Annotated in this window: 107 protein-coding genes (1 of these 107 running past the window's edge); 45 read left to right on the forward strand and 62 right to left on the reverse strand. The window is 64.3% G+C overall.

Going from position 1 to position 110171, the window contains the following annotated elements:
• Positions 1–70: 70 nt before the first annotated feature.
• From LXM55_RS23335 to LXM55_RS23345, 3 genes are all read right to left on the reverse strand, one after another.
• On the reverse strand, positions 71–1012 hold the full coding sequence (locus LXM55_RS23335) for a class I SAM-dependent methyltransferase (protein ID WP_233322525.1): 942 nt from the start codon (positions 1010–1012) through the stop codon (positions 71–73).
• Between the two features lie 82 nt (positions 1013–1094).
• Positions 1095–1541 (reverse strand): DUF7832 domain-containing protein, encoded by a 447-nt coding sequence (locus LXM55_RS23340; RefSeq protein ID WP_233322526.1) that lies wholly within the window; start codon positions 1539–1541, stop codon positions 1095–1097.
• A gap of 43 nt (positions 1542–1584) precedes the next feature.
• Entirely contained in the window at positions 1585–2520 is a 936-nt protein-coding gene (locus LXM55_RS23345) for an ankyrin repeat domain-containing protein (protein ID WP_233322527.1), read from the reverse strand.
• Between the two features lie 169 nt (positions 2521–2689).
• Here LXM55_RS23345 and LXM55_RS23350 point away from each other — a divergent pair, with 169 nt between their 5' ends.
• The 4 genes from LXM55_RS23350 to LXM55_RS23365 all read left to right on the forward strand — a co-directional run bounded on the left by LXM55_RS23350 (position 2690) and on the right by LXM55_RS23365 (position 7981).
• On the forward strand, positions 2690–4303 hold the full coding sequence (locus tag LXM55_RS23350) for a mechanosensitive ion channel family protein (RefSeq protein ID WP_233322528.1): 1614 nt from the start codon (positions 2690–2692) through the stop codon (positions 4301–4303).
• A 104-nt stretch (positions 4304–4407) separates the two neighbouring features.
• Complete coding sequence (locus tag LXM55_RS23355) at positions 4408–5454, forward strand: hypothetical protein (protein ID WP_233322529.1); 1047 nt, start codon at positions 4408–4410, stop codon at positions 5452–5454.
• Positions 5455–5506: 52 nt separating this feature from the next.
• Positions 5507–6490 (forward strand): acrylyl-CoA reductase (NADPH), encoded by a 984-nt coding sequence (gene acuI / locus LXM55_RS23360; RefSeq protein ID WP_233322530.1) that lies wholly within the window; start codon positions 5507–5509, stop codon positions 6488–6490.
• A gap of 135 nt (positions 6491–6625) precedes the next feature.
• A complete protein-coding gene (locus LXM55_RS23365) occupies positions 6626–7981 on the forward strand; it encodes an MATE family efflux transporter (protein ID WP_233322531.1) in 1356 nt (451 codons plus the stop codon).
• Positions 7982–8122: 141 nt separating this feature from the next.
• On the opposite strand, the gene LXM55_RS23370 is transcribed toward LXM55_RS23365, so the two are convergent.
• The 3 genes from LXM55_RS23370 to LXM55_RS23380 form a co-directional block, all read right to left on the reverse strand.
• Positions 8123–9172, reverse strand: a complete 1050-nt coding sequence (locus LXM55_RS23370) for a 3-oxoacyl-[acyl-carrier-protein] synthase III C-terminal domain-containing protein (RefSeq protein WP_233322532.1) — start codon at positions 9170–9172, stop codon at positions 8123–8125.
• A gap of 530 nt (positions 9173–9702) precedes the next feature.
• Complete coding sequence (locus LXM55_RS23375; protein ID WP_233322533.1) at positions 9703–10050, reverse strand: DUF2834 domain-containing protein; 348 nt, start codon at positions 10048–10050, stop codon at positions 9703–9705.
• Between the two features lie 14 nt (positions 10051–10064).
• Positions 10065–10457 carry a DUF6713 family protein gene (locus tag LXM55_RS23380; RefSeq protein ID WP_233322534.1) on the reverse strand — a complete coding sequence of 131 codons (393 nt, stop codon included), beginning with the start codon at positions 10455–10457 and terminating at the stop codon, positions 10065–10067.
• A gap of 145 nt (positions 10458–10602) precedes the next feature.
• Between LXM55_RS23380 and LXM55_RS23385 the strand changes: the two genes are divergently transcribed.
• Both LXM55_RS23385 and LXM55_RS23390 read left to right on the forward strand, forming a co-directional pair.
• Positions 10603–11055 (forward strand): GNAT family N-acetyltransferase, encoded by a 453-nt coding sequence (locus LXM55_RS23385; RefSeq protein WP_233322535.1) that lies wholly within the window; start codon positions 10603–10605, stop codon positions 11053–11055.
• 45 nt (positions 11056–11100) lie between these two features.
• The gene (locus LXM55_RS23390; RefSeq protein ID WP_233322536.1) at positions 11101–11922 is read left to right on the forward strand and encodes a helix-turn-helix domain-containing protein; all 822 of its coding nucleotides are present in this window, start codon (positions 11101–11103) and stop codon (positions 11920–11922) included.
• Here LXM55_RS23390 and LXM55_RS23395 read toward each other — a convergent pair.
• On the reverse strand, positions 11919–12650 hold the full coding sequence (locus LXM55_RS23395; protein ID WP_233322537.1) for a TetR/AcrR family transcriptional regulator: 732 nt from the start codon (positions 12648–12650) through the stop codon (positions 11919–11921). The genes LXM55_RS23390 and LXM55_RS23395 overlap by 4 nt on opposite strands.
• Before the next feature lie 149 nt (positions 12651–12799).
• Positions 12800–13174, reverse strand: coding sequence for a DUF2784 domain-containing protein (locus LXM55_RS23400; RefSeq protein WP_233322538.1), 375 nt, complete (start codon positions 13172–13174; stop codon positions 12800–12802).
• A gap of 548 nt (positions 13175–13722) precedes the next feature.
• Between LXM55_RS23400 and LXM55_RS23405 the strand changes: the two genes are divergently transcribed.
• Positions 13723–14739 (forward strand): hypothetical protein, encoded by a 1017-nt coding sequence (locus LXM55_RS23405; protein WP_233322539.1) that lies wholly within the window; start codon positions 13723–13725, stop codon positions 14737–14739.
• Between the two features lie 6 nt (positions 14740–14745).
• Here LXM55_RS23405 and LXM55_RS23410 read toward each other — a convergent pair whose 3' ends face one another.
• Positions 14746–16509: an FAD-dependent oxidoreductase gene (locus LXM55_RS23410; RefSeq protein WP_233322540.1), complete on the reverse strand. Its 1764-nt coding sequence runs from the start codon at positions 16507–16509 to the stop codon at positions 14746–14748.
• Between the two features lie 301 nt (positions 16510–16810).
• On the opposite strand from LXM55_RS23410, the gene LXM55_RS23415 reads away from it, so the two are divergent.
• Positions 16811–18034: a dienelactone hydrolase family protein gene (locus LXM55_RS23415; RefSeq protein ID WP_233322541.1), complete on the forward strand. Its 1224-nt coding sequence runs from the start codon at positions 16811–16813 to the stop codon at positions 18032–18034.
• Positions 18035–18122: 88 nt separating this feature from the next.
• Here the strand turns inward: LXM55_RS23415 and ppnN are convergent, their stop codons facing one another.
• The 3 genes from ppnN to LXM55_RS23430 form a co-directional block, all read right to left on the reverse strand.
• A complete protein-coding gene (gene ppnN / locus LXM55_RS23420) occupies positions 18123–19496 on the reverse strand; it encodes a nucleotide 5'-monophosphate nucleosidase PpnN (protein ID WP_233322542.1) in 1374 nt (457 codons plus the stop codon).
• A 223-nt stretch (positions 19497–19719) separates the two neighbouring features.
• Entirely contained in the window at positions 19720–20385 is a 666-nt protein-coding gene (locus tag LXM55_RS23425; protein WP_233322543.1) for a suppressor of fused domain protein, read from the reverse strand.
• A gap of 51 nt (positions 20386–20436) precedes the next feature.
• A complete protein-coding gene (locus LXM55_RS23430) occupies positions 20437–21186 on the reverse strand; it encodes an SIR2 family NAD-dependent protein deacylase (protein ID WP_233322544.1) in 750 nt (249 codons plus the stop codon).
• A gap of 182 nt (positions 21187–21368) precedes the next feature.
• Here LXM55_RS23430 and LXM55_RS23435 point away from each other — a divergent pair, with 182 nt between their 5' ends.
• Entirely contained in the window at positions 21369–21773 is a 405-nt protein-coding gene (locus tag LXM55_RS23435) for a response regulator (protein ID WP_233322545.1), read from the forward strand.
• Between the two features lie 33 nt (positions 21774–21806).
• Here the strand turns inward: LXM55_RS23435 and LXM55_RS23440 are convergent, their stop codons facing one another.
• Entirely contained in the window at positions 21807–22676 is an 870-nt protein-coding gene (locus tag LXM55_RS23440) for an isocitrate lyase/PEP mutase family protein (protein ID WP_233322546.1), read from the reverse strand.
• A 437-nt stretch (positions 22677–23113) separates the two neighbouring features.
• Between LXM55_RS23440 and LXM55_RS23445 the strand changes: the two genes are divergently transcribed.
• Positions 23114–24241, forward strand: coding sequence for a saccharopine dehydrogenase family protein (locus LXM55_RS23445; protein ID WP_233322547.1), 1128 nt, complete (start codon positions 23114–23116; stop codon positions 24239–24241).
• Between the two features lie 7 nt (positions 24242–24248).
• Here the strand turns inward: LXM55_RS23445 and LXM55_RS23450 are convergent, their stop codons facing one another.
• The 4 genes from LXM55_RS23450 to LXM55_RS23465 all read right to left on the reverse strand — a co-directional run bounded on the left by LXM55_RS23450 (position 24249) and on the right by LXM55_RS23465 (position 28893).
• Positions 24249–25574 carry a hypothetical protein gene (locus tag LXM55_RS23450; RefSeq protein ID WP_233322548.1) on the reverse strand — a complete coding sequence of 442 codons (1326 nt, stop codon included), beginning with the start codon at positions 25572–25574 and terminating at the stop codon, positions 24249–24251.
• Between the two features lie 115 nt (positions 25575–25689).
• Positions 25690–26637 (reverse strand): sensor domain-containing diguanylate cyclase, encoded by a 948-nt coding sequence (locus LXM55_RS23455; protein ID WP_233322549.1) that lies wholly within the window; start codon positions 26635–26637, stop codon positions 25690–25692.
• Positions 26638–26640: 3 nt separating this feature from the next.
• Entirely contained in the window at positions 26641–27630 is a 990-nt protein-coding gene (locus tag LXM55_RS23460; protein WP_233322550.1) for a response regulator, read from the reverse strand.
• Between the two features lie 624 nt (positions 27631–28254).
• Positions 28255–28893, reverse strand: a complete 639-nt coding sequence (locus LXM55_RS23465; RefSeq protein WP_233322551.1) for a TetR/AcrR family transcriptional regulator — start codon at positions 28891–28893, stop codon at positions 28255–28257.
• Positions 28894–29046: 153 nt separating this feature from the next.
• Here LXM55_RS23465 and LXM55_RS23470 point away from each other — a divergent pair, with 153 nt between their 5' ends.
• The 6 genes from LXM55_RS23470 to LXM55_RS23495 all read left to right on the forward strand — a co-directional run bounded on the left by LXM55_RS23470 (position 29047) and on the right by LXM55_RS23495 (position 37661).
• The gene (locus tag LXM55_RS23470) at positions 29047–30183 is read left to right on the forward strand and encodes an efflux RND transporter periplasmic adaptor subunit (RefSeq protein WP_233322552.1); all 1137 of its coding nucleotides are present in this window, start codon (positions 29047–29049) and stop codon (positions 30181–30183) included.
• A complete protein-coding gene (locus LXM55_RS23475; RefSeq protein WP_233322553.1) occupies positions 30180–33257 on the forward strand; it encodes an efflux RND transporter permease subunit in 3078 nt (1025 codons plus the stop codon). Before LXM55_RS23470 ends, LXM55_RS23475 begins: the two co-directional genes overlap by 4 nt.
• A gap of 88 nt (positions 33258–33345) precedes the next feature.
• Positions 33346–34347 carry an isocyanide synthase family protein gene (locus tag LXM55_RS23480; protein ID WP_233322554.1) on the forward strand — a complete coding sequence of 334 codons (1002 nt, stop codon included), beginning with the start codon at positions 33346–33348 and terminating at the stop codon, positions 34345–34347.
• A gap of 133 nt (positions 34348–34480) precedes the next feature.
• A complete protein-coding gene (locus tag LXM55_RS23485; protein ID WP_233322555.1) occupies positions 34481–34915 on the forward strand; it encodes a protein tyrosine phosphatase family protein in 435 nt (144 codons plus the stop codon).
• 11 nt (positions 34916–34926) lie between these two features.
• Positions 34927–36672, forward strand: a complete 1746-nt coding sequence (locus LXM55_RS23490) for an isocyanide synthase family protein (protein WP_233322556.1) — start codon at positions 34927–34929, stop codon at positions 36670–36672.
• Between the two features lie 452 nt (positions 36673–37124).
• The gene (locus LXM55_RS23495; protein WP_233322557.1) at positions 37125–37661 is read left to right on the forward strand and encodes a DUF4174 domain-containing protein; all 537 of its coding nucleotides are present in this window, start codon (positions 37125–37127) and stop codon (positions 37659–37661) included.
• A gap of 77 nt (positions 37662–37738) precedes the next feature.
• On the opposite strand, the gene LXM55_RS23500 is transcribed toward LXM55_RS23495, so the two are convergent.
• Positions 37739–38914, reverse strand: a complete 1176-nt coding sequence (locus LXM55_RS23500; protein WP_233322558.1) for an aspartate aminotransferase family protein — start codon at positions 38912–38914, stop codon at positions 37739–37741.
• 102 nt (positions 38915–39016) lie between these two features.
• Here LXM55_RS23500 and LXM55_RS23505 point away from each other — a divergent pair, with 102 nt between their 5' ends.
• On the forward strand, positions 39017–39964 hold the full coding sequence (locus tag LXM55_RS23505; protein WP_233322559.1) for a LysR family transcriptional regulator: 948 nt from the start codon (positions 39017–39019) through the stop codon (positions 39962–39964).
• On the opposite strand, the gene LXM55_RS23510 is transcribed toward LXM55_RS23505, so the two are convergent.
• The 3 genes from LXM55_RS23510 to LXM55_RS23520 are packed head-to-tail and all read right to left on the reverse strand — an operon-like array spanning position 39916 to position 41684.
• Positions 39916–40422: an NUDIX hydrolase gene (locus LXM55_RS23510; protein ID WP_233322560.1), complete on the reverse strand. Its 507-nt coding sequence runs from the start codon at positions 40420–40422 to the stop codon at positions 39916–39918. The two genes, LXM55_RS23505 and LXM55_RS23510, sit on opposite strands and share 49 nt — an antisense overlap.
• 7 nt (positions 40423–40429) lie before the next feature.
• The gene (locus tag LXM55_RS23515; protein ID WP_233322561.1) at positions 40430–41137 is read right to left on the reverse strand and encodes an NUDIX hydrolase; all 708 of its coding nucleotides are present in this window, start codon (positions 41135–41137) and stop codon (positions 40430–40432) included.
• A gap of 1 nt (position 41138) precedes the next feature.
• The gene (locus LXM55_RS23520; protein ID WP_233322562.1) at positions 41139–41684 is read right to left on the reverse strand and encodes an adenylyltransferase/cytidyltransferase family protein; all 546 of its coding nucleotides are present in this window, start codon (positions 41682–41684) and stop codon (positions 41139–41141) included.
• Positions 41685–41865: 181 nt separating this feature from the next.
• Between LXM55_RS23520 and LXM55_RS23525 the strand changes: the two genes are divergently transcribed.
• From LXM55_RS23525 to nadE, 3 genes are read left to right on the forward strand one after another with little or no spacing between them, the layout of a single operon-like run.
• Positions 41866–42513 carry a nicotinamidase gene (locus LXM55_RS23525; protein ID WP_233322563.1) on the forward strand — a complete coding sequence of 216 codons (648 nt, stop codon included), beginning with the start codon at positions 41866–41868 and terminating at the stop codon, positions 42511–42513.
• 9 nt (positions 42514–42522) lie between these two features.
• Positions 42523–43752 (forward strand): nicotinate phosphoribosyltransferase, encoded by a 1230-nt coding sequence (gene pncB / locus LXM55_RS23530; protein ID WP_233322564.1) that lies wholly within the window; start codon positions 42523–42525, stop codon positions 43750–43752.
• A 1-nt stretch (position 43753) separates the two neighbouring features.
• Complete coding sequence (gene nadE, locus LXM55_RS23535; protein ID WP_233322565.1) at positions 43754–44581, forward strand: ammonia-dependent NAD(+) synthetase; 828 nt, start codon at positions 43754–43756, stop codon at positions 44579–44581.
• A 105-nt stretch (positions 44582–44686) separates the two neighbouring features.
• On the opposite strand, the gene LXM55_RS23540 is transcribed toward nadE, so the two are convergent.
• The 7 genes from LXM55_RS23540 to LXM55_RS23570 form a co-directional block, all read right to left on the reverse strand.
• Positions 44687–44884, reverse strand: coding sequence for a hypothetical protein (locus tag LXM55_RS23540; protein ID WP_233322566.1), 198 nt, complete (start codon positions 44882–44884; stop codon positions 44687–44689).
• On the reverse strand, positions 44881–45141 hold the full coding sequence (locus LXM55_RS23545) for a hypothetical protein (protein WP_233322567.1): 261 nt from the start codon (positions 45139–45141) through the stop codon (positions 44881–44883). Before LXM55_RS23545 ends, LXM55_RS23540 begins: the two co-directional genes overlap by 4 nt.
• Complete coding sequence (locus LXM55_RS23550; RefSeq protein WP_233322568.1) at positions 45134–45544, reverse strand: GFA family protein; 411 nt, start codon at positions 45542–45544, stop codon at positions 45134–45136. The genes LXM55_RS23545 and LXM55_RS23550 overlap by 8 nt, the downstream gene beginning before the upstream one ends.
• Before the next feature lie 64 nt (positions 45545–45608).
• Positions 45609–46370: a fimbrial biogenesis chaperone gene (locus LXM55_RS23555; protein WP_233322569.1), complete on the reverse strand. Its 762-nt coding sequence runs from the start codon at positions 46368–46370 to the stop codon at positions 45609–45611.
• A complete protein-coding gene (locus LXM55_RS23560; RefSeq protein WP_233322570.1) occupies positions 46367–47650 on the reverse strand; it encodes a fimbrial protein in 1284 nt (427 codons plus the stop codon). Before LXM55_RS23560 ends, LXM55_RS23555 begins: the two co-directional genes overlap by 4 nt.
• A 17-nt stretch (positions 47651–47667) precedes the next feature.
• The gene (locus tag LXM55_RS23565) at positions 47668–50133 is read right to left on the reverse strand and encodes a fimbria/pilus outer membrane usher protein (protein ID WP_233322571.1); all 2466 of its coding nucleotides are present in this window, start codon (positions 50131–50133) and stop codon (positions 47668–47670) included.
• An 80-nt stretch (positions 50134–50213) separates the two neighbouring features.
• A complete protein-coding gene (locus tag LXM55_RS23570) occupies positions 50214–50951 on the reverse strand; it encodes a fimbrial biogenesis chaperone (RefSeq protein ID WP_233322572.1) in 738 nt (245 codons plus the stop codon).
• A 385-nt stretch (positions 50952–51336) separates the two neighbouring features.
• Between LXM55_RS23570 and LXM55_RS23575 the strand changes: the two genes are divergently transcribed.
• Positions 51337–51861, forward strand: a complete 525-nt coding sequence (locus tag LXM55_RS23575; RefSeq protein ID WP_233322573.1) for a fimbrial protein — start codon at positions 51337–51339, stop codon at positions 51859–51861.
• A gap of 148 nt (positions 51862–52009) precedes the next feature.
• Here the strand turns inward: LXM55_RS23575 and LXM55_RS23580 are convergent, their stop codons facing one another.
• From LXM55_RS23580 to LXM55_RS23615, 8 genes are all read right to left on the reverse strand, one after another.
• A complete protein-coding gene (locus LXM55_RS23580) occupies positions 52010–52525 on the reverse strand; it encodes a hypothetical protein (RefSeq protein ID WP_233322574.1) in 516 nt (171 codons plus the stop codon).
• Complete coding sequence (locus tag LXM55_RS23585; RefSeq protein WP_233322575.1) at positions 52522–53043, reverse strand: hypothetical protein; 522 nt, start codon at positions 53041–53043, stop codon at positions 52522–52524. Before LXM55_RS23585 ends, LXM55_RS23580 begins: the two co-directional genes overlap by 4 nt.
• Positions 53040–53705, reverse strand: a complete 666-nt coding sequence (locus LXM55_RS23590) for a hypothetical protein (protein WP_233322576.1) — start codon at positions 53703–53705, stop codon at positions 53040–53042. Before LXM55_RS23590 ends, LXM55_RS23585 begins: the two co-directional genes overlap by 4 nt.
• Positions 53706–53843: 138 nt before the next feature.
• On the reverse strand, positions 53844–54449 hold the full coding sequence (locus LXM55_RS23595; protein WP_233322577.1) for a hypothetical protein: 606 nt from the start codon (positions 54447–54449) through the stop codon (positions 53844–53846).
• A 69-nt stretch (positions 54450–54518) separates the two neighbouring features.
• Entirely contained in the window at positions 54519–55832 is a 1314-nt protein-coding gene (locus LXM55_RS23600; RefSeq protein ID WP_233322578.1) for an NAD(P)/FAD-dependent oxidoreductase, read from the reverse strand.
• Positions 55833–55991: 159 nt separating this feature from the next.
• Positions 55992–57356, reverse strand: a complete 1365-nt coding sequence (locus LXM55_RS23605) for a glutamine synthetase family protein (RefSeq protein ID WP_233322579.1) — start codon at positions 57354–57356, stop codon at positions 55992–55994.
• Positions 57357–57987: 631 nt separating this feature from the next.
• Positions 57988–58647, reverse strand: a complete 660-nt coding sequence (locus LXM55_RS23610) for a methyltransferase family protein (protein ID WP_233322580.1) — start codon at positions 58645–58647, stop codon at positions 57988–57990.
• An 81-nt stretch (positions 58648–58728) separates the two neighbouring features.
• A complete protein-coding gene (locus tag LXM55_RS23615) occupies positions 58729–59625 on the reverse strand; it encodes a LysR family transcriptional regulator (protein WP_233322581.1) in 897 nt (298 codons plus the stop codon).
• Between the two features lie 161 nt (positions 59626–59786).
• Between LXM55_RS23615 and LXM55_RS23620 the strand changes: the two genes are divergently transcribed.
• The 6 genes from LXM55_RS23620 to LXM55_RS23645 all read left to right on the forward strand — a co-directional run bounded on the left by LXM55_RS23620 (position 59787) and on the right by LXM55_RS23645 (position 64971).
• A complete protein-coding gene (locus LXM55_RS23620) occupies positions 59787–60428 on the forward strand; it encodes a hydrolase (RefSeq protein WP_092315577.1) in 642 nt (213 codons plus the stop codon).
• 120 nt (positions 60429–60548) lie between these two features.
• Positions 60549–61127: an antibiotic biosynthesis monooxygenase gene (locus tag LXM55_RS23625; protein ID WP_233322582.1), complete on the forward strand. Its 579-nt coding sequence runs from the start codon at positions 60549–60551 to the stop codon at positions 61125–61127.
• Positions 61128–61158: 31 nt separating this feature from the next.
• Entirely contained in the window at positions 61159–63009 is a 1851-nt protein-coding gene (locus LXM55_RS23630) for an amidohydrolase (RefSeq protein ID WP_233322583.1), read from the forward strand.
• A 173-nt stretch (positions 63010–63182) separates the two neighbouring features.
• Positions 63183–63497 (forward strand): hypothetical protein, encoded by a 315-nt coding sequence (locus LXM55_RS23635; RefSeq protein ID WP_232642443.1) that lies wholly within the window; start codon positions 63183–63185, stop codon positions 63495–63497.
• Between the two features lie 38 nt (positions 63498–63535).
• Positions 63536–63925, forward strand: a complete 390-nt coding sequence (locus LXM55_RS23640) for an SCO4402 family protein (RefSeq protein ID WP_233322584.1) — start codon at positions 63536–63538, stop codon at positions 63923–63925.
• A 620-nt stretch (positions 63926–64545) separates the two neighbouring features.
• The gene (locus tag LXM55_RS23645; RefSeq protein WP_233322585.1) at positions 64546–64971 is read left to right on the forward strand and encodes a hypothetical protein; all 426 of its coding nucleotides are present in this window, start codon (positions 64546–64548) and stop codon (positions 64969–64971) included.
• Positions 64972–65174: 203 nt separating this feature from the next.
• Here the strand turns inward: LXM55_RS23645 and LXM55_RS23650 are convergent, their stop codons facing one another.
• Positions 65175–65504 (reverse strand): hypothetical protein, encoded by a 330-nt coding sequence (locus LXM55_RS23650; RefSeq protein WP_233322586.1) that lies wholly within the window; start codon positions 65502–65504, stop codon positions 65175–65177.
• 569 nt (positions 65505–66073) lie between these two features.
• Here LXM55_RS23650 and LXM55_RS23655 point away from each other — a divergent pair.
• Positions 66074–68434 (forward strand): DNA polymerase II, encoded by a 2361-nt coding sequence (locus tag LXM55_RS23655; RefSeq protein ID WP_233322587.1) that lies wholly within the window; start codon positions 66074–66076, stop codon positions 68432–68434.
• A 6-nt stretch (positions 68435–68440) separates the two neighbouring features.
• On the opposite strand, the gene LXM55_RS23660 is transcribed toward LXM55_RS23655, so the two are convergent.
• Complete coding sequence (locus tag LXM55_RS23660) at positions 68441–68770, reverse strand: DHCW motif cupin fold protein (RefSeq protein ID WP_233322588.1); 330 nt, start codon at positions 68768–68770, stop codon at positions 68441–68443.
• A gap of 31 nt (positions 68771–68801) precedes the next feature.
• Positions 68802–69098 carry a hypothetical protein gene (locus LXM55_RS23665; RefSeq protein ID WP_233322589.1) on the reverse strand — a complete coding sequence of 99 codons (297 nt, stop codon included), beginning with the start codon at positions 69096–69098 and terminating at the stop codon, positions 68802–68804.
• A 258-nt stretch (positions 69099–69356) separates the two neighbouring features.
• On the opposite strand from LXM55_RS23665, the gene LXM55_RS23670 reads away from it, so the two are divergent.
• The gene (locus tag LXM55_RS23670; protein WP_233322590.1) at positions 69357–70802 is read left to right on the forward strand and encodes a serralysin family metalloprotease; all 1446 of its coding nucleotides are present in this window, start codon (positions 69357–69359) and stop codon (positions 70800–70802) included.
• A gap of 52 nt (positions 70803–70854) precedes the next feature.
• Here LXM55_RS23670 and LXM55_RS23675 read toward each other — a convergent pair whose 3' ends face one another.
• Positions 70855–71604 (reverse strand): glycine-rich domain-containing protein, encoded by a 750-nt coding sequence (locus LXM55_RS23675; RefSeq protein WP_233322591.1) that lies wholly within the window; start codon positions 71602–71604, stop codon positions 70855–70857.
• A gap of 207 nt (positions 71605–71811) precedes the next feature.
• Here LXM55_RS23675 and LXM55_RS23680 point away from each other — a divergent pair, with 207 nt between their 5' ends.
• Positions 71812–73038: a DUF2599 domain-containing protein gene (locus tag LXM55_RS23680; RefSeq protein WP_233322592.1), complete on the forward strand. Its 1227-nt coding sequence runs from the start codon at positions 71812–71814 to the stop codon at positions 73036–73038.
• A 75-nt stretch (positions 73039–73113) separates the two neighbouring features.
• On the opposite strand, the gene LXM55_RS23685 is transcribed toward LXM55_RS23680, so the two are convergent.
• Positions 73114–74736, reverse strand: a complete 1623-nt coding sequence (locus LXM55_RS23685) for an MFS transporter (protein ID WP_233322593.1) — start codon at positions 74734–74736, stop codon at positions 73114–73116.
• A 140-nt stretch (positions 74737–74876) separates the two neighbouring features.
• Positions 74877–76523, reverse strand: coding sequence for a GMC family oxidoreductase (locus LXM55_RS23690; RefSeq protein ID WP_233322594.1), 1647 nt, complete (start codon positions 76521–76523; stop codon positions 74877–74879).
• A 134-nt stretch (positions 76524–76657) separates the two neighbouring features.
• On the opposite strand from LXM55_RS23690, the gene LXM55_RS23695 reads away from it, so the two are divergent.
• Positions 76658–77563, forward strand: a complete 906-nt coding sequence (locus LXM55_RS23695; RefSeq protein ID WP_233322595.1) for a LysR family transcriptional regulator — start codon at positions 76658–76660, stop codon at positions 77561–77563.
• Between the two features lie 6 nt (positions 77564–77569).
• Here the strand turns inward: LXM55_RS23695 and LXM55_RS23700 are convergent, their stop codons facing one another.
• The 3 genes from LXM55_RS23700 to LXM55_RS23710 all read right to left on the reverse strand — a co-directional run bounded on the left by LXM55_RS23700 (position 77570) and on the right by LXM55_RS23710 (position 80643).
• Positions 77570–78505: a phytanoyl-CoA dioxygenase family protein gene (locus LXM55_RS23700; RefSeq protein ID WP_233322596.1), complete on the reverse strand. Its 936-nt coding sequence runs from the start codon at positions 78503–78505 to the stop codon at positions 77570–77572.
• 118 nt (positions 78506–78623) lie between these two features.
• Positions 78624–79034, reverse strand: a complete 411-nt coding sequence (locus LXM55_RS23705) for a hypothetical protein (protein WP_233322597.1) — start codon at positions 79032–79034, stop codon at positions 78624–78626.
• Positions 79035–79140: 106 nt separating this feature from the next.
• Positions 79141–80643: an MFS transporter gene (locus LXM55_RS23710; RefSeq protein WP_233322598.1), complete on the reverse strand. Its 1503-nt coding sequence runs from the start codon at positions 80641–80643 to the stop codon at positions 79141–79143.
• A gap of 155 nt (positions 80644–80798) precedes the next feature.
• Between LXM55_RS23710 and LXM55_RS23715 the strand changes: the two genes are divergently transcribed.
• Both LXM55_RS23715 and LXM55_RS23720 read left to right on the forward strand, forming a co-directional pair.
• Positions 80799–81428, forward strand: a complete 630-nt coding sequence (locus LXM55_RS23715) for a TetR/AcrR family transcriptional regulator (protein ID WP_233322599.1) — start codon at positions 80799–80801, stop codon at positions 81426–81428.
• Positions 81429–81459: 31 nt separating this feature from the next.
• Entirely contained in the window at positions 81460–81834 is a 375-nt protein-coding gene (locus LXM55_RS23720; RefSeq protein WP_233322600.1) for a hypothetical protein, read from the forward strand.
• Between the two features lie 28 nt (positions 81835–81862).
• Here the strand turns inward: LXM55_RS23720 and LXM55_RS23725 are convergent, their stop codons facing one another.
• From LXM55_RS23725 to LXM55_RS23755, 7 genes are read right to left on the reverse strand one after another with little or no spacing between them, the layout of a single operon-like run.
• Positions 81863–83275 (reverse strand): ATP-binding protein, encoded by a 1413-nt coding sequence (locus tag LXM55_RS23725; RefSeq protein ID WP_233322601.1) that lies wholly within the window; start codon positions 83273–83275, stop codon positions 81863–81865.
• Positions 83272–83934 carry a response regulator gene (locus tag LXM55_RS23730; protein ID WP_233322602.1) on the reverse strand — a complete coding sequence of 221 codons (663 nt, stop codon included), beginning with the start codon at positions 83932–83934 and terminating at the stop codon, positions 83272–83274. Before LXM55_RS23730 ends, LXM55_RS23725 begins: the two co-directional genes overlap by 4 nt.
• 22 nt (positions 83935–83956) lie before the next feature.
• Positions 83957–84601 carry a tetratricopeptide repeat protein gene (locus LXM55_RS23735; RefSeq protein ID WP_233322603.1) on the reverse strand — a complete coding sequence of 215 codons (645 nt, stop codon included), beginning with the start codon at positions 84599–84601 and terminating at the stop codon, positions 83957–83959.
• Complete coding sequence (locus LXM55_RS23740) at positions 84598–85407, reverse strand: SDR family oxidoreductase (protein WP_233322604.1); 810 nt, start codon at positions 85405–85407, stop codon at positions 84598–84600. The genes LXM55_RS23735 and LXM55_RS23740 overlap by 4 nt, the downstream gene beginning before the upstream one ends.
• A complete protein-coding gene (locus tag LXM55_RS23745; RefSeq protein ID WP_233322605.1) occupies positions 85394–86068 on the reverse strand; it encodes a TenA family transcriptional regulator in 675 nt (224 codons plus the stop codon). Before LXM55_RS23745 ends, LXM55_RS23740 begins: the two co-directional genes overlap by 14 nt.
• Positions 86065–87546, reverse strand: coding sequence for an AMP-binding protein (locus LXM55_RS23750; protein ID WP_233322606.1), 1482 nt, complete (start codon positions 87544–87546; stop codon positions 86065–86067). The genes LXM55_RS23745 and LXM55_RS23750 overlap by 4 nt, the downstream gene beginning before the upstream one ends.
• A complete protein-coding gene (locus LXM55_RS23755; protein WP_233322607.1) occupies positions 87536–88225 on the reverse strand; it encodes a thermostable hemolysin in 690 nt (229 codons plus the stop codon). The genes LXM55_RS23750 and LXM55_RS23755 overlap by 11 nt, the downstream gene beginning before the upstream one ends.
• A 209-nt stretch (positions 88226–88434) precedes the next feature.
• Between LXM55_RS23755 and LXM55_RS23760 the strand changes: the two genes are divergently transcribed.
• Positions 88435–88980 carry a cytochrome b gene (locus LXM55_RS23760; protein WP_233322608.1) on the forward strand — a complete coding sequence of 182 codons (546 nt, stop codon included), beginning with the start codon at positions 88435–88437 and terminating at the stop codon, positions 88978–88980.
• A 13-nt stretch (positions 88981–88993) separates the two neighbouring features.
• Here the strand turns inward: LXM55_RS23760 and LXM55_RS23765 are convergent, their stop codons facing one another.
• From LXM55_RS23765 to LXM55_RS23785, 5 genes are all read right to left on the reverse strand, one after another.
• Entirely contained in the window at positions 88994–90100 is a 1107-nt protein-coding gene (locus LXM55_RS23765; protein ID WP_233322609.1) for a DNA alkylation repair protein, read from the reverse strand.
• 169 nt (positions 90101–90269) lie between these two features.
• The gene (locus LXM55_RS23770) at positions 90270–92093 is read right to left on the reverse strand and encodes a monovalent cation:proton antiporter-2 (CPA2) family protein (RefSeq protein ID WP_233322610.1); all 1824 of its coding nucleotides are present in this window, start codon (positions 92091–92093) and stop codon (positions 90270–90272) included.
• Between the two features lie 145 nt (positions 92094–92238).
• Positions 92239–92772, reverse strand: a complete 534-nt coding sequence (locus tag LXM55_RS23775; RefSeq protein ID WP_233322611.1) for a hypothetical protein — start codon at positions 92770–92772, stop codon at positions 92239–92241.
• Positions 92773–92781: 9 nt separating this feature from the next.
• Positions 92782–93792 (reverse strand): M48 family metallopeptidase, encoded by a 1011-nt coding sequence (locus LXM55_RS23780; RefSeq protein ID WP_233322612.1) that lies wholly within the window; start codon positions 93790–93792, stop codon positions 92782–92784.
• A 27-nt stretch (positions 93793–93819) separates the two neighbouring features.
• On the reverse strand, positions 93820–94419 hold the full coding sequence (locus LXM55_RS23785) for a LemA family protein (RefSeq protein ID WP_233322613.1): 600 nt from the start codon (positions 94417–94419) through the stop codon (positions 93820–93822).
• Between the two features lie 170 nt (positions 94420–94589).
• Here LXM55_RS23785 and LXM55_RS23790 point away from each other — a divergent pair, with 170 nt between their 5' ends.
• The 4 genes from LXM55_RS23790 (at position 94590) to LXM55_RS23805 (ending at position 96338) form a co-directional block, all read left to right on the forward strand.
• On the forward strand, positions 94590–95039 hold the full coding sequence (locus tag LXM55_RS23790) for a DUF4265 domain-containing protein (RefSeq protein WP_233322614.1): 450 nt from the start codon (positions 94590–94592) through the stop codon (positions 95037–95039).
• Between the two features lie 22 nt (positions 95040–95061).
• The gene (locus LXM55_RS23795; RefSeq protein WP_233322615.1) at positions 95062–95469 is read left to right on the forward strand and encodes an Imm10 family immunity protein; all 408 of its coding nucleotides are present in this window, start codon (positions 95062–95064) and stop codon (positions 95467–95469) included.
• Between the two features lie 76 nt (positions 95470–95545).
• Complete coding sequence (locus LXM55_RS23800; protein ID WP_233322616.1) at positions 95546–95884, forward strand: FKBP-type peptidyl-prolyl cis-trans isomerase; 339 nt, start codon at positions 95546–95548, stop codon at positions 95882–95884.
• Complete coding sequence (locus tag LXM55_RS23805) at positions 95874–96338, forward strand: NUDIX hydrolase (protein ID WP_233322617.1); 465 nt, start codon at positions 95874–95876, stop codon at positions 96336–96338. The genes LXM55_RS23800 and LXM55_RS23805 overlap by 11 nt, the downstream gene beginning before the upstream one ends.
• Positions 96339–96354: 16 nt before the next feature.
• Here LXM55_RS23805 and LXM55_RS23810 read toward each other — a convergent pair whose 3' ends face one another.
• The gene (locus tag LXM55_RS23810; RefSeq protein WP_233322618.1) at positions 96355–97377 is read right to left on the reverse strand and encodes a sensor domain-containing diguanylate cyclase; all 1023 of its coding nucleotides are present in this window, start codon (positions 97375–97377) and stop codon (positions 96355–96357) included.
• A gap of 213 nt (positions 97378–97590) precedes the next feature.
• Between LXM55_RS23810 and LXM55_RS23815 the strand changes: the two genes are divergently transcribed.
• Entirely contained in the window at positions 97591–97866 is a 276-nt protein-coding gene (locus LXM55_RS23815; RefSeq protein ID WP_233322619.1) for a metal/formaldehyde-sensitive transcriptional repressor, read from the forward strand.
• A 9-nt stretch (positions 97867–97875) separates the two neighbouring features.
• Positions 97876–98844 (forward strand): CDF family Co(II)/Ni(II) efflux transporter DmeF, encoded by a 969-nt coding sequence (gene dmeF / locus LXM55_RS23820; RefSeq protein WP_233322620.1) that lies wholly within the window; start codon positions 97876–97878, stop codon positions 98842–98844.
• A gap of 18 nt (positions 98845–98862) precedes the next feature.
• On the opposite strand, the gene LXM55_RS23825 is transcribed toward dmeF, so the two are convergent.
• The gene (locus LXM55_RS23825) at positions 98863–99501 is read right to left on the reverse strand and encodes a LysE family translocator (RefSeq protein ID WP_233322795.1); all 639 of its coding nucleotides are present in this window, start codon (positions 99499–99501) and stop codon (positions 98863–98865) included.
• A 119-nt stretch (positions 99502–99620) separates the two neighbouring features.
• Here LXM55_RS23825 and LXM55_RS23830 point away from each other — a divergent pair, with 119 nt between their 5' ends.
• On the forward strand, positions 99621–100586 hold the full coding sequence (locus LXM55_RS23830) for a LysR substrate-binding domain-containing protein (RefSeq protein WP_233322796.1): 966 nt from the start codon (positions 99621–99623) through the stop codon (positions 100584–100586).
• On the opposite strand, the gene LXM55_RS23835 is transcribed toward LXM55_RS23830, so the two are convergent.
• A complete protein-coding gene (locus LXM55_RS23835; RefSeq protein ID WP_233322621.1) occupies positions 100568–101062 on the reverse strand; it encodes a DUF1543 domain-containing protein in 495 nt (164 codons plus the stop codon). The two genes, LXM55_RS23830 and LXM55_RS23835, sit on opposite strands and share 19 nt — an antisense overlap.
• A gap of 149 nt (positions 101063–101211) precedes the next feature.
• Positions 101212–102354, reverse strand: a complete 1143-nt coding sequence (locus LXM55_RS23840) for a cytochrome P450 (protein WP_233322622.1) — start codon at positions 102352–102354, stop codon at positions 101212–101214.
• A gap of 81 nt (positions 102355–102435) precedes the next feature.
• On the opposite strand from LXM55_RS23840, the gene LXM55_RS23845 reads away from it, so the two are divergent.
• Positions 102436–103194, forward strand: a complete 759-nt coding sequence (locus LXM55_RS23845; RefSeq protein ID WP_233322623.1) for an ArsR/SmtB family transcription factor — start codon at positions 102436–102438, stop codon at positions 103192–103194.
• A gap of 36 nt (positions 103195–103230) precedes the next feature.
• Here the strand turns inward: LXM55_RS23845 and LXM55_RS23850 are convergent, their stop codons facing one another.
• On the reverse strand, positions 103231–106833 hold the full coding sequence (locus LXM55_RS23850) for a transporter substrate-binding domain-containing protein (protein WP_233322624.1): 3603 nt from the start codon (positions 106831–106833) through the stop codon (positions 103231–103233).
• Between the two features lie 339 nt (positions 106834–107172).
• On the opposite strand from LXM55_RS23850, the gene LXM55_RS23855 reads away from it, so the two are divergent.
• The 3 genes from LXM55_RS23855 to LXM55_RS23865 form a co-directional block, all read left to right on the forward strand.
• Positions 107173–108366, forward strand: a complete 1194-nt coding sequence (locus tag LXM55_RS23855) for an EAL domain-containing response regulator (RefSeq protein ID WP_233322625.1) — start codon at positions 107173–107175, stop codon at positions 108364–108366.
• Between the two features lie 82 nt (positions 108367–108448).
• Complete coding sequence (locus LXM55_RS23860) at positions 108449–108949, forward strand: AAA family ATPase (protein WP_233322626.1); 501 nt, start codon at positions 108449–108451, stop codon at positions 108947–108949.
• A gap of 491 nt (positions 108950–109440) precedes the next feature.
• Positions 109441–110171: the 5' portion of a circularly permuted type 2 ATP-grasp protein gene (locus tag LXM55_RS23865; RefSeq protein WP_233322627.1), read on the forward strand. The gene runs 679 nt beyond the window's last position; the window shows 731 of its 1410 coding nt (coding positions 1–731); it begins with the start codon at positions 109441–109443; its stop codon lies off the right edge, out of view.

Consider the following 110171-nt stretch of genomic DNA (forward strand, 5'->3'; position numbering starts at 1 on the left):
CGTAAGGGCGAAACCGTAAGTGGCCGTGGCCGCAGCAACGGATATTCACCCAACCCAACCCAACCCAACCCTAATCCCCCTGCCGAAACACCAAAGCCTTCAACCCACACTGCTCATCCGCATCCGGAAACTCCGGCGGATTCTCCAACCGCTGTTCAAATCGCAACCCCGGCGCCTCCTGCGTCACCCCTTCCAAAAGAAAATCCACGCTAAACGCCGGGTCATTCATGCACGCCAATACACAGCCATTGGCCGTCAGCAATTCCGGCAAGCGCCGCAGCACCCGCGCATAGTCCTTGCCGAGGACAAAACTGCCTTTCTGGAACGACGGCGGGTCAATGATCACCAGGTCATAGGGCCCCCCTTGCTTGACCTTGCTCCAGGACTTGAACAGGTCATGCCCGAGGAAACTCACCCGGCCAGTGTCATGGCCGTTGAGCCGATGGTTGTCGCGCCCACGGCTCAAGGCCGCTCGGGACATGTCGAGGTTCACCACCCGCTCGGCACCACCGGCAATCGCCGCCACGGAAAAGCCGCAGGTGTAGGCAAACAGGTTCAGGACGTTCTTGCCCTGGGCGTTGGCCCGCACCCAGTTGCGCCCATAGCGCATGTCGAGAAACAGCCCGTTGTTCTGCTTGCTGCCCAGGTCCACCTGGTAGCGCAGGTCTTCCTCGGTGATGGTGCAGCTGTCAATCGCTTCGCCCAGCAGCCATTCGCCACGGCTGTCGGGCAGGTAGCGGTGTTGCAGCATCAAGCTGCGGGCGCCGCTGGCGGCCCATTGCGGGGTCGAGCCCAGGTCGGTCAGCAGTTGCTGCAAGGCGGCCAGTTGCCCGGCCTCGGGCTCTTTGAACAGCGACACCAGCAGCACGCCCTGCAACCAGTCCACGGTCAGTTGCTCCAGCCCCGGCCAGCAGCGGCCGCGGCCATGGAACAGGCGCCGGGTCTCGGTGGGCGCGGCGGCCAGGGCGGTCAGCAAGTGCTGGTTGAGGGTGGCAAGGGCGAGAGGTGTCATCAGCAGGGCCGGTCATTTTTCGGGGCGGCATTTAACCACGGGCGAGGCAATATTCGCCAACCACGAGCCTGGCCCCCTGTGCTCAGTCGATGTACTGCGGTCGGCCCGTGGCGCGCCAGGTCGCCAGCCGCTGGTCCAACACCGCGGCCAGCCGGTCATAGGTGTGCCAGCTGTTTTCCACCCGGTAGACGGTGTCGGGTTCCGGGGCCAGGGTCTGTTCGTAGTCGCAGGAAAAGCGGCTGTTGTCCTGGCCCTGGTAGTAGGCCAGGGCAAAGGCGTTGCCTTCGTCGTTGAAGTCCTCTTCGCTGAGTTTTTCATCCAGTACCTGCAACAGGAATGCCCGGCCATCGAGGGCGCGGGAGCACACCTGGTTGATGTCTTCTGCGGCGTCGTCCATCAGCTCTTCACTGGCAAAACCGTTGATCAGCATCCAGGCCAGGAACAGGCCGATATGGGTGGCGCCGGCGCTGGCTGGCAGGTCCGCGGGGAAGTCGCCGCCGTAGTGCCAGGAGGCATCGTCGTATTTCATGGGTGAGGGTCCTGATGGGGGAACGGCGGTCCGTTCGGGTGCGTTAGAGGATGGCGCTTGCCCATTTCTGGGTGCCGGCCAGGCGGCGTTTGACGCTGTCGATCCGCCATTGCCCGGCGACCCGCTTGAGCAGGAAGCGGTGCTCGTAGCACAGCGCCCGAGCGGCCGGGTCGCGCATCAGCACTTCAGCCTGGGCGGGCTTGAGCCGTTCGCAGCCGAGCAGTTCATCGGCTGTTGAATAGGTCGTGGGAAAACCGTAGGACGCGCGCGGATAGGCTCGTGGGCGCTGGGTGCAGAACAGTTCGATGAGCTGTTGCGGTTCGGCCCAGAAGCCGGCATCGAGCGCCTCGTGGCCCGCGGCGTTGCCGCGTTGTTCCCAGGCGGCCACGGCCAGGGTATAGGCGCGCACCTGGGTGACCGGGTCGCCACTGCAGTCGCCACCCTCCGGCGGCTCCGGCCAGGCCAGGTGAGGGGCGGGCGTGGAGGCCGGTGGCGCTCCAGCGCCGGCCTGTTCGAGCAGTTGCATGACCTGGGCATGGGACTTCTCTTGGGCCAGGGACCAGGCGTTGCGCTGCTGAAAGTCCAGCGGCCGGGGATCGGCGCCGGCGTTCAGCAGCAAGGCCACCATCGCCTCGTGGCCGGCCTGGGCGGCGTTCATCAGGGCCGTGCGTCGCAGGTCGGGGGAGGCTTGTTCGAGTGCGGCGCCATGGGCAACCAGCAGCTCGGCACAGGCCAGGTCGCCATTGCTCGCGGCCCAGGCCAGCGGGCTGTAGCCCAGGGCCTTGCACGGCTGCAGCACATTCGCGCGGCGCTCCAGCAGCAGTGCCACGGCGGCCGAGTGGCCGGCGATAGTGGCGGCCAGCAGGGCCGTGCGCCCGGTGCTCTTGTGCTGCCATTCAAGGTCCGCGCCAGCGTCCAGCAGGCGGTTGAGTGCCATGAGATCGCCACGTGCGGCAGCTTTTTCCAGGAGGTGGGACACGGTCGGGAATCCATTCGGTGAGGGGTAACGGCGGGCAATGGTAACGCCGCAGGGCAGGGGGCTGCCACGCCCGCAACACGTGGCGGGGCCGTTCTGGCAGGCCGCACGCGCTGGGCTACGCTGCGAGGTGCGAGTGTGGGGCGCAGGGATAACGTTGAGGGGGCACTAGATGACAGGCAGGACGTTGGCGATGCTGTTGGGTGGCTGGGTGCTGTGGTGTGCCGGCGCAGCCTGGGCCGCCGACGAGGCTGCGGCTCCGGCGCCGGTGGCCGCCGAGCTCAAGGTGGCCAACCGCAGTGTGGTGGTCCTGCGAGCGATGCTGCTGGGCGAGAGCCCCGAACAACGGGTCAAGCGTGCCCGGGCGGTGATCAGCGAGGCGCTGGACGAGGACCGCGACCTCAATGTGCGCATCGATACGATCCAGCAAAGCTACCTGGTGCTGCTGGGCGACAAGCGCGCCTTCATCCTCTCGCCCAAGGACATCGACCCGGTGCAATTCGAGTCGATGCTGCAGGCCGCCGAAGCGGCGGCGAGCAACCTGCGCCAGGTGATTGCCGAAACCCAGGAAGGCCGTGACCTGCATGCGCTGTTGTTGGCGCTGGGGGCATCTGCCCTGGCCACTTTGCTGTATGTCGCATTGCTCGGGGGGCTGGGCTGGCTGCGGCGCAAGTTACTCGGGCGCCTGCCGGGGTTGATGCGCCGGCATACCCAGGCGCTGAAAGTCGGCCAGACCCCGGTGATCGACGCCCACTACCTGTACCCACTGGTGAGCCGTGTGTTCGGCCTGTTGCGCTGGGCGCTGGTGGCCTTGTTCACCTACCAGTGGCTGGGTTTTGTGTTGTCGCGTTTTCCCTACACCCGGCCCTGGGGCGAAAGCCTCAACCACTATCTGCTGGAATTGGCCGGTTACCTGCTGCAAGGCATGATCGGCGCCATACCTGGGCTGGGAGTGGCCCTGGCGATCTTTTTCATTGCCCGTGGCGCCAGCGTCTTCAGCCGCCGGCTGCTCAAGCGCATGGCCATGCCGGGCACCTTCAGCTGGCTGAACCCGGAAACCCTGCAACCGACCACACGCCTGACGTCCCTGGCGATCTGGCTGTTCGCTCTGGCCATGGCCTACCCCTATTTGCCGGGGGCCGGCACCGATGCCTTCAAGGGCCTTTCGGTGCTGATCGGCTTGATGATTTCCCTGGGGGCGTCCAGCGTGGTTGGGCAGGCGGCCGCCGGGCTGATCCTGACTTACACCCGCACCTTGCGCCCGGGGGAGTTCGTGCGCATCGGCGATTACGAGGGCACGGTGACTGAGCTGGGGATGTTCACCACACGCATCCGTACCGGCCTGGGCGAAGTGCTGACTCTACCCAACTCGCTGATCACCAGTTCGGTGACCAAGAACTATTCCCGCGCCGTGCAGGGGGAGGGCTACGTGGTGGACACCACCGTGACCATCGGCTACGACACGCCCTGGCGCCAGGTCGAGGCCATGCTGCTGGAGGCCGCGCGGCGCACCGAGGGCGTTCTGGCAGAGCCGGTGCCGCAGGTATTCCAGACTGCACTGTCGGATTTCTACCCCGAGTACCGCCTGGTGGCCCAGGCCCTGCCCAGCGAGCCCCGGCCGCGGGCGCTACTGCTCAGCGTGCTGCACGGGCATATCCAGGATGTGTTCAACGAGTACGGCGTGCAGATCATGTCGCCGCACTACCTGGCCGACCCGCAGCAGCAAAAGAGTGTGCCGCAAGAGCAGTGGTACGCCGCGCCGGCCCGGCCACCTCAGGTGCCCTGAGCCAGCGCATGGGCGTGCTCGTCAGCTGTGGTTAGTCGATAGACGTTTTTTCAGGGGATGAGTAGCATGCTCGGCTTGGCGTATTTGCCCTTCAAGGAAGAACCATGTCGATTTGTCGTCTCAGCGCCCTACGGACGCTGTTGATCGCCGCGCTTTCCTGCCAGTTGCTCAGTGCCTGCAGTGTCAGCGGGACGTACCCCGATGCCACACAAGCGGATGCGGCCAAACTGCGCTTTGTCGCCAACGCCTCGAATGTCACCCTTGACTACTTCGATGCCGAACACTGCTTTGGCCAGACCACGGGCGTGCTCAACAACTTCCTGATGGTGGACTCCGGGCGCCGGGTTGGCATGAGTGTGGCGCCACCGGCTGATGCTCGCGGCTACCTTGAAATCAAGCTCAAGCCAGGCAAGGAGGCGCTGCTCAGAGTCAACAGTAATGCGCCCTCGGGACTCTGTGGCATCGGGGTGAACCTGACTCCCCAGCCGGGAGCGGAGTATGAGCTGCGCTTCAACAGCGAATCCGGCGGCTGCTCGATGCTGCTCGAACGCATCAAGCGAATCGATGGCAAGGACCTGCGTTTCCCGATGTCGATGCCGGAAGGCAACTTGCAGGCTTGTACCGGTAGCAACCCGATTTTTCCCAAGCCACTGCCGGAAACGCCTCAGCGTCGAGTTCTTATCGAGCGCCTGGTGGGCAACACCCTGGAGCTTGCGACAAAGCTCAATGCAAGCGCCCAGCGCGTGCCTCAAGCCGCCAGACCGTCGGTGCAGGCGCAAATCGCCGAGCGGCGTCAGGCGTTGGGTATAACGGTCCTGCCTGAGGCCTACTGGACGCAATACAGAGACAACCTCGAACGCTATGCCCTGGACACCCAAGGGACCTCCGCACAGCTATTGGCCCAGTTCAAGGACACCTATTGGCGCGGTTTCAGCATGGCCAGCGACCGGCAGCTGGAAGACTGGACCCAACCGACCACCCGGCAGGCGCGTGGCGACCTGCAAGCACTGCAGGAGCGGTTGACCCGCTACTACTACCGGACACGGCGCAATATCGAACTTGAACAACTGGACCAGCACCTGTTGCGCATGACGCAACTGGACCGGCAATACAATGTATGCGCCCGTTTCCCGGGGTGCTGGACTTACTGACAGCAGCCTCCAGCGCTCAATAATCGACCATCGTTCTCCACAGGAGCTGAAGATGTTCAAGGCCATTCTGATCGACAAAGACACCACCGGTTATCGCGCCCGGCTGACCGAGTTGGACCAGGCGCAACTGCCCGAGGGTGATGTCTCGGTGCGGGTGGCCTACAGCACCCTGAACTACAAGGACGGCCTGGCGATCACCGGCAAGAGCCCGGTGGTGCGACAGTTTCCCATGGTCCCCGGGATCGATCTGGCGGGTACCGTCGAAGCTAGCAGCCATCCGCGTTTTCGCCCCGGTGAGCAGGTGCTGCTCAATGGCTGGGGCGTGGGTGAAAGCCATTGGGGTGGGCTGGCGCAGAGGGCCCGGTTGCAGGGCGACTGGCTGATCCACTTGCCTGAAGCCTTCAGCGCGCGCCAGGCCATGGCCATCGGCACCGCCGGCTACACCGCCATGCTGTGCCTGATGGCTCTAGAGCGGAACGGGTTGAGCCCGGAGCATGGCGAGGTTCTGGTGACAGGCGCCAGCGGCGGTGTCGGCAGTTTCGCTATCAGCCTGTTGGCGAAACTGGGCTATTCGGTGATCGCCGCCACCGGCCGCCCGGAAGAGGCCGATTACCTCAAGGGCCTGGGCGCCAGCCGCATCATCGAGCGTGCCGAACTGTCCCAGCCAGGGCGCCCGCTGGCCAGGGAACGCTGGGCCGCGGCCATCGATTCCGTGGGTAGCCATACCCTGGCCAACGTCTGTGCCGGCACCGCCGCCGATGGCCTGGTGGCCGCCTGCGGGCTGGCCCAGGGCATGGATTTCCCAGGCTCGGTGGCGCCCTTCATCCTGCGTGGGGTGAGCCTGTTGGGGATCAACAGCGTGACCCGTCCCTACCATGAGCGGGTACATGCCTGGGAGCGCCTGGCCGCTGAGGTCGACCTGCAGCAGTTGCAGCAGATCACGCGCGAGGTAAGCCTGCAAGAAGCGTTGGCCGTGGCCCCCGAGCTGCTTGAGGGCAAGGTGCGCGGGCGGGTGGTAGTCGACGTCAACCGCTGATATAAACCTCAGGCCGCCGCACTGCCGGAATACCCCGCGCGGCCTTCTTCGTAGCACTGTCCATGACCGACGCGAGCGCCGCGCTGCGGGGGTTCTTCGCGCCCTTTGTCGTCTTGATCCGAGGTTGCCTGTTCCATGTCCATTCCCGCTCAGCGCCCACTCTGGCAGGTGTACCTGGTCTTTCTGCTGCCCATGGTGCTGTCGAACTTTCTGCAGTCATTTTCCGGCACCCTCAACGGTATCTACATCGGCCAGTTGCTGGGCACCCAGGCACTGGCCGCGGTGTCGGGGATGTTCCCCATTGTGTTCTTCTTCATCGCCCTGGTGATCGGCCTGGGGGCTGGTGCCTCGGTGCTGATCGGCCAGGCCTGGGGCGCCAGGGAACTGCATGCGGTCAAGTCGGTGGCCGGCAGTACCTTGCTGCTGGGCGCGTTGATCGGCCTGCTGGGCGCGGTGCTGGGCATGCTCTTCTCCCGGCCGGCCCTGCAGGGCCTGGGCACGCCCGTGGATGTGCTGGACGAGGCGGTGGGTTATGCCCGGGTGATGATGCTGATCATGCCGTTGCTGCTGGTGTTCGTGCTCTATACCCAGCTGCTGCGTGGCGTCAGCGATACCCTGTCGCCGTTGCTGGCGCTGATTGTCTCGACCCTGGCGGGGCTGCTGCTGACCCCGGCGTTGATCCGTGGCTGGCTGGGCTTGCCGCCCATGGGCATCCAGAGCGCGGCCTTTGCCGGACTGGCGGGCAATATCCTGGCCATGGGCTTTCTGGTCTGGCGCCTGAGTGGCCGGGCGCACCCGCTGGCGCCTGACCGGGCGCTGTTCGCGGCCATGCGGCTGGACCGGGCGATCCTCGGCAAAGTGCTGCGCATCGGCCTGCCCACCGGGGTGCAGATGGTGGTGATCTCGCTCTCCGAGCTGGTGATCCTGGCCCTGGTCAACCGCCACGGTTCCCAGGCCACGGCGGCCTATGGCGCAGTGACCCAGATCGTCAACTATGTGCAGTTCCCGGCGCTGTCGATCGCCATTACCGCGTCGATCCTCGGCGCCCAGGCCATTGGCGCCGGGCGCCTGGAACGGATCACCCCGATCCTGCGCACCGGGCTGCTGATCAACCTGTGCCTGACCGGCGCGCTGGTGCTGCTCGGCTACCTGATTTCCCACTGGCTGCTGGGGCTGTTCATCATCGACCCGGCAGCCCTGGCGCAAGCTGAACATCTGTTGCACATCATGCTCTGGAGCATTTTGGTGTTCGGTTTCCAGGCGGTGGTGGGCGGCATCATGCGCGCCAGCGGCACGGTGTTGGTGCCGGTGGCAATCTCGATCTTCTGCATCCTCGGGGTGCAAGTGCCGGCGGCTTATCTGCTGGATGCGCACTTCGGCCTGCAAGGGGTGTGGATGGCCTTCCCGGTGGCGTACCTGAGCATGCTGGTGCTGCAGGTCTGCTATTTCAAACGGGTCTGGCGCCACAAGCAGATCCAGCGCCTGATCTGAGAGGGGCGCCTGGCGGGGGGAATGTTCAACGTGCCGCAGGGTGCGGCACGTTGATCGGGCAGTTTCCGGAGAACTAATCAGGGGTCGGGAAACGGCCGTTCAGCAGCGTCATCGCCCTATGAGGGGGCTTGCGGTGGCGCCTTACAGCCTGAATGACAGGGCAGAGAAAACCATCCCACCACTTCCCGCCCAGCCCATGCAGAACTGGTCTTTTTCCGCGTTGCCCCGGCTGATGGCATCGTAGATTCCATAAGGAATGGAGGCCGTAATGATATTGCCCGTTTTATGCCCGACGTGATGCAACTTGTGATCAATGCCGATCAGTTCACCAATGTGTTCCCACATTTTGGGTGAGCCGGTATGAATGAATACTTTATGGATATCCGCGCTGCTGACCTGATGCATGTTGAACACTTTTATGGCTTCGTTACGACCATCTTCATGCAGGGCGGCAGCGTAGGAGTTGAATTGATACTGGCCGCCTGTTGGGGCAATGCGAGGCGTATCTTCTTCATTGCAGAACAGCTTCCAGTCCGGCAGGGAAATAGTGGACAAATCGCTCAGGTCAGGCCTGTTGATATAAGAGAACTTGAAGTTTCCAGGTGATTCATTACTGAGGATGGTGACCGTTGCCGCTTCACCGATGGTAAAACTTGGGAACTTGTAAGCCAGTTCCGACGGAGACTGTAAAGAGAAGTTCTTCGGCATCACCGGCCCGCCGTCAGACATGCCGAACTCCATGTTGATGATGGCCGCGTAGCGTATCTCTCCGGCTTCCATCTTGCTGTTGATCACGTCCATCGCGGTCACCCAGCCGTTGCAGGCGTCGACCACGTCGAAATTCCTGCAGTTCAGGCCCAGGGCCTTGGCCATGAAGGTGCTGTTGGCCGGTTCAATGAAGCCCCGGGTGACGTTGGGGTAAATCAACAAGTCCAGGTCGGCCTTGTTGATATTGGCCTGGGCCAAGGCTGAGTCAAAGGCCGCCACCATCAAGTCCATCGGCTTTTCTCCGGCAGCCAACCAATGCCGGGTTTCGATGCCGCTTTTATCAAGCAGTTTTCCTATGGTCTTCAGGGTTTTTGGCAAGTCATCCTGAAAGGTGTTTTTCGAGTGTTCTTCAACCAGGTCGAGAACATCCTGGTTAGTAACGATTCGCGAAGGAAGAATTCCTGAAAGTCCTACAATTTTCATACAACATCCTTGTTTGAAATGTTCAGCCATGAGCATGGCGGTGGGTGAGCGAAAACACTCATTCATTGCTTGATAAGAGCGAAATTCATTCATTGAAGATCGCGGGTTTACAACTAGTGGTCAGCCTTTCTCAGTTGCGGTAAGTGATGGAAGCACATATTTCTAGCACATAAAATCAACCGCGCAAGGTCGTTTCTGAAAATTATGTTTGGATGATTGTTAGAGCGGGATGTGAGTGTGGGTAATATAGAAATAGAGCAAAAAAAGCACCGGATCCTGTCTGTTTTAGTGAACTTTGTTCATGACTTGAGTCAATGGTTTTCAACGGGGTTGTTGCTCTGGAAAGTGCATGTTCGCCACGCCTCAAAGGCCGTCTCTCCCTTGGAAAACCGCAGGGCACCAGGCTGGGCCCTGCGGAGCCCTACACCAGGTCGCCCGGCCTTGCCGCGCAGTCGTGCGCTGGCGCTGTTGGAGAGCGGGTTCGGGCTGCGGACTTTTCCTCGGCGGCTGTCCATGAATCATGGGCCCCTTTATGCACCGTCATGCTGTCGATGGCTCTCCACCGGCAGCGGCGAGGCACGCCGCCAACCTTGGACCACGATGTACAGCAGCGGCCCGATAGAAACGAACACGGCGGTGAGCAGCAGGTAGGGCAGCACCGAGCGTGCTGGGCGCCCTCGGCGGCGGGCGTCGTCGAGCATCCAGGCCGAGGCCAGCAACGCCATCAGGTACAGGTCGATCACCACTTGCGCAGTGTCGGGCCGCGACAGCAGTTGCAGGCCGAATTGCAGCAGGGACTGCTCGGCCTGGAGCAGGGTGAACAGGGTGTAGCCGCTGAAGGCCAGCAGGGCCAGCAGCGCTGGGTAGGGGCGGTGCATGTTGAAGTCCTCGATCAGTCAGTGTGTGGGGAGGCGGCCTGCCGGCCCAGGTCGGCTATCAGGTAGAGCAGCCCGGCGGCGCCGCAGGCGAAGATCAGCGTCTGGGACAACGGCGAATCGAACAGATACAGCGGATGCTCGCGCAGATTGAAGTGCAGCCCGGCGTGGACCACGGTGAACCCGGCCAGCAGCCGCTGGCTGTTGCGGCGCACGGCGGGGCGCGAATGCCCGGTGAGCCAGATCAACGCGGCAGCCAGGGGGACGTGCAGGGCGATGAACAGCGCCTGCCCGAGCGCCGGATCGAGGTGGCGCAAGCCATACAGCAAGCGCCATTCGGACTGGGCCACGGCATCCAGTTCATGCCCGGCGAACAGCGCCAGGCAGAGCAGCCAGAGTGGTTTTCTCACGGTGAAATTCCTTGAACAACGGCAGGCAAACAGGCTAAGTGGCACTCCCGTCGCCACTCAATGACCTCACAGGTCATAGACAGCAGGGCGGCCGGTCCTGTCAGCTGCGCCTGGCATGACAATCACCTTCAAGGAGCGAGCAGTGATGAGCCAACAGGCACCCGACCCGAGCGCGCCGCGGTTGATCCGCGAAGCCCGACCCGAAGATGTGCCGGCGATGCTTGGCTTCGATGCCTATGCCAGTGCCCACCCAGAGCGTGGCCAGGCGCTGCAGCGCGCGGTTGAACAGCGCCAGTGCTGGGTCGAAGTGGAGTCCGCCCGCGTGCTGGGCTACCTGCTGCTCAGCCATGATTTCTTCGATCAGGGGTTTGTCTCGCTGGTGGTGGTAGCGCCTGATCAGCAGCGTCGGGGCGTGGCCCTGCGGCTGCTGGCGGCCGCGCAGCAGGCCTGCCGGACGGGCAAGCTGTTCATCTCCACCAACCGTTCCAACCAGGCGGCCCGGGCGCTGATTGCCAAGGCCGGTTTCCAGCCCAGCGGGGTGGTGGAGAACCTGGATCCGGGCGACCCCGAACTGATCTATTTCAAGCCTGTGCGCTGATTACCCAGGCCGGCGCCGAGCGCCCTGTAGAGGATGACCCGAAGCATGTTCGAAGCCCATGCACCTAGCGCCGTCGACTCGCTGTCCGTGGGACAGTTGCTGCGCCAGTTGCGCCAGCAGGCGCGCTTGAGCCAGCTGGAACTGGCCTTGCAGGCCGGCATGTCGCAACGGCACCTGAGCTGTGTCGAGACCGGTCGCGCGCAACCCAGCCCCGAACTGCTGCACAGCGTGTTGAGCACCCTGGACACCCCGCTGCAAACCCGCAACCGGGTGTTTCTCGCCGCCGGCTATGCACCGCGCTACGCCGCCCTGGCGTTGAACGACCCGGGGTTGGAACCGGTGCGCATGGCCCTGATGCACCTGCTCAAGGCCAACAACCCGGCACCGGCTATTGTCATCGACAGCCACTGGCAGGTACGGGCGGCCAACCACGCAACCAGCGCCCTGTTTCAGCTATTGGGGTTGCCGTTGCAGGCGCTTGAGCAGGGTTTCAACCTGTTGACGACGCTGTTGGCGCCCGGCGGTTTCGGCGACTGCCTGGTCAACGCCGAGGAGATCCGTCAGGTGGCCTGGCAGCGGGCCGCGCGGGAGGCTGCGGTGGACCCGGGGCTCGCGACCTTGCTGGCGAGCCTGCCATGGCCGGGGGAAGCGGCAGCTGCCCCGGACCTGGCCACGCCGTTGCTGCTGACCCGGGTCCGCGGGCCGCAGGGCGAGCTGCGTTTTCTTTCCACCTTCACCACTTTCGGCATGCCCCAGGACATCACCGTGGCCTCGTTGCGCATCGAGCACCTGATACCCGCCGACGAGCCGACCTGGCAGGCCCTGGCCCAGGCTTGCGAGCGACTGGACGAGGCCGACCCCAGCTAGATCGCCAGGGCCTGGGCCGGGTTGTTCGCCAAGGCCGGTACCGCGCCGGCCAGGACCATGCGAGTCAGGGTTCTGGCGACGTTCTGCAAGTCCCGGCTCGAAGGTTGGGCAACGCCGCTCATCAGGGCGATCTGCCAGCCGAGGGTGGGGTAGGTCTGGGTCGCCGCGCCAAGGAACAGCAGCAGGTGTTCCGGGGTGATGGCCCGGATCAGGCCGCGCGCCGCCCAACTGCGCAAACAGGCCATTTCACTGCGATTCTGCGCCTCCAGGTGGGCACGCCAGGCCGCCGGCAAGTGCTGCGCGCCGTGCAGTAATTCACTGCAGAGAATCTTCGAGCGCAGCGGGAAATCCGCGACGATCTGTATCCGCGCCTCGATGTAGGCCGACAGCGCCGGTGCCGGGTCGGCGTCCTCGTGCAGCACTTGCGACGCCTGATGCAAGGGCTCCAGCAGCGGTTGCAGGACTTCGGCGTAGAGATTTTCCTTGGTGTGGAAGTAGTAATACAAGTTGGCCTTGGGCACCCCGGCGCGCTGCGCAATGTCCAGGGTCTGGCAGGCGCTGAAGCCCTTGGCGGCAAATTCGTTGCGGGCGGCGTCGAGGATCAGTTGCCGGTGACGCAAGCGTGAGCGACGTTCCTGGCGGGCTGGCGGATCTGTCCGGGGCGCTGCCGAGTCGGCCTCGAGCGCCTGCGGGGGCAGGGAAAGCGTGATGGAGGAGGGGCGCGGCATGGGCAAATCTCAGGGGGGCGAAATCGAAATATACAAAAGTATATAGCGAAATGCCTGATGCCGGCTCCAGCGGCGTGGCAGCGGTTTTTGGCCGGGGGCCGGGAGTGTGCGGAGGCCAGCGCTGCGCCGTTGCCGCCGGCAGGGTGGGTTCAAGCGTGGCGGCGGCGAGCCCAGCGCTGGCCCAGATAGGCGTAGACCGAAAGGTTGATCAGCAGCACCAGGCTGCCCAGCCACAGCTGGATGCCCGGGGTCAGGCCGGCGGGGTAGATCAGCGGAATCAGGTAGTGCTCGATGAACCCGGCACCGTAGCCATCCTGGCCGGCGGCGTGGCGCAGCAGGTTTTCCCAGCGGGTCAGCGGGCATTCCAGGTGCAGCACTTCCACCGCCACGCCCCAGGCCGCGGCCGGCAGGTGCAGCAGCATCAGCCGTGGGTGGCGCAGCACCAGCAGGCCGCCCAGCAGCACGAAGACGATAAAGGACAGGTGAAACAGCACCAGGCTGTCGGCGGCGATGCGGTAGAGCATGAGGGTTCCTTGGAGGGGGGCAAGTCCGTGGCGTGAGCGCCGGGGGGCAATATACCGGGGGTGAACGGGGGCGGGCAGTGTTTCTTCGCAAGGCAGGAAAAGCCCGGTGCGGAGTGTAATGCTGTTCACTTAACAAAAAACGGCGCTTCCTCAAGATGAGCAAGCGCCGTTTTTCCTGGGCTTCGCTGCCACCCCAAAAGAGGCATTCTTCAAGTGCACAGCATTACCCTGTGGCGAGGGAGCTTGCTCCCGCTGGGGTGCGCAGCGCCCCCGGTCGCGTCTACGCGGTGAGCCTGATAAACCGCGCCGGCAGGATTTACGACCGCTACGCGGCCGAGCGGGAGCAAGCTCCCTCGCCACAACAGGCCTTGTCACTACAACAAGCCCCCCCGCTCGTTCGGCCGCTTAAGTGAACAGCACTACGGTGCGGGGGTGAGGGTTGCTGCTCGCAGCCGCCGTGGCGGCGCTACCTATACTGCTGGAACGCCATGGTGCTCTGTCGGGCGCTGGCGCGGCTATTGCGGGAGGAACTGGCCTTGCGGCGATCGATGCTCTGCTCTCGCCATTGGCTGCTGGCGCTGCTGCTGGCGCTCGCCGGCTGCGCCCACCGGGCCCCCGAAGCCGAAGCACCGGCCCCGGTCAGCCCGGCCACCTGGCGTCAGGTCAACAACGAGCTGCTCGACGCTTCCCGTCGCGCTACCGCCCAGGCCGAGGTCTACGCCCAGGGCTCCATGGAGCACTGGCGCACCCGGGTCTACCAGCAGACCGACGAGCAGTTCATTCCCTGGTTCAGCGGCTACTGGACCCAGGAGTGGCTGTCGCTGAAGGTGGGCTGGTATTCGCTGAACGATCGGGGCGATGCCGGGCAATCCTCCAGGCGCCTGGCCGCCTACCTGCAGGAGCAGTACCAGGAACGGGTGCTGGCGCCGGTGGCGCGGGAGATCGATGCCGACGCGATCACCGGCGAGGCCATGGAGTTCTATGTGCAGTTGCTGCGCCAGCAACTGGCGCAGATCAGCAGCCGTTACCCACTGCCGGCGTCGCAGCTGGACCAGCACCTGGGGCAGGTCCTGGCCATCGATCTGGGGCCGGCCGCCGAACAGCGGGCCTCGTTGACCCAGTTGGTGCGAGTCGAGCCTATCGCCCGCTTGCCCGCCTATGGACCGTTGTTGCAGCGGATTCGTGGAGCGCCGGCCACCGAGCAGGGGGCGCCGGCCCCGGGGGTGTCCCAGGTGGCGCAGGTGACCAGCGATAAACTCCAGGCCCAGTTCGCCGCCCGCGGTGTCGCTGGCGCGGTCGCGGCGGCGGTGGGGCGGGTGGCTGGTGCGTTGATCTCGGTGGGGGTGGCCGGGGTCCGGGCACTGGTTCAGGACCATGACCGGGAGGGGCTGCAGGCCCAGACCCGGCGGGACCTGGGGGCGGCATTCGACCAGGCCTGGTCCAGGCAACTGCATGACCCCGAGCACGGGATCATGGCCGGGGTGTATTACCTCGGCCGACAGATCGAAAGCCAGTTGCAGGCCCCCGTGGCGGGCGAGGACCCCGCTGGCAGCGGGTCGCCCTGAGGCGGTTCAGCGTGGATTGGCCACGGTGGCGGGAGGCAGCACGGCTTCATAGGCATCGACCCCGGCGGCATGGCGCCCGGCGATGTAGCCGAAGGTCATGGCCGGGCCCAGGTTGATGCCGCCGGAGGGGTAGAACCCGCCCATCACGCTGGCCATGTCGGTGCCCGCCGCATACAGCCCGGGAATCGCCGCGCCGGCCAGATCCAGCACCTGGGCCTGGGCATTGGTCTTGAGCCCGGCAAAGGTGCCGAAGCTGCCGGGCAGCACCTTCACCGCGTAGAACGGCCCCTGTTCGATGGGCGCCACGCAAGGGTTGGGGCCGGGGTACAGGGCGTCGCCCTGCTTGCGGTTGTAGGGCGTCGAGCCGCGGCCGAACTCGGGGTCCTGGCCGTGGCGGGCGTGCTGGTTGAACTGCTGCACCGTGGCCATCAACGCTTGTGGGTCGATGCCGCATTGGTTGGCCAGGGCCTGGATGGAGTCGGCCCGTTGCAGGTAGCCGCTGCGCACCAGCGGGCCCACGGGCAACGGGAAGGGGCGGGCATACCCCAGGCCGTAGCGGCGCTGGAAGCGATGGTCGCAGATCAGCCAGGAAGCCACTTCCTCACCGGCCGGCACCTTCTCGACCATGGCGGCGGTGTAGTCGTAGTAGCCGTCGGCCTCGTTGACGAAACGCTTGCCGTTGGCCAGCACGCCGATCAGCCCGGGCTTGGCCCGGTCGATGATGTGGGGAAAGTGCCCGACGCTGCCGTCGGCGTGCCGCACCCGTGACACCGGGGCCCAGGCCGCCGGGCTGGCGAGGTCCGTGGAAAGGACCGCGCCGACGGCTTCGCCGAGGCGGATGCCATCGCCAGAGCAGCTCGGTGGCGGCAGGGCCAGGTGTTCGTCCGGCCCTGGTGCCCGAGGAAACAGGGTCTGGCGCCGAGCCGGGTCATTGGCAAACCCGCCGGCGGCCAGCACCACGCCACGCCGGGCGCGGATTTCCCGCAGGCCCTGGGGCGTGTCCACCAGGGCGCCGTGCACCCGCTGTTGATCCTGCAACAGCGAGCGGGCCGGCGCGGATTCCAGCAGCGTGACCCCCAGGTCCTCGGCGGACTTGCCGAGGCGGCCGATCAGCGCCACGCCGTTCACCAGGTGCATGGCCCGGCCGTGCAGCGCCAGATCCCGCAGGTGGCGGGTAAAACGCTTGGCGACATGCAGCAGCGACTTGAACGAGCGGGTCATGCTGAGAAAGGCCCCGAGGTCGGCCCCGGCCATGATCGGCATGCCCATGAACGAGGTTTCCCGCAGGGTCTTGCGCAGCCGTTTCAGCAACGGGCCGATGGCTCGTGCGTCATAGGGCGCGGCGATCACCTGGTGGCCCTCGACCCCGGCGCCGGGCACCTGGCCGTGGATGTCCGGGATGCCATTGCCATCGACGAATTGCAGGGCCGTGTGCTGCTCGAAGAAGGCCACCATCTGCGGTCCGTTATCCAGAAAGGCGTCAACGCGCGCAGCGTCATAGCGTTCGCCCAGCTCATGCCTGAGGTAGGTGCGCGGTTGCTGCGGGTCTTCATGAATGCCGGCGCGGCGGGCCAGGGGGTTGCCGGGCACCCACATCCAGCCGCCGGACCAGGCGCTGGCGCCACCGAAAGTGGAATCCTTTTCCACTACTATCACTTTCAGGCCGTGCCAGGCGGCGGTCACCGCGCAGGCCAGGCCCGCGGCGCCGGAGCCGATCACCAGCAAATCACAATCCAGGGGCGGTAGAGGGGGAGTGGGGGCTTGGGTCACGGAGCAGGCCTTTGTTCATGTTGTTATTCCCAGGCACGGCTGATCGATGGCTGAAGCCCCGGATCCGATGGCATCGTCCGGATCGGGTTTTCGGCCGTCAGCGCCGCCTGGCTGTGCGGATGCGCAGATCATGCAAGAAAATGGAATTATGTTCCAGTATTTTGAAAGGCCGCTTTCCGGAGGCAATGATCCGCTGTGCTCCGGTGACAAACGCTTGCATTTGCGGGGTAGGCAAAGCGCTTGCAGCGGGTTCCTAATAGGCACCGGCCGTGATGAGCCGAGCCTTGAGGAGAACAATAAGATGGGGCACTACATAGACATCAGCGCCGCTGACGGTGCGGGCGTATTCCGCGGCTATCTGGCCTTGCCCGCCAGCGGCCGGGGGCCGGGGCTGGTGATTGGCCAGGAGATTTTCGGCATCAACGGCAATATGCGCGCCACCGCTGATCTGTATGCCGAGGAAGGTTATGTGGCCCTGGTGCCCGACCTGTTCTGGCGTCAGCAGCCCGGGGTCGAGCTGGGTTACAGCGCTGCGGATTTTCAGGTTGCCCTGGGCTTGTTCGGCGGCCTGGACCTGGACCGCGCGGTGCAGGACATCGCCGCTTCGATCGCGGCCTTGCGCGGGCTGGAGGCGGTCAGCGGCAGTGCGGTGGGCTACGTCGGCTATTGCATGGGCGGCAAGCTGGCCTACCTCACCGCCACCCGGACCGATGCCGCCTGCGCCGTGGGTTACTACGGCATGGGCATCGATGAATACCTGGATGAGGCGGCGCATATCCGCGGGCGCCTGGTGCTGCATTTTGCCGAACAGGATGTCTACTGTGACGCTGCGGCCCGCCAGCGCATCGGCGCGGCCCTGGCCGGGCGCCCCGGGGTGGAGATCTATAGCTACCCGGACGCCGACCACGCCTTTGCCCGCATCGGCAGCGAGCATTACCACAAGCCTTCGGCAACCCTGGCTCATGGGCGCAGCATCGCTGCGCTGAAAAAGGCCCTGGGGCCGGACTTCGACCTTTGCGCCCTGTGGGATGCCCATGTCAGCCACGAATTCGCTACCCGGGACGTGCCGGCCACCATGGCGACCATGGTCAAGGAACCCTACGTCAATCACGTGCCGACGCTGACCGGAGGCGTCGGCGCCGCTGATCTGAGCCGTTTCTACGAGCAGCATTTCGTCCACGGCAACCCGCCGGACACCCGCATGATCCCGGTGTCGCGCACCGTCGGCGCGTTGCAGGTGGTGGACGAATTCATCCTCTGTTTCACCCACAGCACGGAAATCGACTGGATGCTGCCCGGGGTCAAGCCCACCGGCAAGTACGTGGAGATCCCGATGCTGGCGGTGGTGGGCTTTCGCGGCGACAAGCTGTGCCATGAGCACATCTATTGGGACCAGGCCAGCGTGCTGGTGCAGATCGGCCTGCTGGATCCGGCAGGGCTGCCGGTGGCGGGGGCCGAGTGCGCGCGCAAGGTGCTCGATGAAAGCCTGCCGTCCAACCAGTTGATGGCCCGTTGGCAGCGCTGATCTGGCAGGCGTACTACGCAGAATGACAACGGGCCCCGCGAGGGGCCCGTTGCTGTGGCGTGGTTTGTGATGGGCTGCGCGATATGGCTTAGCTGACTACGCGGTAGCACGGCACATAGGCCGCGCCGCCTGGCAGCTTCATCCGGTGCTGCTCGACGAAGGCTTTGAGCAACTGGTCCAGCGGCCGCATGATCGCCGGGTCGCCGTGGATGCTGTACGGGCCCTTCTGTTCGATCAGGCGGATGCCCTGGTCCTTGACGTTACCGGCCACGATGCCGGAGAACGCGCGGCGCAGGTTGGCTGCCAGTTCATGGGGGGCCAGGGCATGGTTCAGTTGCAGGCTGGCCATGTTCTCGTGGGTCGGGTCGAAGGGGCGCTGCAGGCTCTCGTCGATCTTCAGCAGCCAGTTGAAGTGGAAGGCGTCGTTGCGTTCGCGGCGGAACTGCTTGACGGTCTTGAGCCCCTCGGTCATCTGCCGCGCCACTTCCGGCGGGTTGTCGATGATGATCTGGTAGTGCTTCTGCGCGGCTTCACCCAGGGTCGCCAGGACGAAGGCGTTGAGCTGCTCCAGGTACGGCGCCGCGCTCTTGGGCCCGGTGAGGATCACCGGGAACGGCAGGTCGCGGTTGTCCGGGTGCATCAGGATGCCCAGCAGGTAGAGGAATTCCTCGGCGGTGCCGGCGCCCCCCGGGAAGATGATGATGCCGTGGCCGACGCGGACGAAGGCCTCCAGGCGCTTCTCGATGTCCGGCAGGATCACCAGCTCGTTGACGATCGGGTTCGGCGCTTCGGCGGCGATGATCCCAGGCTCGGTCAGGCCCAGGTAGCGGCCGCCGCTCATGCGCTGCTTGGCGTGGGCGATGGTGGCGCCCTTCATCGGGCCCTTCATCACCCCCGGGCCGCAGCCGGTGCAGATGTCCAGCTTGCGCAGGCCCAGCTCGTGGCCGACCTTCTTGGTGTACTTGTATTCCTCGGTGTTGATCGAGTGGCCGCCCCAGCACACCACCATCTTCGGCTCGACGCCGGGGCGCAGGGTGCGGGCGTTGCGCAGCAGGTGGAAGACGTAGTCGGTGATGCCCTGGGAGCTTTCCAGGTCGATGCGCTGGCTGTCCAGTTCGTTCTCGGTGTAGACGATGTCGCGCAGGGCGCTGAAGAGCATTTCCCGGGTGCTGGCGATCATCTCGCCGTCGACGAAGGCATCGGCCGGCGCGTTCAGCAGTTCCAGGCGCACGCCGCGATCCTGCTGGTGAATGCGCACTTCGAAATCGTGGTAGGCGTCGAGGATGGTCTTGGCATTGTCGACGTGGGCGCCGGTGTTGAGGATCGCCAGGGCGCACTGGCGGAACAGCGTGTAGATGCTGCCGGAACCGGCGGCGCTGAGTTGTTGCACTTCACGTTGCGAGAGGGTCTCCAGGCTGCCTTTCGGGCTCACCGAAGCATTGATCACTTGTCTTTGCGGCATTCATCCATTTCCTGAAAGCGACGCCACCGCACCATGCGCGGCCAGTGGCGAAAAATAGCGGGGCAGTGAACAGAGCCACCGATACGGGGCTTGGTTTCCAGCGGCGGGGCAAGAAAGCAAACGTCGTTGCGAATCTATTCGCTGCTTGAATCTACCTCATGCTGGCCCGCCGTGGCGGGAAAAATGACGATCCGCCGCGGCGGTGCCGATTTTTCATCGCGCCTCAGCAGACGCTGGCCCGTGCCGGGTCCATCACCGGCGAGGCTCCGGCTTGGGCCAGGCGTTGCTGCAGGGCCGGATACCCCGCGCTCTGGCCCCAGGCGTGTTCGTCCAGGGTCAGGCCGACGATCTGCAGGAATTCGAAGCGTCCGCTGAGCAGCTGATGAGGCCCGGCAAAGGCCGGCGCGGGGATGAACAGCAATGCCTGCAGCAGGCTGTCGCTGCCGTCGATGAGTGGCCCGGTACGCATGCGGTCCCATTCGCCCAGCGGTTGCTGTTCGCCGAAACGGCCGGCGGCCAGCAGCAATTGATAGGCGCAGAATTTACGCAGCAGGCGCAGGGCCCAGGGCGCCTGCTCGCGGGTTTCCAGCAGCAGTTCCTGGCCCATGCCGGACTCGCCGTCGGCTTCGGGCTGCGTATCTTCCCAGGCATTGGACAGCCCTGAAGTGACGTACAGCCAACTGCTGCGCGTGGCAGTGGGAGGTGATTCGAAGACCCCGTGGCTGAGCCAGCGCGGGTCGACCGCGGTCTGGCCGAAGACCTTGCTGAACAGCGCCATGTCCAGCGGGTAGATACCCGGGCCCAGGTCGCCGAACAGCGCCGGGTAGAGTTGTTCTTCACGTTGTGCCCAGGCGGCTTCGAACCATGAAGAGTCGGGGGATTGCGGCATGTGAAAGCGTCCTTGAACAGAAGCGACGGCTCGGCTTGAGCCGCCAGGAAGTCAGGCAAAGGCCTCGCGCAGAAGTTCCGGCAGGCAGTGCCCGGCCTTGCCCACCAGGTTGTATTCCCCGGGCGCCGTACAGGCCTGGGGTTGCGGGTTGATATGCACCACGCAGGCGCCTTGCTGCAGCGCCAGGTGGGGGATCTGCGCCGCCGGCTGCACCAGCCCGGAAGTGCCCACCGACAGCAGCAGGTCGCATGCTTCGGCAGCCCTGAAGGCGGCCTTGAGGACCGTTTGCGGCAAGGGTTCGCCGAACCACACCACGCCGGGGCGGATCTTGCCGTTGCAGCCGGTGCAGCGTGGCGGCTCCAGGCTGGCGCCGTATTCCGGCAGGTCGGGGAAGGGCAGCTGGCCCTTGAACGGGCGGTTGCAGGCAAAGCATTTCGGCGTGTGCAGGCTGCCGTGCAGGTGCAGCACCGAAGAGCTGCCGGCGCGCTCGTGCAGGTCGTCGACGTTCTGCGTGATCAGGGTCAGGCGCGGCACGCGTCGCGCCAGTTCGGCCAGCGCCCGATGGGCGGGATTGGGCTGGGCCTGAAGCACTTTCTGGCGCCGCCATTCATACCAGCCCCAGACCAGCGCCGGGTCTTCGCGAAAGGCTTGCACGGTGGCCAGGCGCGCCGGGTCGAAGTGTTCCCACAGGCCGGTCAGGGCATCGCGAAAGGTCGGGATGCCACTTTCCGCCGAGACCCCGGCACCGCTGAATACCACCACATGCCGGGCCTGGGCCAGGCGCTTGGGATCGAACTGCATGGTTGAAGAGGTTCCTGCCGTGGGTGAAAGAACGAAGCGGCCGTTTCCGCGTTCGGATCGTACCGGTACTAAAAAAGCGCCGGCCTTGCAGCGTAAATGAATTTATCCTCACGCCGCCGCTCATAACTCGTGTCAGCGCTCATGTCTGTAGCCGCCTCAATCCGTCACGGAGTGTCACCCTCATGAACCCAGCCCCGCCCGTCAACCCCGGCGTCCACTCCTGTTTGATCCTGGTGGTGGAGGATGAGCCGACGGTGCTGGAGTTCCTCTGCGAGATTCTGCAGGACGAAGGGTTTGCCACCCAGGCCATGGAGAGTGCCGATCGGGCCTGGGACTTCCTGCAGGAGCATGCCGCGGACGTGGCCCTGCTGCTGACCGATATCAGCATGCCTGGCACGCTCAATGGCGCCAGCCTGAGCAACCTGTGCGGTGCGCGCTGGCCGTCGTTGCCGATCGTGGTCATGTCGGGTTTCGAGACCCCCGAGAGTTCCGGGGTGCGTTGTCCAGTGGCCTTCATCCGCAAGCCCTGGACCATCGGGCAGATCCTCGATTGCGTGGAAGGTGCGCTGAAATCGGCCCAGGGTTGAGGCGTTGCGCCTCACCCCGGCCAATCGCCGGTGTTACTCCTTGACGCTCATGAACTCCTTGGCCCAGACGATGTAGTCCTCGGGCTGGGTGTAGGTATGAGCCAGCTCGGTGGCGCTCAGGTCCGAAGCCTGGGTGAAGATCTGCCGCTGCTCGCGCAGGCAGTCGTAGGTGGCCTTGATCGCGGCGAAGTAGGCGGCATGCCCGTCCACCGCAATCTTCACCCCCAGTTCGGCCAGGCGTGCGTCGTCGCGTAGCGCCGGGTTGCCGTAGGTCACCAGCATCAGCGGCACCGTCAGGTGCTCGGAGATCTGTTCCAGCTGTTGGAAATCGCGGATGCCGACCATGCAGATGGCATCGGCGCCGGCACGTTCGTATTGCTGGGTGCGGCTGATGATTTCCTGCACCGGGAGGATCCCGGCATTGGTCCGGGCGATGATCGCCAGCTCCGGGTCGACCCGGGCTTCGAGGGCGGCGCGGATCTTGCCGACGCCTTCGGCGACCGAAATCAGGTCGGTGGATTTACGCCCGAACTGCGCCGGCAGCAGGGTGTCTTCGATGGTCAGCGCGGCAATGCCGGCGCGTTCCAGTTCAACCACGGTGCGCATCACGTTCAGCGCGTTGCCATAGCCATGGTCGGCGTCGGCGATCACCGGCAATTGGGCCACGCGGCCGATGCGGGTGGCCTGTTCGGCGAATTCACTGAGGGTGATCAGGGCGAAGTCGGGGGCCGCCAGCACTTGCAGCGAGGCCACGGAGCCACCGAGGATGCCCACTTCGAAACCCAGGTCGGCGGCGATACGGGCAGACATCGGGTCGAACACGGAAGCGGTGTGGTAGCAGGAGTTGGAAGCGATCAGTTCACGGAAACCGCGGCGCAAATCTTGATGGGAAAGCCTGGACATAACAGCTCCGAGATAGGATCGAGAGATCGACCTTGAGGTCGAGTCAAATTTTGCAATCAGTTCCCTTGGCGAGCCGGGGAAAGAGCGGCTCGCAGCGAAACGTTAGTTGGGCAGATGAAGATGAAACAAGGTGGGTAGCAAGGCGTCTTTATCCCGCTCGGTTGCGCGAACCGGCAGGTTTGTTATGCGAGGCCGACATAGCAGGACGAGGCTATCACGCTGCAAGGCCGTAGTTGATGAGGAATTTGCATAGCATTATGCCGGACCGGCATTGGCATTTTTTTTCTAACTGAATATTACGGATGCCTGCCGAGGGGGCTTCAGGCGCGGATTGGCGTTGTTCGGGTACTTGTCGAGCGCTGGCAAATCAACCAAGCTGCCGCGCCTCGAATGGCAGCTTGGCAGCTGCGCAATGGCTTGGTTCAAGGATGCAGGTAATGACGCTCAGGGTGTTGGTGGTCGGTGGTTATGGCAATTTCGGCAGCATCGTCTGTCGCTATCTGATCCGTACGCCCGGGGTGCATCTGCTGATTTCCGGGCGTGACCCGCGCAAGCTCGCGGCCAAGGTTCAGGCGCTGCAAACCGAGGGTGGGCAGCCCTGTGAAGGCTGGTGCGGCGATGCCATGGGCCCGCAGTGGGCGCCGGCGCTCAAGGCCCTGGACGTGCATTGGGTGATCCACACCGGAGGGCCGTTCCAGGGCCAGTCCTACGCGGTGGCCCAGGGCTGCATCGAGGCCGGGGTCAACTACTGCGACCTGGCCGACTGCCGCCAGTTCGTGCGCGGCATTGGCACGCTGGATGAGGCGGCCCGGGCCGCCGGGGTGACGGTGCTCAGCGGTTGCAGCTCGGTGCCGACCCTGTCGGCGGCGATCATCGATGAGCAGCGTGGGCATTTTTCCCGCATCGAGCGCATCGAGCACGGTATTTCCTCCTCGGCGAAGATGCCCGGCCTGTCCACCATCCAGGGCGTGCTGGCCTATGCCGGCCGGCCGATCCTGCAGCTCAAGGATGGCCGGCCACAGCCGGTGATCGGCTGGCAGGGCCTGACCCTGCGCAGGCTGCCCAGGCTGGGCACGCGGCTGGTGGCCAATGTCGATGTGCCGGACCTGGACCTGTTCGCCGAGCGCTACGGCGCCCACACCCTGAGCTTCAAGGCCGGCGCCGGGCTGAAGATCGCCGGGCTGGCCAACGCCTTGCTGGCTCAGGCCGTGAAGCTCGGCCTGGTGCGCGACCCGGCGCCCTGGGCGGCGCGCCTGCATCGCTGCGGCACCTGGTTCGAAGGTTTTGGCGACGGCCTCAGCGCCCTGTATGTCGACGTCCATGGCCTGGGGCAGGATGGCCAGCCCCTGACGATGAACGCCCAGCTGACCGCGACCCACGACCACGGCCCGGAGATCCCCAGCTGCGCGGCGGTGGCGGTGGTGCACAAGCTGCTGGCCGGCCATGTACCGGCACCGGGCGCCCGGTCCAGTGCCGGTGAGGTCAGCGTGGAGGAGTACCTGCGGGCAATCGACGACGCGGATCACCTGCAGATGCAGGTGAGTTTCTCGCGTCCGCCGGTTTAACGCCGCCTTACCACAGCAGGGGCTTGGCGAAGTCCTTCCAGAACAGCCAGCGCCGCAGTTCATGGTGTTCGCCAGTGCCGATCTGCCAGTCCGGGCGCCCGCCCTCCAGGGCGATCTTGACGATGATTCCGGCATAGGTCGCGGCCACCAGGGTCTTGCCATCGGGGCTGATGTCCATGGCGGTGAGGGTCGAGCCGATGTAGTGCTGCCAGCGCTGCTCGCCGGTTTCACTGAAGGCCCGCAGGTAGCCGTAGGCGTCGCCGATGATGAACTCGTCGCCCCGTGAAGCCGCGGCATACACCCGGGCGCCTTCCTCCAGCACCGGGGTGCGCGGGTCGTCGCTGTAGAAGTCGGTGCTCAGCCCCGGCAGGTCGGCCACCGCCACCCCCAGGCTGGCGCCGCCATAGAAGTGGCAGGCATTGAGCAGCAGGCGGTCGCCGCGTGAGTTGAAGTGCGCGAAGTGCGGGTACTCGCTGGCGGGGCCGATCTGCGCTACCCGTTGCAACTGGGCATCGAACACCAGGTGCATGCCGCTTTGTTCGCCCACGGCGATCCATTGGCCGTCGGGCGACACCGCGCCATGTTCCATGCTCAGGCCAATGCTCAGGTCCTCGGTGGCGACGCCTTCGGCCAGGTCCTGCTGGATGTCCTCAAGGCTGCGCAGCAGGCGGGTGGCGCCCTCGGCAGCCAGGACGAAGATGCCGTCGGCGCTCACCAGCAGCACCCGGCGCCCGTCAGGGAAGGGAATCAGGCTGGTGGGAGCGGGGCGTCCGGTGTCTTCAAGCTCCACGCCCGCGGGCAGGTTCGCGTGGGGATCGGGCCAGGGGAAGCTCGCCACCTGCGGGCCGTTCCAGCCATCGGTGAGCTGGATGCCGTCAGCCCGGCCCCAGGCGAAATAACGCCGCTGCGGGCACACGCCGAAGCATTCCACCTGCTCCAGGGTCTCGATCCGTGCATCGTCGATACGCACCACAAAGCCGGCCTCGTAGGGCGCACCGATGCGGGCCAGCAGGCTGCCGTCCGGCAACAGGGCGAGGGTCGGGATCATCCGCCCCTGGCTTTCCAGGCGCGGCGACAGCGGGAAGTGTGCCGGTGGCCAGTCCTGGCGAAAGGCTTGGCGCGTGGCTTCGTCATGGGGCCCCTGATTGCTCGCCTCCAGGGCTGTTTGCCAGTCCGCCAGCAGGTGCTCGGTGTCGGGCACGCGCGGCTCGTGCAAGCCCTTGAAGCCCTCTCGCATTCCGGTGTCGATATAACGATTGATGCGTTTGGCGTACATCAGCACGGCTTTCTGCCATTGCTGTTGCGGGGACAGGCTGGAATTGGGTACGGACATGCGCTCAGGACTCCTTGTGGCGCTGGAAAAGGTGCAGCAGACCGGGGATGGACCGGAAAGGCGCGCAGTTTATCCCTTGGGGACGGCTTTTTTTCAAGCGCCCCGGAGCCGCTGTTCAAGGCGCGTAGGTGCTGACTCTATTGCGCCCGGCGTGCTTGGAGGCGTACAGCGCCTGGTCCGCCCATTCGATCAGGCAGCGGTGATCGCGGGCCGGGCGGTCGAGGCAGGCGATGCCCAGGCTGATGGTGAAGGCAATGATCTGGCCATTGTGGATCACCTGCTGTTCCTGCACCGACTGGCGCAGGCGTTCGGCCAGGGTGCGGGCCCCGGCGAGGTCAGTGTGGGGCAACAGAATGGCGAACTCCTCGCCGCCATAACGGCCGGCCACATCGCTCTCGCGCACATGGTCGTGGATCAGCTCCGAGAGGCGCTTGATCACCGCATCGCCGGCCTGGTGCCCGTAACGGTCGTTGATCGACTTGAAGTGATCGATGTCCAGCATCAGCAGGGCGATGGCGTTGCCGTGGCGGCTGTATTCGAATTGCAGGCGCTGTTCCCAGTGGCCACGGTTGTAGAGCTGGGTCAGGTGGTCGGTGCGCGACAGGTGCTGCAACTGCTGGTTGGCCTTCTGCAGCGCCAGGCTGTTGATCGCCACGTCCGTGAGGTCGTAGATCACCAGGCAGACGTGGTGGATCTCGCTGTTGGACGAGCGCAGCGGCAGCAGCGTGGTGTTCTGGTACATGAACTGGCCCTGGCCGGTGATCGGCTGGTAGTTGTCGAAGTGCACCAGGTACGGCCGCTGCTTCCAGATGGTGAAGGCCGGTGTGCCCAGGGCCACCACGCGCCCGACCTTGCGGGTGAACCAGGGCCGTTCGACTTCGGGGAATAGCTCGAAGAACGACTGGTCGATGGCCTGCTTGGAAGGCACGCCGGAGCGGTTCTCCATGAAGCTGTTCCACACCTGGACCCGGCATTCGAGGTCGAGCACCACGATGCCCACATCGATGCTCTGGACCACCGCCAGCAACCAGTGCAGCTCACTGAAATCCATTCGTTTGGGCATGCTTCAACTCATCAGGTAGGCGAGTTTCTGTTCCAGCAAGGCCATGGAACCCTCGGTGAACAACAGCAACAGGTCGAAGTGAATGTTCTGTTCTTCCAGGCTGTAGCTGATCTCCACCGCCTGGGTCTTTTGCCAGCGCTGCTGGTTGAGCACGATCAACTCGTCGATGGTGGTGTGCTCGCCCAGCACCTGAGGATGGCCCACGGAGAAAAACACATCCAGCTGGTCGGCGATACTGCTCAGGCAGGCGCCGATCAACACGCTGGAGAGGTCGATCAGCACTTCCATTTCCTGGTAGGGATCGGTGCCTTGCTCCATCAATTGGGCGATGTCGGCCACCTCGGAGTCGTAGAACATCAGCAAGGCTTCGCCGGCGATGCCGCTGCCGATGTAGCTTTGGCAGATCGCGGTCAGTTGCCGGGCGCGGTTGGCATCGGCCAGGAGCATCTGCAACTCGCCGGCTTCGAGCACGTTGACGTGAGGGATCGGCAAGTGCACGAACACATCCAGGACCTTGGCGATCAGCGCCGCGGCGTAGCCCATGGACACGTTGACGGTTTCCCGGAAGGCGTCGTTGAAGGTCACCAGCGGCGGTGGCGAGGGGGCTGCCGGTTGTTTGGGGGCAGGGCTGTCCAGCAGTTGCAGCTCGTTGAGCAGGGCGCGCAATTGCTGCGGGTCGAAGGGCTTCTTGAGGAAGGCCCGGGCGCCCAGCTCGCGGGTGCGGCGCACGGCTTCTTCCTGGACGTCGCCGGAGATGACGATGATCTGCGCCTCGATGCCTTCCTCCTGCACCGCGCTCAAGACCTGGTAGCCGTCCATCACCGGCATGGTCAAGTCCAGCAGCGCCACCTTGCCCAGCCCCCGGCGCAAGGCTTCCAGGCCTTCGCGTCCGTTGCATGCCTGGGTCACGGACACCTGCCACTCACTGGGCAAGGTCCGCAGCACCTGCTTTCTGGCCATGCTCGAGTCATCGCAGACGAGGAGAGGGATCATCGGAATCGGACGCTCATTCGAAAAAATCCGCCATGGGATAGTGTTCGGGAGTGGGGCGAGTTGCCGCTTGATAGTTGTGTTGTATCGGGCTGTCCGTGCCGCGCCGCACTATAGTTCGGAGGGCAATAGAAGAACAAGATGCGGATAATTGAGATTGTGTTCCAGATCATTGTCTGGTGGGATTTTCCAGATAATCCGCGTGGCGGATTGTTTGATCTTTGGGGGGCATATGCCGTGCAAGCAATGGCTGTCGGTATTTCAGGGGGGGGTGTAGTGCCTATTTTCTGACGCTTAGAAAATGACGCATGAACATTCTGAGTGTTGTTGAAAGTTATCTTTCGGACGGGCTTTTATTAACTAACTCCAGTTTTCAGGCTCATTCTTTTCAGGCTTGAAGTTGCAGTTTTCGGTGTGCTCCTCACTGTTCGCCGCAAATAGCATCTTGTTATTCAGCGTGCTAATAAAACCCTCATGAATGATGGGGCGGGGTAGGGCTGCATGGCGAGATCTGCCGCTGTTTTTCGGCTCTCGCAATTGATGCGTCGCCCCATGTTCCCGGCGGCTGAAATAAGGTGTTCCAAGGCGCGGAGGCAACTTGACGGAGCTAGAGGGAAGAGTTTTCGATCAGGAATTCCGAGTGGCATGGAACAGCATCTGGGCAATGGGCCCGGCCAGCTCTTCGACGGCCTGGCGCTCCTGGCCGGCACGTGCACGAATGCCGATGCTATGGGCGGTCGAGGTCAGGAGAAACCCCAGGACGCCGACTTCGGTGTTGGCAGGCAGCTCGCCCGCTTCGACGGCATCCTGCAGCCGGGTCAGCAGTTGTTCATCCATGTCGTGCAGTACGTCGTCCAGGAGCTGGCGAATCTGCGGGTCCACCAGGGCCTCCGCGGTGGCTGTGGAGACCACGGCGCAGCCGCTGATGCCGGTGTCGGGGTGCTCTGCTTCAAGTTCGATGGCCGCCTTCAGGTAACGCTCGATGACGTCAGCGAACGAGTTATCGCCGGCGTGGGCTTCGAGGGCTCGGCCAAAATGCCTTTGGGCATGGTCTCGAAAGCGCTGCATGGCCTTGATGTAGATGGTTCTTTTATCCCCCAGACCCGCGTACAGGCTCGGCCGGTTCATGCCGGTGGCGGTGGCGAGGTCATCCAGCGAGGTTCCAGAAAAACCGCCCTTCCAGAAGGCTTGCAGGGCTCGTTCCAGAGCCAGCTCGGGATCATAGGCGCGAGGACGGCCACGAGGTTTGCTTATGGGGTCGGTCATAGTGTTCCTGCTCTGGGTTCAGATAATTCTGCATTGACGAATATTATTCGGACTGGTACAAAATTCAACTTTTGTGCGGGTCAGTACAAAATAAGAATGGGCCCTTTTCCGCTGGGCTAGTCAGCGCATCCGTCCACGGGCGAGTTAGCAAGCATGAAAACAAAAAATGTGTTCGGCTCCTTTTCCATGGCCGCTCCTGGCTGTGTCCGCAAGGGGCTCATGGTGGTCTTGGCTGTGGTGTCGTCGGCAATCACTTCCGGCTGCGGTGAAGCCCCGGCAGCGGTTGACCATCCATTGGCCGTGCGGGTGACCCAGGTACGCCTGGAGCACGATGCAATGTCCGGCTTGGTGCTCTCCGGCACTGTGGTTCCGCGGGTAGAAAGCCAGATGGCGTTTCGCGTTTCCGGGCGTATCGTCGAACGCCCGGTGGATGTGGGGGCGCAGGTCAAGGCCGGGGCGATGCTGGTGCGTCTGGATGAGGTGCCGTTCCGTCTGGCCGTGGACGAAGCCGAGGCGTTGCTGGCTCAGGAGCAAGGAACCCTTGGGCGAGTCGAGCGTGACGTCCAGCGCCATCGCACCCTGGTCGAGAGCGGGGCGATCGCCAGGGCCGACTTCGATGCCTTGGAAACGCTCCAGAGCACCGCGCGGGCAGGTGTTCAGGCCGCCCGCAGCCGCTTGCAGCAGGCTCGCAACAATCTCATCTACAGCACTTTGTCGGCACCCGTGGAGGTGACGGTGGCCGCAGTGCATGCCGAAGTGGGGCAAGTGGTGCAATCAGGCATGCCGATCATGCAGGTGGCGTTTTCCGGGCGCCGGGAGGTGCAAATGGATGTGCCTGAAGTGCAGGTCGCAGCCATTGCCGTGGGGCAGTCGGTGAGTGTTTCCTTGTTGAGTTCTGCGTCCGAGGTACTTGAAGGCAAAGTGCGTGAAATTGCTCCTATGGCCGATCCGGCCACCCGGACTTTTCGGGTGCGCGTGACACTCGACTCCTTGCCTGCCTCGGCCCGATTGGGCATGACCGCCGCCGTGCAGATCAACTCACCGATTTCCCAGCCACATATTCGTTTGCCCCTGACAGCACTGTTTCAGAAAGACCGCCAGCCCGCTGTGTGGGTGTTGGCGCCGGGTAGCGAGCATGTGCGGCTGCGGTCGGTGAAAGTTGGGGCGCTCGCCACTGATACCTTTAGTGTGATTGATGGGCTGGTTCCCGGTGAGGAAGTGGTCACGGCTGGGGTGCATCGCCTTGATGAACAGCAGAAAGTTCAAGCCTGGGGCGGGAGATTGCCATGAACCGGTTCAATCTGTCGGCCTGGGGGCTGCGTCACGGTTCGCTGGTGGTCTTCACCATGATTCTGTCGCTGTTGATGGGGGTGGTGGCTTATTTCCAGTTGGGGCGCGCTGAAGATCCCAGCCTGACGATCAAGGTCATGACCATCGATGTTGCCTGGCCGGGCGCGACGACCCTGGACCTGGAACGGCAGGTGGTCGAAAGGATCCAGCGGACGCTGCAGGAGGTCCCGAACTACGACTACACCACCAGCTACGTACGGCCTGGGCAGGCGACCCTGTTCCTGGTGCTCAAGGACTGGACGCGTAAGGCGCAGATCCGTGAAAGCTGGTATCAGGCGCGCAAGCGCGTGAAGGACATGCAGCACACCTTGCCCGCAGGCGTGCAAGGGCCTTTTTTCAACGATGACTTTGGCGACACCTTCGGTTCTATCTATGCTTTTCATGCCGATGGCTTCGACGACGGGCAAATGAAGCAGGTGCTGCTGGCGGCCCGCGAGCGCCTGCTGCAAGTGCCTGACATCTCCAAAGTGCAACTGCTGGGAGTCCAGGAGCAGCGTTTCTATATCGAGTTCAGCCATGTGCAATTGGCTCAACTGGGCATTGCTCCCCAGCAGTTGTTCGCCAGCCTGCAGCAGCAGAACGTGGTGGAACCTTCCGGTGTGATTGAAGGGCCACGGGCTCGTATCTACCTGCGGGTGGAGGGTGCTGCACGCGGGGTTGAGGATATCGAGAACGTGGCGGTTAACGTCGGAGCACGAGTTTTTCGCCTGGGCGATGTGAGCAAGGTTTCACGAGGCTTTACCGACCCGCCGACGATGTCCATGCGCCGTGACGCACAGCGTGTTACGGGGTTGGCGGTGTCCATGGTGGATAACGGTGACATTCTTCAACTGGGCCAACGTCTGGATCAAAGCATCGCCGAGATCCAGCGCTCCCTGCCGGCCGGGATCATGATCGAGAAAATTGTCGACCAGCCGACTCTGGTTCGGCACTCGGTTAATGAGTTCCTCGGGCATTTTCTCCTGGCCCTGATCATCGTGCTGGGCGTCAGCCTGCTCATGCTGGGCTTGCGCACAGGCCTGGTGGTGGCGTTGTCAGTGCCTCTGGTACTGGGCATCACGTTCTTCATCATGTGGTGTCTGGGTATCAACCTGCAGCGCATCTCCCTGGGCGCGCTGATCATCGCCCTGGGACTGTTGGTGGATGACGCGATCATCGCGGTGGAAATGATGCAGGTGAAAATGGAACAGGGCTGGGATCGTATCCGCTCCGCCTCGTTTGCCTGGACCTCCACCGCGTTCCCGATGCTGACGGGCACCCTGATTACTGCAGCCGGCTTCGTGCCGGTCGGTTTCGCGCAGTCGTCCACCAGTGAATTCACGGGTTCGATATTCTGGGTAGTGGGTATCTCGCTTCTGGTTTCCTGGTGGGTGGCGGTCCTGTTCACCCCATTCCTGGGGGCCAAGCTGCTACCCGATGTCGAGCGTCATCCTGCCGACCCGCCGAGAGGGGGGACGCAGCATCGTTTTCAGCATTGGTTCAGCGGCAGGATTACTTGGTGTGTCAACCATCGAAAGCGAGTCATCGCCGCGACTATTGTTACCTTCGTCATCTCCCTCGTGGCATTTCAATGGGTGCCTCAGCAGTTCTTCCCTGACTCTCCGCGGGAGGAAATTCTCATCGATGTGCATTTGGAAGAGGGCGCTAGCTATGCCGCGACACTGGCTAAGACCGAGGAGGTAGAGCAACTCCTGTTGCACGATGAAAGGGTAAGGAACGTGACCGCCTACGTGGGTAGCGGCTCACCGCGCTTCTATCTGGCGCTTGATCCGGAAACGCCCAAGCTCAACTACGCGCAACTGATTGTCTATCCGCATGAGATCAAGCAGGCCAGTGTCCTGGCTGCCGATTTAAGAGCACGCTTGGACAGTGAGTTTTCGGACATCCGCACCCGGGTCTACCGTCTGGAACTGGGGCCGACGGTAGGCTATCCCGTGCAGTTCCGAGTACGTGGGGCCGACCCCGATACCGTGCGCAGCATAGCCGGTGAGGTGCGTGACCTTATGCGCGGGCATCCTCAGCTGCGTGACGTCAATCTGCAGTGGAACGAACTCACCAAGTCCCTGCGTTTTGTCATCGACCAGGATCGCGCTCGAGCCTTGGGGCTGAACACTCAGGATATTTCCCGAACGCTGCAGACGCTGGTCAGTGGCGCTACGGTTTCCCAGGTACGTGAAGGGACCGAGTCGATCGATGTCGTGGTGCGTGCCACCGAACAGGAGCGCTTGAACGCATTGCAGATCGGCGATTTGACCCTGCGTACGGCCAGTGGCCGTAGTGTTCCCTTGAGTCAGGTGGCGGTGATCGAGCCGGTCCTGGAGGAGGGTGGATTGTGGACCCGTAACCGCTTGCCCGCGCTCAGCGTTCGCGCTGACGTCTTGGCGGGAGCCCAGGCTCCCGATGTCTCCCGGCAGATCGAGCCCATGCTGCAAGACATTCGTCAGCGGTTGCCAGTGGGCTACTCCATCGAAACCGGGGGGGCGATCGAAGAGAGTGCGAAGGCCGACTCTGCGATTCAGGCGGTGATGCCACTGATGCTGGTGCTTTGGGCCGTGTTCTTGATGATCCAGCTACAAAGCTTCAGTCGGATGTTCATGGTCATCCTTACAGCACCCTTGGGAATGATTGGCGTCAGCCTATCGCTATTGGTGTCCGGAATGCCTTTTGGGTTTGTTGCCACTTTGGGGGTGATCGCCCTGGCGGGGATGATCATGCGTAATTCAGTGATCCTGGTGGACCAGATAGATCGCGATATTGCTGCTGGTAGCGAGCCGCAACAGGCGATCGTGGATGCCACGGTGCGCCGTACGCGTCCGGTCGTACTCACGGCGTTAGCCGCCATCCTGGCAATGATTCCCCTGACCCTGTCGACCCTTTGGGGACCGATGGCGATCGCCATCATGGGAGGCCTGGCGGTAGCAACGGTGCTGACCCTGTTCTTCGTTCCTGCCTTGTATGCCGCCTGGTTCCGGGTTGGGACCGTTGTCAGTCCAGCTACGGCGGCAATGGTATGAGAACCGTGGCTCGGGCAGGAGGCGCAAGAGGGTGGATCTCGAATATTGAGTGAGCCTGTAATGGGTAAGTCTGTTGGAGGTGGTCGTCATGAGATTGAATGGTGCTGCTGATTCTCCAGTTGCCAGTGCGCTGGAGTCTCAGGTTGAGAGTGTTGCTCTGGAAGTAATTAAAATAATTTTCAAACGCTGTTGTTTTATCGATGATGAAGGGCGAGAGCTTGAAGTGGAGGGGAAGGACGATAAGTCTGCAGGGGAAGTCATGTATCACCTGCAACGAATCATGCATTTTGTGCGGCGAGGTATTGCCGTTGAATTGGTGCTTCCAGCTTTTCCTGGTAAATCTCCCAATAGAAACAAAACGCTGAGCAATATGCCTGATTATGCTGAGTTTCATGCGCTAGATAACTTGCATGGGCTATGTGAGGAAATAAGGCTGAAGTATTCGCCGGGAGCAAGAATCAATATTTGCTCGGATGGTTATGTCTTTTCCGATATTGTCAGAATCAGTGATGATGATGTGAAAGCCTATACCAGTGAAATCGAGGACTACTGTGCAATTCGCTATCCCACCAGCTTTGCTATGTATGATCTGCGCGATGTCTACAGAGAGTTGGGCTGTTTGAGTTCCATGCGGGAGGAGTTGCTGTTGCAGTACGGGACCTCCTTCATGACCTTGAAGCGCTTGGTGCTGGAGGATAAAGCCTATGAAAGTATGTATAAGGGAATTACTCGGTTTCTTTGTGAGGACTATTCCGGGCTGCCTGTGTTTTCCAATGCCAGCAGAACGTTAGTTCAGAAAACAGCGCGTAGTTCAGCATACCGTGTAATGCAGAGAAGCGAAGCCTGGAGTGCGTTGCTCGAAGTGAAGTTTCCTGATGCTATTCGCCTTTCAATTCACCCGCAGATCAGAGGCTCCAGGAAAATAGGCGTGAAGCTGGTGCCTAGCAGTGATTTATGGAGGACTCCTTGGCACTCCGTGGCGGTAGAGGAAAAAGGTGGAGTAAAACTGGAGCGGCGAGACAAGGTAGATGAGATAAATAATAACTTGTTGTTTAAGTGTGGCAGGCCATTTGGTTATGTAAGCGATTGATGGCTGGCGGTCGGAAGTTGAAATATTGCTTTTGAGTGAAGGGGGTGTTTTCAAGCTTTGAAAGGAATTCTAAAGCGGCGTTTCTTGGTCCATGGAGGTGGAAGTAGTGGCTGGGATAATGAATTTTCGCATATTGACTGATTTTATCTGGACGGGTGGGCAGCCCGATGAAGAACAGATCAGTAAGTTGCAAGAGCAGGGCGTGACAACAATCGTCAACATCGCACCCTATGACGAGCGCTACTCAATCGAGGATGAGCCCGGGCTGGTGAAATCGTTAGGCATGAACTATCACCACCACCCGGTTGATTTTAGTAGGCCAACATTAAACGATTATGCAGTGGTCAAGAATATCGTTAAGCAGTATCCGGATGAGCGAATTTTCATCCATTGCGCTGCCAATTATCGTGTCAGTGTGTTTCTCGCAAATTTTGCTGTGGATGAGTTGGGCTGGACTGTAAAGCGTCGAGACGATTTTATTGGTGGTGTGTGGGATTTAAACGGATTTTTCGTATGGAGCAGTTTTCATAATGAACTTGCTCGTTCAATTGAAAGGGATATCTCATGAGAAGTAAGTGTTTGCAGTTGAATGCCATTTCTGATGTTTTTGAAGGGTTTCTGATCAAGGATAGAAATGATCAGTTTGCTAGCGAGGGGCATGTCCACTTTAAGGAAAAGCTGTTGCCATATATCGAGGCAGGCGAACCCATCGAGTTTGTTTTGGCTGGTTTTCCCTGTAAATCCCCTAACTTCGTAGAGAAGTCTTTTGGCGTCATGCCTGACTACGGAGAGGTCGTCGCATTGAAGAGAATTGAGGAACTGAGCCGGAGCGTGGCAAGTGTGTATGCCCCAGGTTGTCAAATCATCCTCATCAGCGATGGTTTTACCTTTAATGACATCGTGGGCGTTCCCGATGCGGTGTGCGATGCCTACAACAAGTCGCTGCGAAGCATTGCAGGTCTGCACGCCGTTGTCTGGAAGGAGCTCAGTGATTTCTTTCCCCATGCAGACACTGCCGAAAAACTCAGGAAGGCGCTGATCAAGAACGCCAGTCTGCCTTGCAAGGGGATTGAGGATTTGAAGCGACGGGCGTTGTGCAACCTTGAGTTGAGTACTGCCCACGATAAGCTCTGCGGCTATCTCTACAATGACATGCGTCTGCATCGGCAAGATGGGCAGTCGGACGATGAATACCTGTCTGCGCTGGGTCAGAAAGCCTACGAAATGATGTACCGGGGAATGGCCCTGAATGCCCTCATCGAACAGCACTTTCCTGATGCCGTCAGGCTTTCGGTACACCAGTATTCGAATGCTGGCCCGAAGTTCACGCTGGGCTTTGTCGCTGGGGCAACCAAAGTGCTTCAACCTTGGCATTCGGTGCCGGTGCTGACACGTTCAGGTACGGTTGAACTGCTGCCCAACGCCTGTGTCGACAAGGATGCTCATGCTCTTTTGACTTCGGATGGTGCTCCCTGGTTGTACCTTGAGTTGGATAAGCCGAGTGACGGCCAGTTCACGTACAAGTTGGTCAAGAAACCCAGCTTTGGCGTGGAAATATCTTCGACGGGAAATACCGCGCCGGAAAGCCTCTCTGCAGACTTCATGCAGTCGATCGTTCGCCAGTTTGGATTTGTCTGTATCCGGGGCTCTGATTTCAAGGAGATGGAGGAGCTGACCCGCTATAGCCAGAGGTTTGGCGAAATCTACCATTGGAAGTTTGGAGCCGTGCATGTAGTGAAACCGGCGGACAAACCTGACGGGTTCGTGCACTCGCTGGAAAAAACTCCCCTTCACTGGGACTTGAGCATGCTTCCTCTGGACCATGAAAAAGTGAAGGACAACGAGTGGTTTGCTGCCTCGCTGTTTATGCTTTATTGCAAGCAACCGCCGCAACCTGGCGAGGGATGCACCACATTGGTCGACGGCCGACTCGTACTGGACATGATCGCGCCGGAGCGTAAAACGCAATGGAGCCGGATGACACTCACCTACGACACCCGGATGACCTATTTTGGCGGCGTACCCAGAACCTACCCGTTGATTTATCGGCACCCTGAAACCGGAGAGCAAATACTGCGCTATCAGGAAGGCAGTGACTCCGAACTGCAAAAATTCAGCGTTTCAGTCGATGGTGTTTCGGCCAGTGAGAGTTCTCTACTAACCCATGAGATCAATCAGTTGATCTATGACGAGCAATGCATGATCGCCCACGAATGGAAGGCCGGTGATTTGCTCATCGTTGATAACTGGCTGACCCTTCACGGGCGTAGCGCCATGTCGGCCAGCTCGAAATCCAGGGAGCTGTGGCGGGTTCAGGTCTATTGATTGACGCCGGAGCCATCGCAGCAGGCTCAGGCCTGGCAGGTTGAGGAATAACCCGATTGATACAGGGTCATGAACAGCTTCCAGGCCACCGCAGACGAAAGCGAGGTCTATTCAGGGCCGCTACTGCAAAGATATGAAATCAATTCAGAGCGCTGGCCCTTCGATGCCGTTCGCCGCTCTGGAGTGCCGCCTCTGTGGGGCACTGGCGACAGCCCGGAGCATTCACGCCAGGGCCGATCGTTCAGGTGGGCTGCGCCCTGCAGCCAATAGAAACGACGTTTTTTACAGGTTCTCGTTTAGGCCCGTTCATCCCCGAACGTAGCAAGTGGCCCGCTGCTGACGTAAGGGGGTGGTGTTTGCGGGTCGATAAAAATGTCAGATTTTAAGTCTCGGCCTGGACCTTTTCCCGCAATGCGCAATCATTACTGCGTGGAAAACATAAGGAGAGACGCATGTTCATTCGGTCATTGACCCTCGCTACTCTGCTCGCTGTTGCCGGCCCCGTCCTGGCTGCCGACAACGATGGACCATTGGCTCAGGACCTGGGCAAGTCACGGCCATTGATCGTGATCGCTCCCAGCACTGTGGACCCGACCCTGGTGAGCCTGAAGAAGTCCCTGGATGAGCCGGCCAACCGTCAAGCCTTCAACGAACGCAACATGGTCCTGTACACGGTGATCAATACCATCGGCCAGCGCGATGGCAAGGACATCGATCCGCAATCCACCATGGCCCTGATCCGCAGTCTCAAGCTCGGCGCCGGGGCGCAGACCAAGGTGATCCTGGTGGGCAAGGACGGCGAGAAGAAACTGGAGCATTCCGGGGCCATCGAGCTCAAGGAGCTTTTCAGTACGGTCGACCAATTGCCGGCGGCGGAGAAACAGGCCGCGGCTCCAGCCCCGGCCCCCGAACCGGAAGCCAAACCGGCCAATGCCAAGGCCGGCAAGGCAGCCAAGCCTGCGGCGGCGCCCAAGGCGCTGGACGATTGACTTGCAGGGGCGGCTAGCCCGGGGCAGGCGCTGAGCCGCGGCGCTTGCCAACCGGCATCGCCTCGGCCTGGGTGTGATTACAGCACTTCAAGGGCCTGGCGTAGCCCGTCGACGATCATCTCCACTTCCGCGGCATCGATCACCAGAGGGGGCAGCAGGCGGATGGTCGTGCCCCGGGTGACATTGATCAGCAGCCCATGATCACGGGCGGCGATCTGCACCAGCTGGCGCGCTGGCTGCACCAGCTCGATCCCTACCATCAGCCCCAGTCCGCGAACCTCCCGCACCGCCGGATGCCCTGCCAGTTCCTCCCGCAGCCGACGCAGCAGTTGGGCGCCGCGCTGCTCGGCGTTGGCCAGCAACTGCTGCTCTTCGATGATTTCCAGCACGGTGCAGGCCGCTCGGCAAGCCAGCGGATTGCCGCCGAACGTACTGCCATGGCTGCCTGGGGTGAACAGTTCAGCGGCCTTGCCCCGGGCCAGGCAGGCACCGATGGGAATGCCGTTGCCCAGGCCCTTGGCCAGGGTCATCACGTCCGGCACCACGCCTTCGTGCTGGCAGGCGAACCAGCGCCCGGTGCGGCCGATGCCGGTCTGGATCTCGTCGAGCATCAGCAGCCAGTTGCGCCGCGTGCACAGTTCGCGCACGGCCTTGAGGTAGCCGGGCGGAGCCAGTTGGATACCGCCTTCGCCCTGGATCGGCTCCATCAGCACGGCGCTGATGCGCGGACCGTGCTCGGCAACCACCGATTCCAGGGCGGCCAGATCGCCGAACGGCACCTTGAGAAAACCTTCCGGCAATTGGCCATAGCCCAGGCGCACCGCCGGGCCATCACTGGCGGAGAGGGTGGCCAGGGTACGGCCGTGGAAAGCGTTGTGCATGACCACCACCAGGGGCTGTTCGATGCCCTTGTGCCAGGCGTGCAGGCGCGCCAGCTTGAGCGCGGTTTCATTGGCCTCGGCCCCGGAATTATTGAAGAACGCCCGCTCCATGCCGCTCAGGCGGGTCAGCTTGGCGGCCAGTTGCTGCTGCCAGTGGATGTCATAGAGGTTGGAGCTGTGCAGCAGCAGGCCGGCCTGTTCGCTGATGGCGCTGACCAGCCGCGGATGAGAGTGGCCGATGCCGGTCACCGCGACCCCGGCGATGGCGTCCAGGTATTCGCGCCCGGTCTGGTCCCAGAGGCGGCTGCCCAGGCCTTTGCAGAAGCTCAGGGCGAGGGGCTGGTAAGTGCTCATCAGGCAGGCGGCGGTCATGGCGGGCGACTCCATCTCAGTGGGTTGTGCTGCCAGTATCGTTAGCCATTCAGGCTAGATAAACTCGCCATTTCTTTAATCATCTTGAAGTCAGGGTTGATAATGGATCTGTTCCAGGCGATGTCGGTGTACGTCAAGGTGGTGGAGGCGGGGAACATGACCGCCGCCGCCCGGGAATGCGGGATGTCCACCACCATGGTGGGCAACCACCTGCGGGCCCTGGAGCAGCGCCTGGGGGTGCGCCTGCTCAATCGCACGACGCGACGCCAGCGCCTCACCGACTTCGGCAGCGACTACTACCAGCGCTGCCTGGCGGTGCTGGGGCTGGTGGCGGATTCCGAGCGCCTGGCGGAACAGGTCCAGGGCGAACCCACCGGCACCTTGCGCATCACCGCGCCATTGACCTTCGGCACCGAGCGCCTGGCGCCGGCCCTGAGCGAGTTCCAGCAGCGCTGTCCGCAGGTCAAGGTGGAACTGACGCTGGCCAACCAGCGCTTCGACTTGACCGACGGCACCTTCGATGTGGCCGTGCGCCTGGGCAATCTGGACACCTCATCGCTGATTGCCCGGCGTCTGCAGGATTACACCCTGACCATCTGCGCCGCGCCGGAGTACCTGGAGCGCTGTGGCACCCCGCAGGTGCCGGAAGACCTGCGGCGGCACAACTGCCTGGCGTTCGCCTACCCGGCCGGTGACGAATGGAGCTCCACCGCCACCCAGTGGCCGTTGCGTGGGCCCGAGGGCGATGTGCTGGTTCCGGTGTCCGGCTCGCTGCTGACCAACACCTCGTCCGGCCTGCACCGCGCGGCTCGCGGCGGCCTGGGGCTGGTGATGATGCCCGATGCGCTGGTGGAAGAGGACCTGCAGCAGGGCCGGCTGGTGCCGGTGCTGCAGGACTATCAGTTGCCGTTTCGGACCATGCACCTGCTGTATGCCCAGGACCGCTACCGGTTGCCCAAGCTGCGCAGCTTCGTCGACTTTGCCCTGGAGAAGTGGGGGCGTCAGGCCGATTCGGCGGCCAGCAGCATCATCGCCGCCGACAGGGTGTGAGCGTCGGTGATCTGGCCGGCGGCGATCATGGCCAACAGCTCCTGGCGGCTGACCCACAGCACATGGTCCACCTCGCCGTCGGTGGCTGCGCTCTGCTGCTCGGTGACCTGCACCTGACACACCGCCACCGCGCTGGCGATCAGTGAGGTATTGCTGTGCAGCAAGCCCAGCTGGCGCACGGACGAAGCCTGCCGGCCGGTTTCTTCCAGCAGCTCCCGGACCGCGGCGTCACAGGCGCTTTCCCCGGCATCGATGGCGCCCCGGGGAAACTCGATGGACTGGCCGCCGATGGCCCGGCGCTTGAGCTCGACCAGCATCAGCCGGCCATCGGCCAGGGTCGGCACGGCCACCACGCCGTTCACCGCCTGGGCTTCCTTGATGATGAAGTAGCCGTTTTCACGGACCACCTTGAAGTAGGGGGTTTCCAGCAGGCATTGGTTGTCGGTGGCGGAACTCATCGGGGCATTACTCCAGGAAACAACGATCGAACAAATACAGCTCGGCGGGCTTGAGCTGTTCCACGGTGGCCTGGGGCCGGCCGCCGTCGCCGCTCTTCTTGCGCCCGGTGTCGCGCAGGTGGCCGGCCTCGCTCATCTTCAGCAGGCGCTGGCGGATGCTGGTCTTGAGCACCGGGCGTTGCAGCACCAGGGAGAAGACGCTCACCGCCTCGGGGGCGCTGAACTCGTTGCCGAGAAACATCAGCGGCAGGCTGCTGTACAGGGATTTGGAAAACAGCCGCTCGTGCACCTGAGCCACCAGGCTGTTGTGGTCGAAGGGCAGCTTGAAGGCGCCGCTGGCGACCTTGTCGAGGGCAAAGAAGCCCTGTTGCGCGCCGGGCTGTACCGGCTCGCTGACGATTCCCAGGTAGAAGGTCGAGGACGACCAGCAGCGCGGGTCGCGAAAGGCGTCGCCCACGGTGCCCACCTGTTCCAGCCAGGCCAGGGGCATGTCGACCTTGTTCGAGCGGCGCAGGCGTTCCACCGCGTCGTTCAGGCTACGGTCCTCGACATCGCCGTTGACCACGATACCCGGCAGCGCCCAGTGCCCGGCAAAGGGTTCGGCGTCGCGTTGATGGAGGAGGATCTCCAGTTCGCCGTGTTCGCGGTTGTAGCGCAGCAGGCACAGGTCGATGGTGTGCAGGTAGGCGCTGGGGAGGGTGCTGCGGTCGTGCATATCAACTTCCGTGGACGGCGTAGAGGCCGTAGTTTAGCGGATTCATGCCCGGTGCCAGCCACTGCTTGGGTGGTGTTTCGCCTCGGGCCAGGCATTGGCGCAACACACTGCTGCGCACCCCGGGCTGTTCCTCGATGCAGAGGATGGAAAAGCGTTGCAGCAATTCTTCGCCGCGATGGAACCTGGGCAACTGCCGCGCCACGTCTTCACCCACCACCAGGGCAATGCGCTTGCCGTCCAGGGCCAGGTCGTCGGCCAGGCGTTGCAGCAGGGTGAAGCTATACACCGGCCGCGGATCGGCCAGGGCCAGCTGGCGCTCCAGGCGGCTGACCGCCAGCTCGGCGTGACACTCGGGTTGCAGGTGCGCGGTGATCGCTTGTAACCAGCTGGCCCGTTGTTCGAAATCAGCCATGCGCTTGCCATCCGGGTGACGGAAGCTGGGCACCACAAGGACCCGGCGCGCGTGGCGCGCGGCTTCGAGCATCACCTGGGCGTGTCCGGCGTGGGGCGGGTTGAAGGCGCCGCCATAGAGGGCCAGTTCAAACATCTGTTTATTCTCATTTGGTACATGACGTGTACCTTAACATCGCTTTTACCTGCGGGAAATCTTCTTTTCCAACTGTATTTCTATGAAAGGTTAATGCGGTTTATGAAAATAAACTGCGCAGGGGGTTGTCATGAAAGTACATGACATGTACTTTGTGCTCCATGCAGAGGAGAGACCCAGCATGAACAGCCAAACGATGAAGACCGCTTCCTTCGATGTCGATGCGCAAAAGAGCTTCACCCCGCTGTGCCCGGACGAGTTGCCCGTGGCTGAAGGCGACCGCATTGGTGGCGAACTGAATTTCATGGCGACCCTGGCCAGCCTGCGCATTGGCAGCAAGGACGCCCACAGTCCCCGGGCACCCTGGGTGGTGGCCGGACATGAACAGATGCTTCAGCCCACCGGCCTGGAGCACGCCGACCTGACCTGGGTCAGCCACTGCGTACCGGGCACCGCAGGCTTCACCCTGCTGGATGAGTTGCCCACGCCCTATGACTACGACTACTTCGTGTGGAAGGGCGTGGAGCCGGACCTGCATCCCTACGGCGCTTGCTACCACGACCTGCACGGCAAGCTGTCCACCGGGGTCATCGAGTACCTCAACAGCCAGGGCGTGCAACAGGTCATCGTCGGCGGCCTGGCCCTGGATTTCTGCGTCAAGACCACCGCGCTGCAGCTGGCCGCCGCTGGCTTCAGGGTGATCATCCACCTGCCGGCCTGTCGCGCCATCAGCGCCGAGGGTGCTGCCCAGGCGATCGACGACATGCAACGAGCGGGCATCGCGGTTGCCGCGACCCGCGAAGAAACCGCCAGACTGGCCAAGGCTTGAGGAGTCATCATGGAAAGTGCATTCGACCGTAACAACGGCGTGATTCAGAGCCTGCTGGACACCGACTACTACACCTTCACCATGATGCAGGCGGTGCTGCACCAGCACCCCAATGTCGACGTGGAATACCAGTTCATCGTGCGCTCCAAAGAGTCCCTGGTGCACCTGATCCCCGAGATCCGCCAGGAGCTGGAAAAGCTCGCCGGCCTGCAGATGCGTGAAGGCGAACAGCGCTTTCTGTTCAACAAGCGCTTTCGTGAATACCTGACCCCGGACTTCGAGCAGTTTCTCGGCCTGTTCCGCTTCAACCTGCGCTACATCCACGTGGCCGCCGTCGATGGCCAACTGAGCATCCGCGTCCGTGGTCCGATGCTGCACTGCATCATGTTCGAACAGCCGGTACTGGCCATGGTCAGCGAGCTGCGCAACCGCGACAAGTACCCGGAAGTGGAGCTTGAGGACGTCACCCGCCGGCTCTACCAGAAGTTCGAATGGCTGGAGAAAAACGCCAGCCGCGATGAACTTGCCGAGTTCCGCGTCTCGGATTTCTCCACCCGCCGGCGCCTGTCGTTCAAGGCCCAGCGCGAAGTGGTGAAGATCATGCGCAGCGATTTCCCCGGGGTGTTCGTCGGCACCAGCAATGCCCACCTGGCCTATGAGTTCGACCTGCCGCTGATCGGCACCATGGCCCACCAGTGGCTGATGGTGCACCAGCAACTGGGACGGCTGCGGGAGAGCCAGAACGCGGCCCTGGAAAACTGGGTGCACGAGTACCGCGGGCGCCTTGGCATTGCCTTGACCGACTGCATCAGCACCGACTTTTTCCTCAAGGATTTCGACCTGTACTTCGCCAAGCTTTACGACGGCCTGCGCCAGGATTCCGGGGACCCGCTGCTCTGGGCCGACCAGGTCCTGGCCCGCTACCGCGAATTGGGCATCGACCCACGGACCAAGGACCTGATGTTCTCCGATGGCCTGAACTTCGAGAAATGCCTGCCGATCCTGCGTCACGTGCACGGCCAGGCCAGGTTCGGTTTTGGCATGGGTACCAGCCTGGCCTGTGACGTCGAAGGCGTCGAGCCGCTGAGCATCGTGATGAAGCTGGTGCGGGTGCATGGTGAACCGGTGGTGAAGTTCTCCGACGACCCGATCAAGAACGTCTGCGAAGACCCGTCGTTCCTGCGCTACGCCGCCCAGGTGTTCAGCGTCGATCTTGCCCACTCGCCCCTGGAGGCCTGACATGAGCAACCCAACCCAAGAACGTATCGCCCGGGAACTGGGCATCGACCGGCAACTGGTGCGCGGTGGCGAGGCCGCCGAGATCGCCCGACGCGTGGCCTTTATCCAGCAGGTGCTGCGCGAGTCCGGGTGCAGCAGCCTGGTGCTGGGCATCAGCGGCGGAGTGGACTCCCTGACCGCCGGCCGCCTGTGCCAGCTGGCGGTGGAGCAACTGCGCGGGGCAGGGCAGGAGGCCCGTTTCATCGCCATGCGCCTGCCCTACAAGAACCAGGCGGACGAAGGCGATGCCCAGGCGTCCCTGGACTTCATTGGCGCGGACGCGGTGAGCACCTGCAACATTGCCGACAGCGTCGACGGCCTGATGAGCCAGGTGCGGATCGACGGCCTGCAGCCTTCGCCGGCTCTCACGGATTTTGCCAAGGGCAACGTCAAGGCCCGGGCGCGGATGATCGCGCAGTACGCCGTGGCCAACTTCAGCAACGGCCTGGTGGTGGGCACCGACCACGGTGCCGAGGCCCTGATGGGTTTTTTCACCAAGTACGGCGACGGCGCCTGCGACCTGGCCCCGCTGTCGGGCCTGACCAAGACCCAGGTGCGGCTGCTGGCCGATGCCCTCGGCGCTCCAGGCCATCTGGTGCACAAGGCGCCCACCGCGGATCTGGAGGAACTGGCCCCGGGTAAGCTGGACGAAACGGCTTACGGTTGCCGCTACGAAGAAATCGATGCCTACCTGATGGGCCAACCGGTGCCCGATAGCGTGCGACAACTGATTGAAAGCGCCTACCGGCGCACCGCTCACAAACGTGCCTTGCCACGCATTCCCGCCTGAGCCGACGCCTTCGCCGGCAAGCCGGCTCCTACTCCATCACCCCCGGCCCGTAGGAACTGGCTTGCCAGCGAACAACCGCGCCTGCCAAGCGCGGCCACCCGCCCATCAATCCGGCCATTTCCTCAAGCTCGCTCGGCATTCTTCAATCAGCTCGGGCATGTGCTCGCGCACATCCTGCCAACCCAGCATGCCCAGCAACTCGCGCGCTTCCTGGCGCAGGGGCAGCCATTGCGGGTGTTTGAAGCCGTTGTCCTCCAGCGTTACCCCGTAGGCCTCTCGGCACAGCGCTTCACAGCCGCTCAACGCGGGTGCAGAGTGGGCGCCAGGTACGCCGGAAAGTGCTTCACGAAGCCCTCGAGATAATCCAGGTGGTTGGACCACAGGACACACTCGGCGCAGCAGCCGACCTCCGTGCGCTGGCGCTCGGCCTCCGAGGCCAGGAACTCCAGGGCCGGGCCCAGCTCTCCCAGCAGGATGATCTTTCGGTACTCGTCCTGGCCGTACCAGGTCCAGACATTCGAGGCGAGGGGGGCGCCGCAGTGGGACGATGCTTCACTCATGCTGTCTGTCTTTATCTTGTGTCGCCGGCACAGGCTGCCAGCCCTCGGGCCAGCGGTCGCTGAACGAGTGGCTGTCCGGCATCAGGGCCGGGTCGCGGTTTTCGTCGAAGCAGCCCAGGAGCAGGGCAATGGTCGGCTGATCGTCGATGGCCCCCAGGGAACTGCCGCATGCCCGGCAGAACGCCCGGCTTGAATAGTCCGATGACCTGAAGGTCGCTGGTGCGCCGGCGGGGCCGGTCCAGCGTACCTGCGCGCTGGGGAACTCGACCCAGGCCAGGGTCAATGCGCCGCTGTGCCGCTGGCACAGCGTGCAGGAGCAGGTATGGGGATTGGCGGCCGGGCCCTGGGCCTCGAAGCGGACCTGCCCGCACAGGCAGCCGCCCTGGTACAACGCTTGGTTCATGGCTGATTCTCTGGACATGCGGCGCTGATGGCCGGTGGGCGAATCTACCACGTCCGGCGTGTTTTCAAGGCACGGCCAGTCGCTGGTCGAGGGCCAGGGGCGTGCCCTGGTCGCCGATCGACTGGTAGCTCAGCCGGGCTTCGCGGCCGGGGGCCAGTCCGGGCCCCGAGGTCGGCTGAATATCCAGGGTGACCTTGGCGTAGGGCGCGAGCAGATCGCCGGGCACGGTCAGCAGCGTGCCGGGAGCGCTCAGGCGCAGGTGGTCAAGGGTGATGTGGTAGGGGCTCGGATTGTGCCAGTGCAAACGCAGGCGCCCGGCTTCGCGGGTCAGGGTAAACACCTGCCGGCCTGCGGCCTGTTCCTGGGTTTCACCGAGGGCTGTGGGACGCAGAAGGATTTTCATCTGGGTCTGTACTGTCAGGATCAGCCGGTCTTCCAGCGCCGCGCCGGTGGGCGTCGGCGGGATCTCCAGCAGGTTGAGCCAGAACAGGCTTTCCCGGTCCTGGGGCAAGGGCCTGGCGTTGAACAGGACTTTCAGGCTCTGGCGAGCGCCGGGCTCCAGGCGGAACACCGCCGGCAGGACGACAAAGGGGCTGGGGCTGTCCTCGGGTGCAGCATTGGCCTGGCCATCGTCGACCCAGCTTTGCACCAGCACCGGGGTAGCGCCGGTATTGCTCACCTCCAGAACCTGCTCGCGGCCACCGACCGGGTAGACGATCCGAGTGGCGGAGGCCAGCAGGCCGGCCTCGGCGCCGGCCTGCCACAGACTGGCCAGGGTCAGGCACAGCGTCGCCAGTAACCCGGGCGAGCGGCGGCGGTTGATCATCGGACCCTCACCACCACGTTGACCGTGGCATCGATGCGCCCCGGGGTGATCCGTTGCGCCAGGGGCACCAGCGTGGCGCTGAATTGCCCGCTGTAGCGGGTGTGGCCGGGCAGGCCGGCGCTGCGGGTCAGCAGCGGGGCCTGGGCCGAGTACCAGCCATCGCCGTTGCCGCTCGGGCTGGCGTCGCTGGGGTTCCAGCCGGCGAGCAGCAGCGGGCGCTGGTTCTGGTCGTGGATCTGCACGCCGACCCCGGTGGCCACCGTCGGGTCGCTGCCGTAGCCGCTGGACAGCAGCACCTGGGCGCCACCGCCCGGATCGAGCCGCTGCGGGTGATGGCGCTGCAGGGCCAGGTAGCTGTCGGGGGCCACCTGCAGGCCAACCGTCACCTGGCCGCCGCTGCTGCGTTCGTCCAGTGCCGGGCTGTTGCACTCGATCTCGATGCTCATCCGGGCCCGGGGGCTGTTGCCCGATTGCAGCTGGTTCAACGAGACTCGGCCGAAGTCCACCAGAGGCGTGGCGGCGTGTACCGCGCAGGTGGTGCGGCGGCTGATGCTGACGCCATTCCATAGGCCTATCGCCGCGGGCCAGTGCTGGCGCTGGTTGCTGGCGCAGCCGTTGCCGTGGTCACAGCCGGGGCTCAGGGTGGCGCTGAAGCCGCCCCCCTGGAAGGCGATGTAGGCGTTGGGGCGGGCCAGGGTGTAGGTGCCCTCGGCGAGGCTGCCGGGTTGGCCGGCGCTGTCGGAAACCCTGGCCAGTTCCACGGTGACGTCGCTGAAATGCCTGGCCTTGAATTCGACCCGGCCAGTGGCCGGGTTGTAGTCGCCGCTGAGGGGGCGGCGCTGCCAGGTGCGGGAAAAAGTCTGGCCGCTCTGGTTGTGGGTAATCTTTATCGCCACGTTGCGCCACAGGGTATGGAAGTAGCCGGGCATGCCGCTGACTTCCTGCTTGCCGCTCAGGGCGTCGGTACCGTTGGTGGCGAAGTATTCGTAGAAGGGGCCGTCGCCGGGCAGGCAGTCGTAGGCGATGGTCTCGGGGTCCACATTGGCGTTGCGCGCCACGGAAATGTTCGCCATGCCCAGCACGCTGCCGGAGGGCTGAAATTGCTCGGCGGTCAGGATGATGGGGGCCAGGCCGAGGTTGCCGTTGGCGGTGTCGTGGGCGCTGTAGGACCACACTTGGCGGCACTCTGCCTGGGCCGGCTGGGCGTTGCAGGCAAGGCCCAGCAGCAGGCCCAGGCCAAGCACGCTGGAGCATCGCAGGGGAATGGCAATCGAAGGCATGGGGCAGGTTCCTGTTGCTACAGAAGGGCGGTCTGGCCGGGCAGGCAGGTTCCGCTCAGGTTGATCATGGGTTGCTGCAGGTCGGCTTCGGGAATCCGGTAGTGGACCTGGCACTGTTCGTCGGCGTTGTCGCCCCATTGCAGGCTGAGCCGGCCCTGGGGTTCTGCGACCCGTGCATAGAGCTGGCTGGCCTGGCCCACCATGCCCACCTCGCGGCCCTGGCTGTCGTACACCGTGGCGCCCATGGGCAGGCTTTCGCCCTGGGGCCGGGGCGCCCGGACCAGCACGGCAAAACCGGCCAGGGTCTTGAACTGCATGTGCACCGCGGCACCGGCGGTGGGCGCCACGCGCTGCTGGGTTTCCTGCAGCTCGACATTACTGCGCATGCCGTCGCTGCTCAGGCCGATATCGTTGTAGCGAAAGGGCGTCAGGCTGGGCATCAGGGCATAGCCGGCGCGGTTGATTCGCGCGCCCTGGCCATTCATCACCAGGGCCCCCTCGGCGCCTTTGGCTTCGATCAGGGCGAAGGTATCCCCCAGGTAGGGGCCGCTGGTAACGCCGCCGGAGTGCAGGACCAGGGCGCCCATGGCACTGGCGGAGGCCTGCCAGAAATCATCGCCATGGGACAGGCTGCCGCCCACCGTGGCGCTGCTCAGGCGCTGTTGCAGGGTGCCGCCGAGGACCCCGTCGGGGCTGTTTCTGGCGTAGCTGGCATTGAGGCCGTAACTCAGGTCCTTGCCTTCTCCGACGCTACCGGAGAGGTTGGCCTGGTGCTGGCTGCCCTGGGTCGAGCTGTGGCTGATGCTGGTGGACAGCTTGGTGCTGCGAGATGGCCCCAGGGGCATGGACAGCGACAGCATGTGCTGGGTGTCGCTGTTCTGCCCACGGCTGTCGAACTGCCGGGCCATGGACAGGTTGTAGCTGACGCCGTTGGCGAACATGCCCGAGTAGCCGAACTGGAACTGTCGGTCCTGGCCCGCGCGATTGCGGTAGTTCTGCTGCGAGCCGGTGATGAACAACGAGTCGCGGCCACTGAGGTTCTGGCTGACCTGCACGTCGAAGCGGGTTTTCTTCTGGTAGCTGCTGGAGCTCCAGTCCTCGGGCACATGGGTGCGTGCACGTTCGCCGATGGCGTCGATCAGTTCGCGATAGCCTTCGGTGGAGTAACGGGCGTTGCCCAGGGACAGGCTGGTGCCGGTGCTTTGGAAGGTGCGGCTGAACGAGGCTTGGGTCATCTTGCCGGTCCTGCGGCCTTCGGGCAGGTTGGCCGCGGAAAACGTGGTGTTCAGGCCGAAGGCGCCGATCGGGTGGCTGTAGACCCCGCCGAGCAGGGCTGCCAGGTAGCCGTCGGCGATCCGGGTGGCGCTGCGCAGGGTAAAGGCATTGCTCAGGCCATACTCGTAGGAGCCCTCGGCAAAGGGTTCGTAGGGAAGGTTCATGCCGTTGTTGCGCACCTGCCCGGCAGCCACCGAGTAGCGCGACTGGCCCGGGCGCAGCGCATCGGGCATGGCCGAGAAGGGCACGCGGTAGGTGCTGACCTGCCCATCTGCCTCGGTCACTTCCACATCCAGGTCGCCGCCGTAACCGGTGGGGTAGAGGTCGTCGATGCTGAAGGGGCCGGGCGCCACGGTGGTCTGGTACAGCTCGTTGCCGTTTTGGCGGATCACCACCCGGGCGTTGCTGTTGGCAATGCCTCGCACCGTGGGTGCATAACCGCGCAGCGACTCCGGCAGCATGCGTTCGTCACTGGCCAGTTGCACGCCGCGATAGCCCAGGCTGGACAGCAACTGGCCGCTGGTGAAGGTTTCCCCCAGGGTCAGTTCGCTGCCCCAGTCGGCCAGGGTGCGCTGGGCGTAGGTGCGCAGGTGGCGCCAGTGGTTGGGTTGGTCGCTGCTGACGCTCAGGCTGGCCTGATGGCGCAGGCGCCAGGCCCCCAGGTTCGCTCCGGAGCGCATGCCCAGGTAGCTGGAGTAGTTGTTGTCGCCGGCCTGATTGAGGTGGAAGTGGCTGGCGTTGTAGTTGACGAAGCCGATGCTTTCGCCGTTGCTCCATTGGCTGTTGGGCACTTGCCCACGGCGCCGGGTTTGCAGCGCCGCCTGGGGGATCGACAGCTCCAGGCGCAGCGTGGAAAAGTGCAGCCGTTCGCTGGCGCCCCTGACGCTGACAGCAAGCCCTGGGCAGTCCTCTTCCAGTGCTGTTTCCAGGTAGCGCGCCTGCACCCCCAGCTCCAGCAACTGCTCAGTGTTGAAGCAGGCCTTGAGCGGTTGCTCGGAGCCCTCTTCGAAGCGCAGCTCATGGCGTCCAAGGCTTATGCCATTGACCAGTACGTCCACCGAATAGCGCCCGGCCGGCGTGGCATGGGCCTGGTTGAAACGCTCCAGCGACAAGCCGCCGGGACGGGCGCCCCGCAGCAGTCGCGGATTGAAGCTGTAGCCCGTGTCGGCCCCGGCTGTCAGCTCCGTGGTGGGTACTTGGTCGGCCATTGTCGGCCCTGCCAGCAGCATGGCCAGGGCAAGCCCAAGGGGGAGGCCGCGATGCGCGCGGGTCATGGTCGGCGGGCTGCTCAGGGCTTGAGGGCAATGCGTTTGTCCAGGCTGCCGCCGGCATCGGTCACCAGCCGCAGTTGCACCGCATCCGGCTGGCCCGCCAGGGCATTGCGCGCGACGCGCCAGGTCGCGCTGGAGAAGGGTGGCAAGCTGTTCTGCAACTGCAGCGGGGCGCTCTGGCCGCCCGCCAGCAGGTTGGCTTCGGCAAAGGTGGCGTAGTAGCCAGTGGGGTTGCTGATGTTGATCAGCCAGTCAGTGCCTTCACTGGCCAGGTGCAACGCCAGCAGCGCCGGCAGGCGCTCCAGGGGCTGGGCGATGGTGGCGGGGCGGTAGAACACCTTCAGCCGATGGCGAGGCATTACCACGAACTGGTTGCGGCCCTCCAGGTCAGCCTGGACCGGGGGAATTTCCAGCACATTGAGGAAGAACAGTGATTCGCGGTCCTCGGGCAACTGTTCCCCGGTAAAGCGCAGGCGCACTGTCTGGCCGGTGTGGCCTTCCATGCGAAACACAGGAGGCGTGGCAATGAACGGCGCGTCGGCCGTTTGCGCGCTGGACTCTTCGTTGCCCCGGTCGACCCAGGCCTGGACCAGGCTGGGGTGGTCGGAGCGGTTGTTCAACTGCAGGGATTTTTCCTGGGCCTGAGCCGGGTAGATGATGCGGCTGCCGACAATCACCACGCTGGCCTGTGCCTGACAGGCCAGCCAGGCGAGGCAGCCGGCGAGAAAGAATGCAACGGGTTTTTTTTTCGACATGACAGGAACTCTGGGCGCCCTGGCCAAGGCCGGGGGCTGGATGGAAACGGTTCGGTAGACGTCGATACGCGGGGGCGAATCGGAGGCCTGCGGAGGCGTGGGGGCGGCCGGCTTTATGGCGGCATAACGCTCGTCACGGCTCGGAAAAATCCGATTGCGAAGGTTAAAAGAGTGAGGGAGGCGATCTGAATAGGACTGGTACTAAGCTGCTATTTTCGGTGAATTATCGACAGACGACAGGGATCTCGAATGGCTCGCAAGATTAGTCATTGTCCTATTCACCCTTGGCCGGACTCTCCTGAAAATCGCCTTCCTCCAGCGCGAACCCCAGCCTCGTCGCTCGAACAACCCGCGATTGTCCCTTTCCATCTGAAGAAGACCGACCATGAAAAAAACACTGACTGCCCTGGCACTGATCGCCACCGTCTCTCAAGTCCAGGCCGCAGAAATCAAGTTCCTCGGCGAGATCGTCGATGAAACCTGCAGCCTGGAAGTGAACGGTGTGACCAATCCGACCGTCCTGTTGCCTTCGATCTCGAAGAAGGAACTGGCTTCCATCGGCCAGACCGCCGGTGAGGCACGTTTCACCCTGACCCTCAAGGGCTGCACCAGTGCCGAGGCGACCCGTTCCATCGCCGCGACTTTCCTGCCTAATGGTGACGTGACCCAAGAAGGCCGCCTGGCCAACGAGGCGCCGGGCGGCAGCAACAAGGTCAGCCTGCAACTGCTCGACGAAACCACCCCGATCAACCTGGCGTCCGGTGAGCTGAGCCGGGTGACCATGGTGGAGGAAGGCGAGTCCACCGTGGGCGTCAGCAAGGTGCTGGGCGTGCGCTACTACGCCGAAGCCTCGGGCCTGGAAGCCACGGCGGTGGAAAGCTCGATGCAGTACAGCATCAGCTACTTGTAAGGCTGCGGCCGTAGGTGAATATGTGATCCACAGACCCTCTTCGGAGGGTCTGTTTTTTGCCCGGTTTGCGGTCCGGAGCGCTGTCGCCGGCGAGCCGGTTCCTACGGGAACCCCGTCAAGCCGGGCAGGTTTCAGGTGGACACGGGTGTCATTCTTCCTGAGGAATCAGGCGATCCTTCGCCAGGTCCCGCAGCAATTCGTCGAGCATCTGCCGGCGGCTTTCGACCTGCACCGGCGGCACATACCAGGCCGCCACACTATAGCCTTCACGACGGTAGTCGTAGGTCTTGAGCAGTTGGCCGTCCTTGAGCAGGCTGCCGCGCAAGTTGCTCTGGTAGGAATAGGGCAAGGGGAAGGTCAGCAGGGTGATGGCATTCAGCGCGCCAAGCAACCCCGCGCTCTTGCCGCCTGGCTCGCTGATCAGCAGGCGGTAGCCGCTGCGGCTGTAGCCACCATCGAGAAAGGAGAAGGCTCCGGTTTGACGCAGGGCGGCAATGGTTTCCCGTTGCTCCTGTTCGTCGAAGCGACTTTTCACCGGGCCCAGGTCCAGGGTCAGCGGTACATAGGGATGTTGACTGCGGTAGTCCAGCGGCGCCATTCGGGTGCCACAACCGGTGATGATCAGTGCGCTGCACAGCAGGGCAGTCACGCCTATGGGGTTCATTGGGCCTGACTCGCGCTTGGCAACAGTTGATCCTGGCGCAGGTCGCCGGCAAAGGCGCGGGCGATGCGCTGGATATTCTGCTCTTGCATTTCACCGCCCTGATCCAGCAGCCAGGTGTATTTATGCGTCAGGTTGCGATAGCGGTATTGCTTGAGCACCTTGCCCTCATGCAGCAGGGTGATGTCGGTGTGGGTATCGATGCCATTGGACAGTGGCATCAGGAACAGGGTGGCGGCACTGAGGAAGATCAGCGGCATCGGCGGGATCTCGCGGTCGGACTTGAATTGAATCCGGGCGCTGTAGTCGCCAGGTTCACCGGCGCCGGTCTGGACATTCTCGAACACTCCGGTGGCACGCAGGGCGTTGCGCAATTCGGCGGCGCGCAAGGGGTCATCGACCATTACATGCAGGGGCACCAGATAGGCTTGGCCATCCGTCAGCGGACGGTCCGGCAAGGTGTCGGTCGCCGCGCAGCCCGCGAGCAGCAGAAAGGCGCAAAGGCTCAGGCAGGATTTCATGGATGAGGCTCCGCAGTGGCGTTGGCTGGGCTGGTTTGCTTGTCGACGGGAAGGATGAAGGGCTTGGCCTTGTCCAGGTCCAGCGGCATCCATTGCAGGTCCGGCAGCCCCGGCACCTGGCGCTGGGCAATCGCGGCATCACGGGGCATTTGATTGCTCCAGGCAAAGAAGCACTGGGTCACTTGGCTGCAGACCGAGCGAAACTCGCCGATGTAATACGCCTTGCCCGCTTCCAGGCGCAGCGGCAGGACGAACTCTTCCCGTGCCTCCTGGGACTGCAGGCGTGAGCCGAGCCCCGGGGTGTAGACCATGGACCAGAACTGGAAGTTGTAGAACTCGTAATCACCCGGCTTGAGCGGCATGACAAATACGCTGCCGGCGGCGCGGGGTTCGTGGATGTCTTTAGGCGTTGGCCGTGGGTCGTCCTGCCAGAGTGCGGCGGCGCCATTGATTGAGCCGCGCTTGCGAATCAGCAGGCGCAGGTTGGTGGCGGCACCGCCGCCGCCCAGGTACTGCGGGCCAATAGCGCCCACCAGATAGGTCGTGGGTTCGTTGGCTGCGGGTTGTAGAGGGGCGCTGACGATGGCAGCAGGTTGGCTGATGCAGCCAGAAATCATGCTGGTGGCCAGCAGCAAGGGCGAAGCCTTGATTACGCGGAACATGGGGAACCCTGAAAGTGGCTTGGGACAAGGCGCAGGCAGGGAGGCATGAGTGTGTACTTGGCCTTCCCTGGCACGGCTCGTGAGCGGCGCCGATGGTACGAGAACGGGCGGGCTTTGTGTAGCGCAGGCCTGATGGGGTTACTGACCAAACCCCGGCGCGGCCTCTTCGATCTGTCGCTTGCACGCCACTTTGGCCTGATCGGGATTGCAGGACAGCAGGGCGTCGACCTGGATGAAGCCTCGGGACAGCATGTTCTTTTCTCGCCACAGGTTGCCCCACGCCCCAAAGACCCCGGCGCTGAGCAGTAGCCCCAGGGCGAACCAGTGGTGGCCGTTGCCTGTATCAGGGATCAACAGGGTCAGGCCCGGCGCTGCCAGAGTGAGGCCAGTCACCCAGTACAGGTTGACGCAGAACGACCAGAACACAGTGAAAAAACACGCGGCAAAATTGAAGCCGATGGCCACCGCTTCCAGTTCGCCCTGGGGGTTGCGCCACTTGGTGGTGCACCAGCCAGCGACCAGCAGGCAGATGAGGATGAGGCAGGGGAGCAGCACAATGCCCGAGAGGATGCAGGTGGTTTCAACATCGGCCCTCCAGGCGCGGGTCAGGTCTTGATTGAGGCGGTCGATTCTTTCCTGGTCGAGGACTCGGATAACGGCGGTCTCGCTGGGCTCGGGCCTTGGGCCAGGGCGGGCTGAGTACGGCGAAGCACAGGGACCGCCCGCGGTTTCGCGGCGGTCCATGCCTTCGAGGGGCGGGCAGCCTGCTGAGCAAGGGGGCGGTTCAGCGAGCCGTGCAGGGTTGCCCGGCCCTCAGCGCAGTTTCTCCAGCATCTGGTAGTACCACATGCCCGCCGCCAGCATCGGGTTGCCCAACTGGTCGCCAAAGGGCACGCGGATGTGCTGGCAGGCGGCGAAGGTGTCGTAGTGGCCGAGGTGGCCGGTCAGGGCCTCGGCCATGATCTCGCCCATGATGTGGCTGGTGGCCACGCCGTGCCCGGAGTAGCCCTGGCAGTACCAGACGTTGTCCGAAAGCTTGCCCAACTGCGGGATGCGGTTGATCACGATGCCCATGGCGCAGCTCCACTGGAAGTCGATGCCCACGCCCTTGAGCGCCGGGAAGGTGCGCTCGATGCAGGGGCGCAACTCGCCGGCGATGTCCCGCGAATCCTTGCCGCTGTAGTTGGCGCCGCCGCCGAACAGCAGGCGGCCGTCGGCGGTCATGCGGTAGTAGTCGAGCACGAAGCGGCAGTCGTAGACCGCCAGGTCCTCCGGGTTCAGGCGCTTGGCCAGGTCGCCCAACGGCTCGGTGGTAACGATGCCGCCCATGGCCGGGAAGATCTTGCCCTTGAGTTTTTTCGGCTCCAGCTTGTGGTAGACGTCGCCGGCCAACAGCACCTGCTTGGCGTCGATCCGGCCCTGGGCGGTGATCACCGCGGGGCGTTCACCGTGGACGATTTCCAGCACCTGGCTGTGTTCGAAGATCAGCGCTCCCAGGCTTTCGGCGGCCCGGGCTTCGCCGATGCACAGGTTCAGCGGGTGCAGGTGCAGGTTGCGGGTGTTCTTGATGGCGCCGTGATAGAGCTCGCTTTCCAGCAGGCCGCGGACCTGGCCCCGGTCCAGCAGGCTGACTTCGTCGCCCATGCCGCGGCGCACCGCTTCTTCGTAGTCGGCCCGCAGGCCCGGCAGGTGGCTGGGCTTGTAGGCCGCGTGCAGGTGACCGTGCTTGAGGTCGCAGGCGATGGCGTATTTCTCCACCCGCTGCTGGATGATCCGGTGCCCGCGCCAGCGCAGGTTCCAGATGAAGTCGTCGACTTCCTTGCCGAGGCTGCGGCCCATCTGCTTGCGCATGGCCTCGTTGCCCGAGAGGCTGCCGGTGACCTGGCCACCGTTGCGCCCGGTGGCGCCCCAGCCGATCTTGTGGCTTTCGACGATGGCGACTTTCAGGCCGCGCTCGGCCAGTTCCACCGCGCTGGCGACGCCGGTGAAGCCGCCGCCGATGATCACCACATCCACCTGATGGGTGCCTTGCAGAGTCGGGTAGTGGGTTTCCTGGTTCAGGGTGGCGCTGTAGTAGCTGGGGCAGCGTTCGGCTGCCGGGGTCCGCGGATCGAAGGCGGCTGTCATGGAAAAATCCTCGTGGAAAAATCAACCGGGCGGCCGCGTGCAGGGCAGCCGCCAGCGCTTCAGGAGCTGTCGATGATCTGCCGGGCGCAGCTCAGGTCCGGCAAAGCGGTTTCAGGCCGCCTTGCCCATGAGCCCAGCGCCGCAGATCGTTGCTGCGGCTCAGGCCTGCGTCAGGTACCAGCGCCAGTCCTGCTCGCCGACTTCGGCCATGAACTGGCGGTACTCGGCACGCTTGACCGCCAGGTACACACCGAGGAATTCGCTGCCCAGGGCATCTCGGGCCCAGGCCGATTGCTCCAGGGCCACCAGCGAGGTCAGCCAGTCGGTGGGCAGCAGTTCGGTGGCTTGGGCGTAGCCGTTGCCTTGTACCGGTTCGCCCGGGTCGAGGTGTTCGCGCAGGCCGCGATGCACCCCGGCGAGAATCGCCGCTGCCGCCAGATAGGGGTTGGCGTCGGCGCCGCAGATGCGGTGTTCGATGTGCCGGCTATTGGCTGGGCCACCGGGCACGCGCAGGCTCACGGTGCGGTTGTCGACCCCCCAGGTGGGGGCCAGGGGCGCGTAGCTGTTGCTCTGGAAGCGCCGGTAGGAGTTGGCGTTGGGGCAGAACAGCAGCAGCGATTCCAGCAGAGACGCGAGCATGCCGCCCACCGCCTCACGCAGCAGCGGGGTGCCGGCCGGATCCTCGGAGGCGAACAGGTTGCGGCCCGCCGCGTCGGCGATGCTCACGTGCATGTGCATGCCGGTGCCGGCCAGGTGGTCGAAGGGCTTGGCCATGAAGGTCGCCTGCATCCCGTGCTTGTGGGCTACGGCCTTGACCAGGCGCTTGTAGCGCACGGCCTGGTCCATGGCCTGCAGGGCGTCACCGTGCTCCAGGGTGATTTCCACCTGCCCCGGGGCGTACTCGGAAATCGCCGTGCGCGCGGGAATGCCTTGCAGCTTGCAGGCGGCGTAGAGGTCGGCGAGGAACGGCTCGATCTGCTCCAGCTCGCGCAGGCCGTAGACCTGGGTGCTGCGCGGGCGCCCGCCATCAGCGTCCAGGGCCGGTTGCGGCCGGCCATTGCCGTCGCGCCTGGCATCCAGCAGATAGAACTCCAGCTCGCAGGCCATCACCGGGTGGTAGCCCTCGGCCTTGAGCCCGTCGATGACCTTGATCAGCAGGTGGCGCGGGTCGGCGATGCTGGCGGGCAGGCCCTCCTGCGGGTGCATGCTGACTTGCACGGCGGCAGTGGGGATCTGCCGCCAGGGCAGGCGCACCAGGCTGCCGGCCAGCGGGTAGGCGCGGCAGTCGATGTCGCCGACGTCCCACACCAGCCCGGAGTTCTCGACATCGTCGCCATTGAGGGTCAGGCCGAGGATGGTGCTGGGCAGGGGCCGGCCGCTTGCATACACCGCCAGCAGTTCTTCGCGGTGCAGCAGCTTGCCTCGGGGCACGCCGTTGGCGTCGAGGATGAACAGCTCGATCATGTCGATATCGGGGTGGGCGGCCAGGAAACCACGGGCCTCGTCTAGGGCTGCAAAATTCATCTGTGTACTCGCTTGGCGCCACTGGGGCGCGCAGGTTTTCAGGGCCTGCAACGACGCCGCGCACGGGCCGTTTGCAAGGGCAGAAATCAGGTCTGGAGGGTGCGCGCAGGGAGGCGCGCTCAAGCCAGCAGCGAGTTGTCCGGAGGGCGTGAGGAGTGGCGCAGGCGGGAACGGCACAGGGCCATGGGCAGGTTGACCAGGAGCTTCATGGGCAGGACCTGTCCAGGAAGTACGCACCGATCACGGCGGCGCGGTCCTCATGAACCTCATGAGGCGTGGCGGGGAGTGAGCGGGGCAGCGAGAACCGAGCGTCGACATCGCCACCGCGGCCACAGTGCAGGGGCGCGGGAGTTGATTTGTCGAATCCGTGATACGGGCTCAGGGGGTACATCGCCGGGTGATCTCGCTGTCGAGTTCGTGGTGATTATTCTTGATAGGAACCGGGCACTGGCGGTGCGGATAAAGGGCGCCGCACGCTCAGGGCGGATCAATACTGCAAGAATCCGCCAGCCAATGTAAGGGGGGTAAAGGGCCCAAGGCCCCTGGCGAGCGCCCCTCGATCGCGGGCAGAGGCGCGTGCTAGAGCGGTGCGTCCTTGTCGGTAGAAGTGTCTGATTTTTTTTACAGCGTTTCAGTAGACACCCGGCAGCAGGCGCCAGCTGCGAGCGCAATAGTCCTCATATTCCTGGCCGAAATGCCCCAGCAACAAGGCCTCCTCGGCGTGGATCCGCGCGATCAGCGGGATCAGGGTCAGCGCCGCCAGCAGCAGCCCCAGCCCCGAGCGAAACGCCAGGGCCCAGCCCACGGCGTTCACCAACAGGCCCAGGTAACTGGGGTTGCGCAGGTGGCGATAGAGGCCGTCCACCACCAACTGGTGGCCGGGCTGGATCGCCACCAAGCCGCTGAAGCGCCGGCCGAGGATGAACACCGGCCACAGGCGCAGCACACCGCCGAGAATGAACAGCAAGGCGCCGAGCCAGCGCAGGCCTTCACCGCCGAAGGTGCAGAAATCCATGCGGTCGCTGTAGGCCGGGACAAAGCCACTCAACAGGCCGATCACCCCGAACACCGGCAGCACCCAGCGGTTGCCCTGATCTTCCCGCACGCCGCTGCTCAGGTTGACCTCGCTGGACAGCGAAGCGACCACCATCAGCAAGGTGGCGAGGGTGATCAGGGTCAGCGGTGGATGGCCGAAGAAGGCGGCGAAACCGCCAATGCCCCAGATCGCCAGGCCCAGGTAGGCGAGGGCGCCGAGAAGGCTGGAGACGGCCAGCCTGGGGGAAATTTTCATGATGAGCTACGCCAATGCCGGGAACACTCCCCTGAGTGTAGGAGCCCGCTTGCGGGCGAAGGCGCACGTCCGTCAGATGGCTCAGGCCACGGCTTTTTCAGTCAGGTGCCCCACCAGAAAATCAATAAACACCCGAGTCTTCTGCGGCACCCGTCGCGCCGAGGGGTAGACCACGTTGACGCTGATGGGCGGCGCCTGCCATTCACACAGCACCGGCACCAGGCGCCCGGCCGCCAGGGCTTCTTCGACGATGAAGTCCGGTAGCAGGGCGATGCCCATGCCGGCCTCGGCGGCCTGGGCCAGCAGGTCGCCGTTGTTGGCGTGCAGCGGCCCGGTGACGTGCACCCGCTGGGTGTCGCTGCCGTTGCTCAATTGCAGGCTGACGCCGCTTTGCAGGTAGCCGTAGTTCAGGCACTGGTGGCTGCTCAGGTCCTTGGGGTGGCCGGGCACTCCGGCCCGGGCCAGGTAGCTGGGCGCGGCCACCATGATCCGCGGCGCCGGCGCCAGCTGCCGGGCCACCATCGAGGAATCCGGCAGGCTGGCGATGCGCAGGGTGACGTCGAAACCGCCGCGCACCGGATCCACCTGCTGGTCGCTGAGCACCAGCTGCAACTCGATCAGCGGGTGCTGTTCATGGAACAGCGGCACCAGCGGCCCGAGCCGGCGCAGGCCGAAAGACATCGGCGCATTGACCCGCAACACGCCGCGCAGTTCGGCGACACCGTCCCGGGCCCGTTGTTCGGCCTCGTCCAGGGCCGCCAGCACCTCCCGGGCGTTTTCGTAGTACTCGGCGCCGGCTTCGGTCAGGTGCAGGCTGCGGGTGGTGCGCTGCAGCAGTTGCACGCCAATGGCCTCTTCCAGGGCCTGGATCTGTTTGCTGACCTTGGAGCGGGGCACGTCCATGGCCCGGGCGGCGGCGGCAAAACCACTCTCATCAACGGTGACGACGAAAGCGCGCATGCATTCGATACGGTCCATGATTGTCCCTTATTTAGAATCAATGATTCCTGATTTTAGGGAATTGTTCCGATTTCTACCAAGGCCTAAATTAGCCACCAAGCCGGACGCAACAGGGCGCAAGCAGCGCCATCAGCCGGTCATGTTCGACCCTCACTCTCTGACTGCAAAAGGAACGCGCCATGTCCATTCGTGAATTGCTCAACCCCGCCAACTCCGCCCTGATCCTCATCGACCACCAGCCGCAGATGGCCTTCGGCGTGCAATCGATCGATCGCCAGACCCTGAAGAACAACACCGTGGCCCTGGCCAAGGCGGCCAAGATCTTCAACGTGCCGAGCATCCTCACCTCGGTGGAAACCGAAAGCTTCAGCGGCTATATCTGGCCGGAACTGCTGGCGGTGTTCCCCGGCCAGCAGCCCATCGAACGCACCTCGATGAACTCCTGGGAAGACCGCAAGCTGGTGGAGGCGGTGAAGGCCACCGGGCGCAAGAAACTGGTGATGGCGGCGCTGTGGACCGAGGTCTGCCTGACGTTCCCGGCCCTGGAAGCCCTGGCCGAAGGTTATGAGGTGTACATCGTCACCGATGCCTCCGGCGGCACCAGCCAGGAAGCCCACGACATGGCCGTGCAGCGGATGATCCAGGCCGGCGCGGTGCCGGTGACCTGGCAGCAGGTGCTGCTGGAATACCAGCGTGACTGGGCGCACAAGGACACCTACGAGGCGGTCATGGGCCTGGTGCTGGAGCACAGCGGCGCCTACGGCATGGGCGTGGACTACGCCTACAGCATGGTGCACAAGGCCCCGCAACGTCAGCTGTAGGAGCCGGCTGGCCGGCGAAAGCGCTAAATGCTTTCGCTGGCAAGCCAGCGGCCATGAGCCTTAACTGTGATGCGCGGGTGCAGCCGGCGTGATCCTCCTTCCCGATGCTGGAGCCTACTGATGAACATCGAACTCACCGACGGTGTCGTGACCCTGCTGGTGCGCCACCGGATCAAGCAGGGCCAGGAACAGGCCTATGAAACCTGGCTGCGGCAGATCATCGCCAAGGCCCGCAGCTACCCGGGACACCTGGGCATCGACGTGGTCCGCGGCCACAGCGGCGGTCTCGGGCTGTTCACCAGCGTGCTGCGCTTTGCCAGCACCGAGCAGTTGCAGAACTGGCTGGATTCCGCCGACCGCCGCGAGCTGGTACAGCAGGCCCAGCACCTGCTGGCCGACGGCGACCAGACCGAAATCAACGCCGACCGCGAATTCTGGTTCACCCCCCAGGACAGCGCGGCGCCAACGCCACCGCCACGCTGGAAACAGGCCTGCGTGACCTTCCTGGTGATCCTGCCGCTGAGCTTCCTGGTGCCGCAGTTGTGGAAGCCGGTGTTTGCCCTGCTGCCCTGGCTTGGCGGCTATGTGCCGGCCACGGTGCTGATCACCCTGAGCATCGTGCTGCTGGTGGTCTACGTCTTCATGCCCCGGGTCACGCGCCTGTTCAGCCGCTGGCTGCAACCGCGCCGCGCGGCCTGATTCCTTCCCGACCTTCGTTTGGAGCAACGCCATGAAACCCAATGCAATTGCCGACCTGATTCTGTTCAACGGCCGCCTGCACACCGTGGACCGGGCCCAGCCCCGGGCGAGCGCGGTGGCGATCAAGGACGGGCGCTTCATTACCGTGGGCAATGACGCCGAGGCCATGGCCCTGCGCGGCGCCGGCACCCAGGTCATCGACCTGATGGGGCGCACGGTGATCCCCGGGCTCAACGACTCGCACCTGCACCTGATCCGCGGTGGCCTCAACTACAACCTGGAGCTGCGTTGGGAAGGCGTGCCGTCCCTGGCCGATGCCCTGCGCCTGCTCAAGGAACAGGCCCTGCGCACCCCGGCGCCGCAGTGGGTGCGGGTGGTGGGCGGCTGGAACGAATTCCAGTTCGCCGAGAAACGCATGCCGACCCTGGAGGAACTGAACCAGGCGGCGCCGGACACCCCGGTGTTCGTCCTGCACCTGTATGACCGCGCCTTGCTCAACCGCGCCGCGCTGCGGGTGGTGGGCTACGACCGCAACACGCCGAACCCGCCCGGCGGCGAGATTGTTCGCGATGGCAATGGCAACCCCACCGGCATGCTGATCGCCCGGCCCAACGCGATGATCCTCTATGCGACCCTGGCCAAGGGGCCCAAGCTGCCCCTGGAATACCAGGTCAACTCCACCCGCCAGTTCATGCGCGAACTCAACCGCCTCGGGGTCACCAGCGCCATCGACGCCGGTGGCGGCTTCCAGAACTACCCGGACGACTATCAGGTGATCAACCAGCTGGCGGCTCAGCAGCAGCTCACCGTGCGCATCGCCTACAACCTGTTCACCCAGAAGCCCAAGGAAGAACTGGCCGACTTCAAGCACTGGACGTCCAGTGTCACCTACGGCCAGGGCGACGACTTCCTGCGGCACAACGGGGCAGGGGAGATGCTGGTGTTCTCCGCCGCCGACTTCGAGGACTTCCTCGAACCGCGCCCCGACCTGCCGCAGGCCATGGAGCAAGAGCTGGAACCGGTGGTGCGCCACCTGGTGGAGCAGCGCTGGCCGTTCCGCCTGCACGCCACCTACGACGAATCCATCTCGCGGATGCTCGACGTTTTCGAAAAGGTCGACCGCGACATCCCCTTCAACGGCCTGCCGTGGTTCTTCGATCACGCGGAAACCATCAGCCCGAAGAACATCGAGCGGGTGCGGGCCCTGGGCGGAGGCATCGCCATCCAGGACCGCATGGCCTTCCAGGGCGAATACTTCGTCGAACGCTACGGCGCCAAGGCCGCCGAGATGACCCCGCCGATCCAGCGCATGCTCGCCGAAGGCATTCCGGTGGGCGCCGGCACCGACGCCACCCGGGTGTCCAGCTACAACCCCTGGACCTCGCTGTACTGGATGGTCAGTGGCCGCACGGTGGGTGGCCTGGAGCTGTATCCCCAGGGCTTGAGCCGCGACACCGCGCTGGAGCTCTACACCCACGGCAGCGCCTGGTTCTCTTCGGAGCAGGGCAAGAAAGGCCAGATCAAGGTCGGGCAACTGGCGGACCTGGTGGCCCTGTCGGCGGACTACTTCAGCGTCGAGGAAGAGGCGATCAAGTGGATCGAATCCCTGCTGACCCTGGTGGACGGCAAGGTGGTCCACGCGGCCGGCGACTTCGCCAAACTGGCTCCGCCGAGCCTGCCGGTGACCCCGGACTGGTCGCCGGTGGCCAAGGTGCCGGGGCACTGGAAACCCAACGCACCGCTGCAGAACCAGGTGCACCAATGCAGCGGACCGTGCGCGGTGCATGCCCACGGGCACCAGAAGGCGCGCATGTCCAATGTGCCGGTGAGTGACTTCCAGGGGTTCTGGGGGGCGTTTGGGTGTTCGTGTTTTGCGTTCTGAGGTATCTGTAGCGGCACGGTACGCTTGTGTTTGTACGGATTAAACACAGTCTTGACGATTCAACTGAGCCCGGACCTGGTCCGGGCTTTTTTGTATTCTGGGGCTGGCTGTTGTGGCGTGAGTGCTTGTGTGAGGCTTACTGGCTAAGTAGGAGGGGCTCAGGAGTGAGTGGATTGAACATGCGTACTGCTGGTTTTAGGGCGAGTATCAGTTTCTTGTCCCCAGATAGTGGTGGGCGTTTGACTATGCCAGAGGGTGATGGCTATGCACCTTACCTTCGTACGGACTCTCTGGATGAGGGCTTGGCGGTGCGGATAATCGGCATTCCAGAGGGTGCCAGTTTTGCTTCTCTGCTCTCTGTCGAGGTTGAACTCACCTATCATCGGTTTTTGAGTTATGGGGAGCTGCAACTGGGTCAAGGATTTTATCTGACTGAAGGTTCGAAGCGGGTTGCTGAAGGCGTTATAGAGTCCCTATTGAGGTATTAGCGGGTTCATTGCACCGGCAATATTGGTAAAAGTGGGGAATGGATATGGAGTCGTGGGTGTTTCCAAAGTTGAAATTCCCTTCAATGAGGGAGGAGTTGATTGGCTACTTGCGAGGGCTCTCAGATATTAACTACCAATATCGAGCCTGGGTTCACAGGGAGGCTTCAGATACGTTTTATGACGAACTTGATTATGCCATTCATTTTTTATTCGATGATACAGGCTTAGCAACGGATGCCCGCTCCTGGATTGGACTTGTACTGCTGGGGGAGGCAGAAGTGCAAGCGGTTGAAGATGTTGTCAGGAACATTAATGAACTGTTTCTCTTGCATGGGATAGACCTGGAAGATGCAGAGTATCTGGCAACACCGACGTGGATGAGAGTTGTCGAATCTTCGAAGGAAGCCTTGGCGGTGTTCTTGAGATAAAAAGTGTTGTAAGTTTTACGGGTGTAGAGGTTTTGCCATCTATCGTGATAACGGTCTCGTAGTGTGTAGGTGGTTTGTATTTTTTTATTTTCTTTAGGTGCAAGGTTTATTGGTGGTTGCAGGTTTTGGTTTTTAATGTGTCGGATGTTGTGAGATGAAGAGGGTTTGAAATATTTAATTAAGGACAGTCATGATGAAGAATTCCTCTCTTGTAACCTGTGACTCCTGCGGGGGCGAACTGTCTTTGTTGAGTGAGGGGCGTTGCGAAGGATTAAGGTGCTCCTGTTGTGGTTGGTCGTTGGTCACTACACGTTTTCCAGATATTGAGGTGGATGATCAGGAATATAAAGTTTTCTGTAGCGGAGACTATAGTGACCTGGCTCATGTAAGGGCAGTGTCAGAAGTGGTGAGCTGTAATTTTTTGATGTCAAGAGAGGTCCTTCGGGATGAGTCTTATTTAGTGTTTTCTGGTCCGGCAGTTGAAGTTGTAAGAGTCAAGAGGCGGCTTGAGTCTGTTGGAGTGGAATGTGTAATAAAACCTGATTTTAACTGGAGCTGATCTCAGGGTTTGATGCAAGGATGATGTGAAAATATATTAGTACTGTTGTGAAGGGGAGAGCATGGAGAGCCCGGAAGCTTTGTATGATGGTCTTTTAATCCGACCTGTTGGTGGTGGGCTTGTCGAACTGACGGGATGGTTGGTAATTATTGACTACAGATTGTTTATTGTCGCAGATGCTCATGACAAGGCTAAAAGAATTGAGTTCTTTGACTCAGCGGTTGTTTTTTCCGTGGAGGAAAAGATTTCTCCTTTGGGAGGCGGGGATAGTTTTATTTTTCATAGGGCAAAAGTTGTTGGGTGGCTCGTGGAAGCCAAGCCTCCAAAGATCAAGCCAGTGACTCTAAATGTCGAGGAGAGGACGGGTGAGGTTGTTTCTATTGATCTTGAGAGTAAAAGTAGTAACAAAGCTAGGTATGACGAATTTCTCAGGCACAGAGATGTGATCTCTTCTGTCGATTGGCTCGATTTCTACAAGAAAAATTAGTCCAGAAGAGAAGGTGCGCCGTTATTAGGTCTAGCGGTAGTGCTGGGTAGATCCCGGATCTGTCGTGTGATTCTCTTTGCCGACAAGCAAGCCCCCTGGGCAGAGATTCGAATAATTTGAGTTAATAAAAAGAGGCGCTCTGAAGAGCGCCCCATTTTTGTTGTTGTATCAAAAAATTTTAATCAGCTAATTGACCGCACTACTCAACAAAACCGATCAATAACCCGAACTTCCGATTTGTCCCGCAGCGATTGCCATTCGGCTTTCAGGGTCTCCAGTACCCGGCCGATGAAATCCTTGTCGGCGGCGGCTTTCTTGCCGACGTAGCCCTGGCCGCGGCGGTACATCTTCAGGCGGGCCGCGAGTTCCCGGTTGCTCTGGTCGAACTCTGCTTCATGGCGATGGGGCGACAGGCAGTCGATGTGCACTTGGCCCGACTTGGCAATCCACAGGATGTGGCTGTCGTGGCTGTCTTTCTGTGCGGCGAACATACGTGCCAATTCATCAATAGTGGGTTGATTATTAAGATTCATTTGTAGCCCCCTTGACCATTTATCGATCTATCTAAGTTGATTCGCTAATTCATCTTGCTACGTCGGTAAGTTGAACCCTGATACCGGAAACAGGGCGACAGAGGGTGTCTGTCGGATACAGATAAGGCCCAGAGCCTGATGCGTGTAGTTGCCTTGATTAACTGCTACGCAATAGCGTCACAACGAAGAGAAGCAGCGTAAACCTGGATGAAGCTGCCGACATTCCCACCATCGGCCACAAGCATCTTGAAGAGTTTTCGCTGGCTTCCGGTCCTTGTACTGGACGATCAATGCCAGGTCAGTTTCATCAATCTGCCTTGTGGGCAGTACACATCCGGGTCACAGCTCGGCGGTCAGACGAGCTTGCTCATATCACCTTTGCCTCGTCCCCCGATCGGGGAGACGTCTGCATCATGCAAGGGCGAAATCCTCTCGTCAACGGTTTTGTAGTGAAATTTTTCAAGCACTACATATTGTCTGACAAAAGCCGGAAAGCCATTATCCAGCCACCCCAATGCAGGCCTGGGCAGGTAGAATCGGCGCCTTGAAATGTTCCTGAGGTTGCAGTGGTGGATGTACAACAAGGCTTCGTCCTGACCCGGCACTGGCGCGACACGCCGGCGGGCACGGAAGTCGAATTCTGGCTGGCCACCGATCAGGGGCCGCGGCGGATCCGCTTGCCGTTGCAGACTTCCGTCGCCTTTGTCCCGGCGGTGCAGCGTCCCCAGGCCGAACGCTTGCTGGCGGACGACCCGGATGTCGAGCTGCGCCCCCTGCAACTGCGCGACTTCCATCAGCGCCCGGTGCTGGGCCTGTACTGCCCGCAGCACAATCAGCTGATACGCCTGGACAAAACCCTGCGCCGCGCCGGAGTCGAGGTATTCGAGGCCGATGTCCGGCCGCCCGAGCGCTACCTGATGGAGCGCTTCATCACCGCGCCGGTGTCTTTCGGCGGCCTGCCTGGGCCCGACGGTCTGCTGCTGGAAGCGCAGATGAAGGCGGCGCCGGACTACCGCCCAACCCTCAAGCTGGTGTCCCTGGACATCGAGACCAGCGAACGTGGCGAGTTGTACTCCATCGCCCTGGAAGGCTGCGGCCAGCGCCAGGTGTACATGCTCGGCAAGGCCCGGGAAGACGACAGCGCGGTGGATTTCGACCTGGAGTTCTGCGCCAGCCGCGAGCAGTTGCTGCAGAAGCTCAACCAATGGCTGGCCGACCACGACCCTGACGCGATCATTGGCTGGAACCTGGTGCAGTTCGACCTGCGGGTGCTCCACGAGCATGCCCGGCGCCTGGCGGTGCCTCTGCGCCTGGGACGTGGCGGCGAGGAAATGCAGTGGCGCGAGCACGGCAGTCGTACCCACTATTTCGCCTCGGCCGCCGGCCGCTTGATCATCGACGGCATCGAGGCTCTGCGTTCAGCGACCTGGAGCTTCCCGTCCTTCAGCCTGGAAAACGTGGCTCAGACGCTGCTGGGGGAGGGCAAGTCGATCGACAACCCCTACCAGCGCATGGACGAAATCAACCGCATGTTCGCCGAGGACAAGCCGGCCCTGGCCCGCTACAACCTCAAGGATTGCGAGCTGGTGACGCGGATCTTCGCCAAGACCGAGCTGCTGACCTTCCTGCTGGAGCGGGCCACGGTCACCGGGCTGCCCGCCGACCGCAGCGGCGGTTCGGTGGCGGCCTTCACCCACCTGTACATGCCGCTGATGCATCGCCAGGGTTTTGTTGCGCCCAACCTGGGCGAACTGCCGCCCCAGGCCAGCCCCGGCGGCTTTGTCATGGATTCGCGGCCCGGGCTCTACGAGTCGGTGCTGGTGCTGGACTACAAGAGCCTGTACCCGTCGATCATCCGCAGTTTCCTGATCGACCCGGTGGGCCTGGTGGAAGGCCTGCGCCAACCGGACGAGCAGCATTCGGTGGCGGGTTTTCGCGGCGCGCGCTTCTCCCGCACCCGGCATTGCCTGCCCTCGATCGTGACCCGGGTCGCCGAGGGCCGCGAGGTGGCCAAGCGCGAGCACAACGCGCCGCTGTCCCAGGCCTTGAAGATCATCATGAACGCCTTCTACGGGGTGCTGGGTTCCAGCGGTTGTCGCTTTTTCGACCCGCGCCTGGCGTCCTCCATCACCCTGCGCGGCCACGAGATCATGGCCCGCACCCGGCAGTTGATCGAAGCCCAGGGGCATCAGGTGATTTATGGCGATACCGACTCGACCTTCGTCTGGCTCGGCAGCCTGCATGACGAGGAGCAGGCGGCGTCGATCGGCCGTGCGCTGGTGGCTCACGTCAACCAGTGGTGGCGCGAGCATCTGCAGCAACAGTACGGCCTGGAAAGCGCCCTGGAGTTGCAGTTCGAAACCCACTACAAGCGCTTTCTGATGCCCACCATCCGCGGCGCCGAGGAGGGCAGCAAAAAGCGTTACGCCGGCCTGGTGCAGCGCGCCGATGGCAGCCAGGAGATGGTCTACAAGGGCCTGGAAACCGTGCGTACCGACTGGTCGCCCCTGGCTCGGGAGTTTCAGCAGGAGCTGTACCAGCGGATCTTCCACCGCCAGCCCTACCAGGACTATGTGCGCGACTACGTGCAACGCACCCTGGGCGGGCAACTGGACGACTTGCTGATCTACCGCAAGCGCCTGCGCCGCCCGCTGGATGACTACGAGCGCAACGTGCCGCCGCATGTCCGCGCCGCGCGCCTGGCTGATGACTACAACCGCGAGCAGGGTCGCCCGTTGCAGTACCAGAACGGCGGCTGGATCAGCTACGTGATCACCCTGGCCGGCCCCGAGCCCATGGAAAACCGCCGCGCCGCGATCGACTACGAGCACTACCTGACCCGGCAATTGCAGCCAGTGGCAGACGCCATTCTGCCGTTCGTGCAGGACGATTTCAGCACCCTGGTGGGTGGCCAGATGGGGCTGTTCTGAGGCGCTTCAATCGACCACGAACAGCTTGGCCCCCAGGGGGCTGAACGAGCGATGCGGCTCGGCGTTGTCCGCCACCTGGTAGCTCATGCCCGGGGTCAGCACGAAGCGCCGGCCGTCCTCCAGTTCGGTGTGCAGCTCGCCTTCCAGGCACAGCAGGATGTGGCCCTTGGAACACCAGTGGTCGGCCAGGTAGCCCGGGGTGTATTCCACCATGCGCACGCGGATCGCGCCGAACTGCCGGGTGCGCCAGAACGCGCTGCCGGTTTCGCCGCGATGCTCGGTGGGTTCGATGGTCGACCAGTCGGTGGTAGCGAAGGGGATTGCGCTGATGTGCATGGGCGGCTCTTGAGGCTGGAGAAAAGGTTGTTCAGTCGTCGACGGCTTCGCACAGACCGCTGGCGCCGTGCTTGTCGGTGTACTTCACGGTCACCGAATCGTCTTCCTCGACGCTGATGGACAGGCTCATGTCCGCGGTCTTGACCTGGAAATGCCGGTCATCCACGGCACTGCTCTTGACCTGTTTGCCATTGATATAGACCGGGCCGCCCTGGTCGGCACTGACCGCCAGATTGCCCGGGCAGGAGACGTTGAACAGCGGAATGCCTTCGGCGTGCGCCGAGCCGGCGAGGAGCATCAAGGTGCCTAGAAACAGGATTTTGCGCATCACAGACTCCTATTGGAAAAGGGCCGCGCGGCCCTGGTTCGGTGTTTAGCCTATCCCTTGGCGCCACCTCGTGCGAGCGGAATATTTACCCCGTGCCAGAGCGTTCCGGGGCTTTTGTCGGACAAAAAAAACCGTGGACGCTCAGTTGACGGATATGTCAGGTTTCCTGCGCCTCAATGGGCGAGTGATAGGACGATCTCGCAGGCGGGGTCGCAGGTGTTCTATCGGAAATTTTTTGTCTGAAACAAGGATGTAGTCATGTCAAAAGTACTTTCGGAAGCAGTCGGCAACGGCATCGAGTCGGCCTCCCAGGCCAGCCATGCCTACCAGCAAGTTCTGGCCTTCAGCCACTTGTATGACCGTGGCGGCAGCGCGCTGGTGAACGGCAAGCCTTCGTTCACCGCCGACCAGGCGGCGGATTCGATCCTGCGCAAGGGCCTGTCCTGGCACGACCAGAATGGCGACGGCAAGATCGACCTGAGCTACAGCTTCCTCACCGAAAAACCGGCCAACTACAACCCGGCCCTGGGCAGCTTCAGCGAGTTCAGCGCGCTGCAGAAGGCCCAGGCGCTGCTGTCCCTGCAGTCCTGGTCGGACGTGGCTAACGTCACCTTCAGCGAGGCTGCCAAGGGCGGCGATGGCCACATGACTTTCGGCAACTACAACGTCAGCACCGGCGGTGCGGCCTTCGCCTACCTGCCGTCCGGCGGCAGCTATGACGGCCAGTCCTGGTACCTGATCAACGACCAGTACCGGGTCAACGAAACCCCGGGCAACGGCAACTACGGCCGTCAGACCCTGACCCACGAGATCGGCCACACCCTGGGCCTGTCCCATCCGGGCGTGTACAACGCCGGCAACGGCAACCCCACCTACAACGATGTCACCTACGCCCAGGACACCCGCGGCTACAGCCTGATGAGCTACTGGAGCGAGGGCAATACCGGGCAGAACTTCAGCAAGGACGGCAGCGGCGCCTACGCTTCGGCACCGTTGCTCGACGATATCGTCGCGGTGCAGAAGCTCTATGGCGCCAACCATGAAACCCGCGCCGACGACACGGTGTACGGCTTCAATTCCAACACCGGCCGCGATTTCTACAGTGCCCATTCCAACGCCGACAAGCTGGTGTTCGCCGTCTGGGACGGCGGTGGCAACGACACCCTGGACTTCTCCGGCTTCACCCAGAACCAGAAGATCAACCTCAACGAGGGCGGCTTCTCCGACGTTGGCGGCCTGGTGGGCAACGTCTCCATCGCCCACGGCGTGACCGTGGAAAACGCCATCGGTGGCTCGGGCAATGACCTGCTGATCGGCAACGCGGTGGCCAATATCCTCGAAGGCGGTGCCGGCAACGACATCCTCTATGGCGGTGGCGGCGGCGATACCCTGTGGGGCGGGGCAGGGGCCGATACCTTCGTGTTCGGCGCGGCCTCGGATTCGACCTTCGACGCGCCGGACTGGATCATGGATTTCGTCAGTGGCGAGGACAAGATCGACCTCACCGGCATTCCGCAGTTCGCCTCTGGCGGTGCCACCCTGAACTTCGTCAGCGGCTTCACCGGCCACGCTGGCGACGCGATCCTCACCTACTACGCCGAGACCAACCAGACCAGCCTGATGATCGACCTCACCGGTCATGGCGCGGTGGACTTTGCCGTGGGTACCGTGGGCCAGGCGGCCGTCACCGACATCATCGCCTGATCAAGCGCTGTGCCAGGGGAGCGGCGCGACCGGCGCCGCTCTTCACGAGCCCTCAGTCACCCCCGCCGCCGCCACAACCGCCACCCCCGCAACCGCTGCTGTCGCCCCCGCCGCCATCGCTGCCGCCACTGTCACCGTCGCCGCCGAAACGCGAGCTGTCACTGTCGCTGCCACTGCCGGAAGCATCGCTGTCGAAGGAACTGCTGTGCAGGTCGCTGCCGCAGTGCACCAGCGTGGTCGTGTTGCCGTTTTCCGCCAGGCGCCGCAGGGACTGGCAGTCGGCGACGTAGTGAAAGCCCCGGGCGATCTTCAGCTTGGCGTCCAGGGCGAACAGCAGCGGCAGGCGGCTGGGTTGGGCGGGGTTGATGTTCTCTTCCAGGCAGGCCTGGCGCCAGACCCGACGCAGGCCGTTGTCGCTTTTGCGCGCGGCGTCCTGGCCGAGCACCGCGGCGGGCGTGTGATGGAGGAACTGGCCGAAGGCCTTGTCGCAGAACTGCTGGTAATCCCGGGTGTGCAGGATGAATTCATGCCACAGATCGTCCACCACCTGGGACGGCATCGACACGTAGTACTGGCCGCCCTTGAGGTAGGCCAGGAAGAACTGGCGCAAGCCCTGGGCCACCAACTGGCAATCCTTGAGGTTCAGGTGTGGATGCTGGGTGCGCAGGGGTTCGAACAACCGCGGCGGCAGGGTGAAGTTGCGGATATGGGCTTCCCGGCGCAAGGCGCGGAGGGCGTTCTGACGGCGCCAGAACACCAGGATCAAGGCCAGGGCCAGCACCGTGGGAAAGATCAACAGCATGTTCGGACTCCGCCGGAAAAAGTGCCGAGACAGTGGCGCAAGGCGGCGCTTTATTCAAGCCGCCTCGATGCTCCTGCCCGGGGTGGTGGGGATCGGGGACAAGGGCAAGGGAAAAACCGTCAGGGCCAACCAGCGCTTCTATCTTCTGCTTATGGCCGGCCCATGACCTGGCTGGCTCGGGATTACACACCACACGGAAGTCTCCCCATGAAAGCACGCAGAACCCCCATTGCCTGTGCCATCGGCCTGGCCAGCCTGTGCCTGTTGTCCACGGCGCAGGCCGACCAGGGCAGCGACACGGTGGCCCGCCTCAACCAGTTGTACAACGACACCCGGCAGGATTGCGGCGGCCCGTCGAAGCCGGCGTTCCTGTGCTCCGGGGTGCTGTTCCGCGCCACCTGGCCGTCCACCGACTATCAGTTCTACAGCATCAGCCCGAAAAGCCAGGCCAGCGGCGGGGTGTCGGCGTCCTACCTGCGCAAGGATTCGAAGTTCCGCAAGCTGGCCTACGGACTGCAGAGCGGCTTCATCTTCGACACCATCTTCGGCAACCCCAAGGACCACCAGGACTACGCGGTGCTCTGTTCCTTCCCTATCGACGCCGCCACCGACGACCGCCAGCAGCAGGGCTGCACCGATTCACGGCGCACCCCGGGCAGTGTCGAGAAATACTGCCACGAAATCGGCGTGACCAGCGCCGAGCAGTGGGGCGCCCACTACCGGCAGAACCGTGGCGATCACTCGCGCCAGTGTTCCTTCGATGTGCGCGACGAGCGCAACAGCGCTGCCGGCCCGGCGTTCTACCAGAGCATTCGTTCCATGGCGCAGATCGCCGCCGAATCCTTCGGCACCCAGAACGAGTTGCGCCTGGCCAAGTGGGAGGAAAAACCGCCGCAGTCGCCCTCGATCCTGACCCTGTTCTACACCGAGGACGGCGGCCTGGAAGGCGCGCGCCTGAACCAGATCCAGTGGTACAAGGCCGTGCAGCAGTACCTGCCGCTGATCAACATGAAGCTGCCGCAGACGCCCCAGCAGGACGCGAGTTTTGTCTACGACAACAAGAAGCAGGTGATTTACCCGATCACCGAAAAGAACAGCTGCGAGCGGTATGTGCAGAGCGCGGTATGGGTCGAGCGTGACGACCCGGGCTTTGGCAAGAAGGTCATGACCCTGGAAGTCACGCCCACCGATTGCGGGCGCAACGTCAAGGACAACCAGACCAACAACTTCTTCAACGAACTGGCCAGCGACCACTACCTGGACGCGCACTGGAAGAACAACCCGGACAACCGCGACAGCAGCGTGGGCAGCATGCGCCGGCAACTGGTCTGCCACTTCAACATTGCCCGCAACAAGCCGGAGTGGAACCTGGAGCCGTCGCGGCCCTACACCTCCAATGAAGACTCCATCGCCAAGGGCTGCAACAACACCTGAGGTCCGCCTGCGCCGAGCAGCCGGCTCCTACAGCCCCGCCAATGTCACTGACTGCTGTAGGAGCTGGCTTGGCCATCAGCCGTGGTTGATGTCCACATCGCGGGTTTCGCGCAGGCACAACAACCCCACCACCAGGCTGACCCCGGTAATCAGCACCGGGTACCACAGGCCATAGAAGATATCGCCGGTGTAGACCACCAGGGCAAAGGACACGGTCGGCAGGAAACCGCCGAACCAGCCGTTGCCGATGTGGTACGGCAGGGACATCGAGGTGTAGCGGATCCGCGTCGGAAACAGCTCCACCATCAGCGCCGCCAGCGGGCCGTAGCACATGGCGGCAATCAGGATCAGCGCCACGATCAGCAGCACCACCATGGGTTTGTTGACGTTCTGGGTGTCGGCCTGTTGCGGATAGCCGGCCAGGGTCACCGCGCCGCGCAGGGCGGCTTCGTCGAAGCCTTCGATCTTCACTTCACCGACGCTGACCTGCACCGGGCTGCCGGCCGGGGCGGCGATACTGCTGTAGGGCAGGCCCTGTTTCACCAGGAAGGTCTTGACCTTGTCGCAGGGGCTGTCGAAGCGCGCCTTGCCCACCGGGTCGAACTGGAAGGTGCAGGTGGCCGGGTCGGCGGTGACGCTGATCGGCGCCTGGCGGCTGGCCTGGTCGATGGCCGGGTTGGCGTAGTGGGCCAGGGCCTTGAAGATCGGAAAGTACAGCAGCGTGGCCAGCAACAGGCCGAGCATCAGCACCGGCTTGCGGCCGACCTTGTCCGAGAGCCAGCCGAAGAAGATGAACATCGGCGCGCCGATCACCACGCTGATGATCAGCAGGCTGTTGGCCAGGGCCGGGTCCATCTTGAGGAACTGGGTGAGGAAGAACAAAACGTAGAACTGCGCGGCGTAGAAGGTCACCGCCTGCCCGGCGTTGATGCTGAACAGGGCGATCAGCACCACCTTGAGGTTTTCCCATGTGCCGAAGGACTCGCGGATCGGCGCCTTGCTGGCACGGCCTTCTTCCTTCATTTTCAGGAAAGCCGGCGACTCGTGCAGGCTCATGCGGATCCAGGTGGAAATGCCCAGCAAGACGATGGACAGCAGGAACGGCAAGCGCCAGCCCCAGACCTCGAACTGATCGCCCGTGAAGTAACGGCAGGCCAGCACCACCAGCAACGACAGCAGCAGGCCCAGGGTCGCGGTGGACTGGATCCAGCTGGTGTGCAAGCCACGCTTGCCCTGGGGCGCGTGTTCGGCGACATAGGTCGCGGCGCCGCCGTATTCACCGCCCAGGGCCAGGCCCTGGAGCATGCGCAGGGCCACCAGGATGATCGGCGCGGCGATGCCGATGCTGGCGTAGTTGGGCAGCAGGCCCACGGCGAAGGTCGCCAGGCCCATGAGGATGATGGTGGCGAGGAAGGTGTACTTGCGCCCGATCATGTCCCCCAGGCGGCCGAACACCAGGGCGCCGAACGGGCGTACGACGAAGCCGGCGGCGAAGGCCATCAGCGCGAAGATGAACGCCGTGGTGTCGTTGACCCCGGCGAAGAACTGCTTGCTGATCACCGCCGCCAGGGCGCCGTAGAGAAAGAAGTCATACCACTCGAACACCGTGCCGAGGGACGAAGCGAAGATGACCTTCTGGCTGCCTTTGACGATGGAGTCGTCCACCGCGGCATTCAGGGACTGGGCGTGCTCTGACATAGGGGGGCTTCCTTACAGTGATTATTGTTGTTGTCCACTGCCGACGCCGTGACCGGCGCCGTTGTTGCGATTCACCGCGACCGTGCGATGAACCCTCGTGTGCATCCCGACCGCAGGAGCCGGCAAGCCGGCTCCCAGGTTCATGCCGGGGTCGCGGGTTCCTTGTGTGGGACGCTGCTCCTGGGGACGCTGGCGAGGATCAGTTCGGCAGCCTTCTCGGCGATCATCAGGGTCGGCGAGCAGGTATTGCCCGAGGTGATGCGCGGCATGATCGAGGCATCGGCAATGCGCAGCCCGGGAATGCCGTGCACCCGCAGTTGCGCGTCCACCACGGCGTGGGCGTCGCTGCCCATGCGGCAGGTGCCCACCGGGTGGAAGATGGTGGTGCCGATACGCGCCGCGGCTTCATGCAGTTGCTCTTCGGTTTGCAGTTGCGGCCCCGGCAGGTATTCGCTGGGCTTGAACGGCTGCAGGGCCGGGGCGCCAACGATGCGCCGGGTCAGGCGGATGGCGTCGGCGGCCACCCGCAGGTCCTCGGGGTGGCTCAGGTAGTTAGGCTGGATCAACGGCGCCGCGCCGGCTTCCACGGAGCGGATCTCGACCCGGCCACGGCTCTGCGGGCGCAGGTCGCAGACCGAGGCGGTAAAGGCCGGGAAGCTGTGCAAGGGCTCGCCGAAGCGCTCCAGGGACAGCGGCTGCACGTGGTATTCGAGGTTGGCCCTGGCCTGCTCCGGGCCCGAGCGGGCAAAGGCGCCGAGCTGGCTGGGGGCCATGGACAGCGGGCCGCTGCGGTCATACAGGTAGCGCAGGCCCATGCCCATCTTGCCCCACAGGCTGCCGGCGATCTGGTTCAGGGTGCGGGCGTTTTCCAGCTGGTAGATCAAGCGCAGTTGCAGGTGGTCCTGGAGGTTTTCACCGACCCCGGGCAGGGCATGGCTGACGCCTACCCCCAAGCGTTGCAGGAGCGGCGCCGGGCCGATGCCCGAGCGCTGCAGAATGCTCGGCGAGCCGATGGCGCCGGCGCAGAGAATGATCTCGCGGCGCGCCTTGAACTGTTCCAGGCGCCCCTGGCAGGTGGCGCGCACCGCCGTGGCGCGGCCGTCTTCGAGGATCAACCGCTGCACCTCGACCCCGGTCAGCACCACCAGGTTGGGGCGCTGGGCGATCGGCTTGAGGAAGGCCTTGGCGGCGTTCCAGCGTACCCCGGCCTTCTGGTTGACCTGGAAGTAGCCGCAGCCTTCGTTGTCGCCGCCGTTGAAGTCGTCGATGTTGCGGATGCCGCTCTGTTCGGCGGCATTGCGGAAGGCATCGAGGATCGGCCATGACAGGCGCTGGCGCTCGACCCGCCATTCACCGGCGGCGCCGTGCAGTTCGCTGCCCCCGGCAAAGTGGTTTTCGCTTTTCTTGAACAGCGGCAGGACTTCGTTCCAGCCCCAGCCCGGGTTGCCTGCGGCGGCCCAGCCGTCGTAGTCGGCGGCCTGGCCGCGCATGTAGATCATGCCGTTGATCGATGAGCAGCCGCCCAGCACCTTGCCCCGCGGGTAGCTCAGGCTGCGGCCCTGCAGGCCCGGTTCGGCTTCGGTCTTGAAGCACCAGTCGGTACGCGGGTTGCCGATGCAGAACAGGTAGCCCACGGGGATGTGGATCCAGGGGTAGTTGTCGCGTCCGCCGGCTTCCAGCAGCAGCACCCGGTGCTGGGGATTGGCCGACAGGCGATTGGCCAGCAGACAGCCGGCGGGACCGGCGCCGACCACGATGTAGTCGTAGGCGTCAAAGGCAGGAAGCATCCGTGACCTCTTCTTGTTCTGATTCTTGTTGCCTCATCCTAGTTGTTAGCTTTCGTCAAAAGAATGTTAGTTTTTGCCCACCCGCTGTGCGTTTTCTAACATCGTTGGCCTTCGACTCCGACAAGGAAACCCCCATGTTCGACTGGAATGACCTGCGCTTTTTTCTTGAGCTGCAACGCAGCGGGCGCCTGCTTACCGCGGCGCGGCGGCTGAACACCACCCACGCCACGGTGGCCCGGCACATCGAGGCGGTGGAGAAGGCCCTGGGCACCGCGCTGTTCGTCCAGCACGCCCAGGGCTATGAGCTGACCCCGGCCGGCGAGGCGCTGCTCAAGCACGCCGAGGCCATGGAAAACGTCGCCTTGCTGGTGCAGGAAGAAATCACCCAGTCCAGTGCGCCCCTGGGCAAGATCCGCGTCGGCGTCACCGAGGGGCTGGGGGTGAAGTTCCTCGCCAGCCGCATGTATGGCCTGTTCGAGCGCTATCCGGGGTTGGAAGTGGAGCTGGTGGCGGTGCCGCGCTTTGTCAGCATTCTCAACCGTGAGGCGGAGATCAGCATCCACCTGGAGCGGCCCAATGCCGACATGCTGGTGACCCGCAAGCTCACCGACTACTGCCTGGCGCTGTACGCCAGCCAGGCCTATCTGGACCGCGCGCCGCCGTTGCGCAACCGCGAGGACCTGGGGCGGCATGCCTGGATCGGTTATGTCGATGACCTGCTGTTCAGCCAGGAACTGATGTTCCTCAACAGCTTCTGCCGCAACCCCCAGGTGGTGTTCCACAGCACCAGCGTCATTGCCCAGCAGGAAGCGGCTCGTTCCGGCCTGGGAATCGCCGTGTTGCCGTGTTACATGGCCGCCGCCGATCCGCAGCTGGTGCCGTTGCTACCCGCGGAAAGCATCCAGCGCGCCTACTGGATCAGCACCCGCCGCGAGTTGCACAAGTCGGTGCGGCTGCGGGTGGTCTGGGATTACCTGGTGCAGCTGTGTGCCCGGGAGCAGGGCTTGCTGCTCGGGCCGCAGCCGGACGAGCGCGCTTGAGCGGCGTCAGAGAATCGGCCCGCAATGGGCCGAACTGCGGATCGGCGCGCCGGGCTGGATGTCGACAAAGCGCGAGCCGTAGGACTGCGGGTTCAGTGGCCCGCCTTCACGACCCATGCCAAGGCCGCCGGCGCTGCGGGTTTCGCCTTCCTGCAGCAGCGGGTCGAGGCGCGCGCGCCAGTCCAGCAGGCGCAGGCTCACCGCCTGGCGCCGTTGCAGGTCGCCGGTCAGCAGCGGGCTGGAGCGGTGCCAGAGGTATTTGCTGAACAGCAGGGCGTCGCCGGGATCGAAGCTGTCTTCGATGCGCTGCTGCTCGAAACTCTCGCTGAGCACGCCGGGAGGGCAGTAGATGTGGCGCAGGTGGTTGGACAGTTCGTTGACCGGCAGGCCCTGGGCCTGTCGCTCGGCCAGCAGGCGCGAGAACTGGAAATTGGCCTGGGCCGAGCACTGTGACAGCGGCACCCAGGCCATGCCGCCGCCCTGGCCTTGCGGGCGGACCGGCTGCAACGGCAACCACAGGCTGAAGGCCGGGTCCTGGGGGCGGATGTAGCGAAAGTTCAGCGAGTCGTAGTGCCAGGCAAAGCCCGAGCGGCCGGTCTGCAGCTCGAAGCTCTGGGCCTCGCTGACGATCAGCCGGCAGCCCGTGAGGCGGGTCAGCACCTGGGCGAAGGCCGGTTGCCGGTAGAGGCGTTCGAGGATGCCGATCTGCCCCAGCTGGTGGGTCAGGCGACTGAAGCCGTCGCCATGGGCGGGGGCGCTGGTGCGGCAGGGGCGCAGTTGGCTGTCGGCCAGTTCACGCAGGTGCTCGATGGCTGTCGGGGTCAGCAGTTGGCGCAGCTTGATGAAGCCGCGCTCTTGAAAGTGCCGCAGGTCGTCGTGCTCCAGACGCAGCGGGTTGACCAGGAGCGGGGTGTTCTCAGACAGGACCGATGGCAGGTTCACGGAGGTCTTCCATTACCGGGGAATGGGCCCTTGAGTATGGACAGCTGGCGCCGGGGCGGCAGGCTGGATTCGACCTCGAACAACGTCTTTGCGACATGCGCCGGGCAGGCTCGGTGCCTTAGCCGTCAGGCCGGATGTAGCGGTCCTGGGTCTGGATGAAGGCATCGAAAGCCCGGGAGTTGTAGACCTCAAGGCAGGCATGCAGCACCACCTTGTCGCGCCTGTATTTGCTGCGTCCCGAGGCGTGCTCGTAGGCGGCGGCCACGTAGTCGCTGGTGGCGGTGTAGGGATCGTGCAGGGTTTCCAGGGTGTCTTCGTTCTGCTGCACGTCGTACAGGCCTGCGCCCAGCACGCCGTACATGCCGAGCGCGTGGCCGACGTCCTGACGCATGGCCGAGGGCTCGGTGAAGCGCTCGGCCAGGCAGTGGGCCAGGCCGTAGTTCTTCAGCGACTGGCGGGCCGCGTCGACCGCGCTCGTGGCCTGGGCCGCGCTGCAGGCAGCGGTCAGCGACAACAGCCATGCGCTCATCCTGTTCACCCTTGTCACTCCTCGATAGGGACACCGGCCGGTGCGGGCGGCGGCAGATGGTCGGCGGCGCCCCGGCGCTTGTCAACGAGCGGCCCCGCCGCCGGCGCTACTGGCAGGCCTCGACGACCGGGGCGCGGGCCACGTGCTGGCGGGTCAGCAACAACAGCCCCATGGCCAGCAGGCTGGCGCAGCCGGCCAGGGCCATGGCCAGGCGGAAACCGCTGGTCATGGCGGCGCCATAGAGTTCGCCGAACAGCGGGGCGTGCAGTGGCAGGCGGTGCTCGGTCACCGCCTGCCGGGCCAGTTTGGCGGCGCCGTGGAACCCGGCCGCCGCGCCGGACTCGCTGAGCACCTGCACTGCCCGGGCGCTCATCAGGCTGCCGAGCAGGGCGATGCCGACGCTCATGCCGGTCTGGCGCAGGGCGTTCATGCAGGCCGAGGCGATTCCGGCGCGCTCCGCCGGTGCGCAGGCCATGACCACCAGCCCAGTGGCCGGCACCGCCAGGCCCATGCCCAGCCCCAGCAGCGCGAACAGCGAACCCACCAGCCAATAGGGCGTATGAGCGTCGAAGCCGGCCATGGCGCTCATGGCCAGGCCCACCAGGCCATAGCCGCTGATCATCAGCCAGGGCAGGGGGATGTACCGGTGCAGGCGACCGAAAAGCATCGATACCACGCCGGTGACCGCGAACTGCGGGAGCATGCGCAGGCCGCTGTCAGCAGCAGACCAGCCCTGGATCTGCTGAAGGAAGATCGAGAAGAAGAACAGGCTGCTGTAGCAGGAAAACCCGAGGATGAACGAAGCCAGGTTGGCCACCGCGAAGGGCCGCTGGCGCAACAGCGTGAGCGGCACCAGCGGCCGCTGCACTCGACGCTCCACCAGGATCAGGCCCAGCAGGGCCAGGCTCGCCAGCAGCCAGGAAGCGAGGGCTGCGCGGCTGTCGAAGCCACTTTCGCCGGCGACGATCAGCCCGTAGGTCAGGGCCCCGAGGCAGAGCATGCTGAGGACCTGGCCCAGCGGATCGAGCGCTGCGTGCTGGGGATGCTTGCGCTCGCTGATGCCCCAGCCGCCGAGCAGCAGGGCCAGCAGGCCGATGGGCAGGTTGATCAGGAAAATGCTCTGCCAGCCCAGGTGTTCCAGCAGCAGGCCACCCAGCAACGGGCCGAGGATCAGTGCCAGGGCGCTGAACGCCGACCAGCCGCCGATCACGTGGGCCCGCTGCCGTGGTTCGGGAAAGGCGTGGCTGAGGATCGGCATCGCCCCGGGAATCAGCAGGGCCCCGGCCAGCCCCTGCACCGCGCGCCCGGCCAGCAGCAGCGCGAGTTCCTGGGCCAGGGCACAGAGCAACGAGCCGAGGCAGAACAGCAGCACGCCGATCAGCCAGCAGCGCTTGTGGCCGAAGCGGTCGCCCAGCGGCCCGGCCGACAGCATGCACGCCGAAAGGCAGATGGCGTAGGCATTGATCACCCATTGCAGGCCGCCCAGGCCGGTGGCCAGGGCGTGCTGCAAGGTCGGCAGGGCGACGTTGACGATGCTGATGTCAAGGGACGCAAGGAAGGTCCCGAGGTAGGCGGCGGCTACCAGGGCAGGGCGGCGATAGCGGTCCATGAAGAGTCTCCCGCAGGGGCTGGAATGGGCTTTCGCGGCGAGCATAGTATTTCGACTGACCGTCGGTCAATGGAAAATGATATCGATTCTCAACTCTCTTTTCCGTCGCCGTTGCCCTAGAATGTCGACCTTTGTCGAGCAGCCCGGATGCATCAATGAGCGTGAAGTCCTCCCCGGTTTCCCAGCCTGCCGCCCAGCCACGGCCGCGCACCAAGCCGGCCGAGGTGCGCCTGGAAGAGCTGATGACCGCCGCCGAGAGCCTGTTTCTCAGCCAGGGCGTGGAAGCCACCACCATCAGCGAGATCGTCCAGCGCGCCGACGTGGCCAAGGGCACCTTCTACCACTACTTTCCATCCAAGAACGAGCTGCTGGTGGCCCTGGGGCAGCGCTATACCCAGAACTACCTGCAGCGCCTGGAGACGGCCGTGGCTGCCTGCCCGGAAGACGACTGGGTGGCCAAGGTTTCCTGCTGGATCGGCACCAGCGTGCAGGCCTACCTCGACACTTACCGCCTGCACGACATCGTCTACCCCAACCACCATCACCACGACCGCGGCAACCCGGAAAAGAGCGCGATCCTGACCCAGTTGCTGGGTATCCTCGACGGCGGCCAGCGTGCCGGCTGCTGGTCCCTGGCGCAGCCGGGCGTGATGGCCTCGCTGATCTACGCCGGTGTGCACGGCGCCACCGACGACGTGATTGCCGCCGGCGAAGAAGATGGCCGGGCGCTGGCCGAGGCGATTGTCCAGGCCTGCCTGCGCCTGCTGGGCCTGCCTCTTGCGTGACGTCTCCACGGGTAAAAGGAACGCCCCCCCGATGAACAGGATCAAGCTCATGCTCGGCACCGCACTGGCGGTGTTCCTGGCGTACCAGGCCTACGGCTGGTTCTACTACGGCACGCCGTATCAGGGCCGCGACTACAGCCCCGACCAGGCCTTCTACTACCAGAAGTACCGCCTGTTCAGCTGGCGCACCTGGATTCCCACCATGACCATGCCCGGTAATGGCGACAGCTCGCGCTACAGCGTTGGCGGCTACTTGCGGGTGTTCAAGGCCGACGGCACGCCGGTGGGGCAGTCCTATGACGGCTGCATCGCGGTGGTGGAGGTGTTCTGGTACGACGATGCGGTGGGCGGCTTCGGCTGCAGCGAGCACCTGATCGCGCTGTCCGGGAAGACCACGTCGGACTGAGTGCCCAGCCCCGGCGCATGCCCATGGGCTATTGCTCGCGGTGTGGCATCCAGGCGCTGCTCAGCCGTGGGCGTTGATTGCAAGGGATCGACAAGGTGGCGCGCAGGCCGCCCTGGGGCAGGTTGTCGAGGCTGATCTGCCCGCCCAGGTGCCGGGCGATGACGCTGACGATGGTCAGCCCAAGGCCGGCGCCGTGAACGTTGCCGCGACTGTAGAAGCGTTCGAACAGCCGCTCGCGCTCCCCTTCATCGATGCCCGGGCCCTGGTCCTCCACGCTCAGCTCGAACTGCTCGCCGACCCGGGCCAGGCGCACGCTGATTACGCCGTGGGCGGGGGAGAAGTTCACCGCGTTGCTGATCAGGTTGTTCAGGGCGATGTCTATCGAAGCCGCTTCGGTGCGAATCGGATACTCGCCCTCGTCAACATCGAACGACAATTCCAGGCCCTTGCTCAGCAGCCAGGGGGTCAGTTGCACCAGGCTTTCGCGCACGGTGTGAGCCAGGTCCACGGGGTGTTCGGCATACAGCTGAGCCTTGGGCTCCAGGCGGGCCATGGTCAGTAGCTGGTTGACCAGGCGCGTGGCGCGGTCGACCCCGAGAATCAGCGCTTCCAGGGAGGCCCGGCGCTCCTGTTCGGTGCCGGCCTCCAGCAGGTTTTGCGCATGCACGCGCAACACCGACAGCGGGGTGCGCAGTTCGTGGGCGGCATCGGCGATGAAGCGGCGCTCGCGCCCCAGCAGGTCCTGGATCTGCGTGAGCATGCGATTGAGCGCCGCCTGCATGGGCTCCAGTTCGCTGGGCAGGGGTTCGAGCTGCAGCGGTTCCAGCGAGCCGCTGGGCCGTGCCCGCAGGGTCGCGGCCATGTTGGCCAAGGGGCGCAGCCCCCAGCCAATCGCCAGCCAGACCATGACCGCCAGGACCAGGCTGCCGAGAATATTCGGCCACAGGGTGTGGCGCATGATGCGGTTGACCAGGTCGCTGCGGATATCGACCCGTTCGCCGACCCAGATCCGCAACCCGGAGTCCGGGTCGGCCAGGGTGAAGGTCCGCCACTGGCGATTGTTGGGGTCCAGGGCGTTGCTGAACCCCGGGGTCAGGGTTTGCAGGGCGTAGCTGGGAGCGCTGGTGGTGCGCACCAGCAAGCTGCCTTTGCGATTCCACACCTGGAAGGCGATCTTGCTTTCATAGGGGTGGCCATCGACCTGGGGCATGGCCTGGCTCAGCGCCAGGTTGAAGGCGTGATACAGCTGGGCCTGGTCGATGCTGCTGTTGGGCATGCGCATGATGCCCAGCAGCAACCGTGCATGCTGGGCCAGTTGGGCGTCGTAGACTTCGTCGATCTCGTGGTTGCTGTCGTGCAGATTGAAGGTGGTGAGAATCAGCAGCCCGGCCAGCAACAGCCCGATGATCAGGGTCAGGGTGCGCCGGCGGATCGAGCTCATCGGCGTTCCTCTATCAGGTAGCCGACGCCGCGGATGGTGCGGATCAGGTCGGCGCAGAACTTCTTGCGCAGGTGGTGGATGTGCACTTCCAGCGTGTTGCTCTCGGCCTCTTCGTTCCAGCCGTAGAGCAGTTGCACCAAGCGCTCGCGGGTCATCACCCGGCCCGGTGGCGAGAGCAGCTCATAGAGCAACTGGTATTCCTTGGGCGTCAGGGCCACCGGTTCGCCGTGGTAGTGCACCAGCTGCGTGCTCGGGTCGAGGCTGATGCCGGCGTGCTCGATCAGCACCCGCGCGCGCCCGGCACTGCGCCGCAGCAGGGCCCGCAGCCGGGCCTTGAGTTCGTCCAGGTCGAAGGGTTTGATCAGGTAGTCGTCGGCGCCGGCGTCCAGGCCGGCAATCCGATCTTCGGTGGCATCGCGCGCGGTGAGAATCAGCACCGGCAGGGTCGAGCCGCTGTCACGCAGGCGGCGCAGCACTTGCAGGCCATCCAGGCGCGGCAGGCCGAGATCCAGCAAGGCCAGGTCGAAGGTTTCGCTGAGCAGCGCATGCAGCGCGCTGCTGCCGTCCTTGAGCCAGTCCACGGTGTAGCCTTCGCGGGTCAAGGCTTGATGGATACCTTCGCCCAGGGGCTGGTCGTCCTCGATCAGTAGTAAACGCACATCGACTCCTGTCTCGTTCAGATCATTTGATTTTCTTGCCGATCTCGACCAGCAACGCCTGGATCTCTTCGCGCCGGCCCTTGTCGGCCACTTCCCGACCGGCGCGCGGGGCAGCCTGCAAGGCCTTGAGCAGGGCCACCCGGGCTTCACCGTAGCGGCCCTGGCGATACAGGTGGTCGCCCCAGAAGTACAGACTATCCAGGCCATCGGGGTTCTGCTGCAAGGCTTGCTGGAGCAGTTGCTCGGCCTTGTCGGCGTCGCCGAAGCCGATCGGCCAGCCGGGAACGCGATCATACAGCGCGCCCAGGCTGGTGTAGGTGGAACCTTGCAGGGCCTTGGGGTCCAGGCCCAGAGCCAGTTCCAGGTCGGCCTTGGCGGCCTTGGCCTTGCTCAGGGCCCCCAGCCCGCCCTGGGCGCCGGCCCAGCTGCTGGTGACGATGCCCGACCAGATCCAGGCCTCAGCGACCGCCGGGCGCTCCTGGGTAAAGGCCCGGGTTTGCGTGGCGAGTTGTTCGAAGGCGGCGGCCCGCTGCTCGGCCGGCAACTGGTACTGAATGTGCGCCCAGCTTTGCTGGATACCGCTCAGACGTTGCTGGTCGGCGCTGTCCAGGGCCCAGGCGGGCAGGCTCAGGCAGGCCAGCAAGCAGGCACTGAAACGTCTTTTCATGGTTCTTGATGCTCCCGTTCGGATCGGACGCTGAGCCGGCGGATCAGTGGCAGGTGTTTGCGCAAGCCACGGTCCACCAGATTCGGCAGCAAGCTGTTGAGGCGCACGAAAAAACGCTCCGGCCAGCCCAGGTACAGCTCGCGATGGTCGCCGGCGATGGCGTGCAGCACCGCGTTGGCCACGGTCTGCGGATCGTCGACGTTGCTCTTCAAGGCATCGCTCAAGGCCTGGGCGGCCGGGCTGTTCATGCGGGTGCGGGTGGCACGCGGCGCAACATAGAGGACGTTGACCCGGGTGTCGGCCAGTTCCCGACGCAGCGCCTCGGAGAACCCGCGCAGGGCGAACTTGCTGGCGCAATAGGCGGCATAACCGGGGTAGCCGATGGAGCCGTAGGTGGAGCCGACGTTCACCAGCATGGCGCTGGGCGCCTGTTGCAGCAGCGGCAGCAGCAGGCGGGTCAGGCACATCGGCGCGCCGATGTTGACCGCCAGCATGGCGTTGATCTCGGCATCGTCGAGCTGCTCCAGCATGGCGAAGTGGTTGATCCCGGCGGCGTTGATCAGCAAGTTGATGCCGCCAATCGCCTCGGCGGCCATCAGCACCTTGCGCCGGTCGCTGAGGAAGGTCAGGTCCGCCGAGACCCAGCACAGCTGGTTCGGGTAGCGCGCCAGCAGGGGGCCTAGCGGCTCCTTGTGCCGGGCCACGGCCAGCACCTTGGCGCCGCTGGCGCACAAGGCCTCGGCAATGGCCAGGCCGATGCCGCCGCTGGCACCGGTGAGCACCGCGCGGGCTTCAGAGAGGCGCATGGGCAGCCTCCCCGACGCGTGGCAGGCCACGGAACATCTCGCTGTAGAGGTGGTAGACCACCTTCGAGGCATGGATCACCGCGGCCTGGTCGGCGGGGTCTTCCAGGCGGTCCATCAGGCGCCGGTAGGTCTGCATGTGCTCGATGTCCAGCGAGCCGTGGGAGGACAGGTAGCTGAAGGCGTTCTGCGGCAGCTGCAGGCTTTCCTGGATGCTCCCGGCGGCCATGGTGGCCAGGGCGATGCTGGTGCCTTCGAGCACGTTGACCATGCCGAACAGCCCCACCGGATTGCCGCGGGCGATCAGGTCGTAGAGAAAGCTCACCATCAACTCGATGGCCAGGCAGGGCTGGCCATCGCGCACGCGGTCGCGGTCGCCGCCGCAGGCCGCGATGTCGCTGAGCACCCACTGTTCATGGCCGTACTCGTCCTCGATGTACTCGCACACCGCGCCGCGCAGCCACTCCAGGCGCTCGGGCAGGCGCGCGCCGCAGGCCATCATCAGGGGCACGGTGTGGCGCACGTGGTAGTAGGCCTGGGCCAGGAAGGCCCGGTAACCCTCCAGGCTGACCTGGCCCGCCAGTGCCTGGCGAATGATCGGCAGGTTGAACAGTTGCCCGCGCTCTTGGGCGGTGGCTGCTTGCAATTGGTCGAAAAAACTCATGACGGTGATTCCTCGGAGTGAACAGTCGGGCAGAGCAGGTCGCGGTAGCGTTCGACGATGGCCTCGCGGCGTGGCCGGCCGTTGTCGGTCAGCAGGCCGTTGGCCGGGGTGAAGGGGTGCGGCAGCCGGGTCCAGTGGTGGACCTGGGCGTAATCCGGCAAGGCCTCGTTGGCCTGGGCCACGGCGGCGTCCAGCTGGCTGTCGCTGCAATCCGCGCGATGCGGCCAGAGCAGGGCATGGTTGCGGGGCAGGGCCTCGCCGTAGACGAAGGCCTGGGCAATGTGGCTGCGCTGGGTCAGCTCGGCCTCGACCCATTCGGGGTTGACGTTGCGCCCGTAGCTGGTGACGAACTGGTGCTTCTTGCGGCCCTTGAGATAGAGATAGCCGTCGCTGTCGAACTCACCGATATCGCCGCTGTGCCACCAGCCATCGACGCGGCCGGTTTCGCCCAGGTAACCCAGGAGCAGCGAGCCTTCGATCAGCACCTCGCCATCGGCCGCCAGGTGCACCCGAACATGCGCCAGGGGCTGGCCGACGCTGCCCGGGCGGTGCTCGCCGGGACGGTTGAGGCACACCACCGAGGCGCACTCCGACAGCCCGTAGCCTTCATACACCGGCAGGCCCAGGCGCTGGGCGCGCTGCAGCAGCTCCAGGGAAACCTTGGCCCCGCCCACCGCGGCAAAGCGCAAGTGGGCGGGGTTGAACAGGCGTTGTTCGGTCGCGCCCACCAGCAATAGCAACAGTTGCGGCACCAGGATCAGGCTCTCGGGCTGGCGCTGGGCCAGGCAGCCGAGCAGGGTCGGCGCGTCGACCCCGCTGGCACCCTGGATACCCAGGGCTTTCTGGCTTGGCAGGCTGAGCATGGCGCCGGCATAGAGCGCGGCGTAGCAGCCCAGGTTTTCCAGCAGGATCCCCAGTGGCAGCAGCGCCAGGTGATGGCGCGAGCCGCAGGAATGGCTGGCCTGTTCCAGCTCCCGGGCCACCCGTAGCAGGCTGTCGGCGCTCAGGCACACGCCTTTGGGGGTGCCGGTGGTGCCGGAGGTGAAGGTCAGTTTGGCGGTGCCCGCGGGCATGCTTGACGGCCCGTCGAAGTGCCGTCGCCAGAATTCGCCCTGGCGCCGATAACCGGCGGCTTGCAGTGCCGCCTCCTGGCCGTCCTCGGCCACCAGCAGTTGGGCATGGCTCTGTTCCAGGCAATGCAGGCGCTGGGCGTCGGTGAAGAACGCTGGCAGGGTCAGGCAGGTCAGGCCTTCGAACAGCGCGGCCAGGTCCCACAGCAGCAGCTCCGGGCCGTTGTCCAGGGCCAGCGCCACGACCTGCACCTGTTCATCGCGCAGGCGTTGCTGGCGGTAGATCACCTCGGCGTAGAGGGTGGCGTAGTCCAGGCGCAGGCGGTCGCCCCAGAGCGCGATATGGATGGTTTTTTCTTCGGCGTGTTGGCGAAGCACTTCCTTGAAGCGCTGCACTTCAAGCGACATGGCTGTTCTCCTCGAACGACAGCGGCAGGCCCAGGCGGTTGAACATCCCCATGTTGCGCAAGTGGATGAACCCCGCACGGATGCTGCCCACGTGCACGGCTGGCCGGCTCTGGTAGTAGCGGCCCCAGTGATGACGGTCTTCACCCAGGCGCTCGGGGTCGGCGGCGCACAGGGTCAAGGGGCGCAGGCCCAGACGATGGAAACTGTTGACCAGGCCGACATTGCCGGTGAACGCCACCCATTCCAGGCCGCCCATGGCCAGCAGCCAGGTGGTGGCGATGATCGACAGCCGCGCGCTGCCGGTGTCGCTGGCCGCCAGGTTGCCCACTTCCACCACGCCCTGGCGTTCCACCGGGCTTTCCACCGGGCGTTGCGCGGCGAGGTCGATCAGGGTCTCGATCGGCGCATCCAGGTAGCGCTCCAGAAACAGCGGGCCGCTGCTGGCCAGGCGCACCCCGGCGACGGCGCACAGCGCGCCCTGGTGATCGCTGAGGCCGAACAGCTGCGGCATGAAGTGATGGATGTGGGCGCCGTGAACCTGGCGGAAGCGCTGGCTGACATAGGCTTCGAATGCCGGGCGCTGGGGCTCCCCGGGCAGGCTGCGGGCCAGGGTCAGGGGCGTGGCGGCGTCGCAGCCTAAGTTGAGCGGCAGAGGGATGTTCCAGTCGAAGCCAGGCATGGATATAGAGCCTCCCGAAGCGTGTTGGGGAGGAGTATCGGCAGGCTTTCTTAACCCAATCTGAAGATGGCAAAAAGACATTTCAGCGTTCTTCAGGTTGCCTTAAGGCTGGCCCGGCAAGGTGACGCTCCCGGGCAGCGAAGGGCGTTGCGCGGGGCCTGCGACGACCTGAATGACTCGGGCGTCCCGAACCACTGTGAGGACTGTGTATGACTGCTGAATCCACACCACTGCGTTACGCGCGACTGTCGATCCTGATGCACTGGTTGATGCTGGCGCTGTTTGTCGGCGTCTATGCCTGCATCGAACTCAAGGGCCTGATGCCTCGGGGCAGCACGGCCCGGGGCCTGTTTCTCGGACTGCACAGCCTGTTCGGGATCAGCATCTTCGCCCTGGTGTGGATTCGCCTGCTGGCGCGCCTGCAGCCACGGCCGGCGATCTCCCCGGCGCCGGCGGCCTGGCAGACCGGGCTGTCACACCTGATGCACCTGATTTTGTATGGGCTGATGATCGCCACGCCGCTGCTGGCCTGGCTGATGCTCTCGGCGGCGGGCAAGCCGGTGCCTTACTTCGAGTTCTTCCTGCCGGCCGCGCCGGTGCCGGTGGACCCGGACCAGGCGCGTTTCTTCAAGCACTGGCACGAGCAACTGGGCAACGCCGGCTACTGGCTGATCGGCCTGCACGCCGCGGCCGGGCTGTTCCACCACTACTGGGTAGGCGACAACACCCTCAAGCGCATGCTGCCGGGCCGCTAGCCGGCGGGCGCCCTCAGGGGATCAGCAGATCGAAATGCCCACTGGCCAGGCGCTCGCCATTGACCAGCAGGTGCACGCCGTGGCGCCCCGGGTAGTGGCGGCGGGTAGTCAGCTCGCGGATCTGCTGGCTGCGGCCCAGGTCCACCTGGGCCAGGCCTTGCAGGGTGAAGGTCTTGAGCTTGAACACCTTGCTCGCCGTGGCGCCGGAGGCCTTGACGTAGTCGATGGCGTAATCCACCACCAGGCGCTGTTCGCGCGAGCAGGTGGAGACCAGGGTCAGCGACAGGTTGAGGCTGTCGCCCAGGCGCAGTTGCCCGGGAGCCACCTGGAAACGGCTGACGTCGACTTCCGCCCGGGCCCCGGCGCCGATCAGCGCCAGGGCCTGGCGGTCGCCCTGCTTGATCAGGCTGCGCAGCGCGTGGCGAGCGATCCAGGCACTGTGGGGCTGTTCCAGCGGCCAGCCTTGCAGGCGTTGCAGCACCCACTGCGGGTGATCCTTGGTGATGTCGTTGAGGTGGTTGGCCACCGACTTGCGCACGTACAGGCTGGGGTCATTGCGCAGGCGTTCGAGGATCGGCGCCGCCAGCTGTGGGTCGGCCTGCAACTGTTCCAGGCGAAACGACCAGGGCAGGCGCGGGCGGCTGCCTTCGCTGGCCAGGCGGCGCACGTGTTCATCCGGGTCGTCGGCCCATTGCTCCAGCAGGGCCAGGCTGCGGGTGCAATCCTGGCGCAGGAAATGCCGCACGGCGAATTCCGAGGAGCCGAAGCCGGTGAAATACTTCAACGCCGCCATCGAGCGCTCGAAGTCATGCAGGCCGTAGCTGGCCACGTAGTGCGGCAGGAAGATGCACACGAAGCGATTGTTCAGGCGCGGCGCCAGGGCCTCAAGCAACGCCAGGCTGCTGGGGTAGTCCAGCTCCAGCACCTGGTGCAGGCTCTCGCTGACCCGCGCCAGACGCTGCATCAACGACCGCTCGGCGAGGTTGTGGCCGGCCTGTTGCAGGAAGCGTTGACGGTCGAAGGCCGGGTACACCGCGAGCATGGCGTCGGCGATGTGCTCCAGGCGTTGCCGGTTGAAGATTTCCTTGAGGGCCGGGGCGTTCTCTGGGGTCGAGCTCATGGTGCGTATCCATTCAAAGGCGAGGCGGCGCTCACTGTACACAACCGCTCCTGACAGAAGCTGTCGGTAGTCGTTGAAACGCGCCGCGTCCCTCGGCTTATTCCCCGGCGCCCTCAAGGCCGCCTTCGCCGGCCAGCCGGCTCCCACGAGGTGGCGCGGGGTGGACGGTTCAGCGCATCGGCGGCAGCGGGCTTTCGAGCTGTTCTTCCTGCTCGTCGGCCTCGAACAGCCGGGCCAGTTCGCCCCGGGCTTCCTGGGCGCTTTGCAGCACTTTGGCCGCGTCGTCGTAGACCGCGTGCTGGGCCGCCAGCAACTGTTCGTCGTGCTGGGTGAAACGCTGGATCCGCGAGTCGGCCTGGGCCTGGCTGAGCCCCAGGCCGACCAGGGTCCGGCGGCTCATTTCCAGGCTGGAGTAATAGGTTTCCCGCACCGCCTGGGCGCCCAGGTCCACCAGCCGGTGCACGTGCTGGCGGTTGCGCGCGCGGGCGATGATCTTCAGGTGCGGGTAGAGCCGGTGCACCTGTTCGGCGGTCTTGATGTTGGTCTCCGGGTCGTCGGTGGCGATGACGAAGTACTCCGCCTCGCCAACCTTGGCCGCGCTGAGGATCTCCGGGCGCAACGGGTCGCCGTAGAACACCGGCATGCCGCCGAAGCTGCGGATCAGCTCGATGGTTTCCACCGAGGTGTCCAGGGCCACGAAGGGGATCTTCTGCGCCCGCAGGATCCGCGCCACGATCTGCCCCATGCGGCCCATGCCGGCGATCACCACCCGCGGTTTGTCGGAGTCGATCTGGCGGTACTCGGCGGGCATTTCCACGGCTTTGGCCTTGGGTTTCAACCAGCGCGTGCAGGCCAGCAACAGCAGCGGCGTGAGGGCCATGGACAGAGTGATGGTCAGCACCAGCAGGTCGTACAGACGCGGCTCGAACAGGCCCTGGTCGCGGCCGATCTTGAACACCACGAAGGCGAATTCACCGCCCGCCGCCAGCACCACGCCAAGGCGCACCGCGCTCTCGCGCCCGAGGCCGCCGGCCAGGCGCCCGACCACGAACAACAGCGGCAGCTTGAGGGCGATCAGCAGCAGGGTCAGGCCCAGCACCGCGATGGGCGCGCTGAGCAGCAGGCCGATATTGGCGCCCATGCCGACGCTGATGAAGAACAGCCCCAGCAGCAGGCCCTTGAAAGGCTCGATCTGCGCTTCCAGCTCGTGGCGGTATTCGGAGTCGGCCAGCAGCAAGCCGGCGAGGAAGGCGCCGAGGGCCATGGACACGCCCACCAGGTCCATCAGCCAGGCGGTGCCGATCACCACCAGCAGCGCGGTGGCGGTGGACACTTCCGGCAAGCGGGTCTTGGCCACGATGCGAAACACCGGGCGCAGCAGGTAGCGCCCGCCGACCACCACCACGGCAATGCTGCCCAGCACCTGCAGGCCATGGCGCAGGTCCTCGGCGCTGCTGGTGTGGTGATCGCCGCCGGCCAGCACCGGGACCATGGCGATCAGTGGAATGGCGGCGATGTCCTGGAACAGCAGGATGGCGAAGGCCATGCGCCCGTGGGGGCTGTTCAGCTCCTTGCGTTCGGCCAGGCTCTGCAGGCCCAGGGCGGTGGACGACAGGGCCAGCCCCAGGCCCAGCACGATGGCGCTGTTCAACGATTGGCCGAACAGAAACAGCGCCACCACGCCGATCACTGTGCCGGTCAGCAGCACCTGGGCCAGGCCGACGCCGAACACCGCCTTGCGCATCACCCACAGGCGCTTGGGCGACAGCTCCAGGCCGATGATGAACAGCAACAGCACCACCCCCAGCTCGGAGATGTGACTGACGCTTTGCGGGTTGCCCACCAGGCCCAGCACTGACGGGCCGATCAGCACCCCGGCCAGCAGGTAGCCGAGCACGGCCCCCAGTTGCAGGCGCTTGGCCAGGGGCACGATGAGCACCGCGGCGCAGAGGAACACGACGGCGGCTTGTAGCAGGTTGCCTTCATGGGGCATCGGGGGGACTCCAGGTCGAACGGGGCGGGCAGGGTCGTTGCTCCAGCGATGATAAAACCCGGTCGGTGACGATTTCAGTCATCGGAGGGCACGATGGCAACGGTTGCCGCTTAAAGGCTAAAAGGGGTGTTGCTTGAGACTCGGATCAGCGTACGCAAGACACGTCCTGCCAGTGGCTGACGATGTCGTCCTTATCGGGTGGCAGGCGGTTGAGCAGGGCAACGGCTTCGTCCCCACGGTTGTAATAGACCAGGAAGTCACCACTGTCGAAGCAGATCCGAAAGCCGCTGAGCGTGGTGGCTCCCAGTGTTGGCCAAGTGTCGATCAGCCCCTGTAGGCGAACGATGGTTGCGTCGCGCAGATGGCTGGCGTCCAGGTTGAGCAGCAGGTCGCGGGCTTGCCATTCGCAGCGCGCGTCGGGAGCCAGGTCAAACCCTGAAGGTACAGGCATGGCGCATCGATCGGCGCCCACGCTTTCACCATCGCTGAGCAGGAACATGCCCACCTGGCTGCCGTCCTCGCAGTCCCACTGCAGGTTGCCGCAGTCATCGGTGTCTGCCTGCCCGTTGTAGAAATACTGCAGGTGCGTCAGTGCCCGCAGGCGTTTGCCCAGCGGGCTGGCGACAGCCTGGAGCACCTCGGGGCGGGTCGGCCGGAGTGAGGGCTGGTGTTCGGGCATGGGGCGCTCCTACAACGGGGGAAGTTGCCCATCCCACTGCGGATCCAGGCGCTGGATGCGCGCGGCCAGCGGCGGGTGGGTGGCGAACAGGCGCTCCAGGCGCAGTTTCACCCCCTGGTGGAAATACAGGTGGCTGTACTGGGCGGCGGCGAAGGCGCGCAGGCGTGAACCGGCGCTGCTGCCGCCGATTTTTTTCAGGGCGCCGGCAATGCCCTGGGGGTTGCGGGTGAACTGCACCGCCGAGGCGTCGGCGAGAAACTCGCGCTGGCGGCAGATGGCGGCCTTGATCAGGTTGCCCAGCAGGCTGCCCAGGGAGCCGAAGATCAGCAGGGCCAGGCCCAGCACGGCAAACACGATCTGCCAGAAGAAGCGGTGGCGGTCGCTGCCCAGGTGCTGCTTTTCGGCCTGGCGCAGCACCGCGATGCCGGCCAGGCTGAACACCAGCAGGCCGTGGATCACCGCCAGCAAGCGGGTGTTGAGGCGCATGTCGCCGTTGTGAATGTGGCTGAACTCGTGGGCGACCATGCCCTGCAGCTCGTCGCGGTCCAGATGGACGAGGGCGCCACGGGTGATGCCCAGCACCGCCTGCTCCGGGGTCAGCCCGGCGGCGAAGGCATTGATCGCGTCTTCCGGCAGCACATACACCGCCGGCATCGTCGCACCCGAGGCCAGGGCCATTTCCTCGACGATGTTCAGCAGGCGCTGTTCCTCGCTGCCCCGCGGCGAGTCATTGATCAGGCGCCCGCCCAGGTGCTCGGCGATCACCTTGCCGCCGGCCCGCAGGCGCCAGGTCTTGTACCAACTGCCCAGCACCACCACCAGCAGCATGAGCAGCGCCACGACCGCGACGACGGTCCAGTTCAGCACCTTGGGCTGGCCGTACTCCTGGCTCAGCTCGCGCCATAACAGGCCCAGCCCCAGGCTGCTGAGGCTGACCAGGGTGGCCACCGCCAGGGTCATCAACAGCAGCAGTTTGAGGGTGTGGCGCCGGGCACGGGCCTGGTGTTGAAAGAACTTCATGCAAGCTTCCGGGGGCAGGCGGCGCGGTTACTGGAACGACACTTTGCTGGCGTCCTGGATCTGCGCGCTGTCGGCGAATTGCAGCAGCGCGGCGTCGGCCCGGTGGCCGAACAGCCCGGCGAAAAACAGCGCCGGCACTTGCTGCTTGCACAGGTTGTAGTCGGTCACGGCGTCGTTGAAGGCCTGGCGCGCGTAGGCGACCTTGTTTTCGGTGCTGGTCAGTTCTTCGCTGAGCTGCGCCATGTTCTGCGAGGCCTTGAGCTCCGGGTAGGACTCCAGGCTCAGGTGCAGGCGGTCGAGGACCTGATCCAGGGCGCTCTGGTCCTGGCCCAGGCGGGCAATGCGCGTGCTGTCGCCGGGTTGCGCGGCGGCCGCTTGCAGGCTGTCCCGGGCACTGTTGCGCGCCTCGGCCAGGGCGGTCAGGGTCTGGCGCTCGTGCTGCAGGTAGCCCTTGACGGTTTCCAGCAGGTTGGGGATCAGGTCGTAGCGGCGCTTGAGTTGCACTTCGATCTGGGCGAAGGCATTGCGCAGGCGATTGCGCCGGGTCGTCAGGCGGTTGTAGAGGCTGACCAGATACAGCGCCAGCAAGGCGAGCAGCACCAGGGTGACGATATCGGCGGTGGCCATGGGATGTCCTTATCGGGGTGGGGCGTGGGGGCGGCCATGGTAACGGAAACGTCCCGGGCCGTGACAGCGCTTTGCTCACGTACCCATCAGGGATTGCCACGGGCCGGCAATTCTGCGAAAAAGCGCGCGGCGTGCGCCGGCCTCAAGGTCGAGCGGGGGCCTTTCATTCAATGAACCAGGGACAGGTGATGGACAAGATCATGCTCAGGTTGACGGTGGTCGACGACTATCCACCGGTTGCCAGCGAAGGGGTCTGGGCTGAGCTGCAGCCGGACGGTCTGTACCGTATCGCCAATTTTCCTTTCTATTCCCAGGACGTCTGTTATGACGACGAGGTTGCCGTCCAGGTCGAGGCCGATGGCCTGAAATGGTTCAGGCAGGTGGGGCGCAGCAGTGGCAACAGCACCCTGCGCGTGGTGTTCTTCAAGGCCGGCCGGGAGCGGATTGCGGAGGTGCTGGAGCGGATCGACGCCCTGGGTTGCCGCTGGGAGGGCATGAGCCAGGCCTTCTTCGCGGTCAATGTACCGGCCTCGGTGTCGTTGGACAGCGTGCTGGAGTACCTGCAGGCGTGCTTTGACCAGGATTGGCTGGATTATGAAAGCGGGCTGTTGCGTCAGTGACCGCGCAAAGGAGCAAGGGCCGATGAACTTGAAATTTCATGCCAACACCTACAGTGCCTATACCGAGGACGACGTGCAGATCCTGGGTTTTGCCGACGATGGGCAGCAGCCCGAGCACTACTTGCTGTTGCAGCGTGCCGAATGCTTCGACGAGCAGGATCGGCAACTGGGCATGGACACCTATTACGTGGAGCTGGGCGGGCAGGGTGTGGCCGGCTATGGCGGCATCGAGCAGCTGCAATTGGCCCCGGGGCGCTTGACCCTGCACTTCTCCAGCACCCTGGACTGGTGCCGGGGCGTGCCAGGCCTGGACATCAGCTGGGACGCCGGGCTGGCCAGCGTCGAGGAGGTCCGGGCGGCGCTCGGCGAAATGCTGCTCGGCACCGACACGCGCATTCAGCTTCAGCCCGGGCCGGGCGCGCCGCAGTGATTGCCAAGCCGCGGCAATTCTGCGAAAAAGCGCGCCGCAGTCCCGCGTCGGGGCCATCGTTGAACGGGAGTGAAGCATGAGCGACTCATTGCAGGTGATCGATATCCAGCCGGGGGACGGCAAGGCGGTGGTCAAGGGCGCCCTGATCACCACCCAGTACCGGGGCTTTCTGGAAGACGGCAGCAGCTTCGATTCCTCCTACGATCGCGGCAAGCCGTTCCAGTGCGTGATCGGCACTGGGCGGGTGATCAAGGGGTGGGATCAGGGCCTGATGGGCATGCAGGTGGGCGGCAAGCGCAAGTTGCTGGTGCCGGCGCACCTGGGTTACGGCGAGCGCAGCATGGGCGCGATCCCGCCCAACTCGAACCTGATCTTCGAGATCGAGTTGCTGGAAGTGCTGACCCGTGACGACTGAGGGGCCGGCGCAAACGTCAGCCGCACCCTCGACGCCGGCCAACAAGGCTTGCCCGGTGCTGCTGCGCCGCACCAGTGAGCTTGAAGTCTTGGCCTTTCACCACCCGCTGGCTGGCCTGCAACTGGTCAAGGGCACGCTGGAGGCGGGTGAGTCGACGGCCGCTGGGGCGGTCCGCGAACTGGCGGAAGAGGCGGGCGTCCTGGCCGAGGAAAGCCGCTTTCTCGGCCTCTGGCACTCGGGGTTTGCCGGCCAGGTGTGGGCGTTCCATGAGTGCCGGGCGCAAGCGCCGCTGCCCGAGAGCTGGAGCCACTTCACCGCGGATGACGGCGGCCATCACTTCGAGTTTTTCTGGCACCCCCTGGCCAGCCCTCCGTCGGCCCAATGGCACCCGCTGTTCCAGGCGGCCCTGAGCTTTTTGCGCGAGCGCCTGCTCGGCGCGGGCGGTGACGCCTAGGCCGGGCGGGTGGGTTTCACTGCCCCAGGCGGTACTGGTTGTTGCCGCTGCGCTTGGCTTCGTACATCGCCAGGTCGGCGATGTGCAGCAACTGGTCCATGCGTCCGGCATGGTCGGGAAACACCGCCACGCCCAGGCTGCTGCCGATGCTGTGGCGCTGGCTGTCCACCTCCACCGGCGGCGATAGCTGGCTGAAGATCTTCTCGCCGATGCGCCGGGCTTCTTCCGTCAGGTCGAGCCCCGGGGACAGGCCCTCCAGAACCATCACGAATTCGTCGCCGCCGATCCGCGCCACGGTGTCGCTGCTGCGCAGGATGCCTTGCAGGCGCTGGGCCGTGGCGCTCAGCACCCGGTCCCCGGCGGCGTGGCCGTACTGGTCGTTGATGGCCTTGAAACCGTTAAGGTCGACGAACACCAGGGCCACCCGGGTCTGATTGTGCCGCGCCTGTTCCAGGGCCCGGGACAGGCGCTGTTCGAGCATCAGGCGGTTGGGCAGGCCGGTCAGCGGGTCGAAGTGCGCCAACTGCTGCAACTGGCGGGTGGAGACCTTTTCATCGGTGATGTCGCGCACCACGCCGAGCATCTTGATGGTGGTGTCGTGCACGTTCTTCACCACGTTACCGGTCTCGCGCAGCCAGTGGATGCTGCCGTCGGGCCACACCACGCGGTATTCCTCGTCATGGTTCTCGCCGGTTTCCAGGCAGCGCAATTCGCCGGCGCGCACCCGATCCCGGTCCTCGGGGTGCACGCAGGAGCAGAACAGCTCGTAGGAGGGCACCACTTCGCCGACCTTGAAGCCGAACATGCCGTAGATCGCTTCCGACCAGTACAGGCGCTGGGTGTCGACTTCCCAGTCCCAGGTGCCGATGCGCGCGAAGTACTGGCTGCGCTTGAACCGCTCGGCATCGTCGGGCACGCCCTCGGCGAGTCTTCGATAGGCCTGCAATTGGGCCTGGGCCCGGCGTTCACGGCGCAAAAGCCACAGCGCCAGCACGGTCAGCAGGAGGGTCACGCACAGCAGGGACCAGACAGCAATCATGAGATTCTGGACAACATGGAGAGGTGGATCCTGAGGGAGAGATAGCACTTGGCTATGTTAATCCACTGCGCGAGCGCTACCGCAGCTTTTTTACCGAGTCGGGCATCACCTGGGGGCCGAGGGTCGGCCCCGTGGCGTCGGTTTCTTTGCCGACTTGCATTGTGCCGGGCGGCGGAGCAAGATGCGCGTCTCATAGGTATAGGGGGTATGGGTATGTCGCACACGCACGCACAAAAGGACGAACTGCTCAAGCGCGTCCGGCGCATTCTTGGTCAGGTCCAGGCCGTTGAACGCGCACTGGAAAGCGGCGCCGAGTGTGGCAAGACCCTGCACCTGGTGGCCGCCACTCGGGGCGCCATCAGCGGTCTGATGGGCGAGATCATCGAAGCCCATGCCCTGGAGCACGTGGCCAACCCCGAGCTCAGCGATGCCGAGCGGGCCCAGGGCGTGGACGAGCTGCTGGCCGCCATCCGCCGTTATTCCAAGTAGGAGCGCGCCATGAATCTGTCTCAGCAAGCGGCACACCTGGCCCACGATCATCAGTTTCTCGGGGCCGATCACGATGACAACGCCCGGCGCACGCTGTGGGTGGTGCTGTTGACCGTGGTGATGATGGTGGGGGAGATCGTCGCCGGCTACCTCACCGGTTCCATGGCCTTGCTGGCGGACGGGCTGCACATGGCCACCCACGCCGGGGCCCTGGGCATCGCCGCGGCGGCTTACGGTTTTGCCCGGCGCAATGCCGGCAACCGGCGCTTCAGTTTCGGCACTGGCAAGGTCGGCGACCTGGCGGGGTTTGCCTCGGCGATCATTCTCGGCCTGGTGGCGCTGGGCATTGCCGGCGAATCCCTGGTGCGGTTGTTCCAGCCGACCCGCGTGGCCTTTGCCGAGGCCACGCTGATCGCGGTGGTGGGGCTGCTGGTGAACATCCTCAGCGCCTGGCTGCTGGGGGGCGGTCACGGGCATCACCACCACGATCATGGCCACGGCCATCATCATGCTCACGAGCATCACGAGCATCACGAGCATCACGAGCATCTCCGGGCCCAGGGCGACAACAACCTGCGTTCGGCCTATGTGCATGTGCTGGCCGATGCCTTGACCTCGGTGCTGGCGATTGCCGCGTTGCTGGCCGGGCGCTACCTGGGTTGGGTCTGGCTCGATCCGGTGATGGGCCTGGTCGGCGCATTGGTGATTGCCCGCTGGTCCTATGCCTTGATCAAGTCCAGCGCCGCGGTGCTGCTCGATGCCAGCGATGAGCAGGTGGCCGGGCAGATCCGCGCCTCGGTGGAAGGGCCGGGGGATGCCAGCATCGTCGACCTGCATGTCTGGCAAGTGGGCCCCGGAGCCCGGGCGGCGATTGTCAGCGTGGTGGCCCAGGCTTCCCTCAGTGCCGAGGTCGTGCGTGCGCGCCTGGCTGCGCTGCCGGGGCTGTCGCACCTGACCCTGGAACTGCGCAGCGTCTGAGGCCCGGCGCCGGGCGCCTCAGGCGGCGCCCGAGCGGTACAGCTCCAACAGCGAATAGACCAGCCCCAGCAGGGCCACCGTCAGCAGCACCAGGCTCGACAGCAGCGTCACCAGGCGTTTGTACTTCAGCGAAAAGCCCTGGCGCGCCACCAGGATATAGGCCCCCAGCACCAGCAGATCGATCAGCACCCAGACCAGGGTCAAGAGCAGCGCACTGTGCTCGAAGCGGCGGCTGACCTGGATGAACTGCGGGAAGAACGAGACAAAGAAGATGATGTCCTTGGGGTTGCCGATGCCCACCAGGAAGCCGTTGGCCAGGCCTTTGCCGCCGCTGCCGGGTGGTTTTTCGGCAGCCGGCACGGCGCCCTGGGCGCTTGCTTGCGCCAGCCCTTGCAGCGCCAGCCAGGCAATGAAGACGCAACCGAGCACACTGATCCAGTGGATCAGCCGCGGGTCCAGCGCCAGACCCCCGGAGAGCATCAGCACCGCCAGCAGGGCCAGCAGCAACGAGGCTGCATTGGTGCCCAGGGCGGTCAGCCATGCCTGGCGCGGGCCGGCGTTCATGCTGGTGCTGACGATCAGTGCCACCACCGGCCCCGGGGTCGCCACGAGCATCAGCACGCTCAAGGCATAGGCCAGCAACAACGACATATTCACATCCACCGGATAACTCCTCGATCATGGGCAAAGGCCTTAGCCTGAGGGCTTTGTCGGGCGTTGAAAAACGCAAAAAGCTGTGACCTACTATGATTTTTAATCATGATGAGGCGTTGCCGATGGTCGAATCCCTGCCGCCGCTCTATGCCTTGCGAGCCTTCGAAGTGGCGGCCCGTTCCAGCTCCTTCACCCGCGCCGCGCAAGAGCTGTCTCTGACCCAGAGCGCCATCAGCCGGCATATCCGCACCCTGGAAAGTCAGTTCGGCTGCCGCCTGTTCGAGCGGCACGGGCCGCGGCTGGTGCTCACCGACGTCGGGCAGCGCCTGGCTCGGGAGCTCAAGGCCGGCTTTCGGATCATCGAGGACGCGTGCCTGCCACTGCGTGGCGGCAGCGGTCAGTTGCGTCTGAAGGCGCCGTCGACCCTGACCATGCGCTGGTTGCTGCGGGCCCTGGAGCGTCTCAAGCAACAGCAGCCGGAACTGGCGGTGCAACTGGCCAGCGTGTGGATGGATTTCGACCACGTGGATTTGCATGCCGAGCCCTACGACTGCGCGATTCTGTTGGGCGACGGGCACTTCGGTACCGGGGTCGAGGCCTGCAAGCTGTTCGATGAGTGGCTGATCCCCATTGGCCCGCCGGAAGCTGAGCAGGTACAGCCCTGGACCCTGGAACGGCTCAAGGGCGCGGCATTGATCCACCCTTCGGCAGACCGTCGTGACTGGCGCCGCTGGTTGCAGGCCCAGGGCCTGCAGGAGCAGGTGCGGCTGGACCGTGGCACTGTCTTCGACACCCTGGACCAGGCGATTTCCGCGGCCATGCGTGGTCACGGCCTGTCCATCGCCGACCTGCACCTGGTGGCCGAGGATATTCGCCAGGGCCAGGTCAGCCTGCCGTTTCCCACGGCGCTGGCCTCGGGCGACGGTTACTACCTGGTGTGGCTGCGGGGCAGCCCGCGTCAGCCGCAGATCGACGGCTTGCGCGCCTTTCTGCTGGAGCAGGTGGTGCGCATCGATGACCTCGGGCTGGGGTTTATGGGCCCAGGCGCCGCAAAGCCGGCGGCTATAGGTCAGGAAAGGATGAGGTAGTCGTTGTGCTGCACGATGCCCTCATGGGGGCCCGGAACCAGGTGCACATAACGGCCGTCCGCGAGGTCGATCGGCAGGCAGTCGTCGACATCCAGCAGGGCATCGGTGTGGGACTTGTGCCAGTGGGCAAGCATCTGCTGCTTGCCTTTGGCCTTGGCTTCGGCCGGGTTCCGGGCCACCACCAGCAGGTAGCGGTGGGCTTCGCCGAAGGTCGTGGTTTCATAGCCGCCCAGGTTGATGAAGTACAGGCGCGGCGCATCCGCCGCCGGGGCCAGGGGGCTGAGTTCGAGCCGGTAGCCCTCGACCCCGTCGACCTTCATCCATGAGTCGATGTGCAGCCCCGCGGGGCTGCCGAACCAGCCCTGGCGCAGGGCCGGGTAGGCCGCTTCAAGGCTGTCGGCCACCACGAACTGCACATCGTGGACTTCGATTTTCGCCCTGGGGTGCTTGCCCCCGAGCATCACCACAAACAGCATGGGCCTTCCTTTTTCGGCAATGGGGTGCGCTGCGTGCGTCACCATGGGCGCACGTTTTACCCCAAGTACGGCGCCGGGCCAAGGTCGCTCGCTGCAGCGTCAGTGTGCCTGGCGGCTGTCTTCGCGCAGCACCTCGAAGATCACCGCGATCAGGCCGTCACTGGCGGGCGGTCGCTGAACAGTGGAATCCGCCCGTTGAGCGAAGCCTGGTAGTGCCAGTCCAGCGCCAGCCGCGGCAGTTCCGGCGAGTGCAGCAGGGTTCGCAGCAGGCTCTCGACAATCCGCAGCGCCAGGTCGCGCCCGGGGCAGCGATGGGCTCCCGCGCCAAAGCTGAAGCCCTGCCGCGCCGGGTCGCTGCCGGTGACCGCGGCCAGGGCCGGGTCGTGGTTGGCCGCCGCCAGCAGCACCAGGATCGTGTCGCCGGCTTGCAGTTCCACGCCCAGCAGGGTGCAGGGCTCGGCAACGAAACGCCGGGTGTTCTGCACCGGCGGGTCGAGGCGCTGCCGGGCCAGCAGCCAGCCGCTGAGCCGGTGCGGTTCCTGGCGCAGGTGCTGGCACAGCGCCGGGTCGCCGAGCAAGGCGATCAGGCTGTTGCCGATCAGCCCCGCGCAGGCGTCATGGGTTTGCGCCAGCAGGCCCAGCAGATTGGCCCGCAGGTCGGCGGAGTCGAGGTCGCCGCGCCGCTCGAGGATGTCGCGCAGCAGTGGGCTGTGTTCGCGGGCATCGACCAGCGCCTGCATCTGTTGATCCAGCTCCACGGCCGCTAGATCGGCCGCCTGTAGGTGCGATTGATCGCTCAAGGGCGAGAAGCAGGCGACGAAGGCCCGGGTATGCCGGGCGAGTGTTTCACGCTGCTCGGCGGGCACCCCGAGCAGGCCGGCCACCAGCGCCACCGGCAGCTGAAACTGCCAGCGATGCAGGTCGGCGGCCCGGGTCGGTGCGTTCAGGGGCGGGCGCCAGTGCTGGAGTTCAGGGCCCAGGTCGACCTCGGCCAGGGCATGCAGGCCGGGCTCGATGGCGGCGCGCGGGCAACGCTGGCGCGGGCCGTCGTTCATGCGCATCAGGCGGCCGAACACCTGTGCTGCCGCCCCGTCGGCCAGGGCCTTGGGCACCTGCTCGTGCGTCGGCCGCACGCGGCAGGCGGGGTGTTCGAGCACCGCGGCCACCGCCGCCGCGCTGCTGGCCAGCCACAGCCCGAGGGCGGAGTCGTAGGTCAGGCCGCCGCGGGCGCGGAGCCGGGCGTAATAGAAGTCGTATGGGGAGAAATGGGTAGCCGCTCTGATCGCGTCCATGATTTATCTCTTTATTCGGCAGATGTGCAGGTTGCTACTATCCTCATCCTTTCGAAGACACGATTCGTCATGGAGCGAAATATGAATGTTGTACAAAACGATCGGGGGGTATCCAACGTCGCGGCGGCCATCGCCGAGCCGGCCCGCACCCGCATGCTCTGTGCCTTGATGGACGGCCATGCGCGCACCAGCACCGAGCTGGCGGCCATCGCCGAAGTCAGCACCTCTACCGCCAGCGCGCATTTGGCCAAGCTCAAGGATGCCGGCCTGCTACGTTTGCAGGTTCAGGGCCGACACCGCTACTACTGCCTCGGCGACCCGTTGGTGGCCCAGGCGCTGGAGGCGCTGATGGTGATCGGCCAGGGCTCGACCCGCAGCTTCAGCCCGCGCACCCCGGATCGCCTGCAGTTTGCCCGCACCTGCTACGACCACCTGGCGGGCACCCTCGGGGTGCAGCTGCATGACCGCATGTTCGAGGCCGGCTGGCTGCTGCCGGCCGAGGGGGACGACCAGGAGTATCGGGTCAGTGACAGTGGCGTGGAGTTTTTCCGCGGGCTGGGCATCGAGGTCGCCGAACTCAAGGCCTTGCGCCGGCGCTTTGCCTGCCCGTGCCTGGATTGGAGCATGCGCCGCCCGCATTTGAGCGGCGCCCTCGGGGCGGCCCTGTTGCAGGCCCTGCTGCAGCGCAAGTGGCTGACCCAGGACCCGGACAGCCGCGCCCTGACCCTGACCGCCACGGGCGGGCGCTACCTCAGCAAGCGTTTCAGCATGGCCCTGATCCAGCCGGCCCGGCCGCTGTCGTCCTCGGCGGTCATTGAGTTGCAACGCCTCGGGGGCTGAGCCCGCGAGGTCCTGTCCCAGGGCCAGCAGCTCGTCTCATTCAGGCTGCATGGCATCCAGCAAGTCGCGATTGAGCCCCAGCATGGCTTGCTCCAAGCGAGCCAGGGCGGCCTTGATCTCGGCGGTGGCGGCGCCCAGCAGGCAGGCCTGCTCCAGGTATTCGCATTCCTGGATCAACGCCTGGGCCTTGATGATTCGCGCCGCGCCGCGAATCCGGTGGGCCAGGTCGGCCACCCCCTGGTTGGTCTCGCTGGCCAGCAGTTCGCGGATGTGTATCAGGTCTTGCTGGTTGCTCTGGTGCAAGCCGCGCAACACCCGCTGGATGACCTTGGGGTCGCCACCGGTGAGGTGGTCGAGCTGCTGGATGTCGTAGCGTCCGCTGGGCTCGGGTGACTGCACGCGGGGCAGGGCGGCCAGTTGGCGCAGGCGCAGGTCGAGGTCGGGCAGGGCGATGGGCTTGAACAGGCAACCGTTCATGCCAGCGTCGCGGCAGCGCTGTTCTTCTTCGGGCTGGGCGTTGGCGGTGAAGCCGAGGATGTGCACCGGCGCGCGCTGCTGTTCACGTTCGGCCGCGCGAATGTGCTGGGCCAGTTGATAGCCGCTCATGACCGGCATGTTGCAGTCGGTGATCACCAGATCGAAGGATTCCTGCTGCCAGATCTTGAACGCCTCGGCGCCATTGCTCGCCTGGCTCAACGAATAGTCCAGGTACTTCAACTGCTCGCAAAGCAGCTGCCGGTTGGCCTGGCTGTCATCCACCACGAGGATGTGCAGCGGCTGCCGGGCGGCGACCGCCGCCGGCGCCGACGGGGTCACGGGCAGCGCCGCCGGCAGCGCGGGCAGGCGGCTCAGGCGCAGTTGCACCCGCACCTCGGTGCCGTGCCCGGGCTGGCTGTGCAGGGTCAGGGTGCCGCCCATCATTTCGCACAGGGTGCGACAGATCACCAACCCCAGGCCGGTGCCGGAACGGGCGTCCTGATGCTGCCCGAGCACCTGGCTGAAAGGCTTGAACAGCTGCTGCAGGTCGTCGGCGGCGATGCCGATGCCGCTGTCCTTGACCGTCAGCAGCAAGGCCAGGTACTCCGGCTCGCTGGGCCCGGTCGCCAGGCGCACCTGCACCCCGCCTTGCTGGGTGAACTTGATGGCGTTGCTGATCAGGTTGGAGAGGATCTGCTTGAAACGCAGCGGATCCACCAGCACGTCGTCACTGGCGTTGCTGTCCAGGTCCAGCTCCAGGCGCAGGCCCTTTTGCCGGGCCAGGCCGTCGAAGACCCGGAACACCGGCTCCACCAGCTCCCGCAGGTTGGCCCGCTCCGGGCTCAGGCTCAGGTGGCCGCTCTCGACCCGGGCGATGTCGAGAATATCGCCGATCAGTTCCAGCAGGTTTTGCGCCGAACTGTAGGCCACCTCGATCGATGGCCGGTCGAACTGGCCCTGATCGGCGCGCTTGAGCGCCAGTTCGAGCATGCCCAGCACCGCGCTCATGGGCGTGCGGATCTCATGGCTCATGGTGGCCAGGAAGGTGGTCTTGGCCCGGTTGGCCTTGTCTGCCTCATCCTTGGCCTGGGTCAGTTCTTGCAGCAGTTGCTGGCGCTCGCTGATGTCCAGCCAGCCGCCGATGATGCCCTGGATTTCGCCCTGGGCATTTCGATAGGGCAGCATCCAGTGGTAGATCCGCATCTCTTGGCCGCGGATGTGCACCGTGCGGTCAATCAGCAAGGGCGGGCCGCCGTCGAAGATGCTCTGGAAATCCTTGGCGAATTGCGCCGCTTCGGGCACCGACAGTTGTTCGAGATCGGTCCCCAGCATGCTCTGGCGATCGGCGCCCATGGTCTTCAGGTAGCTGTCGTTGCAGATCACCAGGCGCCGTTTCAGGTCACGCACGTAGATCGGGTTGGGCGTGCCGTTGATCAGCGCGTCCATGAAGCGCAGTTGATCGTTGAGGGCGTGTTCGGCCTGTTCGCGCTGGCTGACCTGACGGCGCATGGCGTACCCCCAGGCCAGGGAGATCAGCAGCAGGAGTATCGAGCCGGCGCCCGCCAGGTAGAGGGTGGTGCGGTAGTCGCGCCAGGACGGCGGGGCCACGGCGGCCTTGGAGCGCCAGCGATTGTTGAGCTCGGTGATGGCGTCGGGCGAGATGCTTCGCAGGGACTTGTCGATGATGCTGAACAGTTCCAGCTGGTCGCGGCGCACGGCGAAGGATTCGTTGAGCAACGGCAGGTTGAGGGTGGACCTGACCTTGAGCTGGTCCTCCCGGATGCGCGGCAGGTTGAAGCTGACGGCGATTTCCGCCTGCACGGCGGCGTCGGCCTGGTGGTCGCGCAGCAGCGACAGGGCTTCGAAGTTGGTCTGTACCTCCTTGATGCGGATCTGCGGATAGCGCTGGCGCAGCTGCGTCACCAGGGCATGCCCGCTGCCGATCAGCAGGGTCTTGCCGGCCATGTCTTCGAGGCTGTGCGGCGCGTCGTCGGCGTCGCGGGTGATCAGCATGTAGGGGCCGACCAGGTAGGGCCGGGTGAATTGCAGGTAGGTTTCGCGTTCCGGGGTGCGCACCCGATCGGCAACCATCTGCACCTGGCCGGCGCGCACGGCCTCGTTGAGGTCCTTGAAGCTGGGCAGTGCGGTGATCTCGAAGCTCAGCCCGGTCTTGGCCTCCAGCATGGCCAGCAGGTCGGCGGTAATGCCCAGGTAATTGCCGTCGGCGTCGAAGTAGGACATCGGCGGCAGGTAGCGGTGAATGCCGATGCGCACCACCGGGTTCTTTTCGATCCAGCGCTGTTCCTCGGCCGTCAGGCTGGTTTTCTCCATGCTCAGCAGCAGGCGGTCGCCCCAGCGATTGCGGATGCTGATGTCCTGCTCCTTGTGGATCGCTTGCAGCGCGTTGTCGAGCAGGCGCTGCAACCGTCGGTTGTCAGGCTCCACGGCAAAGCTGAAGCCGGAGGTGCTGGCCGGGCCGCTGTAGATGATCCGCAGGTAGTCGCTGTAGTTGCGCGAGATCAGGAACTGCGCCTGGACCGCATCGGCGAGTAGCACGTCGGCATCGCCGAAGGCGACCGCGGCCATGGCCGCGTCGGCGCTGGTGTAGCTGTCGATCCGGGCCTTGGGGTACATGGCCTGGGCCACGGGCAGGCTGATGGTGTCCAGGGAGATGGCCAGGCGGCGTGCCTGCAAGCCGTTTTTCAGCGACGGTGAATCGCCCTGGCGAGTGACCAGTGTCGGGCGATTGACCAGATAGCGCTGGCTGCGCAGTAGCTGACGTTGCTCGGCCTCGCCCTGCGTGACGCTGCCCATGAAGTCGATCTCGCCCTTGGCCAGGGCATTGAATACCTGCTCGCGAGTGTCGTAGGCGCGGACGCTGATCTTCACGCCCAGGGCGTCCGCCAGCAGGCCGACATAGTCGGCGGTGATGCCTTCGTATTCCTTGGCTTCGTTGACCATTTCCAGCGGTGGCAGGTTTTGCTGCGAGGTGCCCAGGACCAGTTCGCGCTTGTTGCGCAGCCATTGCCAATCGTCGCCGCTCAATGGCAATTCATGGTGATGGGGGGATTCATAGTTGAGCAGTTGCAAGGGTTGCGCGGTGTCGGCCAAGGCCGGTAGGCCTATCAGCCACATCAGCATAGGCAGGATAAAACGAGGCATCGGGGCTCCTGATCGAGTAACGGCACAAGGATGAGTCGAGGAGCAAAGTGGCAGGCTGCGTGCCCCGCCACACAAGGGCTTACCGCCAAGGCTGGAAGTCAATATAGATCAAGGGTGAGCGCAAAACCGGCTTATTTTCCTGGGATGCCGGGGCTTGGGCAAGTGCGCTGAGGCGGGCGGACCGAAGGTATCGGCGGCGCCTTGACCGGCTTGCGGTTAGCGATACGCTTGTGTCTATCCGCACTTTCCCAAGGCTCCGCTCGGCGACTGCCCTCGATGGAGTCGGCGGGCCCATGATCGGGATCACCTCGGCAGTCGCCGCCCACGCTGGAGCCGCGCTTGAACACCCTGAAGATACTGGTTCTGGAAGACCATCCGGTGCAGCAGTTGCTGGCCCTGGAGCAATTGCAGCGCCTGGGCGTCGTCGCCCCGCTGGCGGCCTCCGACGGCGCCAGTGCCCTGAGCCTGCTGCGCGAGCACGGCGCGGCGGACATCGTGCTCTGTGACCTGCACATGCCCGGCATGGACGGCCTGGAGTTCCTGCGCCGGGCCAGCGAGGAAGGCCTGGCGCGGGCGGTGATCCTCTACAGCCTGATCGAGTCCGATCTGCGCCGCGCGGTGCTGCAGATGATCAGCCTGCACGGCCTGATCGTCCTCGGCGACGTGGGCAAGCCGGCGTCACTGACGGCCTTGCAGGCAATGCTCGAACGCTATCAGCAGCGCCATCAGCAAGGGCCCGCGCCGGCGGCGCCCCGGCACGTCGAGCGGGTGAGCCGCGCCGAGTTGCTGCAGGGGGTCGAGCAGGGCCAGTTCGTGTCTTATTACCAGCCCAAGTTCGACCTGCAGCAGGCCACCTGCAGTGGCGCCGAGGTGCTGGTGCGCTGGCACCATCCACAGCGCGGCATTTTGGCCCCGGCGGCGTTTCTCGATGAGCTGGAAGCCGAAGGCCTGCTGGACCAGGTGTTCCGTCAACAGATGGACCAGAGCATGGCCCTGCAGCGCCGCCTGCTGGACCAGGGCGAGGCGCTGGAACTGGCGTTCAACCTGCTGCCCCGGCAATTGGCGAGCAGCGACATCGTCGGGCATATCCGGCGCGCCATCGACCGGCATCAGGTGCCGCCGCGGCTGCTGACCTTCGAAATCACCGAGGTTGGCCTGGTGCAGGCCCCGGCCATCAGCCTGGAGAATCTGGTGCGCCTGCGCATGATGGAGTGCAACCTGGCGATCGACGATTTCGGCGCGGGCTATTCCTCCTTGCAGCGCCTGTGCGAATTGCCTTTCAACCAGATCAAGCTGGACGCCCATTTTGTTCGCGAACTGGTGCGCCAGCCGCGTTGCCGGGCGGTGGTCGGTGCCTCCCTGGCCCTGGCGCAGAGCCTGCAGATGAAGCTGGTGGTGGAGGGCGTGGAGACCCAACTGGAGCGCCAGATACTGGTGGAGATGGGGTGTGTCCTGGCCCAGGGCTACTGGTATGCCCGGCCGATGCCCGAGTCGCAGTGGCTGGCGTGGCCGCGGGGTTCGGCCGTGTCTTGACCCGCCGGCTCCAGGCGCGGGGCTGGACGCGTGCGGCAAGAGTGGTGAAGCTGTGCGTCCTTCAACGTGGTCGAGGCCTTGCATGCTCATTGTTTTCAGCGGATTGCCCGGGACCGGCAAGACCACCATCGCCCGTGCCCTGGCGCCGCGCCTGGGGGCGACCTACTTGCGCATCGACAGCATCGAACAAGGCTTGCGCAACGCCGGCCTGGCGGATGTCGGCAAGGCCGGCTACCAGATTGCCCTGCAACTGGCCGAGGCCAACCTGGCCCTGGGCAACCGGGTGCTGGCCGATTGCGTCAACCCGGTGCAGGAAAGCCGCGAGGCCTGGCAGGCCCTCGCGGCCGGGCTGGGGGTGGGGCTGCTGGAGATCGAGGTGGTCTGTAGCGACCCGCAAGAGCATCGACGCCGGGTCGAGACCCGGCACGTGGACGTGCCCGGCCTGCGCCCGCCGACCTGGCAATCGGTGCTCGAACACGACTACCAGCCCTGGGCGACAGCGCCGCTGCGCCTGGATACCGCGCAGTTGTCGCCGGAGCAGGCGCTGCAACGGATTCTGGCGCGCTGGCCAGGCACGGCCTGAAGCGCTCGGGGCGGCATGCGGCTGGCCGCTGAACCGCGATGGTGCGCCCAAGGCCGTGGTTCATGGCTTCTCTGCGGTGCAGGGGCCGCGTGGGCAGCCCCATTGCAGGAAAACTCCCGATAACGGGGCAAGGCATGCGGCAACGCGGCTTTGTGCACCGATTCCGGTCGTGGAGCGCCAGCCACGGCGATGCCGTGGCCACTGGTGCTTGCTCGAACCGCGCCTTGTCGCGGTGTTATGTGTCTCTTTATTGAATCTATTTGTCGCTATTTGCCCATTTCTGGCCGGCGCCGATGAGGCGATGGCGCGGTGTGCATTTGCGGCATAGCGATTGCTATCACTGTTTCAAGGAGCGGCAGGGGCCGCTGCGTTGCAGGTACTCAGGAGGTGCTCTGCCACACCGGGGCCGCTGGCTCCTCAGGTTCAAAGCCGGGTCACGCACACACAGGGTTCAGATAAAAAGCCGTTCACGTCACGGCAAGGAGTTGGCTATGCCCCGCGCTTTTTTTGATGAAATGTATGCTGCCGATGGTGTCTGCCGAGCGCATTACCAGGGGTTCGCCCGCTGGCTGGCGGACACCCCGCTGGAACTACTGGACCAGCGTCGGCGCGAAGCCGACCTGCTGTTCCACCGAGCCGGCATCACCTTCACCCTGTACGGCGACGAGCAGGGCACCGAGCGGCTGATTCCCTTCGACATCATTCCGCGCAGCATCAAGGCCAGCGAATGGCGCACCGTGGAACGCGGCTGCATCCAGCGAGTACAGGCGCTGAACCTGTTCCTGGCCGATATCTATCACGGCCAGCGGATTCTCAAGGAAGGCATCATCCCCGCCGAACAGGTGCTGGCCAACGAGGGCTACCAGGTGGCCATGCAGGGCCTGGACCTGCACCGCGGCCTCTACGCGCATATCGCCGGGGTCGACCTGGTGCGCGATGGCGACGGCAGTTACTACGTGCTGGAAGACAACCTGCGCACCCCCAGCGGCGTCAGCTACATGCTCGAAGACCGCAAGATGATGATGCGCCTGTTCCCCGAGCTGTTCGCCGCGCAGCGCATCGCGCCCATCGACCATTACCCGAACCTGTTGCTCGACACCCTGAAAAGCGCCAGCCCCCTGGACCATCCCACGGTGGTGGTGCTGACCCCGGGGCGTTTCAACAGTGCCTATTTCGAGCATGCGTTCCTGGCCCGGGAGATGGGCGTGGAGCTGGTGGAAGG

This window comes from Pseudomonas sp. Au-Pse12 (assembly GCF_021341665.1).
GTDB lineage: Bacteria > Pseudomonadota > Gammaproteobacteria > Pseudomonadales > Pseudomonadaceae > Aquipseudomonas.

Excerpts from the sequence above, each read along its gene's own strand:
- LXM55_RS23335 (WP_233322525.1), bottom strand. The coding sequence starts at position 1,012 with ATGACACCTCTCGCCCTTGCCACCCTCAACCAGCACTTGCTGACCGCC.
- LXM55_RS23340 (WP_233322526.1), bottom strand. The coding sequence starts at position 1,541 with ATGAAATACGACGATGCCTCCTGGCACTACGGCGGCGACTTCCCCGCG.
- LXM55_RS23350 (WP_233322528.1), top strand. The coding sequence starts at position 2,690 with ATGACAGGCAGGACGTTGGCGATGCTGTTGGGTGGCTGGGTGCTGTGG.
- LXM55_RS23355 (WP_233322529.1), top strand. The coding sequence starts at position 4,408 with ATGTCGATTTGTCGTCTCAGCGCCCTACGGACGCTGTTGATCGCCGCG.
- acuI (WP_233322530.1), top strand. The coding sequence starts at position 5,507 with ATGTTCAAGGCCATTCTGATCGACAAAGACACCACCGGTTATCGCGCC.
- LXM55_RS23365 (WP_233322531.1), top strand. The coding sequence starts at position 6,626 with ATGTCCATTCCCGCTCAGCGCCCACTCTGGCAGGTGTACCTGGTCTTT.
- LXM55_RS23370 (WP_233322532.1), bottom strand. The coding sequence starts at position 9,172 with ATGAAAATTGTAGGACTTTCAGGAATTCTTCCTTCGCGAATCGTTACT.
- LXM55_RS23375 (WP_233322533.1), bottom strand. The coding sequence starts at position 10,050 with ATGCACCGCCCCTACCCAGCGCTGCTGGCCCTGCTGGCCTTCAGCGGC.
- LXM55_RS23385 (WP_233322535.1), top strand. The coding sequence starts at position 10,603 with ATGAGCCAACAGGCACCCGACCCGAGCGCGCCGCGGTTGATCCGCGAA.
- LXM55_RS23390 (WP_233322536.1), top strand. The coding sequence starts at position 11,101 with ATGTTCGAAGCCCATGCACCTAGCGCCGTCGACTCGCTGTCCGTGGGA.
- LXM55_RS23395 (WP_233322537.1), bottom strand. The coding sequence starts at position 12,650 with ATGCCGCGCCCCTCCTCCATCACGCTTTCCCTGCCCCCGCAGGCGCTC.
- LXM55_RS23400 (WP_233322538.1), bottom strand. The coding sequence starts at position 13,174 with ATGCTCTACCGCATCGCCGCCGACAGCCTGGTGCTGTTTCACCTGTCC.
- LXM55_RS23405 (WP_233322539.1), top strand. The coding sequence starts at position 13,723 with ATGCTCTGCTCTCGCCATTGGCTGCTGGCGCTGCTGCTGGCGCTCGCC.
- LXM55_RS23415 (WP_233322541.1), top strand. The coding sequence starts at position 16,811 with ATGGGGCACTACATAGACATCAGCGCCGCTGACGGTGCGGGCGTATTC.
- ppnN (WP_233322542.1), bottom strand. The coding sequence starts at position 19,496 with ATGCCGCAAAGACAAGTGATCAATGCTTCGGTGAGCCCGAAAGGCAGC.
- LXM55_RS23425 (WP_233322543.1), bottom strand. The coding sequence starts at position 20,385 with ATGCCGCAATCCCCCGACTCTTCATGGTTCGAAGCCGCCTGGGCACAA.
- LXM55_RS23430 (WP_233322544.1), bottom strand. The coding sequence starts at position 21,186 with ATGCAGTTCGATCCCAAGCGCCTGGCCCAGGCCCGGCATGTGGTGGTA.
- LXM55_RS23435 (WP_233322545.1), top strand. The coding sequence starts at position 21,369 with ATGAACCCAGCCCCGCCCGTCAACCCCGGCGTCCACTCCTGTTTGATC.
- LXM55_RS23440 (WP_233322546.1), bottom strand. The coding sequence starts at position 22,676 with ATGTCCAGGCTTTCCCATCAAGATTTGCGCCGCGGTTTCCGTGAACTG.
- LXM55_RS23445 (WP_233322547.1), top strand. The coding sequence starts at position 23,114 with ATGACGCTCAGGGTGTTGGTGGTCGGTGGTTATGGCAATTTCGGCAGC.
- LXM55_RS23450 (WP_233322548.1), bottom strand. The coding sequence starts at position 25,574 with ATGTCCGTACCCAATTCCAGCCTGTCCCCGCAACAGCAATGGCAGAAA.
- LXM55_RS23455 (WP_233322549.1), bottom strand. The coding sequence starts at position 26,637 with ATGCCCAAACGAATGGATTTCAGTGAGCTGCACTGGTTGCTGGCGGTG.
- LXM55_RS23460 (WP_233322550.1), bottom strand. The coding sequence starts at position 27,630 with ATGATCCCTCTCCTCGTCTGCGATGACTCGAGCATGGCCAGAAAGCAG.
- LXM55_RS23465 (WP_233322551.1), bottom strand. The coding sequence starts at position 28,893 with ATGACCGACCCCATAAGCAAACCTCGTGGCCGTCCTCGCGCCTATGAT.
- LXM55_RS23470 (WP_233322552.1), top strand. The coding sequence starts at position 29,047 with ATGAAAACAAAAAATGTGTTCGGCTCCTTTTCCATGGCCGCTCCTGGC.
- LXM55_RS23475 (WP_233322553.1), top strand. The coding sequence starts at position 30,180 with ATGAACCGGTTCAATCTGTCGGCCTGGGGGCTGCGTCACGGTTCGCTG.
- LXM55_RS23480 (WP_233322554.1), top strand. The coding sequence starts at position 33,346 with ATGAGATTGAATGGTGCTGCTGATTCTCCAGTTGCCAGTGCGCTGGAG.
- LXM55_RS23495 (WP_233322557.1), top strand. The coding sequence starts at position 37,125 with ATGTTCATTCGGTCATTGACCCTCGCTACTCTGCTCGCTGTTGCCGGC.
- LXM55_RS23500 (WP_233322558.1), bottom strand. The coding sequence starts at position 38,914 with ATGACCGCCGCCTGCCTGATGAGCACTTACCAGCCCCTCGCCCTGAGC.
- LXM55_RS23505 (WP_233322559.1), top strand. The coding sequence starts at position 39,017 with ATGGATCTGTTCCAGGCGATGTCGGTGTACGTCAAGGTGGTGGAGGCG.
- LXM55_RS23510 (WP_233322560.1), bottom strand. The coding sequence starts at position 40,422 with ATGAGTTCCGCCACCGACAACCAATGCCTGCTGGAAACCCCCTACTTC.
- LXM55_RS23515 (WP_233322561.1), bottom strand. The coding sequence starts at position 41,137 with ATGCACGACCGCAGCACCCTCCCCAGCGCCTACCTGCACACCATCGAC.
- LXM55_RS23520 (WP_233322562.1), bottom strand. The coding sequence starts at position 41,684 with ATGTTTGAACTGGCCCTCTATGGCGGCGCCTTCAACCCGCCCCACGCC.
- LXM55_RS23525 (WP_233322563.1), top strand. The coding sequence starts at position 41,866 with ATGAACAGCCAAACGATGAAGACCGCTTCCTTCGATGTCGATGCGCAA.
- pncB (WP_233322564.1), top strand. The coding sequence starts at position 42,523 with ATGGAAAGTGCATTCGACCGTAACAACGGCGTGATTCAGAGCCTGCTG.
- nadE (WP_233322565.1), top strand. The coding sequence starts at position 43,754 with ATGAGCAACCCAACCCAAGAACGTATCGCCCGGGAACTGGGCATCGAC.
- LXM55_RS23545 (WP_233322567.1), bottom strand. The coding sequence starts at position 45,141 with ATGAGTGAAGCATCGTCCCACTGCGGCGCCCCCCTCGCCTCGAATGTC.
- LXM55_RS23550 (WP_233322568.1), bottom strand. The coding sequence starts at position 45,544 with ATGAACCAAGCGTTGTACCAGGGCGGCTGCCTGTGCGGGCAGGTCCGC.
- LXM55_RS23555 (WP_233322569.1), bottom strand. The coding sequence starts at position 46,370 with ATGATCAACCGCCGCCGCTCGCCCGGGTTACTGGCGACGCTGTGCCTG.
- LXM55_RS23560 (WP_233322570.1), bottom strand. The coding sequence starts at position 47,650 with ATGCCTTCGATTGCCATTCCCCTGCGATGCTCCAGCGTGCTTGGCCTG.
- LXM55_RS23565 (WP_233322571.1), bottom strand. The coding sequence starts at position 50,133 with ATGGCCGACCAAGTACCCACCACGGAGCTGACAGCCGGGGCCGACACG.
- LXM55_RS23570 (WP_233322572.1), bottom strand. The coding sequence starts at position 50,951 with ATGTCGAAAAAAAAACCCGTTGCATTCTTTCTCGCCGGCTGCCTCGCC.
- LXM55_RS23575 (WP_233322573.1), top strand. The coding sequence starts at position 51,337 with ATGAAAAAAACACTGACTGCCCTGGCACTGATCGCCACCGTCTCTCAA.
- LXM55_RS23580 (WP_233322574.1), bottom strand. The coding sequence starts at position 52,525 with ATGAACCCCATAGGCGTGACTGCCCTGCTGTGCAGCGCACTGATCATC.
- LXM55_RS23585 (WP_233322575.1), bottom strand. The coding sequence starts at position 53,043 with ATGAAATCCTGCCTGAGCCTTTGCGCCTTTCTGCTGCTCGCGGGCTGC.
- LXM55_RS23590 (WP_233322576.1), bottom strand. The coding sequence starts at position 53,705 with ATGTTCCGCGTAATCAAGGCTTCGCCCTTGCTGCTGGCCACCAGCATG.
- LXM55_RS23595 (WP_233322577.1), bottom strand. The coding sequence starts at position 54,449 with ATGGACCGCCGCGAAACCGCGGGCGGTCCCTGTGCTTCGCCGTACTCA.
- LXM55_RS23600 (WP_233322578.1), bottom strand. The coding sequence starts at position 55,832 with ATGACAGCCGCCTTCGATCCGCGGACCCCGGCAGCCGAACGCTGCCCC.
- LXM55_RS23605 (WP_233322579.1), bottom strand. The coding sequence starts at position 57,356 with ATGAATTTTGCAGCCCTAGACGAGGCCCGTGGTTTCCTGGCCGCCCAC.
- LXM55_RS23610 (WP_233322580.1), bottom strand. The coding sequence starts at position 58,647 with ATGAAAATTTCCCCCAGGCTGGCCGTCTCCAGCCTTCTCGGCGCCCTC.
- LXM55_RS23615 (WP_233322581.1), bottom strand. The coding sequence starts at position 59,625 with ATGGACCGTATCGAATGCATGCGCGCTTTCGTCGTCACCGTTGATGAG.
- LXM55_RS23620 (WP_092315577.1), top strand. The coding sequence starts at position 59,787 with ATGTCCATTCGTGAATTGCTCAACCCCGCCAACTCCGCCCTGATCCTC.
- LXM55_RS23625 (WP_233322582.1), top strand. The coding sequence starts at position 60,549 with ATGAACATCGAACTCACCGACGGTGTCGTGACCCTGCTGGTGCGCCAC.
- LXM55_RS23630 (WP_233322583.1), top strand. The coding sequence starts at position 61,159 with ATGAAACCCAATGCAATTGCCGACCTGATTCTGTTCAACGGCCGCCTG.
- LXM55_RS23640 (WP_233322584.1), top strand. The coding sequence starts at position 63,536 with ATGGATATGGAGTCGTGGGTGTTTCCAAAGTTGAAATTCCCTTCAATG.
- LXM55_RS23645 (WP_233322585.1), top strand. The coding sequence starts at position 64,546 with ATGGAGAGCCCGGAAGCTTTGTATGATGGTCTTTTAATCCGACCTGTT.
- LXM55_RS23650 (WP_233322586.1), bottom strand. The coding sequence starts at position 65,504 with ATGAATCTTAATAATCAACCCACTATTGATGAATTGGCACGTATGTTC.
- LXM55_RS23660 (WP_233322588.1), bottom strand. The coding sequence starts at position 68,770 with ATGCACATCAGCGCAATCCCCTTCGCTACCACCGACTGGTCGACCATC.
- LXM55_RS23665 (WP_233322589.1), bottom strand. The coding sequence starts at position 69,098 with ATGCGCAAAATCCTGTTTCTAGGCACCTTGATGCTCCTCGCCGGCTCG.
- LXM55_RS23670 (WP_233322590.1), top strand. The coding sequence starts at position 69,357 with ATGTCAAAAGTACTTTCGGAAGCAGTCGGCAACGGCATCGAGTCGGCC.
- LXM55_RS23675 (WP_233322591.1), bottom strand. The coding sequence starts at position 71,604 with ATGCTGTTGATCTTTCCCACGGTGCTGGCCCTGGCCTTGATCCTGGTG.
- LXM55_RS23680 (WP_233322592.1), top strand. The coding sequence starts at position 71,812 with ATGAAAGCACGCAGAACCCCCATTGCCTGTGCCATCGGCCTGGCCAGC.
- LXM55_RS23685 (WP_233322593.1), bottom strand. The coding sequence starts at position 74,736 with ATGTCAGAGCACGCCCAGTCCCTGAATGCCGCGGTGGACGACTCCATC.
- LXM55_RS23690 (WP_233322594.1), bottom strand. The coding sequence starts at position 76,523 with ATGCTTCCTGCCTTTGACGCCTACGACTACATCGTGGTCGGCGCCGGT.
- LXM55_RS23695 (WP_233322595.1), top strand. The coding sequence starts at position 76,658 with ATGTTCGACTGGAATGACCTGCGCTTTTTTCTTGAGCTGCAACGCAGC.
- LXM55_RS23705 (WP_233322597.1), bottom strand. The coding sequence starts at position 79,034 with ATGAGCGCATGGCTGTTGTCGCTGACCGCTGCCTGCAGCGCGGCCCAG.
- LXM55_RS23710 (WP_233322598.1), bottom strand. The coding sequence starts at position 80,643 with ATGGACCGCTATCGCCGCCCTGCCCTGGTAGCCGCCGCCTACCTCGGG.
- LXM55_RS23715 (WP_233322599.1), top strand. The coding sequence starts at position 80,799 with ATGAGCGTGAAGTCCTCCCCGGTTTCCCAGCCTGCCGCCCAGCCACGG.
- LXM55_RS23720 (WP_233322600.1), top strand. The coding sequence starts at position 81,460 with ATGAACAGGATCAAGCTCATGCTCGGCACCGCACTGGCGGTGTTCCTG.
- LXM55_RS23725 (WP_233322601.1), bottom strand. The coding sequence starts at position 83,275 with ATGAGCTCGATCCGCCGGCGCACCCTGACCCTGATCATCGGGCTGTTG.
- LXM55_RS23735 (WP_233322603.1), bottom strand. The coding sequence starts at position 84,601 with ATGAAAAGACGTTTCAGTGCCTGCTTGCTGGCCTGCCTGAGCCTGCCC.
- LXM55_RS23740 (WP_233322604.1), bottom strand. The coding sequence starts at position 85,407 with ATGCGCCTCTCTGAAGCCCGCGCGGTGCTCACCGGTGCCAGCGGCGGC.
- LXM55_RS23745 (WP_233322605.1), bottom strand. The coding sequence starts at position 86,068 with ATGAGTTTTTTCGACCAATTGCAAGCAGCCACCGCCCAAGAGCGCGGG.
- LXM55_RS23750 (WP_233322606.1), bottom strand. The coding sequence starts at position 87,546 with ATGTCGCTTGAAGTGCAGCGCTTCAAGGAAGTGCTTCGCCAACACGCC.
- LXM55_RS23755 (WP_233322607.1), bottom strand. The coding sequence starts at position 88,225 with ATGCCTGGCTTCGACTGGAACATCCCTCTGCCGCTCAACTTAGGCTGC.
- LXM55_RS23760 (WP_233322608.1), top strand. The coding sequence starts at position 88,435 with ATGACTGCTGAATCCACACCACTGCGTTACGCGCGACTGTCGATCCTG.
- LXM55_RS23765 (WP_233322609.1), bottom strand. The coding sequence starts at position 90,100 with ATGAGCTCGACCCCAGAGAACGCCCCGGCCCTCAAGGAAATCTTCAAC.
- LXM55_RS23770 (WP_233322610.1), bottom strand. The coding sequence starts at position 92,093 with ATGCCCCATGAAGGCAACCTGCTACAAGCCGCCGTCGTGTTCCTCTGC.
- LXM55_RS23775 (WP_233322611.1), bottom strand. The coding sequence starts at position 92,772 with ATGCCCGAACACCAGCCCTCACTCCGGCCGACCCGCCCCGAGGTGCTC.
- LXM55_RS23780 (WP_233322612.1), bottom strand. The coding sequence starts at position 93,792 with ATGAAGTTCTTTCAACACCAGGCCCGTGCCCGGCGCCACACCCTCAAA.
- LXM55_RS23785 (WP_233322613.1), bottom strand. The coding sequence starts at position 94,419 with ATGGCCACCGCCGATATCGTCACCCTGGTGCTGCTCGCCTTGCTGGCG.
- LXM55_RS23790 (WP_233322614.1), top strand. The coding sequence starts at position 94,590 with ATGAACCAGGGACAGGTGATGGACAAGATCATGCTCAGGTTGACGGTG.
- LXM55_RS23795 (WP_233322615.1), top strand. The coding sequence starts at position 95,062 with ATGAACTTGAAATTTCATGCCAACACCTACAGTGCCTATACCGAGGAC.
- LXM55_RS23800 (WP_233322616.1), top strand. The coding sequence starts at position 95,546 with ATGAGCGACTCATTGCAGGTGATCGATATCCAGCCGGGGGACGGCAAG.
- LXM55_RS23810 (WP_233322618.1), bottom strand. The coding sequence starts at position 97,377 with ATGATTGCTGTCTGGTCCCTGCTGTGCGTGACCCTCCTGCTGACCGTG.
- LXM55_RS23815 (WP_233322619.1), top strand. The coding sequence starts at position 97,591 with ATGTCGCACACGCACGCACAAAAGGACGAACTGCTCAAGCGCGTCCGG.
- dmeF (WP_233322620.1), top strand. The coding sequence starts at position 97,876 with ATGAATCTGTCTCAGCAAGCGGCACACCTGGCCCACGATCATCAGTTT.
- LXM55_RS23830 (WP_233322796.1), top strand. The coding sequence starts at position 99,621 with ATGGTCGAATCCCTGCCGCCGCTCTATGCCTTGCGAGCCTTCGAAGTG.
- LXM55_RS23835 (WP_233322621.1), bottom strand. The coding sequence starts at position 101,062 with ATGCTGTTTGTGGTGATGCTCGGGGGCAAGCACCCCAGGGCGAAAATC.
- LXM55_RS23840 (WP_233322622.1), bottom strand. The coding sequence starts at position 102,354 with ATGGACGCGATCAGAGCGGCTACCCATTTCTCCCCATACGACTTCTAT.
- LXM55_RS23845 (WP_233322623.1), top strand. The coding sequence starts at position 102,436 with ATGAATGTTGTACAAAACGATCGGGGGGTATCCAACGTCGCGGCGGCC.
- LXM55_RS23850 (WP_233322624.1), bottom strand. The coding sequence starts at position 106,833 with ATGCCTCGTTTTATCCTGCCTATGCTGATGTGGCTGATAGGCCTACCG.
- LXM55_RS23860 (WP_233322626.1), top strand. The coding sequence starts at position 108,449 with ATGCTCATTGTTTTCAGCGGATTGCCCGGGACCGGCAAGACCACCATC.